The following is a 115,343-nucleotide window of genomic DNA, read 5'->3' as shown; positions in this document are numbered from 1 at the left end:
CTTTTTACCAACTCAAAAAAATGGTCGGCCCTGGTTATCAAGATAAATTTCGAGCCTTTTTAACAAAAGCACTCTCAACGATGAAATCTCGAACATACAATCATTAATGACATTTTAATAATGATAAAGGCATGAGACTATTTTGAGAGTCGTGTTATTTATTCCGTGTATCAGCCTGTGCTCATCGGTGATTCGTCTAGACCAAAAACCCGATAAATCATGCTTCAGAGGTTCTGGCTTTCCCTTTCCAGAGAAAGGGGTACATTGAATATCGCGTAGCAATTCATTAATACGTTTTAACGTCTTTTTGTCGACCTGTTGCCAATAAAGATAATCCTCCCACGATTGGCTAGAAAAGACGATTTTCACTCTATCAATTCTCTTTCTTGACCTTTTTCATGATTGATCTCTTCGATGGACTCTATCAGTTTTCGGGCATTTTTGGGCGAACGGAGTAAATACGCCGTTTCTTACAGTGATTGATATTCATCAAAGGACATTAAAACGCACGGTATCCCTTTCTGTCTGGTGATTAATATGGGAGTTCTATCTTCAATGGTTTTATTTCATCAGTGAGGCAAAATTTTACCTGTCTTCGCTATAATTGACGGTTTGCATTCGGTTATTCCCTTTTAAATTGCTCATTTTTTTATAAGATAAAAGATAAAAGTACAATTATTTGTACTTTTATTATTAATAAGGAGCATATGGCCTAAAAATGGTCTATTTTATTACTTGCCATGGCTAAGCGATTTAATTTTGATTCATGGATATATTTTGCAAACAAAGACTCGATGTCACAGTGAAGTTCTCTGCTTTTATTTTATATCTTAACTAAATTTAAATCGTTTAGGCATATCACCTTATAAAACTGGCATGCAATTCCTGAAGGGAGATCACCTTTTCAATCGGATTTTCCATAAGAGACATCACAGTCGCTAGCCCACCATTGAGAGTCGTATCATAATGCACTTTGTATTGTAATGCGGCTCTGCGAATTAATTTAGAATCCTCAATCGCTTGGCGCCCTGAGGTAGTGTTGACGATATAAATGTACTCTCCATTTTTAATGCGGTCTTGAATATGAGGGCGACCTTCATGCACTTTATGGACCCGTCGAGCAGGCAACCCCGCTTTTTCTAAAACATCCGCGGTCCCTTGAGTCGCATCTAACTCAAAACCTTGTTGTAAAAATTGTTTTGCCAAATCAACCACTCGTGTTTTGTCGCCATCTCGAACAGAAAGCAAGACTCGCCCTGTTTTTTTCATTGATGAATGACTCCCCAACATTGCTTTTGCGAATGCTTCTGCGAAAGTATGTCCAACCCCCATCACTTCACCTGTGGAATGCATTTCTGGCCCCAAGATGGGATCCACGCCAGGAAATTTATCAAAGGGCAGGACCACTTTTTTAACAGAATAATAAGGAGGAATGATTTCATTTAACATATTTTGCTGAACTAATGACTGCCCTGCCATGACTTTCGCCGCTATTTTTGCTAAGGGGATGCCCGTCGCCTTGGAGACAAAAGGCACCGTGCGGGCAGCACGCGGATTGACTTCAATCAGATACAGCTGTTCTTTTTTGACAGCAAACTGGACATTCATTAACCCTTTAACACCGAGTTCAAACGCTAGTTTTGTCACCTGATCCCGCATACATTTTTGAATAGGCTCGTTTAAGGTATAAGCCGGCAGTGAGCAGGCCGAGTCGCCAGAATGTACCCCTGCTTCTTCTATGTGTTCCATAATACCACCGATGAAAACGTGCTCACCATCGCAGATGGCATCAACATCGACTTCAACTGCATCATCTAAAAAACGATCCAGTAATACAGGCGAATCATTAGAAACCTGAACCGCATTTTGAAAATAACGCTGCAAGTCAACCCTGTTGTAAATGATTTCCATCGCGCGCCCCCCGAGGACATAAGAGGGGCGAACCACCAGCGGATAACCTAAAAGGTCAGCTTTTAAAAAAGCGTCTTCAAGTGTTTGGGCCGTCGCATTCTCAGGCTGTTTCAAGCCTAAGCGATGAACGGCTTGCTGAAAACGTTCACGATCTTCTACCCTATCAATCGCATCAGGGCTCGTTCCCAAAATAATGACGCCTGCCGCTTCAAGCTCTCGAGCCAAGCGCAGAGGCGTTTGCCCACCATATTGAACAATAACCCCTTGTGGTTGTTCAATCCGCACTATTTCAAGGACATCCTCCAGCGTGACGGATTCAAAATACAGGCGATCAGAAATGTCATAATCCGTCGAAACGGTTTCTGGATTGCAATTGACCATAATGGTCTGATATCCCGCCTCATGAAGAGCTAAAGATGCGTGCACACAGCAATAATCAAATTCGATTCCCTGGCCAATCCGATTAGGTCCTCCTCCTAATATCATGATTTTTTTCTGTTCGTGATTGGGTCTGGCTTCACATTCTTCTTCATAGGTAGAGTATAAATAGGCCGTATCTGTCCTAAATTCCGCAGCACAGGTATCCACTCTTTTATAAACAGGATGCAAATTCGATTGGTGGCGTCGGTCTCGTATTTCTTTTTCGGGTACGGCCAGTAATTTGGCCAAACGTGCATCCGAAAATCCTTTTCGTTTAAGATGCCTTAAAAAAAACGCGTCTAAGGATTGAATGCCGGTTTGAGTCAGCTGTTCTTCGAGCTGGACGAGTTCCTGAATCTGCATCAAAAACCAGGAATCAATTTCGGTGAGATCAAAGACTGCGTCTAATGAGAGCCCCGCACGAAAGGCATCTGCGATATACCAGATGCGTTCCCCTCCGGCATCTTTGAGCTCACGACGAATAGAGGTAATGGCCTCCGGATCATTCAAAGACACTTTGGGATCGAGCCCCGTGGCCCCAACTTCTAGCCCTCTGAGCGCTTTTTGCAGCGATTCTTGAAAAGTTCGCCCTATGGCCATCACTTCTCCGACAGATTTCATCTGAGTCGTCAAGCGATCGTTTGCTCCTGCAAACTTCTCAAAGTTAAAGCGGGGCATTTTGGTGACCACATAATCTAAAGAAGGCTGGAAAGACGCCGGCGTTCGGCCACCTGTAATGTCGTTTTTTAATTCATCCAAGGTGTAACCAACAGCCAGCTTTGCCGCAATTTTTGCGATAGGAAACCCGGTGGCCTTTGATGCCAGTGCTGAAGAACGAGAAACGCGGGGGTTCATTTCAATGACAACCAGCCGTCCACTTTTTGGGTCGACGGCAAATTGAACGTTCGAGCCACCTGTTTCGACACCGATTTCACGTAATACTGACATCGAAGCATGTCGCATTCTTTGATACTCTTTATCCGTCAAAGTTTGAGCAGGTGCGACGGTGATAGAATCCCCAGTGTGAATGCCCATGGCATCCATATTTTCTATCGAGCACACAATAATGCAATTGTCATTTTTGTCACGGATGACTTCCATTTCATATTCTTTCCACCCGATCAGGGATTCATCGATCAACAATTCATGCGTGGGTGATAAATCAAACCCTCGTTCGCAAATTTCTTCAAATTCTTCGCGATTATAGGCAATCCCCCCGCCGCTGCCGCCCATAGTAAAGGAGGGGCGGATAATGCAAGGGAAACCTATCTCAGAAACAACGGAAAAAGCCTCTTCCATGCTATGGACAATGCCAGAACGCGGGGTATTCAGGCCTATTTTTTTCATCGCTTTATCAAAAAGCCTTCGGTCTTCAGCCTTATCAATCGCTTCTCCTGTAGCACCTATCATGGTCACGCCATAATCTGATAAAACCCCTTTTTTCTCTAACTCGAGTGCGCAATTGAGTGCCGTTTGTCCACCCATGGTCGGCAATAAAGCATCAGGATGTTCTTTGGCGATGATCTTGCGAACCAATTCCCAATGAATTGGCTCAATATAGGTGGCATCTGCTATGTCAGGATCTGTCATAATGGTCGCGGGGTTAGAATTGACCAAAATCACCCGATACCCTTCTTCTCTCAAGGCTTTACAAGCCTGAACGCCAGAGTAATCAAATTCACAGGCTTGACCAATGACAATAGGGCCGGCACCCAAAATCAGAATGCTGTTGATATCTGTACGCTTTGGCATGATGTGAATTCCTGATTACAGATGATGAAGAGATTTTTCATGATACATTTGCATCAAATCGATAAAGTGATCAAAAAGCGGCGCCATATCATGGGGGCCAGGGCTGGCTTCAGGGTGGCCCTGAAAACCAAAGGCCGCTTTATCGGTGTGATGTATGCCTTGTAATGAGCCGTCAAACAAGGAGCGATGAGTTGCACGTAAGCAAGGAGGCAAGGTCGATTCATCAACAGAAAAGCTATGATTTTGTGTGCTGATCATCACAAGACCGCTCTCTAACTCTTTCACAGGATGATTTGCACCATGGTGGCCAAATTTCATTTTGATCGTTTTTGCGCCGCTCGCCAGAGCCAGCAGTTGATGGCCGAGGCAAATGCCAAAAAGGGGAATATCCGCTTCCAGTAAATCTTGAATAGCAGCGATTGCATATTCACAGGGTGCGGGATCTCCTGGACCATTCGATAAAAGCACACCATCGGGTTTTAATGAGATAACCGCCTGGGCTGAAGTGTGTGCGGGAACGACCGTCACGCGACAGCTTCGATCCACCAGCATACGAAGCATATTGCGCTTAATGCCATAATCGTACACGACCACATGAAAAGGAGATGCGTCTCGTTTTTTGGTATTTGGCATACCATCACTGAGCCATCCTCCTGTCCCTTCGACCCAATCATAGGGAGTTTTGACAGAGACTGTTTTGACCAAATCTACGCCTTTTAAACCCGGAAAATCATGAATTTCTTCTAAAGCCAGCACCGGATCTAAAGTTTTTGACGCGATAATGCAGCCTTTTTGAGCGCCTTTTTCAGACAAAAGACGTGTCAGCTTTCGAGTATCAATATCGGCAATGGCCACGATATGATGGCGTTTGAGATAATCCGACAGGGTTTCTTCACTACGATAATTACTGGCCACCAGGGATAAATCCCGGATGACCAGGCCCTGTACATAGACTTTATCGGATTCTGCGTCAGAAAGATTGGTGCCCACATTCCCGATATGAGGGCAGGTCAGAGTCACGATTTGTCTTAAATAAGAAGGATCAGTCAAAATTTCCTGATAACCTGTCATTGCAGTATTGAAAACCACTTCTCCGACGACCAACCCTATCGATCCAACCGATCGACCGTAAAATTCGGTTCCATCTTCAAGAACCAATAGTGCTGACGTCATCAAAATATCCTCCAGGAAAATCAAAATTGCTGATATGCAGATTATTGAGGTCAAAGTCAGTCATCTCTAAAACGCCTATTTTCAGACAAATTGCCGGAAATTCTAATGATGTGTCGTATCTATGTCTAGCATAGATGATATCTTTTTAACGATGAATCTCGTCGAGATGCGATCTGTTTTTGCCAAGTTCATTCGCAAGCAAGTGCAGGCTAAAAAAGATAAAAATAGTGTAGACCCAAATTCAGAATATATAGAATTTTTTAAAATCATAGAGGCAAATACGGATTTAACAAAAAAAAATGTCATCAATGAAAACAGCCTTGTATTAATTAGTGCTTTAAAAGAATTCATTTTTTATCAAGCTATTATTGTGGAATTCAAAAATTTTTTGAAAAACATGATAAATCCTGAAGAAAATGACATTAATGTTGAACAAACTATTGATATTAATAAGGAGTTTCTTGATGCTTTTATTACATATGTTCAAATTATTAAAAATATTTATCCAGAAGAAGAGAGTTTAGGAAAACTAGAAAAAATTTTTGAAGGAATGAAAAATCAATTAAATGACGAGAAAAATACACTGGCAGATTCAAAATCTGGTTCAAAACCAACTGAATTAGCCCCCCCCACGGATGTTGATTTAAAAGAAATTGACTCAACGCTTTCTAAACTAAAAACAATTAATCCAGAACAATATAAAAATTTAAAAAAATTTACTGAAAATTTCGATGCTAAAAATGTTAAAGCGATAAGCGTTAAAACAATTAACAAAAAATATAAAGAGGAAAATATGACTCCGCCAACAGAGGAAGAATTTCAGATTTTAGCAAATTCTGACTTTTTTAGATCTAGAAAATCATATCTTCAAAAAACAATTAAGATTAATGTTAATGATGAGCTCATGTTCAGTATTAAAGTTTTTTCAGACGAAGAAAAGATGTCTGGTCTGGCTCAAAATGAGATTGAAGAAGCATTAACAAATACTTTAACTACCTTTAATGAAGCATTTGGTTTTATAAAAAATAATAGGTCGTCTTTTGGAAGACATGAAAATAAAACGCATTTTACATTGCATTTTTTTAAAAATGAAAAAAGTTTTTATGATTATACCAAGTCTAAGGAAATTAACTTGGTAGGGTATGCGCCCAATAATAATATATATGTCTATCTTGGTGGTCGCTTTCAGGAGCGACTCAATAGGACTATAAGACACGAATTTGTTCACGTTTTCATGAATTACAGTGGCGTAGGAGAAGTCATTAATTCTTTTTCTATTTTGAGGGAAGGCATACCTACGTATGTTGCTGGATTATCAAAAGGTGAAAACGCGATTCATTTTCTCAGTGATTTAAAAAACCATCTTGATGAAAAAAACTTTAATAGAAGTTTGACATTAAAAAACCTTTTAAGCGATCAGTTTTTGAAGGACAATAACCTAAGCCATTATATTGCAGGGCCTGTTGTTATTGCTTATTTTGAGGATATGTTTCCGAATGTTATAGATGAATTATTGTATGATACAAAAGATATGGTTGAAGAAAATAAGGAAGAATTTTTTAAAAAAATACAAAAACTTTATGATGAAGCATATTCGACCCCTTTTAAAAATTGGGTTGAAACACATTCAAATGAAGGATTTCACGCTTGGTTAGAACCGGCACCAACAAAAAATCAGGATGGTGACGGCTCATCTGCTGAAGTGACTTCACTGTCTAAAGATGCTTTAAAGCCTGAAGTTGATTCATCGTTTCAACAGGGTGACTCGCATCAAAATGAGGCTGGATTGTTAAAACAGGGGATGAGTCAATTTTCATCGCATGATGCACCGCATGTTCCGGAAAATCCTGTTTTACACTCTGACGTCATTCCAACTGTGATCAGTAACGCTTCCTGAAAATATTTTTAATACGCTTATCAGAATTAAAACAAACAAAAACCACTCTATGGCTAAACAATTTTATTCTAATGACAAATAGATTTGATCATATTTAAATCATATCAATAATTTAATATTATTGATTGTCATCATTTTTAGGTATTTAGCTAAAGATTCTCCTAATGATGGTTTGTTCGTCTTTCACAGAAGGATTTTTCATGAATCAGATCTGTCTTGAATATTTCGGAAATTCTGTGGCCCGCGTCAAAAAGGCACTGGAGAATTTAAAAAACGGTCATGGTGTTATGGTGCTGGATGATGAAAATCGCGAAAATGAAGGCGATTTTGTGTTTGCGGCAGAAACCATGACGGTCGAACAAATGGCCCTGACGATTCGTCATGGCAGTGGTATTGTTTGTCTTTGTTTAACTGAAGAACGTTGCCAACAGCTTGAACTACCGATGATGGTTGAAAAAAATTCCAGTACTTTTCAAACCCCTTTTACAGTCAGTATTGAAGCAGCAAAAGGGGTTACCACAGGGGTTTCAGCCTCAGATCGGATCACCACCATTAAAGCGGCGATATCACAGACAGCAAAGCCTGCTGATCTTCATCGTCCAGGCCATGTTTTCCCTTTAAAAGGGCATCCCAAAGGCGTTCTGGGTCGTTCTGGGCATACAGAAGCGGCGATTGATCTGGCAAGGTTGGCGGGTTTAAAACCTGCGGGGGTGTTATGTGAACTCACTAATGACAATGGCACCATGGCGCGTGCCCCTGAAGTGATTGCGTTTGCAAAAAAACATAAAATGACGGTTTTAAGTATTGAGGATCTGATTGAATATCGTCAAACTCATATGGAAACAAATTTTTCATAGACTACTTTAAAAAAATTTATTCAAAAACCATATTTGGAGAGTGAATCTATGTCCCCTTTAAAAGCAGGCGATATGGCGCCAACATTTGCTTTATTAGATCAAGACGGTGGAATCATTCATTTAAATGATTTTTCTTCAAAAAGAGTGTTGATTTATTTTTATCCCAAAGCGATGACGCCAGGCTGTACCGTTTAAGCTTGTGCACTACGAGACAATATGGATAAATTAAAAGCACTCGGTGTTGAAATATTAGGCATCAGCACCGATCCTCCACAAAAATTATTTCAATTTCATGAAAAAGAATTGTTAAATTTTACTTTGCTTTCTGATGCCAATCATCAGGTTTCAGAGCAATTTGGGGTTTGGGGTGAAAAAAATTTTATGGGTAAAAAATATGATGGGATCCATCGCATCAGTTTTCTCATTGATCCCACAGGTAAAATAGAAAAAGTATTTGATGATTTTAAAACCAGCGACCACCATACAGCCGTCATTGATTATCTGAAAGAATCTGATCGATCCATTGCTAAATGAACCATCCTATCTTTGAATACCCACAAAATTTACCGATTACACAACAAAAACAAAGAATCTGCGAAACTATCGAGCGTCATCAGGTCGTGATTATCTCGGGTGAAACAGGCTCTGGAAAAACAACCCAGCTGCCTAAGATATGTTTGGAATTAGGGCGTGGCGGTGTTACAGGGATGATAGGTCATACGCAACCACGCCGTTTGGCCGCTTATCGCGTTGCTCAGCGGATTGCCGATGAACTCAAAACGCCTCTTGGTGAACGTGTGGGTTATCAAATGCGTTTTCATCAAAAAATCAATGAAAACACCGCAATAAAATTGATGACCGACGGCATTTTACTGGCTGAGATTCAACATGATCGTCTTTTGATGCGATATGACACCATTATTATTGATGAAGCCCACGAACGCAGCCTGAATATTGATTTTATTTTGGGATATCTACGGCAACTCCTTCCTAAAAGGCCAGATTTAAAAATCATCATTACCTCGGCCACTCTAGACTCACAGCGATTTTCTGATCATTTTAATCAAGCACCGATGATTGAAGTGTCAGGCCGGAGTTATCCCGTTGAAGTGCGTTATCGCCCCCCCCAAAAAACAAATGAAAGCGAAGGAGAAGGGCTTCAAGCAATGATAGATGCTGTGAATGAGCTATATCGAGAATCCACTCAGGGCGATATTTTAATTTTTATGAGTGGAGAACGAGAAATCCGTGATGCAACAGAGGTGCTGCGCCAAGAAAATATATCTCACACTGAGATATTACCTTTGTATTCACGTTTATCTTATGCTGAGCAAAAAAAAATTTTTCAATCACATGTGGGGCGACGTATTGTTTTGGCGACGAATGTCGCGGAGACCTCTCTCACGGTGCCTGGTATTAAATATGTGATAGATACGGGAACCGCTCGAATCAGCCGTTATAGTTTTCGTACTAAAATTCAGAAATTATCCTTGGAGCCGATATCCCAGGCTGCTGCCAATCAACGCAAAGGGCGTTGTGGACGAATTTCCAGCGGAATTTGCATTCGACTCTATGAAGAACAGGATTTTTTATCACGCCCTGTTTTTACCGATCCAGAAATTTCAAGAACGAATCTTTCAGCCGTGATATTACAAATGATGGCTTTTAATTTAGGGGATATCACTTCTTTTCCTTTTATTGATCTTCCTGATAAACGCCGGATTCAAGATGGCATCGCGTTATTGTCAGAACTTGGGGCGATTGAGCATTCCCCAAAACCCAATCTGACAAAAATAGGCCGGCAATTGTCACGGTTGACCATTGACCCGAGATTGGGTCGAATGATTTTAGCGGCTCAATCTAGGTCCTGCGTTCAGGAAGTGATGATTATTGCGGCGGCACTTTCTATCCAGGATCCACGTGAAAGGCCTCAAGATAAAAAACAGGCGGCCGATGAAAAACATCATCGTTTTTCGGATAAAGACTCCGATTTTGTCGCTTTTATTCATCTATGGAATTATATCGAAGAACAGCAGAACGCTTTATCTGTCAATCAATTTCGTCAATTATGTCATCGAGAGTTTCTGCATTATATGAGAGTGCGCGAATGGCAGGATATTTACTCTCAACTCAAAAAAAGTGCTCAAAAATTAGGTCTATTGACATTATCCATCAATCACACTGAGCCCCATTATTTTCATGTTCATACGGCTCTTTTAACGGGTTTGTTATCTCATATTGGACAAAAAGACATGGAAAGCCATGAATTTACAGGCCCTCGTAACATACGCTTCGCGATTTTTCCGCACTCTTGTTTGTTTAAAAAACCACCTAAGTGGATTATGGTCTCTGAATTACTTGAAACTCGTCGACTGTGGGGGCATATCGCTGCACGTATTGAACCTGAGTGGCTAGAACCCTTAGCAGGACATTTGCTCAAACGTCATTACAGTGCACCTCATTGGGAAAAAAACAAAGGGGCAGTGATTGCCCATGAAAAAGTTACCTTGTTTGGACTGCCGATTATTTATGATCGAAAAATCAATTATGGCGCGATTGATCCAAAATTATGCAGATCCTTATTTATTCGACAAGCACTGGTTGAGGGGGAGTGGGAAACGACTCATGCTTTTTTTCACCAAAATTTAAAGCTGTTGTCAGAAGCCGAAGAGTTAGAAAATAAATCCCGACGCAGGGATATTGTGGTCGATGATCACACATTATTTGAATTTTATGATCAACGGATTGGCCAGGAAGTGGTCTCTTCACGCCATTTTAATCATTGGTGGAAAAAAGTGTTTCAAACTGACCCTGATCTACTGAATTTTGATAAATCAATGCTGATTACAGAAAACGCACAGGAGATCACTGAAGAAGATTTTCCTGATTTTTGGAGCCAGGAAGCATTTAAATTAGACCTATCCTATCAATTCGAGCCGGGCAACGAAACCGATGGGGTCACCGTTCATATTCCACTCGTGATGTTGAATCAAATACAGTCTCAAGGTTTTGATTGGCAAGTGCCGGGCATGCGGTTTGAACTCATCACAGCCTTGCTCAAATCCCTGCCTAAAAAACTGAGACGACATTTTGTTCCTGTGCCCAATTATGCACAGGCCATTTTAGAGAGTATCCGGCCTTCATCAGGTTCATTTTTAAGTGCCATTGAGAAAAAATTATGGCAGATGAGCGGAGTCAAAATAACAAGAGAAGATTGGCAGTGGCATCAAGTGCCTGAGCATCTTAAAATCACTTTTCGCATTTTGGATGATCAAAATCAAATGATAAAAGAAGGAAAAGATCTTGAAGTTTTACGGCAAGAACTGACAAGACAGTTTAAAAAAACGCGCAGTACCTTGATAGAAAACTGCACTTTCGAAAAACAGAATCTCAAAGAATGGAATTTTGGCACCGTGCCTCTTTACTATGAAAGCACTCAAGAAAATTATTCTATTAAACATTATCCCGCGTTGGTGGATGAAACCCATTCTGTTGCACTGCGTTTATTTGAAACAAAGCAGCAGCAAAAAATAATGATGTGGAAGGGACTCCGACGTCTGCTTTTGCTAAATATGGCTTCTCCTGCTCAGGCTTTACGTCAAAAATGGTTTAATAAATCAAAATTAGGGCTTTATTTTAATCCGTATGAAAATATACCGGCATTGCTAGAAGATTGTGTCGCCTGCTCGGTAGACAAGCTGATGGCTGAATATGGTGGTCTTGTGTGGACACAATCTGAATTCTTGATTTTAAAAGAAAAGATACGGCCCAAGGTATATGAGGTCTCAGAAAAAATAACGAGAGAAGTTCAACAAATATTGGATAAGGCTTTTTCTATTCACAAAAAATTACAAGCGGGTTGTAATCTCGCACAAGTTCCCGCTTTTACTGATATGAAACAGCAATTAGAAGGGTTGGTTTGTCCTTATTTTATTAGTGATAACAGCTTAAAGCCTTTGGCTGATATTTTGCGTTATTTGAAAGCGATTGAAAGACGGTTGGAAAAATTACCCTCTCAGTTGCAAACAGATCGATCGAATATGGCAAAAATACACGCACTGAACGATTTGTGGATAAAATGGAAAAATCAATTGACGGAATGGAGAGAAAAGGAAAAAGAGATAAAAGAAGTACATTGGATGCTGGAAGAGCTGCGTGTCAGCTTATTCGCACAGCAACTCGGTACTGCATACCCTATTTCAGAAAAACGCGTATTAAATGCGATAAATAAACAAATAAACGGCCAAGGCCAAGGCTAAGGTGCAAGCGTCATTGCTGTTTTATCCGCCCAAATAATTTCACCCGTTTTCACTAGCATCAATTCCATATTGATCACAGGAGATTGAATGTCATCACTGACATCCGTATAGAGCACATACTCCGCTTTCAGATATCGCCCCAAAGCAATCGCCTTACTACGTGAGCTGAGGTTATCTTGCTTTGAGATCCCGAGTGCTGTTTTGGCCTTCGCCAGTTGATTGGCTGAAATTAAAAAAAACGTATTATTGGAGGATAAAATATGTAGCAAGCTCTCAGTGGCTTTTTCTATCTGTAATAACCCATTCGTATTATTTTTGACGGTATCTACCAATAAAACGCTTCCATTAGGCAGATCCTTCGTTTGACTCATATTTTCAACGAGTGGCTTCATAGGAACTGACCAATCAAATGATTTAATCTTAGGGGTCAAAGGCACGATACCTATTTCTGCTGACTCGGAGGAGATACCCTCAGGTGAATCGGTAGAAACAGTGGATGGTTCGCTTTTCGATGGCCGCCCTATTTTTGCGGGCGGCTGAGCACAACTGGCCAACAGAAAGACGATGGAAGCACTCAGAAGATATTTCTTCATGACTATTTTTATCCTTTAAATAACGGCCCTAATGGGCAGCCACCCAACAGATGCATATGAATATGATAAATTTCTTGTCCCGCGTGATCATTGCAATTCATAACGAGCCGATAGCCATCTGCTGAAATCCCTTTTTCGTGTGCAATTTTAGCGGCAACCGTGATCATCCTACCCAAAGCCGGCTCATGCTGCTTTTTCACATCATTCAAGGTTGGGATAAAAACGTTAGGAACAATTAAAATATGTACCGGTGTTTGAGGAGATATATCACTAAAAGCGGTCACCAGTTCATCCTGATAGAGAATGTGAGCCTGAATTTCTCTTCTGATAATTTGACTAAAAATGGTCTCTTTACTCATCCAATAAAGCCTTTTTCATAAAGTAAGATAAAAAATGGTATTTCTTAGAATGATGTCTAAATTTTTTAAATCATAACAGAGCAAAAGGCAAAGTTAAGAGGTAAAAAACCTAAACTCTCTCATAAACAGCAAGCTCTTAAGACAACCCATGGTCACTCTACCTTCTAAATCGCATCTCAATCGTATTTGAACATCCCCAAAAATAGTGCTTATTTTAAAATCTGCTTGGTTAATATTGCCATATATTAGCTATTCAAAATTGATGTTAATACGACCGGAAGATTGGCAAAATAATGAATTGAGGGTAATCTCTCAGCTTAATACAACGAATCCCCCAATCATGGAAATTGAACATGTTTGAAAAAATCACAAACGCTCCGCCCGATCCTATTTTAGGATTGGCAGACAGTTTTAATGCAGACCCTCGAGATTGTAAAATTAATTTAGGCATTGGGATTTATATGGATGAAACAGGGAATACACCCATATTAAATACGGTAAAAAAAGCAGAACAACATTTACTTGACCATGAAAAAACCAAAAATTATTTAGGGATTGATGGATTAAAAAAATTCGCGGCCTGTACACAGGATCTCTTATTCGGAAGAGCTCACCCTATTTTGATGGATAAAAGAGCCCGTACGGCACAAACCCCCGGCGGAACAGGTGCCCTTCGTATTGCTGCTGATTTTGTCACCAAAAAAGCAGGCGTCAAACGAGTTTGGCTAAGCCGACCCACCTGGCCAAATCACAATCAGATTTTCTCTTCGGTAGGGCTTCAAATCGTTGATTATGATTATTATGATGCAGAACATCACCGTTTAAATTTCACAGCGATGTTAAATTCTCTAGAAAAAATCCAGCCTGGAGATTTGGTGTTATTTCATGGATGCTGTCATAACCCAACGGGGATTGACCCGACAAAAGAACAATGGGAAGTACTGGCGGAATTCATAAAAAAGAAAGGCGGATTACCCATATTTGATTTTGCCTATCAGGGTTTTGGGCGAGGTTTAGAAGAGGATGCAGAAGGTCTGAGGATTTTTTCTCAAAAGCATGCTGAATTTATGGTTTGTAGCTCTTATTCGAAAAATTTTGGGCTGTATAACGAGCGGGTTGGCGCCTGCACCATTGTGGCAGGTGATGATAAAACCGCCGAGGCAGCATTGAGTCAGCTCAAAACCATCATACGAGCCACCTATTCAAATCCCCCCGCTCATGGGGGCGCGATAGTAGAAACGATTTTAATTGACGATATATTACGCAATGATTGGGAAAAAGAATTAACAGATATGCGCCAGCGTATTCAGAGGATGCGTCAATTATTTGTTCAAACTTTAAAAGAAAAAGGTGCGAATCAAGATTTTAGTTTTATTATCGATCAAAAAGGCATGTTTTCGTTTAGTGGTTTAAAAACGGAGCAGGTGTTACGTTTGCGTGAAAAATTTGGGGTATATGCCGTTAACTCTGGGCGAGTGAATGTGGCCGCGATGACGCTCAATAATATGGTGCCTTTATGTGAAGCCATCGCGGCAGTTATTTGAAAAACTGGTTTAATCATCACAGAAAATAAGCGAATCAATCACTGAAAAACCGCTAAGTGCCAAACCGCTTTTTTATGAACGGATGTACTGTTAATCTCTCATCAAAAAAAGAAAAAACCTGGTTGCATCAGCAGTAACTGAAGCAATCAAGTTTTTTCTGAAGAAGGTACGTTTTAGACAAGGTAACCGAAAAAATCGCGCCCCCCTTTGAAGCTTATTTGAGAAGGCTCATTCCTTTTGATAAAGCATTCCATGCATTTTAACCATATCCTTATTGATCCATTTTTTTCTTCTTTCATCCTTTTTGTGTTTGCCTTTATTCATCCTGAAAAAAAACTTGATCTCCATATCACTTCCTTGGCTTCATCTCTTTCCTAGATCTGAAAACAGTATCCTTACTACTTACATTTCATCTGATGACATCAGTGTCTTTGGATGAAACCTATCTAACATTTTTATGAGCCATAAAAATGTTCAGGCTCAGTCTACTTATTTGCTTTATTTACTCAATAGAGTTACAGCTATTTAAAAAAAAGTGATGATTAAATTTAAAATAATTGTTTGTTTTTTAAAATAAAAAATACTTTTTTAAAAAAAATTAAGATATAACTACACTTTAGAATAGTCAATACCTTACAAAGGTAAGATCATTTTTACTCTATTTGATTGAGCTGAGATTAAAAAAATAAATCTATTTTTAAATGAGATATAATCATCAAAAATGATTGTTCAATGAGAAAAAATTTTGAAAAAAACAAATGACAACTATCATTCAGCCCGTTTTGTGATGAGTGCTCCGAATATTCATCATCTTCCTCCCGATCAAGGAATGGAGGTTGCTTTCGCTGGCCGTTCCAATGCGGGAAAATCCAGCGCACTGAATACACTTACTCAGCAAAAAAATTTAGCGAAAATCAGTAAAACACCAGGCCGAACACAACTCATTAATTTATTCGAAGTGGCCGAAGGAATACGATTAGTTGATTTACCGGGTTATGGCTATGCGGCTGTGCCATTAGCAATAAAAATCAAATGGCAAAAAGCATTAAATGAGTACTTAAACAAACGTGATTGTTTGAGAGGCTTAGTCATACTGATGGATATTCGCCACCCTCTTAAAAATCTTGATCAGCAAATGATTGTTTGGGCAATAAACAAGCGTATCCCTGTTTATTTACTCTTGACTAAAGTGGATAAACTGTCCAGGTCAGCCAGTAAAATACAACTTGATATGGTAAAAGAAGCCATTTTGCCTTTTATGGGCGATATTGAAGTAGATGTATTTTCATCCTTGAAAAAAATAGGGATTGATAAATTACAAAATAAATTGAACGCTTGGTTCAGTGGCTCTGTCAATGAATGAGGTGTCAGCAAAACATTTTATTTTCATCCATCACGGTTTTATTGACTCAAGTGTATGGCCTGCAAAGCTGTCACAATCTTTCTTTTATGCGTTTCACTCAGTTGAGGGTGATGAATCATTTTGATCATGCTGCCCGAAGTCGTTTTGTCAAATTTTTGACCTGCAATCAGGGCCTGATACAACCGTTCTATTAAAGAGGCATTTAACTGAATCAGTTTATAACGCATTTGAGCTAAATTTTGAGGATGCTTTTTAGTGATGGATTTTTTTTGCCAATCTGACTGATAACGACATTGAATCAATTTTGCGGCATGTATTAAAGCAGAAAAAAAAGGGCCAATGGAATTTGGCGTGATTCCTTTTTGTTCTGCGAGTAGCATGGCATTTCTCAAAATTCTTTTTTCTTGCTCAACATCTTCAATCGCCAACTGTTTTTCAGCTTTGTAAGCAGCGATATCTTCCATATAATACAAACGTTGATTAATCAGTAAGAAGATTTCATTGATTCCAATTAAAGACATTTTGATGAATACATTTCACGTTAAACAGCAAAATAAAAACAATGTATACACTTTACGGTATTAAAAACTGCGATACCATCAAAAAAACCCGCTCTTGGCTCAACGAGCACCATGTGATTTATCGATTTCATGATTATCAAGTCGATGGATTAACCCCCGGTGCGCTGCAAAATTTTATAGCGTGTTTGGGTTGGACACCATTATTAAATACACGCGGAACGACTTGGCGTCGTCTCAGTGAAACAGAACGTGCAGAGATCAGAGATGCTGCAAGTGCGCATAGTTTAATGTTACAAAAACCCGCCATCATTAAGAGACCTATTTTGGAATCCTCTAATGGCGTACTTTTATTGGGTTTCAATATTGAACAATATCGACATTTTTTAAAACACTCATGAATCATAAAATCTGTCCTGTCGTGATGTTGGCACAACAATTAATTGAACGCCGTTCAATCAGTCCAGAGGATGCTGGTTGCCAAGACATCATCGCTCAACACTTAAATTATTTCGGTTTTACTGTTGAACCCATGCATTTTGGTGACACAAAAAATCTCTGGGCCTGGAGAGGCTCGGGAGAGAAAACTTTGGTTTTTGTGGCTCATACCGATGTGGTACCTGCGGGTAATGAAACATTATGGACGACGCCTCCTTTTATGCCATCAATACGTGATGGAAGTCTTTATGGGAGAGGTGCCGCAGATATGAAAGGGTCTTTGGCGGCCATGATCATCGCCGCTGAACGTTTTGTCGAAGCGCATCCAAACCATCGCCAGAAATTAGCCTTTATTATTACCTCAGACGAAGAGGCCTCAGGCGCAAATGGAACTTCTAAGGTCGTTCAAGCTTTAATGGCTCGCAATGAAAAAGTGGATTATAGCTTAGTAGGGGAGCCTTCAAGTACCGAACGGATAGGAGATGTCATTAAAAATGGCAGGCGCGGCTCTTTAACGGCGCAATTATGTATTCAGGGTGTACAAGGTCACGTGGCTTATCCTCATTTGGCTCAAAATCCGATACATCAAGCATTAGGAGCTTTAAAAGAATTGTCGATGATTGAGTGGGATCAAGGTAACGCGTTTTTTCCTCCCACAAGCGTGCAGATAACGGGTTTAAAAGCGGGGAATGGGGTGAGTAATCTGATTCCTGATCAATTGCATGTTCAATTTAACTTTCGCTTCAATACTGAATCGACCTATAGCATGATAAGAAATCAGGTTGAAAATTTGTTAGAGCGTTATGCGTTGGATTACCAAATAACCTGGATACTTTCCGGTGAACCTTTCTTGACACCCAAAGGTGAATTGCTTGATGCGGTTCTGAATACAGTTCAACATTACTGTGATAGCCCCCCTGACATTTTAACCACTGGGGGCACTTCTGATGGGCGTTTTATCGCATTAATGGGAGCACAGGTGGTGGAGTTAGGGCCTATTAATCAAAGTATCCACAAAGTCAATGAATCAGTTTCGATAGCTGATCTTCAACTATTGACTAAAATGTATCAACGAATTATGGAACAATTGCTCCTGACCTGATTCATCCTGCTTTATTTTAATAATTTTAAAAAATTCATTTTATTTTTGGGAGATTTTTATGTTTATTGTTATTTTTGGGCGTCCAAAATGTCCTTATTGCACTCGTGCAATAGAGTTGGCACAAAAACTTAAATCAGAATTAAAGGATAAGAATATTAATTTTGATTATATCGACATGCATGCTGAAAAGATCACAAAAGCGGATCTAGAAAAAACGGTGGGTAAACCGGTGGAAACCGTGCCGCAAATTTTTATTGATAAGCAACATATTGGCGGCTATACCGAATTTGCAGCCTATGTTAATAAACATTTTCATGATCTCAAATTTTAATCGCTCTGAGGCAAAAAATAAAATTGAGCAAGAGCCCATTTTTAAATGGGCTTTTTTAATGAGAGAGACTTGTTGAGCTTACAACTGTACGTTAAAGTGCGCTACGCAGTCTTAAGCTTATTATAAAGTCTACACGAGGTATTGAATGAAACGTGCAGTGGTTACTGGCTTGGGTATTATTTCCAGTATAGGTAACGATAAAAATGAGGTCCTGTCGTCTTTATACGCTGGGCGTTCTGGGATAACTTTCTCTGAAGAGTTTAAAAATTCAGGCATGAAAAGCCATGTCTGGGGTAATGTGAAACTCGATACCACGGGTATGATTGATCGAAAAATTTCCCGTTTTATGAGTGATGCTTCAATTTATGCTTATCTCGCTATGCAACAAAGTATTGAAGATGCCGATTTAAATAATTTTGATATTTCCTCAAACGAGCGGATAGGATTGGTCGTCGGTTCAGGGGGAGGTTCGCCTAAAAATCAGGTGGCGGGCTCCGATAAAATGCGCATGAATGGTTTAAGAGGAGTGGGCCCTTATATGGTGACCAAAGCCATGGCATCCGGTGTTTCCGCATGTTTGGCGACGCCTTTTAAAATTAAAGGAGTAAATTATTCGATTAGCTCGGCCTGTGCTACGTCTGCTCATTGTGTGGGTCATGCATTGGAACTTATTCAATTAGGAAAACAAGACATTGTTTTTGCTGGTGGAGCAGAAGAATTATGTTGGGAAATGGCCTGTGAATTTGACGCTATGGGGGCACTTTCCACTCAATATAATGCAACACCAGAAAAAGCGTCTCGAGCGTATGATAAAAACCGGGATGGTTTTGTGATTGCGGGAGGCGGCGGTATGGTGGTGGTCGAAGAGCTTGAACATGCGCTCTCTCGCCATGCGCCTATTTATGGAGAGATAGTGGGTTATGGCGCCACGTCGGATGGCGCTAACATGGTTGCCCCGTCTGGTGAAGGCGCCGCTCGTTGTATGAAAATGGCTCAGAAAGGCCTTGAAGTGACCATCGATTATATCAATGTACATGGTACCTCTACCCCGCTTGGCGATATCAAAGAGCTAGAAGCGATTAAAAGTGTTTTCGGTCATCACTCTCCGTTTTTTTCATCGACAAAATCGATGACAGGTCACTCCTTGGGAGCCGCAGGGGTGCATGAAATTATTTACAGTTTACTGATGGCAAAACATAATTTTATTGCCCCCAGCATTAACATTGAGACTCTTGTTCCAGAAGCAGTGGGTATGAACGTCGTGACTGAAATGAAAGAATTGGCAATCAATACAGTGATGTCGAATAGTTTTGGTTTTGGAGGCACTAATGCGACTTTGATTTTTTCTAAATATCCGCGATAAATAGGGCCTCTCAAAAATAGAGGTTTTTATTTAATTGAAAATCTAAAGTTGGGTTATAGCTTATTTGAATCCTATGACAATGAAAGTATTTACAGCTTAATTGATTAAAAAAATAAAATGTCAAACATGCTTATCCAAAAATTTTTTTAATTCATGTTTAGACACAGCGCCCACTTTCGTGTCAATCGGTTTTCCTTCTTTAAAAAGCAATAACGTCGGAATGCTACGGATACCATATTTTTGTGTGGTATTTGGATTTGTATCAATTTCTAATTTGGTGATCGTGATTTTATCCACATATTCGTTAGCAATTTCATCTAAAATAGGGGCAATCATTTTGCAAGGCCCGCACCACTGTGCCCAAAAATCAACTAAAATCAATCCGTCAGCCTTAAGTACATCTCGATCGAAACTTTTGTCACTTAGCTGTATAATTTCCTTACTCATGTATTCTCCCAAAACCATCATTGGTTATTTTATAAATTTATTCGCTTAATCATCCTAAATTGCACAGGATTGACTTCATGAAAGCAATATTCAACTGATACTTTATCACATTATGAATAAGACACATTTGACAGATCAGAAATTTTCAGACTTTGCCCTTCATCCTTTAGTTATAAAAGCGATTGAAAATCAAGGCTTTTATCATTGTACTCCCATTCAAGCCTTGTCATTTCCCATTACTCTTGCTGGGCGTGATGTTGCCGCTCAAGCACAAACAGGGACAGGCAAGACACTGGCTTTTTTAGCCTCTGTTTTTAATTATTTACTGACAAACGCCGCCGATGAAACAAGGCAGTGCGAACAGCCCCGCGCGCTCATCATGGTACCTACCCGTGAGCTGGCAATACAAATTTATACTGATGCAGAGACTTTATCTCAGTTTACATCGCTCAAAATGGGTTTGGCTTATGGGGGAGATGGCTATGATAAACAACTAAAAATATTAGAAAGTGGCGTAGATATTTTGATAGGGACACCAGGTCGTATCATTGATTATGCAAAACAAAATTTTATTCATTTGAACGCCCTCCAGGTAATAGTGCTGGATGAAGCTGATCGTATGTATGATTTAGGTTTCATAAAAGATATACGTTGGTTATTTCGCCGTATGCCTCCTGCAGAAAAACGATTAAATATGTTGTTTTCTGCGACACTTTCTTATCGAGTAAGAGAATTGTCTTTTGAACAGATGAATCATCCGGAATATATTGAAGTAGAACCATTACAAAAAATCGGATCTCAAATTCAGGAAGAGCTTTTTTATCCTTCTAATGAAGATAAAATGCGATTATTACAGACTTTAATTGAAGAAGAATGGCCTGATCGTTGCATTATTTTTGCTAATACGAAACAACGCTGTGAAGATATTTGGGGCCATTTGGTGGCAGATGGTCATAGGGTTGGGCTTTTGACGGGGGATGTGGCACAGAGAAAGCGGATTCAAATTTTAGATGATTTTTCAAAAGGGTATTTAGATATTTTAGTCGCCACCGATGTAGCCGCACGAGGTCTACATATTCCGAAAGTGACTCACGTTTTTAATTATGATCTCCCAGAAAATGTGGAAGATTATATTCACCGTATTGGTCGTACCGGCAGGGCGGGTGAAAAAGGCTATTCAATCAGTCTGGCCTGTGAGGCGTTTGCATCTCATTTATCTACTATCGAAGCCTGCACTGGTCACCGTATTCCAACAAGTGAGTATAATAAGGAAGCTTTATTAACGGATTTGCCTCAGCCCAAACGTTTGCAACGCCATCATAGACACTATGCGGGCTCGCGTAATCAGGGGGCTTCTCGGAAGCCTCGCTCACCACAATGAATCTAATCTGTTGTTTTCTTTTTATAAGTCAGCCATTCCTTTTTAAGGCTGAAATTTTCTTGCATTACAGAGATCATTTGAGAAGAGATGAGCCCCTTCAATATATTAAAAATTTCTTCGATGTTTTTCTGAGCAGAATAGTCGTTAGAGACCATTTTTTCTCTTTTTTCAAATAGGAGGGTCAGTAGGCCTGAAAAAATAGAAGAATGAAAAAATTCTGCCGATGGCATGTTTTCTAATATACAGAGGTGTTTTGCCATCGCCCTGCTTTCTTTTTCTAATGATTTTCTGTCAATATCAGGGTAAACAGTGAGCAGAAAAAAAATAATGCTGTAATGTTGTAATATTTCTTTAATTCCAGATGCAAGGATTTTTAATGTCATCATGCCTGACGACAGATTTACAACGAAGTGATGGTTTTTATTTTCAACGCATTTTTGACGAATCAATTCGTCCATCAATAAATTTAATGCCTCCAGCAACTGCTTCTCGCTGTAATAAAGAAACCAACGAATTTTAAAAACAGGATATAGCAGAGTGATTTGTCTGATGATTTCTTGACGGCTGATATTATGATGACAAAGCACCGTCGTTGCGATCAAAGAAGGCAAGATCAAGAGATGTTGAATGTTATTACGATAATATCTCATCAAAGGTACCTGTTCTTTAGGCAAGCAGATCCTCTCATGAGGATGATTTTTTTGAACGACAAATTTATTCATATGAAGTGCATGATCTAGTAACTCTTCCGGCATTTGATCTGTCACAGAGCTGTATTGATTGTGCGGAGCATGGCGCATAAGTTGTAAATAACAATTCAGCTGTTCAAGTAGCTCTGGACGTGTCAATGCCTGGTTCTCTGACGCCAGTAAAGCGGTTGAACAAAGATTAATGGCGTTGATCGCCGCTGCATGATTAATGTTGATCATGATTTGATAGGCCAAATCTTTGACGGTAGAGGCCAACCAATGAGGTCGTGTTGCTTCAATTTTATTGATAGGTCTAATAGATTCGCGCCAATCAGGAACATTTTTATCAAGATAAAGTTTCAATTGGATAGGCTCACCAAAATTAACATACCCTTGACCCAGATGACGCAATTGACGTAGTCCCCCTATCATTTGGAAAAAATTTTCCTTTTTTTTACGCTCTCCCCTTAATTCTTTGGTATAGCTCAATACTTCTATGACATGTTCATAGCCAATATAAACAGGAATCAATGTAATTGAGGGAGAGATATCCCTTAACATGGCTTGAATGGTCATGGATAAGGTGCCTGTTTTAGGTTCAAGGAGCAGGCCAGTACGAGAACGTCCCCCTTCAATAAAATATTCTACAGGGTAGCCACCTGTAAAAAGTTCATCTAAATATGCACGAAATATCGTTGAATACAGTTTGTTTCCTTTAAAATTACGCCGAATAAAAAAAGCGCCTAAACGACGAAAAATGGCCCCCGCGGGCCAAAAATTCAGATTGATGCCCGCCGCAATATGGGGGGTAGCCAAGCCCTCATAATAGAGAACATAAGAAAGCAATAGGTAATCCATATGACTACGATGGCAAGGAACATAAACAATACTGTGTCCTTTGTACGCCAGCTGACGTACGCAATCCGCGTTGTGCACATGAATGCCTTGATAAAAACGATTCCACATCCACCCCAATACACGATCAGAAAGGCGTATGGTTTCATAAGATACCTGAGACGCAATTTCTTTCATCAACCTCAGCGCATTATCATGCGCTTTTTGAGGCGATATTTTTTTTGAACGTGCTTCGTCTAAAAGTGCTTTTTCGATGGCTTCAGAGGAGAGTAATTTTTTAAAAAGATCAGAATGAACAGGTAAAGCCCGACCCACACTCGATAAATATTGACGAAAAAAATGTATTCGAGCCACTCGGGCCAATTTATAGACGATGCGGAGATCTTTGCTATGAGCGTTGATAATTCGCGATAATGAGATGGGATTGGAAAAATGTACAAAGCTATCCCGGCCTAACCAAAAGGCGGTAAAAAATTTTTGGAGCCGGTTTATTTTTCGGTTTTGACAAATGGAAATGGGACGTCTTCCAATCATGACTGACACTGGCAATATCGTGATATCTAGTGTTGAATTTTTAGAATACAAGCCAAGATAACGGGAAAAAAGTGTTTCGGCAGATGATGGACTATGACCGTGGGATTCTTTGATATCATCAATGAAAAGATATCTGGGAATCTGTATCTCATCTACCTTTAATGGTGTCAATGGATCGGGTAAACCCTGCTTTAGGGATTCTTCTCTTAAAATGATCAAATCCATTTTAGAACGGGAGGGTAAGATATAAAAGATAGGAGATGAAGAATCAAGGCCTGAATCAGTCACAAAATTTTTAGGGATTAATTTACTTTTAATAAAAATTTTTACAAACAAATACAGGGATTGATAATATATTTTACACCGATCTGACATGGGAACCTAAAAACCTTTTTGGTCATTCACTTTTTAATAAAATCAGTAGTAGACTTCTATTAAGGTCCACTACTGACTATGATTTTTACATCGTATTTTTTATGAATCCTTTTATAAACCAGTGTGGGCGCTACTTTGCGCCACACTGATTTAAGGCGAATCAATATTTTGCAAATCATCTGCAATCGCCTTCGCATTCGGATTTATCTCTGGTTTTAATATTCCTCCGTGCGCCAAAAAATCATAACGCTGAAAATACGCTTTCTCTACCACGGAATAAGGATCTGATGAATTCATCAATAAACCTTCAGAATTGAGTAATCTAGCACGGGTTTCTATCCCTTGGAGCACCCATTTTCCAGCAAACATCCAGGTCGTTAGATAACTGAGCAAAGGATAAGTGGCGTCTACCCATTGCCCTGCATCTTCACGAAAGGTAAAACTGCCATAAACCGGAAAAACAAAATAAGGTCCGTAACCGGCATGGTAACGGCCTAATACAGAACCAAAACGATAAGGAAATTCTTTTGCCAGCTGCGGATGCGCCATACTGGCAATATCAATTAAACCGCCCATTCCTAAAAATGTGTTTAAAAAAAATCGACTAAAATACTGCATGGCTTTGTAGGGATTAGCCACTAAAAGCGCATTAACCATACTGGCAGGTTCTTCGAGATTACTTAAAAAATTGCTTAAGCCATTACGTGCAGATTGTGGAACATAATTCTGCCAAAAAACAGCCAAAGGCCGAGTCAAATGAGGGTCCAAAATTCGATAATTCAAATCAAACATCGATCTATTAAACTTTTCTACACCACTTAATGATTGAGGTTGCCCCGAACTTTTTTGATGGCTTTGGTTTGAAGAATAAGAATGGCTACAACCTGCTAATAATAAACTGGTACAAATCCACCCAATCAGTCTCAGCTTCATATTCGTTTATCTCCTAAAACCAGGTTAATAGAAGGGTAAGTCTTCTGAAGAGACTGAAAGATTGTTTTTGCCAAAAAATAAAATGATAACCACTGAATTTTATGATTTTGTCGATGATCTTTTGAGATCAGAAACATGTTCAGACAGATATTTTGCGACGCCATCACTGGAAGCTTGCATTCCTGATTTCCCTTCTTCCCACTGCGCAGGGCAAACCTCTCCATGAGTTTGATGAAATGCAAGGGCATCAACCATGCGCAGCATCTCATCGACATTACGCCCTAGAGGAAGATCATTGACAACCTGATGGCGTATCACTCGATTTTCGTCAATCAAAAACGAAGCACGGAGAGCAACACCGGCTTCTGGATGCTCAATGCCATACCCTTTTTGAATCTCTCTTTTTATGTCGGCTACCAAAGGATAAGATACCTTTCCAATCCCGCCTTTCTCGATGGGGGTGTTTCGCCACTGCTTGTGAACAAAATGAGAATCTAAAGAGACCCCGACCAGTTTAGTATTGCGATTTTTAAATGCTTCATTACGCTCATGAAAAGCAATCAGTTCTGAAGGACACACAAACGTGAAATCCATTGGCCAAAAAAATAAAACGCACGGTTTATCTTTGATATAAGACCAAAAGTTAAAATTTTCGGTCACTTCTCCGTTTTCTAATACGGCGGGTGCTGTAAAATCCGGAGCAATATAAGTCACTAAAGTCATATTAAAATTCCTGATGATAATCTCTCGACTTTTTTCAGAACCAAATGAAGATAAGGGTTCTTTAGTCAAAAAAAGTCTAATGAATGAAAATGAAATAAAAAAGAGTTTTTTTGCGACCGATATTCGCATTTTATGTAAATGATTCTATCTAAGTCATCTTTTCTTGCGGCTTAAGCCGGCTAGCTTTAGACTTGTTAACCCTATTTTAAGCGAAAATGTTTAAAAAGAGCGAATAATTCAAATTTTTTTTAAAATTATTTTGTATCAAAAATCAAAATAAGTCTTTCAAAAAAGTTCATGAATTTATTGTGATCTTTTAAATTAAACCCATTTTCATTTAACACTGAAATTTAAAAATGCGTTTATCTGATTTTTCTTTTGAATTACCTGAATCTTTAGTAGCACAGTATCCCTTAGAAAAACGTAGTGACTGCCGCTTGCTTTGTTTAAATGGGGAAACAGGAACCATGACAGAAGGGGTTTTCACGGACTTGCTCTACCAACTCGAACAAGGCGATTTGCTGGTCCTTAATAACACCCGAGTGATTCCCGCACGCGTGTTTGGCCGTAAGCCCAGCGGCGGAAAATTAGAAATCTTAGTAGAAAGAATATTGAGCCCTAATCGCGTTTTGGTTCATCTTAAATCCTCTAAAACACCAAAATTAGGCGCACAGTTTTTATTAGGCGATACAGCGAACATTCCGGTGACTTTAATGGCTCGTCATGCTTCTTTGTTTGAATTGCGTTTTGACGTTCGGGAAGACGCCTTAATGCTTTTGCAAAGCATAGGTCATATTCCTTTACCTCCTTATATTCCTCGAGCCGATGAACCAAAAGATCACGAATTATATCAAACCGTTTATGGTCAACATTTAGGCGCCGTGGCTGCGCCTACGGCGGGTCTTCATTTTGACAACCCCCTTTTAAACGCGTTAAAAGCCCGTGGAATTGAAACTGCTTTTGTGACCTTACATGTTGGCGCAGGGACTTTTCAACCCGTGAAAACAGATAATATTACTGAGCATGTCATGCATTCAGAATATGCAGAAGTCAGTCAAGAAGTCGTCGATGCTGTATTAGCCTGCAAAGCACGAGGAAAAAGAGTGGTAGCGGTAGGAACCACTTCCGTTCGTTCGCTCGAAACCGCCGCTCAAAAAACGAAAAATTCCTTTTTAACGCCTTTTTCAGGAGAAACCTCCATTTTTATATACCCTGGCTATCAGTATCAAATTGTGGATGCCTTGATCACAAATTTTCATTTGCCGAAATCGACCCTGATTATGTTGGTCTGTGCCTTTGCGGGCTATCAAAATACCCTACGGGCTTATAAAAAAGCGATTGATGAAAAATATCGCTTTTTCAGCTATGGAGACGCCATGTTTATTAGCCATAATCCGAAGGCTGCTCAAGAAAACAGAGTGAAAAAATAGATTAGACCTGAAATCTAAAAACTAACACAGGACAAAATGTGAAATATCAACTCCAAAAAACTGATGGACGCGCCCGTCTTGGCAAACTGATCTTTGAACGAGGTCTGGTAGACACCCCCGCTTTTATGCCTGTAGGCACTTATGGTTCTGTTAAATCGATGACTCCAGATGAAATCACAGAAACCGGTGCCCAGATTATCTTGGGCAATACCTTTCATCTTTGGCTACGCCCAGGACAAGACGTGATCAAATTACATGGTGATTTACATGATTTTATGCAGTGGCAAGGACCCATCCTCACCGATTCAGGAGGATTTCAAGTTTTTAGTTTAAATTCCATGCGTAAAATTGAAGAGAAAGGGGTCTCCTTTCGGCATCCTTTAAACGGGAGTGAGATATTCCTGAGCCCAGAAAAATCGATGGAAATTCAATTGGATTTAGGCTCAGATATTGTGATGGTGTTTGATGAATGCCCTCCTTATCCTTCCGACCTAATCTACATGAAAAGTTCGATGGAGATGTCATTGAGATGGGCAAATCGCAGCCGTGAACACTTTAACAATCTGAACAACAAAAATGCGCTGTTTGGCATTATTCAAGGGGGCTTGTCGCTTGAATTGCGTGAAACCTCGTTACAAGGCCTGTTACAAATCGGGTTTGACGGCTATGCCATAGGTGGCCTTGCCGTAGGAGAGCCTAAAGAAGAAATGTATCGTGTTCTCGATTTTTTGTGTCCACGGATCCCTGACAATAAACCTCGATATCTGATGGGCGTTGGAAAACCAGAAAACCTGGTCGAAGGGGTTCGGCGGGGCATTGATATGTTTGATTGTGTAATGCCTACTCGCAATGCCCGAAATGGACATCTTTTTGTTACACATGGGGTAATAAAAATTCGCAATACTCGATACAAAACAGACATATCGCCTCTTGATCCCGACTGCGATTGTTACACCTGCCGACACTATAGTCGGGCTTATCTACATCATCTTGATCGCTGTAATGAAATACTCGGTGCCCGTCTTAATAGCATACATAATGTACGCTACTACCAACGTTTAATGGCCGACTTACGTCATGCCATTTATGAAGAAAGACTGGAGTGCTTTGTTGAAGAGTTTTACAAAAAAATCGGCCTTTCTATTTCATAAGTTCATAAGTGAGATAAATGGTGAATATCAGTTTTAATTCTGATTGACCAAAGTATAATAAGGAATAACAGTTTGAATACTGTAGAAATCCTTGTTTTTAAACAGCAAGAGAAGCGAGTAATATCTCAATATTAATTTTATCATGAGGACATTTGCATGAATATTTTTTCACAAGCCTTTGCTTCTACATCAGAAGCGCCTCAAGGGAATCCCTATTCTTTGATTATTATGCTCGTTATATTTGGTTTGATTTTTTATTTTATGATTTTGCGTCCACAGCAAAAAAGGACCAAAGATCATAAAAAACTGATGGATTCCATCAGCAAGGGAGATGAAGTTTTAACAACAGGGGGGTTAGTAGGTCATGTCAGTAAAGTCACAGAAACAGGTTACATTGTGATGTCTCTGAATGATACAACTGAAGTGACTATTAAACGTGATTTTGTGGCTGCTGTTTTGCCTAAAGGCACGATGAAAAACTTATCCAGTTCATCGTAAAATTTTGTTTTCGATGCCAGAAATATAAAGCGTGTTTTGTCGAATAACATGCGTTTTTTGTTAAAACGGCAAATAAATTTAGATTTTTTAAAAACCCCTATGCAGAGCTATAAAATCTAATCCTTTATTTTTTTAGGGAGTTGCCGTGCTAAATCGTTATCCGTTGTGGAAGTACGTGATGTTGATTTTTGTCATCTTGCTGTCTTTTCTATATGCATTACCTAATTTCTACGGTGAAGATCCTGCAGTTCAGATTACAGGCGTTAGAGGGAATGCCGCAAGTGAATTAACATTAAATCAAGTACATGATATTTTAAAAAAAAATCATCTTACCAGCCAATCTATAGCATTAAAAAATGGCACTATTCTGGTGCGTTTTAAAGATCCTAATGTTCAGTTAGCCGCACGTGATGTATTGATTTCAATCTTGGGCGATAGCTACGTGGTAGCTCTTAATTTAGCACCAGCAACACCAATTTGGCTCAGAGCTTTAGGCGCAGATCCCATGAAATTGGGGCTGGATCTCCGTGGGGGCGTTCATTTTTTGATGGAAGTCGATATGGATGCAATCCTAAGTAAACTGCAAATACAAAATATGGATAGCTTGCGCAGGGAACTGCAAGAAAAAAATATCACTTATACACAGATAACGAAGCAAAATAGTACCCATGGTTATGGGATCGAAATTGACTTTTCTGACGCTAAATCACGTGATGAAGCGATGTCTTATCTTTCTTCCAGACAGAAGCATATGCTGATCAATGCTGATAGAGGTAACAAATTAAAAGCGTTGATGACATCGGATCGTTTACGTGAAGTACGTGAATATGCTGTTCAACAAAACATGACTATTTTACGTAATAGAGTCAATCAAATCGGAGTCGCAGAGCCTCTGGTTCAAAGACAAGGAGATCGGATTGTAGTCGAATTACCCGGTATTCAAGATACTGCTCGAGCTAAAGAAATATTAGGCGCAACAGCCAGTCTGGAATTCCACCTAGTCAATACCAAAGTGACTCCTGAAGCTGCAGCAATCGGAAGAGTGCCTGCAGATACTGAAATTAAAAAAGACAGAGATGGGCGTCTTGTTGCTTTATACAAAAAAGTGATTATGACTGGAGATCATATTACAGATGCTTTTTTTGGCATTGATGAATATAACCGCCCTCAGGTCAATATTTCTCTTGACAGTTTAGGCAGTGCCATTATGTCCGACTTTACGAAAGATAACATTGGCAAATTGATGGCAAGTTTATATGTAGAGTACAAAGACAGTGGTAATAAAGATATCAATGGAAGACCTATTTTGGTCAAACAGGAAGAAGTGATTAACGCCGCTAACATCAGCTCACGTTTTGGAGGGCGTTTTCAGATCACAGGAATTGGGACACCGTCAGAAGCGCGCCAATTGGCTTTACTCTTGCGTGCAGGTGCTTTGATTGCTCCTATTCAAATAGTAGAAGAGCGCACTATTGGCCCAACTTTAGGGGCACAAAATATTTCACAAGGCCTAGATGCCTGTTTGGCCGGTTTGGCCGCTTCCATTTTGTTTATGGTGGTTTACTACCGCAAATTTGGCATGATTGCAAGCACTGCCTTGCTTGTTAATTTAGTATTGATTGTGGGTGTGATGTCTTTATTACCTGGCGTCACGCTTACAATGCCGGGTATAGCAGGGATTGTTTTAACATTAGCCGTTGCGGTAGATGCCAACGTGCTCATTAATGAAAGAATCAAAGAAGAGCTGAGAAATGCACGTTCGATTCAACAAGCCATACATGAAGGTTATAAAGGCGCTTTTTCCAGTATTATTGATGCCAATATTACTACTCTGATCACGGCTATTATTCTCTATGCTGTAGGAACGGGATCGATTAAAGGATTTGCGATTACGACAATCATTGGCGTGCTCACATCCATGTTTACGGCAATATTAGGAACTCGCGCCATCGTCAACATGCTTTATGGTGCTAAGCGTATAGAGAAATTGTCTATCTGACTGATTTACATGAAGGAATATTAAGTGTCACAAAATTATACTGTTGAGCAACTTAATTATGGTCGTAAAGTCTACAATTTTATGCGTTGGGACAACGTGGCTTTTGGAATTTCCTTTGTATTAATGGCTGCTGCCGTTCTTATCATCTCCATCAGAGGTTTTAACTGGGGTTTGGATTTTACCGGAGGGACGGTTATCGAGATCACCATGGAACAACCTGCGCCGCTCGATCAAATACGGGATGCATTGAAAATAGCTGGTCTGGTAGGACCTGTTGTGCAAAATTTTGGTACCACTCGAGACCTGATGATACGCATGTCGGCAAAACACAATAATGCAATCCAAGAGCTCGGACAAAAGATCATTACTATTATTGATCAATCAACGAATCAAAAAACGATCCTAAAACGAGTAGAATTTGTCGGCCCCAGTGTGGGCTCAGAATTGGCGCAAACAGGAAGTATGGCATTACTGGTCGCTTTATTATCTATTCTCATTTATGTGGGCCTGCGTTTTGAGTGGCGTCTTGCATTAGGAACCGTACTTGCTTTAGGTCATGATGTAATCATTACGTTAGGTATATTGTCTTTGTTTAAAATCGAAATTGATTTAACCATTCTTGCATCATTGATGTCTGTCATCGGATATTCCTTAAATGATAGCATTGTGGTTTCTGATCGAATTCGAGAAAATTTTCGTCAAATTCGTCGAGGAACATCCTATGAAATTATCAATGTTTCCCTTACACAAACCTTAAGCCGTACCATTATGACCTCAGCTACCACCTTGATAGTGGTATTCATGTTGTATCTGTTTGGGGGTGCCATGTTACACGGATTTTCTCTGACTATGCTGATAGGCATCTCTATTGGAACTCTTTCTTCTATTTATGTCGCCTCCGCCTTAGCTCTAAAACTGGGCATGAAACGAGAACATATGATCCAGCAAAAAGTAAAAAAAGAAGGCGAGGATCAGCCTTCTTTGTTACCTTGATCTATTATTGACTTATTCATAATAGTTTCTAAAACGTCTTTTGATTTATTAAATATTTTTATTTTATTGCCCCGAGCAGAACGACGCAAACGCTGTTCTTCTGGCGATAACTCTAATTCTTCTTGGCAGATTGCACTGCAACAGCCCGAAAATTTTTCACTGCAAATAGCACACTGAATAAATAACAAGTGGCAAGCCGAATTGTGACAATTAACATGTGTGTCACAAAACTGCTCGCATTGATGACAGTGAGCAATAACCTCTTCAGAAACACGTTCTCCCATTCTTTCATCAAAAACAAAATTTTTACCGATAAAATGTAAAGGCAAGTCCTTTTTTTTTGCTGTTCGAACGTATTCGATGATTCCGCCCTCAACGTGATACACATTTTTAAAACCATGATGTAATAAATAAGCGCTGGCTTTTTCGCAACGAATTCCGCCTGTGCAATAAAGTACCATTTTTTTTTCTTTATCCTCTTTTAGCATATCAACAGCCATGGGGAGCTGTTCCCTAAAGGTGTCAGAGGGCACTTTGATGGCATTTTTAAAATGGCCTACTTCATATTCATAATGATTTCTCATATCCACAAAAAGGGCATCTGGATCTTTTATCATTTCATTGACTTCGTGTGCCTTGAGGTATTGACCTGTATGAGCAGGATTAAACGTCTCATCTTCTATGCCGTCGGCAACAATACGTTGGCGGACTTTCATCCGTAATACCCAAAAAGACCTTCCGTTATCTTCTAAAGCTGTGTTGAGGCGTATTTGATCTAATGCAGGATGCGCATTAAAAAGGGATGCCTTAAAATCATTATAATGATCAATAGGTACACTAATTTGAGCGTTGATACCTTCTTTAGCAATATACACTCGCCCAAAAACACTGAGTTGGTTCCATTGAGTATAAAGTTTGTCACGGAACATACTGGGATTATCCAAAGCAAAATATTTATAAAAAGAAAGGGTTTGACGTTCTTGGGTTTCAGCCAGCATCTTTTCTTTGAGTTTTTGATTGGAAATTCGATTGTGTAACACGGGCACGCTGTAATTTCTCCTTTATGGATAAGAGGGTGAAATCTATTGAAAATAGATAAAATGAGCAGGAGTGTCTAATAAGCTGGAAAGAGGATCAAGTGATTTGTTTTCGCTTTCCTCTTTTATTTTAAATAAGTATCAAAAATAGCGCGATTTATCTCTTCTAGATTTTTAAGAATGGTTTCAAATTTTTCTTCAATCATTTGTTTATTCGGTGAACTTTTTTGGCACTCTTTTTCTAATTCTCGACAACTTCCCGCCAATTCATTTGCGCCAATAATATGTAAAGCGCCTGCGATTCTATGTAAGCACTGCGTGAAACCAGGCCATTTAGCCTCTTCTAATAACACCTTCGCTTGTTTCATATCCGAAATATTTTCATCACGAGTGGTCATCAAAAGCTCGCGTAACATGACCGGATCTTCTTGAGTAAACTGATTCAAAGTCTCCATACTCACTAAATTATTTAATGTATTTAATGGCTCCGCTTTTTTTTCTAAACGGCATGCTAACTTATTTAACCAGGCATCTAATTGAGAAAGTCGAAGAGGTTTAAACAGACAGTCATCCATTCCTGCTGCTAAATAAGCCACTTTTTCTTCTTCTCTCGCATGAGCGGTTAAACCTAAAATGATCAGAGGTCCTTTGCTGGCTTCACGGAGGTGACGGGTTAAAGTCGGTCCATCCATCACGGGCATGCTGCAATCTGTGATCACCACATCAAAAACATCATTTTTCCAAAGTTCTAATGCCTGAACCCCATTCTCTGCCACAACTACCTGGTGACCCAGACGAGTCAGCTGACTTTTTAGCAAAAGGCGATTTGCAGGGTGATCATCCACTACTAATATGCGTAAGGAAAAGGATTTCTGAACATTTTCGCTGATCAACTGTTTTTCTTCTTTTGCCTGATGAATATTGGCCCGACATTGTATCGGTACAGATAACTCAACACAGGTTCCTTGATGAAGCTCACTGTTCAACTTAATGCTTCCGTTCATCATCTGCATTAATTGAAGACAAATAGATAGACCAAGACCTGTACCGCTTTGTTTTTTCCCAAAATCAGACTGGCTGTAAGGCTGAAAAACCAATTTTTGGTCTGCTTGACTGATGCCAACACCCGTATCTTTGACTTTAACTTCTAACCTTTGTATCTGATGAGTTTCCAGGGGTTCTTTTTTAGATATACATTTAACCAATACATCCACTGAACCTATTTCAGTAAACTTAATCGCATTGCTGAGAAGATTTGAGAGCACCTGGCGAAATCGCATGGGATCAATATAGACTTCATCAGGATGACCCGTTTTAATCTCACAACTGAGCCTTAAATTTTTCTGTCGAGCTAAGCCATCAAATACCTTTACCACCGGTAAAATGAGTTCATGAAAAGAGACCCATGCTGGATTCAACTCCAATTTTCCAGACTCAATTTTTGCCATATCAAGAATATCGCCAATTAAACCCAATAAACTTTGTGCGGACTGATAGGCAACATAAATCGGCTCATCATCAGAAACGACATGCTCTTTACTCGTCACGACCAATTCCAGCAAACCGATAATGGCACTGATGGGTGTTCGTATTTCATGGCTCATCGTCGCCAAAAAAGTACTTTTAGCACGATTTGCTTGTTCCGCTCGTTCTCGAGTGATGGATAATATTTTTAATAAATTTTCATATAACGTCATGTCTTGCCAGCTACAGATAAGACCTGCTGGTTGGCCTGTTCTATCAATAAAAGGCACAGCCTGATGCAAAATAATACGATTTTCAAGGCCATTATTCACCGTATAACGTTGAGCAGATACCGTTTTTTCTATAGAAGGATTTTTAAAAATGTTTTGCAATGAAGGATAGACCGCTGACAAGGGATGTGAAAAAGAGGATAAAGGAAATTCAGTCAAATCCATTTTTTTTTGTTCAAAAAACACATTCCAGGCTTGATTACGATTGATGATATATCCATCACGATCTACGACATAAACAGGCACAGGAATACTATTCAATAAAGTTTCACGAAGGGTGACTTCTTCTTGTAATTTCAATTGGATGGTGTGTCGGCTCAAAATTTCTCGCCGTAAATAATAAATCCACATCAGTGAGGTAAGCACTAACACACTAAATAACGCCGCTAACAAATAAAATTCGGTGCTATAAAAGTTCCAGCTATATAGCTTTACATCAGGAGCGTCTTGCCATTTATTCAGAATAAGTGAAATCTCTCTCGGGCTGATATCGATCAAAGCTTTATTCAGAATACTATTAAGTTCAGTGTTATCAGGGTTAACACCAAAAGAAATCACAGACGATAATTCGCTTAGGCGCTTCGCTATTTTTAATTTACCGCGAAAATAATGGTCAATCATATAATTTGCGCCTATTAAATTATATACAACACCATCCACTTTATTTCTTTCAAGCATTTCTAAGGCTAAGGTGGTATTTTCTATTGGAATTAACATAATTTTTGGATAATTTACTCTTAACCATTCAATAACATGGCTGCCAGATGTCACCGCCAATTTGATATTGTTTGATAAAAAATTTGCGCTGATTGGAGTATCTCGGGTGACCAACACAGTTGGCGAAGACAAATAAGGTCGGGTAAGCAGAATTTTTTGATTTCGTGAATGACTATAACTAACGGCAGAAATAATATCCCCTTTCCCTTTTTGTAAAAAATTCATCATTTCAGTGACAGAATGAACCTTGACTGGTAAAAAATCCAGCCCCGTGCGTAAATGGATTAATTCCAGAATATCGGCGGAAATACCGTGAAATTTCGATGATTCATCAAAAAAAGTAAATGGACTATATAGGGGATTCACTAATACTTTCTGCTGTCTATTTTGCTCAATCCATTCTTTTTCTTTTTCTGTCAATAATGAAGAGAATTGACAATGTCTGGCATCAAATCTTTGGCTCCACTGACGAAAAATACTCTGACGTTGCGTTATAGGAATGGATTTCAAAACCGTATTGACCCCTTTCAAAAAAAGGGGGTCGTTTTTTTGCATTAAAAAATAAGATCCAATTCTTTGTTCAAAATAAATATGTACCACATTCAAAATGTTTTTATAGTTGTTTTCAATAAAAAAATTAGCGGAAGCCAAATTACCAAGAAAATAATCGTTATCACCAAAAGCAACAGAAGAAATAGCGTCATAAACGGATGAATAGCGTGAAATGTTGGCGTTGGGAAATTGATTTTTAAGCCAATTTTGATCTACATAATTTTGGGATAACGCTAAACGTATGGAAGTTTTATTTTGCTGCAGGTTAGGATCGGTCATTTTTCGAGATACCAACGCCAGATGCTTAGGCATAAAATGTGCACTGTGACTGAAATGTTCATTTTTTTCATCCAATTCACCTGCATCACTAATCACCATATCTACTGAACTTGCAGACAGTGCCTCTAAGGCTTCCTGACGGCTTGGATAGAGTAGAACTCTAGGCTTTAAACCAAGATAATGTGCGATTAAAAACATATAATCTGCTGAAATACCTTCAAATTTTTTACATTCAAACATAATACTAAAGGGAGGATTTTGCGGGGGATAAATGGCGACTCGTATTTCTTTTTTATTTTTGAGATTTTCTTGAACATCATCGTCTAGTTGTAATTGAAGAAAAGGCATTTTTTGACGGCTAATAATATCTACTTCTCTAGGAATAATGGCGAATGCACTATTAGAAGAAACAAAAAATAATATAAAAAAAATTAATATAAAAAACTTTTTCATAAAAAGATAATATCTATTAAAATGAATAATTCATATTTCTTAAGAATAGACGTAATTTCAAAATTTAGCTCTATTGTTTTATCTCCCTCATCGAGGCTATATTAATGCGTTTTTTTGTTATCGGGTGCGAAGCCTCTTCTTTAAACAAAGCAATAGAGGATGTGAAATATTCATTTAGCCATTTTATGGAGACAAGCATGAAATCACTGTTTAAAATTCTTTTATTTACCACTACTACAGCATTGACCTTTAATATGACACAGGCCTTCGCAACTGAGACTTCCAAAGCACCAGTGGTGAATCATAAAAATCAAGATGCTTATGCATTGGGTACTTCTTTTGGCCGATACTTGAAGGAGCAAGAAAAATTAGGCATTAATCTGGATAAAAAGGAGTTAATGCAAGGTCTGGAAGACGTATTCTCTAATACGAATAAATTAACGACTGAAGAGATGGAAAAAACTTTAACCCTCTTTCAAGAAAAAGTAAAAACCGCGATCGGGGCAAAAATGGAAAAAGATTTTGAAAAAAATGTGTCAAAGGGCGGTGAATATAGTGAGAAATTCTCTAAAGAAACAGGCGTAAAAAAAACACAAAGTGGTCTTTTATACAAAATTGAGAAGGCAGGTAATGGTAAAGCGCCTAAAGATACTGACACTGTCGTTGTTCATTACATAGGATCTTTGATAGATGGCACTGAGTTTGATAATTCTATAAAGCGTGGTGAGCCTCTTTCTATTCCTTTAAATAATCTTATCGTGGGTTGGAAAGAAGGTCTTCAGAAAATCGGCAAGGGGGGCAAAATCAAATTAGTGATACCTCAACAGCTCGCTTATGGTAAAAATCCGATTTCTACCATTCCTGCAGGTTCTACTTTGGTCTTTGATGTTGAATTACTTGATATCAAACCGGCTTCTGAAACTAAAGTAGACCCATCTGAAGGCACAAAGCAATAAATCAGCTCAAATAGGCGACTCAGAAACTGACTGTGATAAACAGTCAGTTTAAATCAATGAAAAAATTAAGCTATTGTTTACTGGTAACAGGCCCTCCATATGGTACAGAACAAGCAAGTAGTGCATATCAATTTGCAAAAGCGTTATTAGATACAAAACATAGATTAATCAGTATATTTTTTTACCAAGACGGTGTTTTTAACGCAAATCGGTTTGTAACACCTGCCAGTGACGAGTTTGATTTGGTGCGTGCGTGGCATCAATTAGCACTTGATCATCATATTATGCTTAACGTTTGTATTTCAGCCGCATCACGTCGAGGTGTCGGGTGTCTGCAACAAGAACAAATTCAATCGTATTCATCCTCTTACAATTTACAAAATGGGTTTACTCTGAGCGGTTTAACAGCTTTGGTAGAAGCTCTGTTAACCTGTGATAGAGTGATCCAATTTTAAATTTAAAGAAAACATGAAATCCATCGCTTTTATTTTTACTCAAGCTCCGCATGGGTCAGCAAATGGCAGAGAAGGGCTTGATGCTCTTCTCGCCACTTCTGGATTAATTCAAAATCCAGAAAATACCATAGGAGTATTCTTTATTTCAGATGGTGTTTTACAACTTTTACCCCAGCAGAGACCAGAAATGATTTTAGCAAGAAATTATATTGATACCTTTGGTGTTTTAACACTGTATGATGTCAAAAAATGCTATATCTGTTTGCACTCATTAAAAGAGCGTGGATTAAAAGAATTCGGACATTGGGTTCTCGATGTGGAGGTTTTATCTGCTGGTTGTTTACGTAAAAAATTAGCGAATTATGATATTTGTTTAACATTTTAATGGCATGAAATCGTGTTATATACTCTAAGCCGTTCGCCTTATAGAACTGATTGCCTGGCCTTATCTCATTTTCTTTCAAAGGACGATGATCTGCTTTTTATGCAGGATGGTGTAATTGCTTTGTTAAATAAAAGTTATTTTTTTAAATGTCATGAATTAACAAATGTATTCATTTTGGAAGAAGATCTGATGGCTCGTGGATTACAGTTTTTCATGCCAAAAGAGGCCAGGAGAATTAATTATCAGGATTTTGTTCAGCTTACGATCAAACATAAACAACATATCGCTTGGTAAACTCGAGAAAAATCACATCCCATTCATTGAATTTTACTTTCCATGATCCCAATGTGTTATTAAATGATTCAATTTTGACAGTAATTGTGCTTATCTCCCGTGTCGATTATCCCGAAATACATTCAACAACAGCAAACGTGCAGTTAGCTCGAAAACCGTGATTGATATCCTCGGCCTCAAGACCGAGGGTTGACTGCACACAGAATAATAATCATAGAACGCTGAGAATAAAAAATTGTTAGAGAATCATCATCTGTCAATAGATAGACTAAGAAAACAGCCTATTAACAGCCTTATTTCACAGGAAGAGTTAGAAAAAAAACTACCCATTTCAGATGCAATAGCAAGCCAGGTGATCAGCGGGCGACGACGTATAGAAAGAATTCTTGAAGGTAGAGATCCCCGTTTATTGGTCATTATAGGCCCCTGCTCTATTCACGATTCTAATGCGGCTATTGAATACGCGACCCGAATGAAGACATTAAGCGAGCAGTATCAAAATCAATTAGAAATAGTCATGCGGACCTATTTTGAAAAGCCTCGTACTGCAGCAGGTTGGAAAGGAATGATTTCTGATCCATTGCTGGATGGCTCTTCTCAGGTGAATCTGGGCATTGAAATGGCCAGAAAAGTGCTTTTAGATATTAACCGTTTGGGTTTACCTACCGCCACTGAATTCCTGGATATCATCATGGGGCAGTATATTGCTGACTTGATCAGTTGGGGAGCCATAGGAGCACGTACGACTGAAAGTCAGATCCATCGGCAGATGGCTTCTGCTCTATCTTGCCCTATCGGTTTTAAAAATGGCACTGATGGCAATATTGATATTGCTATTGACGCTGTTCGTGTGGCCAGTGCAAGCCATATTTTTGTCTCTCCTAATAAAAAAGGGGAGATGACCATTTATCAAACTTTAGGTAATCCTTATGGCCATGTCGTGATGAGGGGGGGTAAAAAACCCAATTACAGCGCAAAAGATATTGCTCTAGCATGTCATAAGTTACGTGACTTTCATTTACCAGAGCATGTTGTCGTAGATCTTAGCCATGGGAATTGTCAAAAAAGATATCGCCATCAGTTAAGCGTTTCTCACAGTATGGCTGAGCAAATTCGTTCTGGTTCTAAAGCAATATTAGGGGTTATGATAGAAAGCTTTTTGATAGAAGGATCTCAACAAATCGTTCCTGAAAAACCGTTGATCTACGGGCAATCCGTCACAGATTCTTGCTTAAGCTGGTCAAATACTGAAGATCTTTTATACGAATTATCGGAAGCAGTAAAGGCGCGTTTTTAATTTATTTTTATCAAGATTCAAGAAAGCTTTTATTTCTAACGCTCTCTGAAATTTGATAGAAAAAATATCACCATCGGCGATTTTAAACACATTTTTTTGATGATGAGAGATTTTGTCTGCATGCCAGCTCAATTGAATAAATATCATATATTGCTATTAAATGGTCCAAATCTCAATTTGTTGGGATTACGCGAACCAAAACAATATGGCAGCCTCTGTTTAGATAAAATGATCGACCTGCTAGAAGCAAAAGCCAGGACAATAGGGTGCCAATTATCTCATTTACAATCCAATGCAGAGCATGCGTTAATCGAAAAAATTCATGCATCTCAAGATAACGTTGATTTTATTCTCATCAACCCCGCAGCATTCACACATACCAGTGTGGCCTTGCGCGATGCCTTGCTCGCTGTCAAAATTCCATTTATTGAGATTCATCTGTCTAATGTGTACGCCCGTGAGCATTTTCGCCATCATTCTTATTTTTCGGATATTGCGGTTGGTGTCATTTGTGGTCTAGGCGTAAACGGTTATGATTGTGCGTTACAGGCAGCGGTGAATCATTTATCTGCATCTTTTGCGTCCATCAACAGAGTATAAAATAACATTTATGGATATTCGAAAAATTAAAAAATTGATTGAATTGGTTGAAGAACACGACATTTCAGAGCTGGCCATTTCTCAGGGTGAAGAGTCAATACGTATTAACCGGTCATTACCGACTTCCACAGTGGCAATGGTACCCGCGCAGTATTCCAGAAATTCTGGTGTCATTTCTGAACCAGAGACGAAAGAAACTTCTGTGTCTCTTGAAGGTCATATCATTCGTTCCCCTATGGTCGGCACTTTTTATCGGACCCCCAGCCCAGATGCGAGCCCCTTCGTTGAAGTCGGCCAGACAGTTTCAATCGGCGATACCCTTTGTATAGTAGAGGCCATGAAAATGATGAATCAAATTCAGGCGGATCAATCGGGAGTCATTAAAGCCATTTTAATAGAAAATGCGCAGCCCGTTCAATTCAACGACCCTCTTTTCATCATGGAATAACAAGGCCCATTATGTTTGATAAAATTGTGATTGCTAATCGTGGCGAGATTGCTTTGCGAATTTTACGCGCTTGTAAAGAATTGGGTATTAAAACGGTGGCTGTACATTCGACTGTTGATCGTGATCTCAAGCATGTTCTTTTGTCAGATGAAAGTGTCTGTATCGGCGAAGCGCCAGCCCCTAAAAGTTATTTAAATATTCCAGCACTGATCTCTGCCGCGGAAATCACAGGAGCTGATGCCATTCATCCTGGATATGGTTTTTTAGCCGAAAATGCAGATTTTGCAGAGCAGATAGAATGCTCAGGTTTTGTTTTTATAGGACCTAAAGCCGAGACTATTCGTTTAATGGGAGATAAGGTTTCTGCCATCAATGCGATGAAAAAAGCAGGTGTGCCGTGTGTTCCAGGCTCTGATGGCCCCTTGGGCGAAGACAATATTCAAAATAGTCGTTTTGCAGAGCGTATTGGATATCCTGTGATCATTAAGGCCTCTGGAGGCGGCGGCGGGCGGGGTATGAGGGTGGTACACACCGATAAAGATTTGGCGCAGGCCATTAGTATGACTCGTGCAGAGGCGAAAGCCGCCTTTAATAATGACATGGTTTATATGGAAAAATATCTTGAAAACCCGCGCCATATAGAAATTCAAGTTTTAGCCGATAAACATGGCAATGCCATTTATTTGGCTGAGCGTGACTGTTCGATGCAGCGTCGTCATCAAAAAGTCCTTGAAGAGGCCCCTGCTCCTGGGATTACTCACGGTATGAGGCGGCAAATTGGTGAACGCTGCGTACAAGCCTGTCAAGATATTGGTTATCATGGTGCTGGCACTTTCGAATTCCTGTATGAAAACGGAGAGTTCTATTTTATTGAAATGAATACCCGTATTCAGGTTGAGCACCCAGTCACTGAAATGATCACGGGCATTGATTTAGTCAAAGAACAGCTTCGTGTTGCTGTAGGGCATCGGCTTTCTTTTCAACAAAACGATGTCGTGGTGCGAGGCCATTCTCTCGAGTGTCGTATTAATGCCGAAGACCCGAATACGTTTTTACCCAGCCCCGGAAAAATAATGCGTCTTCATGTTCCTGGAGGATTTGGTATTCGTTGGGACTCACATATTTATGCAGGTTATACTGTCCCTCCTGATTATGATTCCATGATAGGAAAACTCATTACTTACGGAGAAACTCGTGAAGTGGCGATTGCACGTATGAAAAATGCCCTTTCAGAAGTGATTATTGAAGGGATCAAGACGAATATCACATTACAAGAGCGAATCGTTAATGATGACCATTTTCAAAGAGGGGGCTGTAATATTCATTACTTGGAAAAAAAATCAGGATCACAATAAAACTGATAAAGGTTTTACTAATATGAGGGATTACCCACAAAATTACGATGTTGTGGTAGTAGGTGGAGGGATGGTAGGCGCTGCAGCTGCACTGGGATTAGCTAAAAATGGTTGGTCTGTTGCTGTATTAGAACCTGTTGCTCCAAAGTCTTTTGATCCTGAAAGCCTACCCGATCTGCGTATATCTGCTTTAAGTGGCCGATCCGTTGATTTATTAAAAAAATTAAATGTATGGGGGCGAGTCATAGCCATGCGCTCTGCGCCTTATCGACGTTTGGAAACATGGGAGTGGGAACAAGCCCATGTATCTTTTGAAGCCGATTCTATCTCACGATCAGAATTAGGGTTTATGATCGAAAACCCCTTGTTACAGTTGGTTTTATGGCAAGAAATAGAGAGATGCTCTAATGTGACGATTTTTTGTCCATCTCGGCTTGAAAGCATGCAAAAAACCGGGAAAACCTGGCAGTTAACTTTAAATACAAAAGAAAAGCTAAAAACGCCTTTAGTGATCGGCGCTGATGGGTTGCATTCCAAAGTGCGACTGTGGTCAGGGATAGGAAGCACTGGATGGGAATATCGCCAGTCCTGTCTGTTAATGATAGTAAAAACAAACCAACCACAGCAGGATGTCACCTGGCAGCAATTTTTTCCTTCTGGTCCTAGAGCCTTTTTGCCTTTATGGGATGATTGGGCTTCTTTAGTCTACTATCATCATCCAAAGCATATACAACGATTACAGAGAATGTCGTCTTCTGAGCTTCATCAGCATGTGCATCAAAATTTCCCAAAAAAATTGGGCAACGTTTCTATTATGGCGACAGGATCTTTTCCTTTAACACGTCATCATGCGCACAGTTATATCCAAGCTGGGTTGGCATTAATAGGGGACGCTGCTCACACTATTCACCCTTTAGCTGGGCAAGGTGTGAATTTGGGCTACAGGGATGTGAGCGCCTTGTTGGAGGTACTTCATGAAGCACGTAGTAAAGGGGAATGTTGGTATAGCCATCAGGTGTTACTGCGTTATCAGCATCAACGTCAGTTAGATAATTTCCTTATGCAAAATACAATAGACCTATTTTATAATACTTTTAGCAGCACTTTATTGACTATGAAGCTCGCCCGTAATCTCGCTTTATTTGCGGCTGAGCGTGCTGGCAAATTAAAAAGAAAGGTGCTGGAATACGCGCTGGGTTATTAAATAGTAATTGAGTGGTGAAACGAAACATTAATCCAAATCCTGATTTGAATATAAATTCCAATAAATTATTCAAAATTGTGATGAAATGGTTATGATATACACACAGATGGAATGGTGATAAGCCCGTTTGTCATTGAGGTTGTCAAATGATAATAAAGAAATTGATAAAATTTTTGAGGATGTTGTCTATTTTTATTGCGCCCATCATACTGAGCGGCTGTGATGTTACTTTGATGAATCCTCAAGGAGCCATAGGGATTGAACAAAAAAAATTAATACTGACCTCCGTGGGGTTGATGTTAATTGTTGTAATTCCTGTGATTTTGATGGTGTTCATTTTTGCCTGGAAATACCGTGAATCTAACAAAAAAGCAACATATTCCCCAGACTGGGCTCATTCCAACAAAATTGAATCTGTGGTTTGGATTATCCCTATTATTATTATTGCCATTCTTGGCGTCATCACCTGGAAAAGTGCTCACGAATTAGATCCCTATAAACCTATTGTAAACAACAAGCCCGCTATGACGATTGAAGTCATTTCTCTTGATTGGAAGTGGTTGTTCATTTATCCCAAAGAAGGGATTGCCACAGTGAATCAATTGGCCTTTCCGATGAATGTGCCTATTCATTTCAAAATCACCTCTGATTCGGTGATGAATTCCTTTTTTATCCCTCAATTAGGCAGCCAAATTTATGCCATGCCTGGTATGCAGGCACAACTGTACTTAATTGCTAACAAACCCGGTCAATACGAAGGAATCTCAAGTAGCTATAGTGGTCGAGGATTTTCGGGGATGAAATTTACGGCCATCGCCACAAAAGATGAATCAGATTTTCAGCACTGGGTGTCAGAAGTCAAGAAATCCCCTCATACTTTAAATACTTTTCATGATTTCAATCGATTGGCTCAGCCCAGTGACCATCATCCTGTGACCTATTTTTCTGTTGTGAAACCTTTTCTTTTCCAGGACACCATTAAAAAATTTATGGGCGATATGAATATGCATCAGAATATCGAAATGCATCAAACACATGAGGCTCTGCACTCTACAGTGGAGGAATAAAAAATGCTCGGAAAACTCACCTTTGACGCGATCCCTATCCACGAACCTATCATTATGGTGACTTTAGCCGTCATTATGCTAGCAGGGTTGTCGCTGCTATCAGCCATCACTTATTTTGGTCGATGGACATGGTTATGGAGGGAATGGCTGACTTCTGTGGATCATAAAAAAATTGGCATCATGTATATTATCGTCGCCATGGTCATGTTGTTACGCGGATTCGCCGATGCCATTCTGATGCGTAGCCAGCAGGCACTTTCTTCTGCAGGGGAAGCCGGTTTTTTGCCAGCCCATCATTATGATCAGATTTTTACTGCTCATGGCGTGATCATGATTTTTTTTGTGGCGATGCCTTTAGTGATTGGTTTAATGAATCTGGTGGTGCCCTTACAGATCGGCGCCCGAGACATGGCTTTCCCCTTCCTCAATTCTCTAAGTTTTTGGCTTTTTGTGGCGGGAGTGGTTTTAATTAACCTGTCTTTAGGCATCGGCGAGTTTGCTCAAACAGGCTGGCTGGCTTATCCGCCTTTATCCGGTAAAGAATACAGCCCTGACGTGGGGGTAGACTATTGGATATGGAGCTTGCAGATTTCTGGGATGGGGACTTTGCTTACGGGCATTAATCTTTTTACGACCATCCTGAAAATGCGCGCGCCTGGCATGTCAATGATGAAAATGCCTGTCTTTACCTGGACTTCATTCTGCTCAAACATCTTGATCATTATTGCCTTCCCTATTTTAACTGTCACCATCGCCTTACTGACACTAGATCGCTACCTGGGCACCCATTTCTTTACAAATGAACTGGGCGGTAACATGATGATGTACATCAATTTAGTCTGGGCCTGGGGTCACCCTGAAGTGTATATCCTCGTGCTGCCTGTGTTTGGTATTTTTTCTGAAGTCACGGCCACCTTTTCAAGGAAACGGTTATTCGGGTATACCTCCCTGGTGTGGGCAACGATTGTCATTACTTTTTTAGCCTTTATTGTTTGGCTCCACCATTTTTTTACCATGGGCTCTGGGGCGAATGTCAACGCCTTCTTCGGGATTGCGACCATGATTATTTCTATCCCTACCGGGGTGAAAATTTTCAATTGGCTCTTTACTATGTACCAAGGACGTATTCATTTTAACTCAGCGATGTTATGGACCCTGGGTTTTATCGTCACTTTTTCTGTGGGCGGAATGACTGGGGTATTACTGGCGGTGCCGGCAGCGAATTTTGTGTTGCACAATAGCCTCTTTTTGATTGCGCACTTTCATAATGTGATTATTGGAGGCGTCGTGTTTGGCTGTTTTGCCGGCCTCACGTATTGGTTTCCCAAGGCGTTTGGATTTACCTTAAATGAAAAATGGGGCATCAGGGCATTTTGGTTTTGGCTGATCGGTTTCTTCGTCGCCTTTATGCCCCTATACGTGTTGGGCTTGATGGGGATGACCCGTCGTCTGAGCCAAAATATTAATCCCCAATTTCATCCTCTGTTGATGGTAGCCGCAGGAGGTGCTGTTCTGATTGCCTTTGGTATTCTCTGCCAGTTGATCCAAATTGTCGTCAGTATCCGTGATCGTGAAAAAAATCGGGATTTAACAGGAGATCCGTGGGGAGGGCGTACCCTGGAATGGGCGACCTCCTCTCCTTCGGCTTTTTACAATTTTGCGGTGGTGCCAGAAATCAAAAGTCGTGATGCGTTTTTTGACATGAAAGAGAAGGGAGAAGCTTATCCACGCCCAGAAAAATATGCAGAAATACATATGTCTAAAAATAGTGCAACAGGGATCATTATTGCCGCTTTTAGTGTCATTTTTGGTTTTGCCATGATTTGGCATATCTGGTGGCTGGCGATAGTGGGGGTGATAGGGATGGGTGCCACCTGGATTGCAAAAAGTTTCGACCAAGATGTGGATTATTACGTGCCCGTTTCAGACATTGAGCGTATTGAAAATGAACATCATGAATATCTGAACAAAGCGGGTCTGAATCATGTCAACTGAATCTTTTATGATTAATAACGTCAGTCAAGAAACCATGAGCACTCAAAAGCACGATGAACATCATGAAAATGGGTCTACCAAAATCTTTGGTTTTTGGATCTATTTAATGAGCGACTGTATTTTATTCGCTGCCCTCTTTGCCACCTATGTCGTATTGGTCAATGGTACCGCTGGTGGCCCGATGGGAAAGGATATTTTTAATTTACCCTTTGTTTTAGTGGAAACTTTCCTTTTGTTATTCAGTAGTATGACTTACGGTTTTGCCATACTGGCTATGAATCAAGGCCAAAAAAAATCAGTCAATATTTGGTTGGGATTGACCTTTTTGTTGGGACTCAGTTTTGTGGGCATGGAAATTTTTGAATTTCATGAGTTAATAGGGGAAGGGGCCGGCCCTGATCGCAGTGCTTTTTTATCCAGTTTCTTTGCATTAGTAGGAACACACGGTCTTCACGTGGCTTTAGGGTTGATCTGGATTGTCGTGATGATGGTTCAGATCTCACAACGAGGTTTAAATCCGATAAATCAGACTCGATTAATGTGTCTGAGCCTTTTCTGGCATTTTTTAGATGTGATCTGGATTTGTGTATTTACGATCGTTTATCTATTAGGAGCTATGTAGATGAATCATTTAAAAACTGATCCTAATCAAAATCACGCTCATGCAATAAAGAAACCTGAAAAAACGATTGATCATCTTTCTGCAGAAAGAGGGGGCGCTCATCAGGGTAGCCTGAAATCATATGTTGTCGGTTTTATTTTATCGGTTATGTTGACTGTGATTCCGTTTATGATGGTGATGAATCAGTCTGCTTCTCGTACCGTTATATTAGCCACAGTGATTGCAACGGCAGTAGTACAAATTATTGTACATCTAGTTTATTTTTTGCACATGAATGGCGCTTCAGAAGAACGTTGGAATCTTGTCGCCTTTATATTTACTGTCATTATTATCGCTATTGTCCTCGTTGGGTCACTTTGGATTATGCATCACCTCAATATCAACATGATGATCCAGTAAAGAGCCTGATTTAATGATAAAGCCATATATCAACATCACTAAGCCAGGCATTATTTTTGGGAATCTCATTTCTTTCATAGGGGGATTTTTTGTCGCGGCAAAAGGGGCCATCAATTGGCCTCTTTTTTTAGGTAGTCTTTTTGGGGTTTCCTGTGTGATTGCCTCTGGTTGTGTCTTCAATAATTACATTGATCGTGACATCGATAAAATCATGGAGAGAACCAAAAATCGCGTTTTGGTGAAAGGGCTGATGTCTCCTGAAATAAGCCTGATTTATGCATCAGTGCTCGGTTTATCAGGTCTTTTTTTACTTTACATGACCACTAATAGGTTAACGGTGTTATTGGCCGCGATGGGCTTTGTGATCTATGTGTTTGTTTATAGTCTTTACATGAAGCGGCACAGCGTTTATGGCACTCTGATAGGCAGTTTATCGGGCGCAGCGCCTCCTGTCATCGGTTATTGTACTGTGACGGCTCAATTTGATATGGGGGCTTTTATCTTGCTATTGCTCTTCGCTTTATGGCAAATGCCGCATTCTTACGCGATAGGTATCTTTCGTTTTAAGGATTATCAGGCGGCAAACATTCCTGTTTTACCCGTCGTGAAAGGGATATTCATTACAAAAAATCACATCATTTTCTATATTTTTGCCTTTATGATAGCTACCCTCATGCTGACATTAATGGGTTATACAGGCTATTTATTTATGCTGACCTCCGTCGTCCTAAACGGTATGTGGCTTATCATGGCATTCAAGGGTTATAAAGCCAGCAATGACAGTCAATGGGCAAAAAGCATTTTTATTTTTTCGATCGTTATCATCAGCTCGCTGAGTATGATGATGTCTCTTGATTTTTTGATATCAAAAATGATCGGGGACTAAACTATGATCGTGCTTATCAGAGCTGCTTTTGCTCGAATGGCTTCCACCATGGCGGATAATCCTTCAGAACGTGAAGGGGTTAAATGCTGAGTCAATGCAAGATCAGTAAAAAAAGAATGCGCATCCAATTTGATGATCTCATCTAGAGACAGGTTTTGACATAAAATAAACACCATTGCGATCAAACCTTTCACAATAGCGGCATCGCTGTCCCCAAAAAACAAAATCTTGCCCTCACTGTCTTGTTTCATCACAATCCAAACTTGACTTTGACAACCTGCGATCAAATTTTTGGGTTGGCGCTGCTCTTCGGTTAAAGGTGTCAGCATCGCACCTAACTCCATCATATAAAGATACTTTTCTTCCCAGTTTTGGCAACGAGAAAAATTTTTCATCAATTTTTGTTGATTGGGGAAAATAGCCATCACAATCTTTCCTGACGGATTAAAAAAGCCATTGCTCAGCTGCTGAGTATATTTTCAATATGCTGTAATTTTTCGATAAAAAAATCAATTTCTTCCAGAGTATTGTACATCGCTAACGAAATACGACACATACTGGGCACTTGATAAAACGACATCAAAGGCATCGCGCAATGATGTCCTGTTCGGATAGCAATCCCATATTGATCTAAAAAACACCCAACATCATAGGCGTGATGTTTTCCTAGATTAAAAGCTATCACTCCGGTTCGTGTTTTTTGAGAGCCGTATAGTTTCACTGTTTTACATGTCGATAATGCAGCCAAGCTGTATTTCATCAAGGATTTTTCGTATTTTGCAATGTCTGTTAATCCTAAATGGGTCACATATTCAATCGCGGCTCCCAAGCCCACGATGCCCGCCGTATTTGGGGAACCTGCTTCAAAACGCCAAGGGGCTTTTGTGAAGGTCGTATCTTCTGTCAAACTGACTTTTTCGATCATGGATCCTCCCCCTTCCCAAGGGGGCATCACATCCAATAGCGCTTTTTTTGCATATAAAATACCTATTCCAGAAGGCCCATATAATTTATGCCCTGAAAATGCATAAAAATCACAATCGAGATCCTGTACGTTCACGGATTGATGCATCACCGCCTGGGCACCATCCACCAGAACTAATAGTCCACTTTCTTTCGCCCTCGCCACAATTTTTTTGATGGGGTTGACTGTCCCTAATACATTGGAAACCTGTGTGATAGCCAATAAACGGGTTTTGTTATCTATTAATTCTGATAATTGATCGATATCCAGTTCACCCTCATGGGTTAATTTCCATACTTTTATGTTGAGACCTCGCTCTCGTGCCAGCATCTGCCAAGGGACAATATTGGCATGATGTTCCATCTCAGTGAGGATGATATTCTCACCTGGGTGAAAAAAATGCCGTCCATAACTGTTTGCGACCAGATTGATGGCTTCTGTGGTGCCTTTGACAAACACAATTTCTTTTGGAGATTGGGCTTGGATAAAATCAGCGACTTTCACCCGAACTTGCTCCATATCTTGCGTTGCCTGAGCACTTAAGGTGTGCACCCCTCTGTGCACCGCGGCATACTTTTTAGAATAAAACGTTAATTCGCTATTGATAACCGATTGTGGTTTTTGAGCGCTTGATGCGCTGTCAAGGTAAATGAGAGGTTTTTCATGGATTTTTTCAGCTAATATGGGAAAATCTTCGCGCACTTTTTGAATAGAAAAACAAGAAGAAATAGCCAGAGAGGATTCGAAAAAATTCATGACAACTCCTCTGATAAACGCTCTGAAAACCGTGATAAAACCGATTCACGCACCAGGTCAAGTTTGATGCCTTCCGTCAGTTCAGATGCAAAAGCAAACAAGATCATTTTTCGTGCCTGAGAATGAGTGATTCCCCTCGATTGTAGATAAAACATTTGCTGATTATCAATACAACCCACGGTAGCCCCATGGCTACATTTGACATCATCTGCATCAATTTCAAGTTGAGGCTTTGTATTGACTTGAGCAGATGCATTCAGTAACAGATTGTTATTGATCATATGCGCATCGGTTTGTATCGCTTTAGGCGCCACCTTAATCATGCCATTAAAAACCGCTGTACCCTGCTTCGATACCATGGTTTTGTGTAACTGCCTGCTTTGGCAACCTATCTGATTATGCTCAACATGAGTTCGGCTATCGAACAATTCCATCTCCTTCGGGAGAAGCAAGCTGTTGATGGAGGCACTGGCACCCTCTCCATTGAGCTGAACGCTGGTATGATGACGAGTGAGGGCAGCGCCTAACAAAAAGTGGGCACTATGGACACTCGCTCGAGAAGCCAATACAAAGTCATTATGAGCAAAATGATCACTTTGATTGTTCTCAAACGCGAGTTTATAATGATGCAGTCTCGCCTCTTCTCCTATTGAGGCCGTCAAACGAGCCCCTGTAAAGTGCCTTTGAGTATTTAAACTCACAAAATGTTCGACCACTTCTGCCTCTGATCCGGGCTCCAGTAAAAGATGATGACGATAATGTGCCATCTTTAACGGGCTCGTCTCTTGACCAGAACTGATATGCAATAAATAAAGCGGTTTTTTGCTTTTTTGACCCGCTGCTAAACGAATCACGAGGTTTTCTACTGACAAACTTTCTGTGAGATGTAAAAAAAATTCAGGCTTAACAGGAGCAGGGACGGCCTGTTTTCTTTTTAAAAGTTCGTATGGGATCTCATCTATCTCACTTAGAGAAGCGATAAAATGACCATCAATAAAAACCAGTTTATGAGATTGCCCAACCATAAAAAGTGCCAAATCGCCACATTTTTCAGGAGTGACAGTCGATTTTTTTTCTAAGGTAAAGGTGTGATCCAGTAGGCGATTCAGAGAGGTATATCTCCAATCTTCGTGTTTAGCATGAGGAAAACCGAGTTTTAATAATGCCTGCCAATGAGCTTCTTTATGATGCGAAGGCGCCGTTGTTTTTTGCTCAAACAATTGGGAAAACGGATTTTTGGACACATCCGGTTTTTCTGGCAATTCCCTCTTCACCCTAGTCGGTAAGCCAGCCATAACCTCGTTCCTCCAATTCTTTTACCAAGGTGAAATCACCAGACTTAATCATACGCCCTTCATGTAGTACGTGAACGAAATCAGGCTTGATATATTCCAGAATGCGCTGATAGTGCGTCACAATAATAAACGCACGTTTTTCATTACGCAGTGAATTGACTCCTTGAGCCACAATTTTTAAGGCATCAATATCCAATCCAGAGTCCGTTTCATCCAAAATACAAAGCGCTGGCTCTAATGCCGCCATTTGTAAAATATCATTGCGTTTTTTTTCACCGCCAGAAAACCCCACATTCACAGAACGAGTCAATAAATCTGCTGGCATTTTTAGTAAAGCCATTTTTTCTTCAATAAAATCTGTAAAATCAAAGCGATCTAAAGGCGCCTGTTGCCGATATTTTCTCACTGCGTTCACTGCGGTTTGTAAAAAAAATCGATTACTCACACCAGGAATTTCGACTGGATATTGAAAAGCAAGAAACACCCCTTCGCCCGCGCGTTCAGAGGGATCTAATTCCAATAAATTCTTGCCTTTAAACAATACCTCACCTTGAGTCACTTGATATTCTTCTCTTCCTGCTAAAGTGGAAGACAAGGTGCTTTTGCCTGATCCATTCGGACCCATGATAGCGTGGACTTCCCCTGATTTGATCGTTAAATCAAGACCTTTGAGAATAGGTGTTTCTTCCACACTGACGTTGAGATTATTGATACTTAACATATCTTTTCCTTTGTAACAGGAACCATATTAGACTTCCTGCAAAATCTACGGTGGGATGAACACTCTGCGTTAGGGTGATTAAAAAAATCTCTCGATAGAAATTTAACCCACGCTATGTTCTAAGTTGATGGCCAATAATTTTTGCGCTTCTACGGCAAATTCCAACGGTAATTCTGAAAACACATCTTTGCAGAACCCATTGACCATCATAGAAATGGCATCGTCTTGCGAGATCCCTCTTTGCAGGCAATAAAACAATTGATCGTCACCAATCCTGGAGGTGGTCGCTTCATGTTCTAATTGAGCTGAGTTGTTTTTAACTTCTACGTAGGGGAAAGTATTGGCTGCTGAATCAGATCCTATCAGCATAGAATCACATTGAGTAAAATTACGCGCATTATGTGCGCCTGGTAATATTTTGACCAATCCACGATACGTGTTTTGACTGTGTCCTGCAGAAATACCCTTGGAAATAATAGTTGATTTCGTGTTTTTCCCAATGTGGATCATTTTAGTGCCTGTATCAGCCTGTTGTTTTCCATTAGTTAACGCCACAGAAAAAAACTCTCCAATAGAATGATCTCCTTGCAAAATCACACTGGGATATTTCCAGGTAATGGCCGAACCTGTTTCTGATTGGGTCCAGGACATTTTTGAACCCGCTCCTTTACAAAGAGCTCTTTTTGTCACGAAATTTAAAATACCTCCTGTCGTTTCTGAGCCCGCAAACCAATTTTGCACGGTAGAATATTTGACCTCGGCATTTTTATGCAAAATAACTTCTACCACTGCAGCATGTAATTGGGAGGCCTCTCTCACAGGTGCGGAACAACCTTCAATATAGCTCACATAGCTGCCTTCATCGGCAATAATGATGGTCCGTTCAAACTGACCTGTTTTGGCCGCATTAATCCGAAAATAAGTCGATAATTCCATGGGACAACGTACGCCTTTCGGCACATATACAAAAGTGCCATCTGATGCAACAGCGGCGTTTAATGCGGCAAAAAAATTGTCTTTTGCCGGCACCACCGACCCCAGATATTGACAAACCAATTGAGGATATTCTTGAATCGCTTCGCCTAAAGAGCAAAAAATAATGCCTTGTTTCGCGAGCTTTTCACGATAGGTCGTCGCGACAGAGACAGAATCAAAAATGGCATCGACCGCCACTTCTGCTCCTTCTCTTACTGGCACGCCTAATTGAGCAAAAGCAGATTCTACTTCTGAATTAAGATAGGCATTTTTGCCAGCATGGCTGGGGTGATCAGTTGAAGAAGATGAATAAGTATGAAATTGATCATCATCACAGCTCGGACACGATGGGGCAGAATAATAACTGTAATCCTGATAATCAAGAGGATCATAATCTCCTTTAAGCCAATGAGGTTCAGACATTTTCAGCCATCCATCATAAGCATCTAATCTAAAATCCAACATCCACTGTGGTTCGCGACGTTTGGCCGAAATCGCCCGGACCACATCCTCATTCAACCCCTTTTCCAGCTCGTCTGTTTTTAGCTGAGTAAAAAAACCTTCTTTATATCGACTCTCATTGTCCCAGATAGGCGACGCTTCTTTAGTATCTATTTTCTTTTTATTCATCATCTTTTTTTATATCGCATCAATTACGTACGTCATCGCATCTACAGAATCTAAACACCAAAACTCTCACCACACCCGCAAGCATGCTGTGCTCTTGGATTATTAAATTTAAACATTTGATTTAATCCTTCACTGACGTAATCCATTTCCGTGCCATCAACAAAAGGCATGGCCTTTAAAGGCACATAAAGTTTGGCTTCTTTTTGTTCAAATAACAGATCGTCGTTTGCAGTAGACTCAACCATATTCATCACATAAGCAAAACCTGCGCAACCAGAGGGTTTGACGCTTAATTTCAAGCCTTTAATTTTTTCATTTTTTTTCATCAATTTGATAATTTGTGCCGCAGCTCTGGCCGTCATGGTCACACCACTCCATTGATGATGAGCAGTTTCAAATATGTCTAATTTATTTTGTTGCATACAATTTACCTTTTCTATTTTGAAAAGACCTTTTGAGTCTTTTCCCTCTTGCTTTGTTTTCCCTCTTTAAAGGACTGTATTTTAAATCTTATATAAAGATTGTACAGGCTATTTGAGGCAGAGTTCGTTATTATCGCGCTTTTTATTTGCTCTGCCATTAATACACTCGTTGCCTCAAGGAAATCATATGATTTGGTTTAAAAATTTAATGATGTATCAGCTGCAATGTCCGTTAGAAAAAGATTCATCTGAGTTAGAAAAAAAATTAGCAAACTTTGCATTTATTCCTTGTGGGCCTCAAGAAAAGGTCAGAGTAGGCTGGATCCCCCCTATGGTGTCTCACAAAGACACGCTCAGCTATCAAGTAAATAGACAAATTCTGCTCTGTGCCCATAAAGAAGAAAAAATGTTACCGGCGTCTGTCATAAAACAGGAACTTGAAAGTCAAATTGAAAAACTCGAGGCTCAGCAGAAACGTAAACTTAAAAAAACAGAAAAAGCGTCACTAAAAGACCACGTCTTTTATGATTTGTTACCCAGAGCGTTTAGTCGCTTTCAAAAAACCTGGATATGGATTGATACCATACATCAGATGATGATACTTGATGCCAGTAGCACTAAAAGAGCAGAAGAGGCTTTGGCATTATTACGTCAAAGCCTGGGGTCTTTAGCCGTTGTGCCATTCACATTTAAACATCCTGTTGAATTCATATTGACTGAATGGATCCGTTCAGACAACCTCCCATCTGGATTCGTTCTTATGGAAGAAGCGGAATTAAAATCAACTTTAACCGAAGGCGGCACCATTCGTTGCAAGAACCAAAATTTGTATAGTGATGAAATTGCCCTCCATATTAAGTCTGGCAAAAAAGTGACCCGATTAGCGCTTGAATGGCAAGAAAGTATTCAGCTGATATTAAATCAAGATCTTTCTTTAAAACGTGTCAAATTTTTAGAAGTATTACGTGAAAAAAACTCACACATTAATAAAAAAGAGGTTGCTCAGTGTTTTGATGCTGATTTTGTTTTAATGACTTACGAATTAACCGAATTAATTAAAAATATGATGAGCGCTTTCAGTAGGTATCCAGAATGATTCAAGATCACATTAAACAAAAACTTGATGAGGCATTTAAGCCAGTTTATCTTGATGTTATTAATGAAAGTCATCGCCATCGTGCTCCGGCGGGTTCTGAGAGTCATTTCAAAATTGTGATGGTCAGCCATCAATTTTCTGGGCTCAAAGCATTAGAGCGCCATCGTATGGTTTACAATACATTAGAGGAAGAATTCAATCATGGTGGTGTCCATGCTCTTGCGTTACATCTTTATACACTAAAAGAATGGGAAGAGGCCTTACAGGTTGAGCCGATTTCTCCTCCTTGTGTGAGTAGAAAGGATAAGTGAACACTGAACGAGCTGCTTATGTTTTCATTAACTGCTCCAGGTCAGAAAATCAGAAAGATGATAATTAAGTTCAATCATAGTAAGCTCTTTTTTGATCTGATTCGCGTCAAAATCCTGCCTAAGGACGAGACAGATAAGACGCGGTTTTCTTTCTCGATTGTGTTAAAATGATTCAGGTAATAGCGTGTGACGGGGGCATAATCGCTGTCTTTCAGTAGCGTAAAAAACGCCTCACATTTTCTGTCTGAACGCGCAAAAATCCTCGTTGATTAAGGCGTGGAGGATATCAAATCCACCATCAGATTTTATCAATCTCTATCTTTTGGTACAGATTTAAATCTTATATAAAGGTAATCTATTTTTCATGTCTTCAAATAAAAAGAACCTACGCAATATAGCGATTATTGCCCACGTTGACCATGGTAAAACAACCTTGGTTGACAAGTTATTAGAGCAATCTGGCACCTTCGGAGAACGTGCTGAAACAACAGAACGTGTCATGGATTCTAATGATTTAGAAAAAGAACGCGGCATTACTATACTCGCAAAAAATACCGCCATTAAATGGAATGAATATCGTATTAATATCGTGGATACGCCGGGTCATGCGGATTTTGGGGGGGAGGTAGAACGTGTTCTTTCCATGGTGGATTCTGTTCTGTTAGTCGTCGATGCCCAAGATGGGCCAATGCCTCAAACCCGATTTGTTACTAAAAAAGCTTTTGCTCATGGCTTACAGCCAATTGTCGTGATTAATAAAATTGATCGTCCTGGTGCGCGTCCTGATTGGGTGGTCGATCAGGTTTTTGACCTTTTTGTTAATCTCGATGCGACAGATGAACAGCTTGATTTTCCCGTTATTTATACCTCTGCATTATTGGGCACAGCAGGAACCGATTACAATGATATGGCCAAAGATATGACCCCGTTATATCAAGCGATTATCGATCATGTGCCGGCACCAGAAGTTGAGCTTGATGGCCCATTTCAAATGCAAATTTCTCAATTAGACTACAACAATTATGTGGGCGTCATCGGGATTGGTCGTATTAAACGGGGTACAGTAAAACCCAATCAATCGATTGTGATCATCGACAGTCAAGGGAAAACGCGCAATGCGAAAGTCAGTAAAGTATTTGGCCACATGGGGTTAGAGCGGATTGAAATCCCGCTGGCAGAAGCAGGCGATATCATCGCGATCACCGGTTTAGGTGATCTGAATATTTCTGACACACTATGTGACATCAATCACATTGAATCTCTGCCCGCTCTTTCCGTTGATGAACCTACAGTGAGCATGTATTTCTGTGTCAACACCTCCCCTTTCTGCGGTAAAGAAGGCAAATATGTCACTTCTCGTCAAATTCTTGAGCGTCTTAAAAAAGAATTAATCCATAACGTGGCTTTACGTGTTGAAGAAACGGAAGATTCCGATGCCTTCCGTGTTTCAGGGCGAGGCGAACTTCATTTATCTGTGTTAATTGAAAACATGCGCCGAGAAGGATTTGAACTGGCGGTTTCTCGTCCTAAAGTCATTAATAGAAAAGTGGATGGCCAGGATCAAGAACCTTTCGAAAACGTCACCCTCGATATTGAAGAACAACATCAAGGTTCTGTGATGCAGGCGATGGGGGAACGCAAAGGGGATGTTAAAAACATGATCCCTGATGGAAAAGGCCGAATTCGTCTGGATTACGTCATTCCGAGCCGTGGCTTAATTGGTTTTCGAACAGAGTTTATGACCATGACCTCAGGGACGGGTTTACTTTATTCTACGTTTAGCCATTACGACCTCGTGCGTTCTGGTGACATTGGTCAGCGTCAAAACGGTGTACTGATTTCGAATGGACAAGGTAAAGCGGTCGCTTTCGCGTTATTCAGTTTGCAAGATCGTGGAAAATTATTTTTGGGCCACGGAGCTGAAGTGTATGAAGGGCAAATCATTGGCATTCACACCCGTTCAAACGATCTCACTGTCAATTGTTTGACGGGTAAAAAATTAACCAATATGCGGGCTTCAGGTACAGATGAAGCGACCACTTTGGTTCCCCCTGTCAAAATGTCTCTAGAACAAGCCCTAGAGTTTATTGATGATGATGAGTTAGTTGAAATTACTCCCCAATCGATTCGCATCCGTAAACGTTATCTCACTGAAAATGATCGCAAACGCGCGAATCGAACAAAATAAAACATCTTCAATAATGAGGCGGTGGGTCTTCCTCGGATAAGGGCGCCAGATGAGATAAACGAGCTGATGTCAGTTTTTCGTTGAGTACCCTAAGGTGTTCTTGTAACTGAATGATTTTAATTTGATATTCCACCATCGCTTTATTGAGATCTTCAATAGCAGCATCTTGAAAAGCCAAACGACTTTCTAATATTTCAAGGCGTTGTGTGAGCGCATCAGTCATAGTCATTCCTTTTTTCATACAAACAATCATTAATAGTAGTGGGAAAAATAATGTCTCAATGGGTTAATGGCAAAATTACAGATATCAAACCTTGGACGGACAGTTTATTTAGCATTCAAATTGAGGCGCCTATCGATCCCTTTATTGCAGGTCAGTATACGAAATTAGCATTAGAGATCGATGGAACGCGAGTTCAAAGAGCCTACTCTTACGTGAATGCGCCCAGTGATCATCGGCTGGAAATTTATTTGGTCACTGTACCTGGAGGAAAACTCAGCATCCCTTTACACCGGCTCTGTATTGGCGAGGATATTATAGTGGCTTCAAAAGCCCAGGGGTTTTTTATTTTATCGGAAGTGCCAGTCTGCAAAACGTTATGGATGCTTGCGACAGGGACTGGCATAGGGCCTTATCTGTCTATACTGCAAGAGGGGAAAGATGTAGAACGTTTTGAGCGCATGATATTGGTCCATGCGGTCAGATTTGCGTCTGATCTGAGTTACCTGCCGTTAATGAAAAAATTAGAAAAGCGTTATCAAGGCCGATTATCTATCCAAACCGTGGTGAGCAGAGAAAAAACATCGCATTCATTGATGGGTCGAATTCCTGAGTTGATTGAAAAAGGCACGCTTGAAGCCTCAGTAAACCAAAAAATTGAAGCTCAAAGCAGTCATGTGATGTTGTGCGGTAATCCACAAATGGTCAAAGATACCTTTAAAACCTTAGAAGAACATCGCCAAATGCGGAAGCATTTCAGAAAAAAACCAGGGCATATGAGTAGTGAACAATATTGGTAATTTTTATTCTATTTATTTTCGATCAGTCAATGAAAGAGATTCATCTTAATTCATTGATTTTTATTTAATGGAGAAAAATATGCGTCGTTCTTTAATTATGGGAAATTGGAAATTAAACGGCAGCCTTTCTATGCTGGCTGAATTCATCACAAGCTTAAGCGATCAAATAGACGCGTTAAAAATGTGTGACATTGCGATTGCGCCGCCGGCGGTTTACTTACATGAAGCCAAAAAACAGCTTAAGAATGATCGTATTTCTTTGGCCGCTCAAAATGTCGATTTTAATACCGGGGGCGCTTTCACTGGTGAACTCTCTCCTCAGATGCTCAAAGAGGTCGGCGCAAAATACGTCATCATTGGGCATTCCGAACGCCGGAGTTACCACCAGGAAACGAATGAAGGGATCGCAAAAAAATTTGCCTTATTGAAAGAAACGGGTTTGATACCGGTGCTCTGTATTGGCGAATCTGAAACTGAAAATGCACAGGGATTGACCCAAACAATCTGCGCAAAACAGCTTGATGCCATATTAGCAAAATGTGGGCCAGACGCCTTTAAAAACTCAGTAATTGCTTATGAGCCCATTTGGGCAATAGGCACAGGAAAAGCGGCCACGGCATCTGAGGCCCAAAAAGTTCATGCGTTTATTCGCCAGCATGTCTCCAAAGGAAAAGATGAGATCGCCAAAACAGTGATTATTCAATATGGCGGTTCCGTAAACGCCTCTAACGCCGATGAATTTTTTGCTGAAAAAGACATTGATGGAGCATTGGTTGGTGGTGCGTCATTAAAAGTGAATGATTTTTTAAAAATTGCTCAGTCCGCCGTGGCTGCAAAAACGTTTTAATTTCGGTTTAGAGCCTATAAAATTTTTATATTTATGCCTTGGAAACCTTCATAAAGCGTTTTTCTGCTTCATCCCAATTGACCACCTGCCAAAACGCCTTGATATAATCCGGGCGACGGTTTTGGTATTTTAAATAATAGGCGTGTTCCCAGACATCCAAACCCATGATCGGAACGCCTGAGGCGCCGCAAACCGCATCTCCCATTAAGGGATTGTCTTGATTCGCAGTGGACACCACCGCCAGCTTGCCTGTATTTTTTAAAACCAACCAAGCCCAGCCTGAACCAAAACGGGTGGCAGCGGCCTGTTCAAACTGCGTTTTGAACGCATCGACACTCCCAAAATCTTTTTCTATGGCTATCTTGAGTTTGCCTTGTAATACCGTCCCTATCTTTAAACCTGTCCAAAAAAAACCATGATTCGCATGTCCCCCTGCATTATTACGCATAAAAACCCGTTTTTCAGAAGGCACGCAATTTAAATCCTGAATCAATGATTCCACACTCAATTTTGTCAGCTCAGGATAGCTTGATAAGACGCTATTGGCATTGGTCACATACGCTTGATGATGTTTAGTATGGTGAATCTCCATCGTTTTTGCATCAAAATGCGGTTCAAGCGCATCATATGCGTAAGGTAAAGAGGGTAATGAATAACTCATGATGATTTCTCCGAAGAAATAGGCATATTTTTTTCAGTAGGCATACGACGAATAAAAAACCATACCGATATCAACCAACAAAATCCACATATTAAATTAAAAAAGTTTAAAAGACCTACGCCTTTCCAAAAATAAAGAATTTTAGACAATTCTACCCCAAGAAAAAATATCAGCATATCGATCATGGTAATCACCGCAGAAACCGTTCCTTTACTCACATCGCTTGAAAATAAGGTTAAACGCATTAAAGCGGCGTTGCACAAATCAACACCAAAAGCATACAGACTTAAACCGGCAACCATCCATAGATAGGCGTGAAAAAAATAAACTGTCGAGATAAAAGCGATGAATAACCCAGCCATAATGGGTGCGGCTGCCATTCGAATTAATGTGGGTAACTTTTTTTTACCGCTTAAACTTGCCAGGGTGATATTACCTGCAATCAAGGCGCCAAAAATAGGAATTTGCAATAAACCATACTCAAAAGTAGAGAGTTTTTCTGTACTCATCAGGATCACAGGGGATTGAGCGATCCAACTCAGTAGAGGCAAATTAGCAAAAGCTAATGCTAAAGCGCCACATAGAAAGCGAACGTTAGAAAACACGGTTTTATAATCGAATGCCACCACAGCAAAGGACAATTTTTCTCCCTTTAAAACCGCGGTTTCTGGCATGGTTCGCCATAATCCAATAAAAGAAAAAGCCCCTAATATAGCAACAAACACAAACATCATTTTCCAAGACGCGACTTGAATCAAAGCCACGCCTATCAAAGGCCCAAGCAAGGGCGCAATTAAGGCCACATTCGCCATCAGTGCGATCATTTTGACGCACGTGGCTTCTTCAAAGGCTTCCTGGATCGTGGCATAACCCACAGCGCCAATAAAACACATTCCTATACCTTGCAGAAAACGCATTAACATAAATTGTTCAATGTTAGTGGCCCATAAAATCGCCAAACAGGTGATCACAAAAAACACAACCCCTGTCAGCATAACAGGCCTTCGCCCTAGGCGATCTGATACAGGGCCTATCAATAATTCAAATAATATTCCCCCAGCAAGATAAAAGGTCATTGCAGTAGGCACCCACTCTAAACCAGCTTTAAAATCCGAGACAACCATTAACATCCCAGCCTGGATCATATCGTTCGCAATATAAACAGCGAACTCAAACAAGACCAAAGAAATTACAAATAACAGTGTTCTTCGGTCTAAAGTGATTTTGAGTGTTAATGAATTTTTCATAAATTAAGCGCTTTTACGCATGACGTTCAGGGATATGATATCGATGTTAAATGCTGGAAATGTCTTTTTGAGTCTCAACAGGTTTGGTACGCAAAAAAATCCATACCAGCAGGAACCAGGACAATCCGCATAGCAAATTAAATACATTAAAAAAACCGCTACCTCCCCGTACATAAAGAATTTGAGCAAATTCAATTCCTATAGAAAACATCAGCATATTGATCATACCAACCACCGCAGACACCGCCCCTTTGCTGACCTTGCTGGAAAACAAGGTTAAACGCATTAACGCAGCATTACCTAAACCGAGACCAAAAGCATAAATACTTAAGCCAGCGACCATCCAAAAGTAGGCGTGAGAGGAATATAAGGTAGACACCGCCGCCAAAAGTAAACCTATGATCATTGGCCCTGCGCCTAATTGAATTAATTGTGGTAGTTTTTTTTTAGAGGTTAAACTTGCGAGGGTGATGTTACCGGAAATCAAGGCAGCAAAAATAGGGATTTGCAATAAACCATAATCAAAAATAGACAGTTTTTCTGACGTAATCAAAATCACAGGAGACTGAGCTATCCAAGTGAGCAAAGGCAAACTGGCGAAGCCTAATCCGAAGGCACCACAAAGAAAACGAGTATTAGAGAACACGTTTTTGTAATCGGCTTTAAGCACCGAAAAGGACAATTTTTCTCCCTTTAAAGTCGCGGTTTCTGGCATAGCTCGCCATAAACCAACAAAAGAGATCGTACCTAATACAGCAAAAAAGACAAACATCACTTCCCAAGGCGCCACGTGAATCAAAGCCGCTCCTGCCAGAGGGCCCAGTAAAGGCGCAACTAAAGCAACATTCGCCATCAGTGCAATGATTTTGACGCACATGCTTTCTTCAAAAGCTTCTTGAATAGTGGCGTAGCCTACCGCACCGATAAAACACAATCCAATGCCTTGTAAAAAACGCATGGCAATAAATTGCTCGATATTGCTTGCCCATAAAATGGCTAAACAGGTGACCACAAAAAATCCGATTCCAAATAACATGACAGGGCGCCTTCCCCGGCGGTCTGATAAAGGGCCTATTAACAATTGAAATAATACAGCGCCTGCCAAATAAGCTGTCATAGAAGTGGGCACCCACTCGACCCCGACTTTAAAATCAGCGACGACCATTAACATTCCAGGTTGGATCATATCGTTGGCGATATAAGTAGCAAATTCGAATAAGACCAACGAGAGCGGAAATAACAAGGATCTTGAACCTAAGGTTGTTTTGACAGAAAATGAATTTTTCATATAGGTAATGGCTCACTTAAATTAAATACGTTACTGAAATAGACCTTTTTCAAAACCGTAATAAGGGTTGTCATTTAAGATGCCAGCTAACGCATGATTAAGTCACAGTCCGCGCAGTGGGTTTTGCAAAAGGTGTCACATTTAATGCCATTTTTTAAAACAATTGATTAAAGAATTCGTTGAACTATCATGGCAAGACACTTTTTCAGGTCCTTCTAGCTCAGATAAAATCCCAGAAGCTAATTTTTTACCCAGCTCTACACCCCATTGATCAAAAGAAAAAATATTTAAAATCACGCCCTGCGTAAAAATTTTGTGTTCATATAAGGCAATTAAAGCACCTAAACTCAAAGGCGTGATTTGTTTTAATAAAATAGAGTTCGTCGGGCGATTACCAGAAAACGCTTTAAAAGGTGCCAAATATGTCGCTTTTTCTGAAAAAACCCCTTCAGCCATTAATTCCTCCTGAACTTCTTGCTCTGTTTTACCGAATGCCAGCGCTTGGGTTTGAGCAAAAAAATTCGCCAATAATTTATGATGATGATCGCCTATTGCATTATGGCTGATGACAGGCGCAATAAAATCACAGGGAATGATCTTTGTGCCCTGATGAATAAGTTGATAAAACGCGTGTTGACCATTGGTACCCGGCTCTCCCCAAAGAATCGACCCTGTTTGATAGCCCACTGGTTTTCCATCACGATCCACCCATTTTCCATTCGATTCCATACTGGCTTGCTGAAGATAAGCAGGAAACCGATGCAAATACTGATCATAGGGTAGAACCGCTTCAGTTTCAGCGCCAAAAAAATGGCTATACCAAATGCCAATTAGCGCTAATATCACAGGAATATTGTGAGTAAAATCCGTTTTCAAAAAATGCTGATCCATCTCATAAGCACCTTCTAGCAGTTTTTCAAAATTATCAAAACCAATAGACAGAGCAATAGGTAAGCCAATCGCCGACCAAAGAGAATAACGCCCTCCTACCCAGTCCCAAAATTCAAAACTATTTTCAGGATCGATACCAAAATTAGTCACTTCTTTAATATTGGTGGATAAAGCCACAAAATGTCGCGCCACATGGGCCGAATCACCCGCTGTTTTTAAAAACCACTCACGAGCAGTCTGGGCGTTCGTCATGGTTTCTTGAGTGGTGAAGGTTTTTGAAGCCACGATAAAGAGCGTCCTGGCAGGGTTAAGCGCTTTTAATGTTTCAACGATATCTGTGCCATCCACATTAGAAACAAAATGCATCTTCAAATGATTTTTATAGGGTTTTAATGCTTCTGTAGCCATATAAGGGCCCAAATCTGATCCGCCGATCCCAATATTCACGACATCTGTAATGGTTTGACCGCTATAACCATTCCAATCGCCTTTGATCACTTGATGACAAAATCGCTTCATTTTCTCCAGCACGGCATTGACCAAAGGCATCACATCTTGACCGTCAACCAAAATCGGCTGATTCCCGCGGTTACGCAGGGCGATATGTAGCACGGGGCGTTCTTCCGTTTCATTAATTTTTCCACCAGAAAACATGGAGCAAATCGCGAGGGCCAAGTCTGTTTCCTGTGCTAAAGCTTGAAGCTTTTCGATTGTCTGGGCAGTCAGCCGATTTTTAGAAAAATCTACCCGTATGAGATCGTTAAAAGTGAGAGAAAATTTTTCAGAGCGTTTAGGATCCGCATGAAACAGATGTCTGATATGAATGGGTTCTATTTCTTTAAAGTGCTGCTGCAAAGCTTTCCAGGCAGATGTCTGAGTAGGATTTATTTTTTTCATATGTGATGCTGATACCTCCTTAAAAAGCAGTTTATTGATGATTTAACCAATCAAGATAATGGGTGACCCCTTCATCAAGGGGTTTAAAAGGTTTGTCGTAACCTATGGTGCGTAATTTTGTGATGTCCGCCTGTGTAAAAGTTTGATAGCAACCTTTTAGATTTTCTGGAAAATCTACATATTGCACAGGTTTGCTATTATGATAGGCCACCACGGTATCCGCTAATGTTTGAAATGATGCGGCATGCCCTGTCCCGCAATTAAAAATACCCGAAATCTGATTTTGCCAACACCATAGGTTTATCTGTGCGACGTCATCGACAAAAATAAAATCGCGTTTAAATTGTTCACTGCCCAAAAACAATTGAGGAGGTTTACCTGCTTTTATTTGTTTATCAAGATGAAAAACGACACTGGCCATACTGCCTTTATGGGTCTCACGAGGGCCATACACATTAAAATAACGAAACCCACAGATCGGTGCTCTGGCTTTAGGCCATATTTTTCGCACATATTGATCAAACAAAAATTTAGAATAGCCATAGATATTTAAAGGTTTTTCATATTGAGGCTCTTCTATAAAACAATCTGTTCTTCCACCGTAAACCGCCGCGGAAGAGGCATATAAGAAAGGAATGCAGGCTTTTAAACAAAAATGCAACAATGTTTTTGAATATTCATAGTTATTTTTCATCATAAACTGGCCATCCCATTCCATCGTAGATGAGCAGGCCCCTAAATGAAAAATAGCCTCAATATTTCCTAAAACCTCTTTTGCCCTTACAGAAGTAATAAAATCATCTTTATCTCTGTAATCTGCGATTTTTAAATCAACCAAATTAACAAATTTAGCACCCTTTTCGAGATTATCCACAACAAGGATATCCTGATACCCTATTTTATTGAGTGCGCGAACGATATTGCTCCCGATAAACCCTGCACCACCTGTGACAATAATCATGCTATTTTTTCCCCTTCGTTTATTTTTCAATGTTAACCAGGATCATAACATTTTACTTTTTTATTTTATGAAAGATTACAAATGTCTTTATTTTATTGCCTTCCATTGCAACTCATTCATTAATATAATGAATCGAACATATTGTTATGAGGGGCGACACCTTCTTAAATTTTAAACTTAATGCCTTAGTTATAGTATCTAATTCTTTTATCCTCTCCTTGAGAAACCTGTGAACCAGATTATTCTTGATTTACAAATTGCTTGCGTTGACAACCAAGGATTGCCTAATGAAAATGATTTTCAGCTTTGGTTATCCTCTGCCATTTCTCCTTTTAAAAAAAATGCCGAAGTCACTATTCGGCTGGTGGATGAAATAGAAAGTAGACAATTAAATTTTCAATATCGCCAGATAGACAAACCGACCAATGTCTTGTCTTTTCCCTTTATCTCTCCCGTGCAGGTACCACTACCCCTCCTTGGAGATCTCATTATTTGCCGTCAAATCGTTGAAAAAGAAGCGGTATTGCAAAAAAAAGCATTATGGGCTCATTGGGCTCATATGGTTGTCCATGGCGCACTTCATCTGCTAGGGTATGATCACATTTTGAACGATGATGCAAAAAAAATGGAATCGATAGAAACTGAAATCATGATGTATTTGGGATATCCAAACCCTTATGATTAAAATATGTTTACAATATCAGCATAAGCTTAAATCTCATTTCTTTCATTCAGGAGTCAAATTAATTAAAACGCTATGAGCGATGATAATTTAGAAAACGATGCTAACAGCCCTTCGAAAAAAGGATTTTTTACTTCTTTTTTTAGTCAACTATTTCATGATGAACCTAAAAATAAGGATGATTTAGTCGAATTAATCAGAGATTCTGAACAAAACGATCTGATTGATCCTGACACACGCAACATGTTGGAAGGCGTGATGGATATTTCCGAACAACGTGTCCGTGACATTATGATCCCCCGTTCTCAAATGGTGACATTAAAGCGTAACCAGACGCTTGATCAATGTCTTGATGTCATCATTGAATCAGCCCATTCGCGTTTTCCTGTCATCAGCGAAGATAAAGATCACATTGAAGGCATCTTAATGGCAAAGGATCTCCTGCCATTTATGTTAGAAGACTCTCAGCCTTTTTCTATTGATCTTGTATTACGCAATGCAGTGGTTGTGCCTGAAAGCAAGCCTGTTGATAAAATGCTCAAAGAGTTTCAACTACGCCGCTATCATATCGCCATTGTCATTGATGAATTTGGCTCTATTTCTGGCCTGGTCACCATAGAGGATATTTTAGAGCTGATTGTTGGGGAAATTGAAGATGAATATGATGATACTGAAGATTCTGATATACGCCAGTTAAGTCAGCATACTTACACGCTAAGAGCGTTAACTGAAATAAAAGATTTTAATGCTGTATTCGGTACTCATTTTAATGACGATGAAGTGGACACTATGGGTGGATTGATCATGCAGGCATTTGGTCATCTACCCTCTCGAGGTGAAACAATAATGATAGAAGGCTATTTATTTAAAGTTGTTAAAGCAGATAACAGACGTATTATTCAATTGAATGTTAAAATTTCGGATAATGTTCAAAAACCAAATTTGGCCGCACTTTAACGTGATCTTTTTTTAATTTAAAAATCAAGGCGTCATAAAAAATCATTCACCTAACCAGGGTTAAGCAATTGTCAGAGAAACCCCATTTTATGTCTCAAGTTCGATCTTTTTTTTCTACGACATTATTAACATCTCGCTGGGCATGCGTGTTTTTTGCTTTACTATTTGGGATCGCTGGCACCTTCTCGTTTTCTCCCTTTCATTTTTGGCCAGCGGCAATTCTCTCTTTGTTTGGCTTACTAAGCCTGACACTCAATCGCTCAATCAAACAGTCGGCACTCATTGGTTTTTGTTGGGGGCTTGGTCTTTTTGGGAGTGGGATCAGTTGGGTTTATGTCAGTATTTTTCAATTTGGCGGTATGTCTGCCCCCATCAGCTTGTTTATTGTTCTGTTGCTGGTGGCTTATTTGTCTCTTTATGTTCTTTTATTTTCATGCCTACTCGGGGCTTTATGTCCTCAAACCACCTGGTGGCGTTTAACTCTGGCGGCTCCAGTCTTCTGGCAAATCACAGAATATCTACGCGGATCGATCTTTACCGGTTTTCCCTGGCTACAATTTGGTTACACTCAAATTCAAGGCCCACTTCAAGGCATTGCCCCGATCTTAGGTGTAGAAGGCATCACTTTCATCCTTATGATCGTCACTGGCCTGTTGGCCTATGCCTGGCATCAAAGATTGAAAATCGCCTTGCTACTTGCGTTGGCTTTCTTATTTCTGCCCTGGCCTTTGCGTTATCTCGACTGGTTTACACCCGAGCCTAAAAAAGCAGTCCAGGTTGCTTTAGTACAAGGAAATATTGATCAGGCCATTAAAATGGACATCCATTCAGTCAACGATATTTTGCAAATATATAAAAATGAAACCTTACCTGACATCGATAAAGCGTCCATTATTATTTGGCCTGAATCTGCCATTCCCGACATCGAAAAAAATCAAAAAACATTCTTAAAAGAAATGGATGAGTTGCTTAGAAACCACCATGCCAGTTTGATTACGGGTATATTGGGGGAACAAAAATCTTCAGCTGCTCCTATTCATGATCTCCTTTTTAATAAAGTGATTGTTATTGGAGAGAAAAAACCCTATGAATATCCAGCGATGAACAGCTATGAAAAACATCATCTCGTTCCGTTTGGGGAATTTATTCCGCTCGAAAATATGTTGCATCGCTTAATACCTTTTTTTAATCGACCCATGTCTTCTTTTAGTTCAGGTCGCTATGAGCAAGCGCCTTTAAACGTCAAAGGACTCAATGTTATTACTGCGATTTGTTATGAAATTATCTTGGGGCAACAAATAAGAGATAATTTTCAACCCAATGCTGATTTTTTATTAACCATTTCGAATGATGCCTGGTTTGGTCACTCGATTGGGCCTTGGCAACATTTTCAAATGGCTCGAATGAGAGCATTGGAATTGGGTCGTCCTCTGCTGCGAGTCACCAACACGGGGGTTACCGCCCTGATTGGACCCAGGGGTAATGTATTGGCACAGTTGCCTCAATTTACTCGTCAAGTATTGAAGGCAACACTGATACCCACGTCTGGAATCACCCCTTATGCCCGTTTTGGGATTTGGCCATTATGGAGCATGGCCCTGATTATGGGGGGTATCGCACTTTATTGCAGTTTACATACGAGTTTTGGGCTCAATAAAAAAGGAAAACGCGAACAATGAGACTTTGTGATCATGATATAGAACGTTGGCTGGATGAAAAAAAATTAACCATTACACCTCGTCCTCCTGCAAAACATATCAACGGGGCAACCGTTGACATACGTCTAGGGCACGAATTTCGGGTTTTTGTGGGCCACAAGGCGCCTTTCATCGATCTCAGTGCCCCAAAAGAGGAGATTAATCATGCACTCGATCAAATCATGAGCGACAAAATTGTTCTCAAAGAAAAGGAATGTTTTTTCCTGCATCCAGGGGAGCTGGCTCTTGCTGTTACTTTAGAATCCGTTACCATACCGGACGATTTAGTAGGCTGGCTGGATGGTCGTTCTTCTTTAGCCCGTCTCGGTTTAATGGTTCATGTCACCGCTCACCGGATTGATCCAGGATGGCGCGGGCAAATTGTGCTGGAATTTTATAATTCAGGAAAATTACCACTGGGGCTTCGCCCGGGGATGCTCATTGGGGCCCTGAGTTTTGAACTGCTTTCTGGTCAAGCAAAACGCCCTTATCATCAGCGTCAAGATGCAAAATATCACAACCAGAAAGGAGCAGTAGCCAGTCGGATTGACAAAGACTGACGAAAGCGTAAGGCAATAAAAATAGAGTACAAAACATTTATATTTTCGATGACGCTTTTTTATCGACATTAAGAGAACTTTATGAAAAAACTAATGACAGTATTTATTATTGTGTTGGTGCTCCTGGCAGGCGGAATGACAGCATTAGTCGTTTTATTAAATCCAAATGATTTTCGTGGTTATCTGGCTCAGCAAATTGAAAAAAGAAGTGGATATCAACTGGCACTCGAAGGGGATCTTCGATGGCATGTCTGGCCTCAACTGAGCGTGATAGCAGGTCAAATGTCACTGACGGCACCAGGCGCAAAAAAATCGATTATCAGCGCACAAAATATGCGTTTAGATGTGGAACTTTGGCCACTTTTGTCTCATCAATTAAAAGTAAAACAGGTCAGCTTGAAAGGGGCCAGAATCAACTTAATCCCTGAGAGTCAACCTAAAACACCTAAAAATTTGCCTACGGTCTCAAAGGAAGAGGTTGATTCTGATCACGCTTCTACTTCTAACTGGAAGCTGGGCATTGATAAAGTTCAATTAATGGACAGTCTACTGATTTGGCAAAAAGAGGATGAAGCTCAAATTAATGTACGAAACGTGAACCTTGACTTAGTACAAAATGAAAATAAACAAGTCAAAATATCGCTTTTAAGCCAGATCAATAGAGATCAACGAGACTTAACCGTTTCTTTAAAAGCCGCTGTTGATCTGCATCAATATCCTCAAAAATGGGATGCTGATATCCAGCAATTAAGTTATCAGTTACAAGGGGCAGATCTTCCTGTCAATGGCATCAAAGGAACAATGACTTTACAGGCACAGTATGATAAGCCGTCTGAAAAATTAACATTCAACCAGCTGAATTTCAGCGCAAATAACAACCACTTTATCGGAAATGCAGAAGCAATTTTATCTTCAATTCCCACTTATCTTATTCGTCTTAGAGCCCAAAATATTAATTTAGATGAAATCTTGGGCTGGACGCCTTTAAAAAAAGACAACACAAAAAATCAAAGCACGTCTGCTGTTACAGTGCCCACCCCCGTCATTGCTACAACTACAGATAATAATGAGGATTTATCACAAAATTTACAGGTATTACGTGATTTTAATACCGATTTTTTATTGAACATAGATCAAATCTCCTATCAAGGGATAAAAGTAAAAAACATCAAATTAGCCTTAAAAAATCATCAAGGTCGATTATCATTAAACCCATTATCCGGTGAGCTATTTGAAGGAAATTTTTTGCTGAACGCAACAGCAGACCTGACCAAGAAAAAAATGCAGATGACTCTCAATCCCACTTTAAAAAATATTGATTTAAAATCCTTATTACAGGGATTGTCTTTATCACCTCTGATATCGGGCAAAGCTTCTTTAAAAGGGATATTTTCTGGTCATGGCCTCAATCTACAAGCCTTTATGACCCAATGGAAAGGGGATGCAAAAATCGTCATGCAGCCTGTTCAATTCAATGGGGTGAACATACAGCAATTAATTGAACAAACGGTCGCTAAAAACATGCATGTTGCCAATGTCGAAAAAATTTATAAGCCTTACACCGACATTCAAAAACTGGAAAGTGATCTCAAATTAAACGCGGGCAAATTAGAAATAAACCATTTAAAAGCGGATTCTCATTTCGTTTCTATTAAGGGTAAAGGGATATTTAATTTGCCTGAACAACAATCTAACATGAATTTAAATGTACGGTTATTACAAGGTTTCAAAGGACAGGCAGACTGGATAAAAACGTTACAGGACATTGATGTGCCCTTACACATTTATGGCCCGTGGGCTCACTTACAATACCGAATAGATGTCCAATCTTTATTGAATAAAAATCTGAAAGGACAATTTCAGAAAAAATTAAACCATTGGTTTAAAGAACGGTTGAATGAAAGCAGATAAAAATAGTACCTGTTGTAACAATCACTGAGAGCAGCAACTTCTGCGTTGTCAGCTCTCTGATAAACCAGGGCGCTCATCATCCTCATGTCATTCTACTGGCCATTCCGTGGCTGAATTTTGTACGTCTTGAATCCGCTGCCATCGCTATCGTTTTGCAAGAGATGTCATCACAATAAGCCCTAAATAAAAAATACTTTAAGATCATTTCACTTTCTTTGAATCACAAGGTTGCAATATGCCTCAAAAATTAAAAGCGATTATCCCTGTTGCAGGATTGGGGACCCGCATGCTGCCTGCGACCAAGGCGATTCCCAAAGAAATGTTACCTGTGGTGGATAAGCCTATCATTCAATACATTGTGAATGAATCTGTATTAGCGGGGGTCAAAGAAATTGTGCTGGTCACCCATTCATCAAAAAATGCGATAGAAAATCATTTTGATACTTCTTTTGAACTCGAAGCAGTTTTAGAGGCTCGAGTAAAACGGCAATTATTACAAGAAGTGCAAAATATCTGCCCATCCGATGTCACCATCATGCACATACGACAGGGACAGGCTAAAGGACTAGGACATGCCATACTCTGTGCTCGCCCCATCATAGGGGACGCCCCTTTTGTCATCCTGCTACCAGATGTACTCCTGGAGACACCTTCTGTGGATTGCTTAAAAGAAAATCTCACCTGCATGATGGAACGCTTTGCAGAGACAGCGCGAAGTCAAATTATGGTCGCACCTATTCCTCTAGAAGATGTTTGTAAATACGGTATAGCTGATTGTGGGAACGTCATTGTTTTTCCAGGTCAGGCGGCTTTGATAAAAGCCATGATAGAAAAACCTTCACCAAAAGACACCCCCTCTCATTTGGCCGTGGTAGGCCGTTATGTTTTATCCTCAGACATTTGGCCCCTACTGGAAAAAACCTCGCCCGGGGCGGGGGGAGAAATTCAACTTACCGATGCCATTGATATGTTAATAGAAACACAACCTGTGGAAGCCTTTCATATGACTGGGAAATGGCATGACTGCGGCGACAAACTAGGTTATATGAAAGCTTTTGTAGAGTACGCTCTGCGTCATGAAACAGAAGGCTCCGCATTTTTAAATTGGTTAAAAAATCAAAATTTTTAAAACATTCACTCTTCTTCTTTTTTATTCAATAAAAACCACGTTTTTTAAAATAGGAATTCATATGCGCAAGCAACAGATAGGTGTCATAGGTATGGCGGTCATGGGCCGTAACCTGGCACTTAATATTGAAAACCAAGGTTATTCTGTCTCCATCTTTAACCGTTCTCATGAAAAAACAGACCAGGTTATCGAAGAAAATCCAGAAAAAAATCTGCTCCCTTGTTACAGCTTAAAAGAGCTTGCGGAATCACTGGCAACACCTCGCCGGATCCTGCTGATGGTCCAATCAGGATCCGCAACAGACGACACCATTCGCGCACTGACGCCATATTTAAATCAAGGAGATACTTTAATTGATGGAGGAAACAGTCACTATCAGGACACTATTCGAAGAAGTGAAGAATTATTAAAACAAGGGTTTTATTTCATGGGGGTCGGCGTCTCAGGAGGTGAAGAAGGCGCTTTAAAAGGCCCCTCGATTATGCCAGGGGGGCAAAAAGAAGCTTATGAATTAATGGCTCCTATGTTCAAAAAAATCGCCGCAAAAGCCGAAGGAGAACCTTGTGTCAAGTACATCGGCCCAAATGGTGCAGGTCATTATGTAAAAATGGTGCATAACGGCATAGAATACGGGGATATGCAACTGATTGCTGAAGCTTATTCTTTGTTAAAGCAAGGCTTAAACCTCAAAAATTTTGAGCTATCAGATATTTTTAAACAATGGAATCAAGGTGAACTTAGCAGTTATCTTATTGAAATAACAGCAGATATTTTTTGCAAAAAAGATGAGCATGGCCATGATCTCATAGACTTCATCCTAGATGAGGCCGCCAACAAAGGCACAGGTAAATGGACCAGTCAAAGTGCTTTAGATCTCGGAATTCCTTTAAGTCTCATAACAGAATCCGTATTTGCGCGTTATTTATCCTCTTTAAAAACACAAAGAATCGCGGCAGCTAAAGTACTAACAGGGCCCAAAATTCAGCCATTTCACGGGCAAAAAGCAGAATTTATTGAAAAAATACGATCTGCTCTGTATTTAGGAAAAATCGTTTCTTATGCGCAAGGATTTCAACAACTACAAACAGCCTCTGAAAAAAACGACTGGAACTTAAATTACGGCGACATTGCGAGTATTTTTCGTGCTGGCTGCATTATTCGCGCTCGATTTTTACAAAAAATAACAGAGGCTTATCATCAAAAACCAAACATTTCCAATCTGTTACTTGCAGAATATTTCAAAAAAATTGCGGATCATTATCAGCAGGCATTGCGTGATATCGTCTCTTATGCGGTACAAAATGGTATTCCCGTTCCCGCTTTTTCTGCGGCCATCACTTACTACGACAGTTATCGCTCGGCACTATTACCAGCTAATTTAATTCAGGCTCAAAGAGATTATTTTGGGGCACACACTTATAAACGTAATGACAGTGGTCAGGCGGTCTTTCATACAAATTGGGTAACCGATTAACTCAAAAACCATCAGCTGATTGAATCAGCTATTGATATAAAATGCGAAGCAGATCACATCTTGTGGTTTATGAATGAAAAATATGAAAAATTTCTGTGCACCAGATCCAAAATTTGCTGATCCACGCTGGAAATCAAATCCCCGGCCAATACACTGGCTTCATGAAACCTTTTATTATAAAAAAGCAAAAAGGCATCAGCCTGGTTGAGCTCTTATTTGCAATTTTTTTAATTTCAATCATAACAAATTGGAGTGTACGAAGTTGGTACAGCCACCAGCAAAAAGAACGCTTACTGATCACGGCTCGTTCTTTGCTTATTTTTTTAAATCAACTTCAGGCAAATGCCTATTGGTATAATCGAACTGATTTTTTATGGGTTTATTATCATTCTGGCACTTGGTGTATTGGCAGTGGAAACATGGAATTGAATGCGTGTGAAAAATCAAAAAATTCGATTTACAAGCCCGATTACAAGGATATTTCCCTGTCTCATTTCCCACTCAAAAACATGGCTTTTTATGGGCGACGTAATACCGCACAGCCAGGCCATTTTACTCTGACCAATTCAGAGGGGTGCATTCGACTCATTATTTCAAAACAGGGCAGAATAAGACTATGCAGTCAAAATAAAAAAATAGCGGATCTTCCGTTATGTCGTTAAGAAGAAAAGGGGTGCCATTAAATGAAAAACAAACAAGTAAAAAAGGGTTTACCCTGATCGAACTGCTTCTGGCGCTCAGCTTTGGAAGCTTCATTATACTGAGCAGTGCAAAAATTTATCCACACTTCAGATATCAAACAAAATTTTTACAAGAATCTTTTCGCCTTGATCAAGCGATGAGGCAACTCATGTTTTCGATTGAAAAAGATCTCAGAAGAGCTGGGTTTTGTAATGGCCAATGCCCAGGGATGATCCTGCGCATTGGCCAATATCCTGGTGAAATGAAAAATTCATGCATTATCTTGTCTTATGACCTTAATAAAAATGGAAAACTAGAAGGAGAACAGCATCGTGAGTCTGAATATTTTGGTTATCGTCTACGTAAAGGTGTTTTAGAAATACAACGAGGGCAATTACATTGTTCTGGTCATGGTTGGGAAAAAATATCTGATCCGCAAGAAATAAAAATAACGCATTTTAGTATTACTCAGCTTCCCAAATCGAGATTAGGCACATTATTTAAAACAGATTTCTTTGCCAATAATCACACAAAGAAACCGCCCATTCAGCGTCAGATTAACAGTGTGATTAACAATAAAAATTTATGAAACGGCCTTATCAAAAAGGAACTGGCACCTTAATATCTGTGCTCATCATTTTCACCATGGGCCTATTATTATTGACGGCTTTACAAAGAGAACTGGAAGGCGCCTTCAACATCAGCGGCCAAGAGCGCTTTTATTTAAAAGCATACAATCAGGCGGCCTCATCGCTCAGTTGGGGAGTAAGCAAACAGTGGCCATTAAGATCACTTTCACAGAGAACCTCTAGACGCCATCAAGGCTGGTATTGTGAAACAGAACAAATCAATCAATTAAAATCCTGCATTAAGCCGATGTTAGAGATCGGTATTTTTTTGATAAAAGGGGAAAGTATATTGGGGAACAGATCAGAAAAAATCATCCTTTATCAAAGTGCCCAAACAAACGAAATGCCTAACACCACAGAGCAAAAATTAGTCCCTGTCACAGGAGGATGGCTCGATTTTTGCCCTGTAAAAAATGAAAAATTTTGTCTGGACTAAGCCGATAAAAAACTGCAGATAACGATCGTCAAAAAGAGAGCATGAAAAAAAATAAAAAATTACAATTCAATTTATTAACTTCTCAAAAAGGTTTTAGTGTGTTTGAGGCATTGATTGCAGCTCTGCTATTTTCTATCTCTGCGCTTGGATTGTTAGAATATCAACAAAAATTACTACAGGGATTTCAACGTCAATGGCAAATGAGACAAGCAAGTGCACTTATTCAACAAAATATCGAAATTTTTTCAGAGACTCACCACCCTGTTTTTTCAAAATTAACAAACCCAACATCAGGTTGGAAACTTGAAAAAATCCCAAGAAGAGTTAATGCAAATTGCATCAACTTTCATGTTGAAGCAACATCGCCACAGAATCAAAAATTTTCTTTAAATCGCTGGTTTTGTGAATGATAGAGAAAATTCAATCCTTTACCTTAAGAGCAAATAAAGCGTTCTCAATGGAGAAAAAATGTTTATCACTTATCATTCCAATCAACTGGATTTATTAAAAACATTAACAAGCACATTGATAGAAAAAGAACCTCTAAAAAATCCTTTTCAAAAAGAAATCATATTGGTACAAAGCCCGGGGATGGCTCAGTGGTTACAAATTCAACTCGCACAATCTTTAGGCATTTCAGCAAATATTCAGTTTCCTCTTCCTGCGACCTTTATTTGGGATATGTTCACCAAAGTTCTAAAAAACATTCCAAAAGAAAGCCCTTTTAACAAAGATGCCATGACATGGAAACTGATGTGTTTACTGCCTGATTTATTACAAAATCCTATATTTGCATCCATAAAACATTATCTACAAGACGACGAAGATAAACAAAAAATTCATCAATTGGCGATACGGATTGCCGATCTGTTTGATCAATATCTGGTTTATCGCTCAGAATGGTTAGACGGGTGGGAAAACGGCAAAAAATTTGACGACCTCAATAAAAACCAAGATTGGCAGGCCGCTTTATGGGTCTCATTAATACGCTACTCTCGGCAACTTGAACAACCAGAATGGCATCGTGCTCGCCTATATCAAAGATTTATCCAAGCCCTAAATAAAAATGATGTTGACTCTGATCTTTTACCCAAAAGGGTCTTTATTTTCGGTATCTCTACCTTACCCCCCATTTACTTAAAAGGTTTAGAAGCATTAAGTAGACACATGGATATCCATTTCATGTTTAACAACCCTTGTCGTTATTTTTGGGGCGATATTCAAAACTATGACATTCTGGCTAAATTAAACATCAAAAATACCAGCAGTGATTTACGCAATATTGAGGAAGAACAAATCAACCCCTTACTTGCATCTTGGGGGCGACTAGGCAGAGACCATCTCTATTTATTATCTCAAATAGAAGGGCTCCAAGAAATTCACGCTTTTGTTGACATTGAGCCAGATAACTTACTTCATGCGCTACAACATGACATGTTAGAGTTCAAAAATCAGGCGACCCGTCACTTTTCTGAATCAAACTCTCATCACAACAAAAAACGTTTACTGGATATCAACGATCGCTCTATCGGTGTTCATTCTTGTCACAGTCAACAAAGAGAAGTGGAAATCTTACAGGATCAACTTCTGAATTTATTTTCTGAGGATCCTGCTTTGACTCCCAGAGATGTCATTGTGATGGTCGCAGACATCGATAATTATGCGCCCTATATACAAGCCGTATTTAGCAATGCTTCTTTAGAACGCTATCTACCTTTTGCTATTTCAGACAGAAAAATGACACAGGTTCATCCTGTCTTACAGACTTTTATAAAATTGCTTGATTTACCACAAAGTCGATTCAGTTCTGAACAAGTATTGGGATTATTGGAAATTTCTGCGCTATCTCAAAAATTTGAGATCCAGGAAAAAGAGTTATCCCTATTACGTGAATGGGTAGAAGGATCAGGCATACGTTGGGGGCTGGATAATGAAAACGTACAGGACCTCTCTTTGCCAATCACAGGTCAACATACCTGGCAATTTGGTTTAAAACGTATGTTCTTAGGTTATGCCATGGACAGCCAAGCAGGCGATTGGGAAGGCGTATTACCCTACGATGAATCCACCGGGTTGGCGGCAGAATTAATAGGGAAGTTGGCTCGACTGTTAATGATGCTAAGCATATGGCGCAAAAAATTAAAAACCTCACGCTTATTATCAGAATGGCTTCCTCTCTGTAGAGATTTATTTTACGCATTTTTTGAATCCAATGCTGAAACAGAATCTATCTTCATTCTGATAGATCAACAGTGGCAAAACATTATTCAGTACGGGCTCTCAGCCCAGTACGCCAATACAGTGCCTGTCAGCTTAATACGGCATGACTTGGTGACTCGTTTTGAGAATCAACGCATCAGCCAGCGTTTTTTAGCGGGCCCCATCAATTTTTGCACTCTGATGCCGATGCGTTCGATTCCTTTTAAAGTCGTCTGTTTACTAGGAATGAATGAAGGGATTTATCCAAGAATATTGCCTCCTCTGGGTTTCGATCTGATGGCAAAAAAAAGACAAAAAGGGGATCGTAGCCGTAGAGATGACGATCGATATCTTTTCCTTGAAGCATTATTATCAGCTCAACAATATCTGTATATCAGCTACATTGGGCGTTCTATTCAAGATAATAGTCAGCGTTACCCGTCGGTATTAGTCAGTGAATTGCTCGAATATATTGGAAACAGTTATGTTTTGCCGGGAGATGAGAATCGCAACTCTGACGAAAGCATGGCCAGGGTAATTCAGCACCTCCTTTTTTGTCATACACGAATGCCTTTTTCTGCCAAAAATTTTATTAAAGGAACAGAACAACAGAGTTATGCGATTGAATGGCTTGAGGCTGCAAAAAAACACACCCAAGAGCAAAAACAGCCTCAAGATGATTTTATTAAACCCCTAGTCTCAGAGCCTTTCTCAGAAATCACTCTAGATGAATTAATCAACTTTTACCGACATCCCATCAAAGCCTTCTTTCAACTACGCTTAGGCGTACAGTTTAGGGTAGAGCAAAAAGAGTTATCGAATGAAGAACCTTTTATCCTGGCTCCTTTAGCACGTTATCAATTTAATACAGAGCTTTTAAATGCGTTAATAGAACAGAAAAATGTTGATCAGCTGTATGCAAGAATGCAAGCGTCTGGGCGTTTACCTTTTGGTCATTTTGGTGAAATTTATTGGCAACAGCAAAAAAACGAAATGGGGTTGATAGCGAAAAAAATTCAGACAGAAACCGGGCATACAGAATTTTGTCGCCTGGAAGTCAATACAACTTTGGGTGAGAGAACCTTGTCTGGCTGGATAGCACATGCTCAAACAGATGGATTAATACGTTGGCGTCCTAGTACATTGACCATAGTTGATGGCTTGTTACTCTGGATTGAACATTTGGCTTACTGTTTATCAGGAGGTAAAGGTGAAAGCCGTATTTATGGAAAAAAAGAGTCAGTCTGGCGATTTTCTGCTTTATCACAATCCGAAGCAGAGCAACATCTCAGCCTATTCATTGAGGGATATCAAAAAGGAATGATTCAACCTCTACTGTTATTAAATCACAGTGGATGGGCATGGTTAACAAAATGTTACGATTTGAAAAATCGGCACATTTTATGGGATGAAAAAACGCAAGCAAAAGCAAAAGATCATTTATTAACCGTATTTCAAGGTAATCCTAAAACAGGGGTTAGAGGAGAAGGAGACGACCCTTACATACAGCGCCTCTTCAGATCAATCAATGACACTCATGTAGACCGTATTTTACAGGAAGCAAAAAACTATTTATTGCCAATAGCACATCACAACATCATTAAAAATGGAGTTTTCAATGAAAAAAATTCAATCACTTGACCCGATGATTTTACCGCTTTTTGGGGAACGTTTGATTGAAGCTTCTGCAGGCACGGGAAAAACCTTCACTATTGGCATACTCTATTTGCGCTTACTGCTGGGTTTGGGCGGTCATCATGCTTACATACGTCGTTTAACAGTCGAGGAGATTTTGGTAGTCACCTTTACCCAGTCCGCAACAGAAGAACTCAGGGGCAGAATTCGCTCTGAGATCTATAACTTAAGAATGGCTTGTCTTAATGAAGGGACTCAAAATGCTTTTTACCAAAAATTATTGGCAGAGATCACAGATCTTAATGCGGCGGCCTCAATACTACTGTTTGCAGAACGCAATATGGATCAAGCTGCTATTTATACAATTCATGGATTCTGCCAAAAAACTTTACTGAACAATGCATTTGAATCTGGTGTTCTTTTTAAACAAACATTCATTCAAAATGAAGACAAGCTTATTCGCCAGACTTGCGCTGATTTTTGGCGGCGCTCCTGTTATTTATTATCATTTGAAGAAGCGGTAGCAATCAGTCAAGAATGGGCTAGCCCTCAAGCATTACTTAAAGAAATTTCCCCTTACTTAGAAGGAGAAGCGCCACAATTACGTAACCCGCCTTCTGAAGACGAAAGCATTCAAAGCCGTCATCAAAAAATCATAAAACAAATCACCGAACTTAAGCTCAAATGGCAAACCACAGTTCCAGATTTAAAAACATTAATCGACAAATCGGGGGTAGATAAACGCACTTATAACAGCAGATATCTCCCGATTTGGTTAGAAAAAATCACTCAATGGGCCTATCAAGAAAGTGGGTCCTATTTTTTACCAAAGGAGTTAAACAGGTTTCGTCAATCCATTCTTTTTGAAAAAACTCAAAAAGGACATCCTCCTCAACATCCTCTTTTTTCGCTCATTGATTTTATTTTTTTTCAAGGCCTGACATTACGAGATGTCGTGCTTACAAAAGCGATTAAAGAAATTCGCCTTTCTCTTGAAAAAGAAAAACGAAGACGAGGAGAATTAAGCTTTGATGACTTACTCAAAAACCTGGATACAGCACTCAAACAAAAAGGAGGAAACTTACTATCCGAAACCATTAGAAAACAATATCCTATTGTAATAATTGATGAATTTCAGGATACCGATCCTCAACAGTATCGTATTTTTCACTCTATCTATGCTAAAAAAAAAGATTGTGGCTTATTACTGATAGGCGATCCCAAACAAGCTATTTACGCTTTTCGTGGCGCCGATATTTTCACTTATATTCGTGCACGCTCTCAAATCGCGCATCAGTACACATTAGAAACCAACTGGCGTTCTTCTCCGGCCATCGTCAAAGCAGTCAACCAGCTTTTTACTCAAATTGAGACCCCTTTTTTATTTTCACAGATCCCTTTTGTTGAAGCGATTGCTTCAGACAAAAACAGAACTTACCAATTAACAATAGATAAAAAAATACAACCTGCATTACATTTTTGGTTACAGAAAGGGGAAGGGATCACTGTTAATCAATACAAAAAATGTATGTCTAATCAATGCGCGATTGAAATAAGAGATTGGTTAACAGCAGGCCAACAAGGGCGAGCACAGCTGATGAGTGATCAGGGGGTACGCTCAGTGAAAGCAGCTGATATTGCGGTTTTAGTCAGAACCCGCACTGAAGCGGCTTTAGTAAAAAAAGCGTTAAACAGGCTGTCTATTCCTTCGGTTTATATGTCTAACAGAGACAGTGTCTTCGATACGCCAGAAGCAAAAGATCTACTATGGATTTTGCAAGCGGTGTTAGCACCTGAAATCGAAAAATTTTTACGTTGTGCTATGGCAACCAGTTTGTTGGGGTTGAACACAAACGCCTTACAGGCGCTACAGTCCGATGGGCAAGCATGGGATGCTTTGGTCGATGAATTTCATGACTATCGTCAACATTGGCAAAAAAAAGGGGTCTTACCCATGCTGAGAAAACTCATTTTTCAGCGTCGGTTGGCAGAAAACCTATTGAAAACCCAAGAGGGTGAGCGTCGTTTAACCGATTTACTACATCTCAGTGAACTGCTACAGCAAATTTCAGAGGAACTGGACAGTGAACAGGCATTAGTCAGATGGCTTGCTCAAAAGATCACAGAATTCAATGCTGAATCAGAAGATCAGAAACTGAGGCTAGAAACAGATTGTGATTTGATTCAAATTGTGACTGTTCATCAATCTAAGGGATTACAATATTCATTGGTTTGGCTCCCCTTTATAGGTTATTTTCAACATCAGCCACATGATGAACGCGCCCAAAAAGAAGTTTTTTATCATGAACCTGAACACTGTACCGCGGTTTTAGACTTTAAGGCCACCCATGAAAATAGGGCTTTAGCTGAAAAAGAAAGACTCTCAGAAGACCTACGTTTACTGTATGTCGCATTAACACGTTCTGTTTATCATTGCTCTATCGGTATTGCTCCTTTCATTAAAGGGGGAAGAAAAAAACAACGAGAAAGTGACATACATCTGAGTGCTTTGGGGTATCTGATTCAAAAAGGCATGGCAGGGGATGCTCAATATTTATCTGAAAAATTAAAGGAACTGGAAGGCGAGCATATTGCCGTTTCTTTGGCAAATCCCTCCGATTTTAGCCTTTGGCAACCAACAAAAGAACCATTACCTGAATTAACAGCCAGGCACTTTACAAGAAAAATGCAAGATCATTGGCAGGTCACCAGTTATTCGAAATTACAAGACTCTTCGAGCTTAACCCATTCAACGGTTAATCGGCTCAAAACCGATCATATTTTAATGCAAGAATTGTTGCCTTCTTTGGACACTGAAGTCATCACAGACGTCATGAACGACCCCCTTTTTTCATCAGAAAACAGCTTGAGCCCTCATACCTTTCCACGTGGAGCGATACCTGGAACATTTCTTCATGATCTATTAGAACGATTAGATTTTAGTCAATCGATTGAGATCGAATGGTTAAAGATGCAATTACTTCAAAAAGGATTTGATGAAAAATGGCTACCAATGTTGCATGATTGGTTAACAGAGATCCTGGATACCCCGCTCAATGACAAAAGAGATCTGAGTTTATCGAAATTAACAGAAAAAAATAAACAAGTTGAATTGCAATTTCATTTGCCGATCGATGCAATGTTGGAATCCTCAAACCTAGATGTGTTGATTAAAAAACACGATCCTCTTTCAGCACTGTGCTCAACATTATCTTTTCCAAAGGTGCAAGGAATATTGACGGGGTTTATTGATTTGGTTTTCTTCTGGCAAGATCAATTTTATCTTTTGGATTACAAATCTAACTGGTTAGGAACAAGCGCTAAAGCGTATCATCGTCAGTCTATAGAACAGGCGATGGCCGAACATAGATATGATTTACAGTATCAATTATATACGTTGGCGTTACATCGTTATCTACGCCATCGGATTCCGAATTATCAGTATGAACGCGATTTCGGGGGTGTTATCTATTTATTTTTACGTGGGGTTGATAGCCAAACTTTGGGACAGGGGATTTTTCATTGTTGCCCATCATTTCAGCTTATTGAAGGGCTTGATCAGCTCTTTAAAGGGGAAAAAGGAGGGGCGACAGAATGACCATGATGGGGTTATTAAATCAAGCCCTGGATCAAAAATTATTGCGTTTTCTTGATGTGCAATTTGCACAAATCATTGCTGCTCATCATTCACCTTTATTGCAGCTCGCTTGTGCTCTATTGAGCTCAGATGCCGGTGCAGGACATGTTTGTTTACCCTTAGCTCGCTTAGCCCCTGAATATTTTTTTGATGGCCGTCACCCTGAATTGGCTGAAGCTTTATGGCAAGCCGCCGGAAAACCAAATAAAAATGCATGGTTGAACGCATTTCAATCCTCCTCGCTCGTCGGTGAAGGCACTTCACCAACCCCTTTGGTCTTGGAAAAAGAACGGCTTTATTTGCAAAGAATGTGGAAAAATGAAGGTCAAGTGATTCAATTTATTTCAGATTATTCTTTAGAAAAAATGACATACCATAAAAAAGATGAATGTCGTCTCAAGCAGATCCTTGATCAACTATTCACTTCGAATGAATCTGATATTAACTTTCAAAAAGTGGCGGCTGCGGTGGCGATTACCAGTAAAGTCGCCATTATTTCAGGAGGACCAGGGACAGGAAAAACCACCACAGTGGCGAAATTACTCACCGCCTTGATACGGCTTGCAGGAGAACGGACTTTACGTATTGAACTTGCCGCGCCCACAGGAAAAGCCGCCGTACGTTTAACACAATCGCTAGGCAACGCTTATCGTGAATTATCACTGAGCGCGGGAGAATCGCGACGCTTGCCAGAAAAAGCTTGTACTTTGCACCGTTTACTTGGGGCTTACTCTAAAGGACATCAATCTCGTTATCATAAAAATAATCCATTAGATCTGGATGTTTTAGTCGTGGATGAAGCTTCTATGGTGGACTTGCCGATGTTGGCCCGATTAATTGATGCTTTACCTAACTCAGCCCAAGTCATCTTCCTTGGTGACAGAGATCAACTTGCTTCAGTAGAAGCGGGGTCTGTATTAGGAGAAATTGGGCGTTTTTTGTCTCTTGGTTACAGCACATCACGAGCGGAAGAATTAAACAGGCTGACAGGATATGATTTGAAAGGGCATCCAATAGAACATTTTCCAAATCTCTGTGTTGCTCATGTCTGTGATCAGCTTTGTTTACTCAATAAAAATTATCGTTTTGATAAAAAATCAGGGATAGGTGAACTGGCGCAAGCCGTTAACTCAGGTGAGCATCATAAAGCGCACTCTATTTTAAGGGATGTCAATAAAAAATATGTTGATATCAGACAACATGCACTGAGTGATGCTAAAGATTACCAAAAATTACTGAAAGACTGCGTTGCGGCTTATCAGCCCTATCTTGAACTGATTAAACAGGGAAAAGATCCTGAAACCATATTACATGCTTTCAATCGTTACCAACTGTTATGCGCACTGCGCACGGGCTCATTTGGTCTAGAGGGTTTAAATACACAGATTGAAAAAACTTTGTGTCATAGTGGTTTATTAAGCCTATCCCAAAAACCTTTCAATAATTCATGGTATTCCGGGCGACCTATCATGATAGAGTGCAATGACAGTTCATTAGGGTTATTTAATGGTGATCTGGGCATGACTCTTTATGATCACTCGGGTGCCTTAAGAGTGTATTTTCAATTTTCAGATGGCCACATAAAATCCGTGCAACCGAATCGTTTGCCAGCGCACAGTACGGCATACGCGATGACCGTTCATAAATCACAAGGATCTGAATTTGAACACACTGCATTGGTGTTGCCTGATCATTTTACCCCTATCGTCACCCGAGAACTGGTTTATACGGCCATCACTCGAGCTCGTCAAAAATTAACGTTATATTCCACCGATAAAGTATTGAATCATGCGATTCTAACCCCTACTCAAAGACGAAGTGGTTTAGTTGCACGGTTAAAATCTTTTTAAAAATCCAAGGAAGTTCTACTAAGGAGTTTTATGCATTGTCCTTTTTGTAATACGGTTGATACAAAAGTGATAGATTCTCGTTTGGTGTCTGAAGGGTCTCAAATTAAACGTCGACGCCAGTGTGCCATTTGTCATGAGCGCTTTACCACCTTAGAACACGCAGAGTTGGTGATGCCCCGTGTTATAAAAAACGATGATCTTCTTGAGCCTTTTAACGAACAAAAATTACGCAGCGGGATGAGAAAAGCGCTGGAAAAGCGCCCTGTCAGTACAGATGCTCTTGAAACAGCCATTCATCAAATCAAATCTCAGCTTCGTGCAACCGGAGAACCTGAAGTTCCTAGCAAAATGCTCGGGCAATTTGTGATGGAAGCCTTAAAAAAATTAGATAAAATTGCCTATATTCGCTTTGCTTCTGTTTATCGCAGTTTTGAAGATGTCCGTGAATTTGGCGAAGAAATTGCCAAGCTTCAAGACAATCCCTCCCTCCATCAAAAGGATTAAAGAAGGGCTGTTATGAAAAAAACACATTCTGCTGACTCTGTGAAATGTCAGGATGAATTTTATATGTCTTATGCACTGAGATTGGCAAGTTTGGGTCGTTTTACGACCACACCTAATCCGAATGTGGGATGTGTTCTCGTGCGTCATGGACAAGTGGTAGGTGAAGGTTATCATTTGCGTTTGGGCGAGCCCCACGCAGAAATTCACGCCCTTCAAAAAGCGGGCCGTTTAGCAAAAGGCAGTGTGGCTTACATTACTTTGGAACCTTGCTGTCATTATGGAAAAACGCCTCCTTGTGTTGAAGCCTTAATTAAAGCTGGCGTCAGGCGTGTAGTGGTTGCAATCGAAGATCCTAATCCAGAAATTGCTGGTAGAGGTTTGTATCAACTCAAGCAGGCTGGTATTGAAGTGACATCAGGAATTTTAAGCACTGAGGCTCAAGATCTGAATCCCGGATTTTTAAAACGCATGCGAACGGGCTTACCTTATATACAACTCAAAATGGCTTGTTCTCTGGATGGTCGTACGGCTATGGCATCAGGAGAGAGCCAATGGATAACCTCAGAGCAATCCCGCCAGGATGTGCAGTTTTTCAGAGCACAAAGCTCGGCCATTTTAAGTACAGGTGTCACAGTGTCAGCAGATAATCCTGCTTTAACAGTACGTTGGGAATCATTACCGAAAAAGACTCAAGCCCTCTATCCTCAAGAGAGTTTACGTCAACCCGTTAGAATTATTTTAGACAGGCACCATAAAGTGACTCCTCAACATCAGGTCGTTCAACAACCTGGAACTTGCTGGCTCATTAGAACAAAAACTGATCATCAAGATTGGCCAAATCAGGTAGAACAATGGATCTTTTCTAGTATTCAATGGCCCGATAAAAAAAATGCGATTGATTTAGGGTCATTAATGACGGCATTAGCAAAACGAGAAATGAATTTGATTTGGGTCGAAGCCGGTGCTGAGCTGGCAGGAGGATTATTAGAAGCGGGCTTGGTTGATGAATTGATTCTTTATATGGCGCCCAAGCTTCTGGGAAATACTGCTCGTGGATTATGCCAGTTACCTGGATTAAATGAATTAGCCAAGGCTCCCGAGTTTGTTTTACAAGAGGTGAAACAAATGGGACCAGACTTAAGACTACGCTTAAAACCTGATCCTGGTTTCTCAATATCAATGGGAAAATAAAAACATTCAGATGGGTCTTGCAATCAGATTTCGGGTATCTAACCGCACTTGCGCTAATTGAACTTCAATCATGTCTCCCTGGCGATAAATAATATCTTCATTCTTGTAAACCGTCCCCATTTCAGAATTGAATACAATCTCACTACGGACAGAGTGAATCAAAGAAGCCGGAATAAAAGCGATGGCTCCGTTCTCTAACAACCGAACTCGAAGGCCACCACGAGTCATTTCCATAATTTTTGCGGAAAAATTTTTGTCAGTGCCTGCTATGGGATTGAGATAACGAGCATAGAGCCAGTCGCTGATATCTCGCTCTGCCATTCGATTGGCACGGCGACGCTCTGCAATTAATTCAGAGATATTTTCATCGAGCTTTTTCGCAGATCGATTGGCAATCACCATCTTTAACAACCGGTGATTGACCATATCACTGTATTTACGAATCGGAGAAGTCCAACTCGCATACAGGGGCAAACCCAAACCAAAATGTGGGCCTGGCTCAACACTCAATTCAGAAAATGCCTGTAAACGACGCAGGCGACTTTCAAGCGCTTCATTGCCTAACGAATCCAACTGACGACGTAATTGACAGAAACCTTCTAATGTCAGTAAATCAGCAGGGGGAAATTCGATACCATGGGTTTTGAGTATTTGTGCGGCTTGTTTTACCAAAGCAGGATCAAAGCCCCTATGTACGTTATAAAAACCAAAACCTAAACAATCTCGTAAAATCACCGCGGCACAAATATTAGCCGCAATCATACATTCTTCAACTATACCGTGAGCAATACGCCTTTCGTCAATAATGACATCAAGTACATTCCCATTTTCATTGATCACAAAACGATATTCTGAACGATTTTTAAAGACCAAAGCATGTTGCTGACGCCAATGATGTCTTACGTCGTAGATATGTTTCAGCCATTGAATTTGTTCAGCAATCTCAGTATTGGGCGGCGCCCAATCCCCTTGATTTTCTAGCCAATCAGATACTTTGTTATAAGCCAGCTTTGCTTTTGAGGTGATCCAGGCGCTCGAAAAACGAATATCCTCACCTAAAGCGCCCTCAGGCGTAATGGTGACACGACAAATTAATGCAGGGCGACGCTGATCAGGGCGAAGTGAACAGATATCATCTGCAACTTCGCGTGGCAACATCGGGATATCAAAGCCGGGCAAATAAGTTGTAAAAGCCCTCTGACGAGCCGCCGTATCTAATGGACTATTTTCATCAATATAGGCAGTTGGGTCTGCGATAGCCACCATCAGCATGAAAGAGCCATTGCCCAGATCCGACACACAAAGTGCATCGTCCATATCTTCAGTGGAGGCGTTATCAATAGTAATAAAATTTAAATCCGTTAAATCTTCACGTTCAGATTCGGTTTCATTGAGCGCCAACGGGCACATATCAGGCGGAGTACGTTCAAGATTGTGGCGAGTTAAGGTCACCCACCAAGGCGCGAAATTATCTTCGCCATGAGCAATAAAAGAAGTGATCTCTGCTTTAAAAGCTCGAGCACCCTTCAGAGGATGCTCCCGCATTTCGGCAACGGCCCAATCTCCCTCTTCAAAAGAGTGTGCGATATCAGCAGAGACATAACATGGAATAGCTTCTTTTAATAAAGGATGATCTGGTCTGATCAGCAAAAATGTCCCTCTTTTTTGTACACGACCCACAAAACGGGAGAGGAAAGGTTCCAGCAGCGTTTCCGGTTGAACCATTTCACGATCTCTATCGTTATACAGGCTGCCCTGTACACGATCGCCATGCATGACCTTTTTCATTTGTGGAGGAGGAATGAAATAACTTTTTTGCGCATCGATTTCAAGAAACCCAAAACCTTTTTCGGTTCCTTTAACGATACCTTCAATTTTGGGCGCTGAAACATGAAGTTGTTTTTTTAGCTTTGCAAGTAGAGGATTATTTTGAAACATACTTGTCCAGTGAGTTGTATTATTTTGTAGTGTAATTTGGGTTGACAGTTTTACCGGAATGAAAAGCATACAGCAAGTGAGTCTTGTCATTTAAGACGGGCCTATGTAAGGTTGCGTCGCGTTAAATGATTGGGAGACTCTATCCAAAACAAATCAAATATCTCAATAATCTGGTTGAGCAGGATCATCGAAATGTGAAAAGACGCATACGACTGATGCTATGGGCTTCACTTCTGAGTTAATTCATTCAAACACACAATTTATGATCACTTTAAAAGAATACCAAAAACGACGTCAAAAACTACTGGCAAAGATGTTGCCCAACAGTGTAGCGCTGATTTTTTCTGCTCCTCAGGTCTTTCGAAGCACAGATTCGGAATATCTTTATCGTCAAAACAGTTATTTCAATTATCTTTCAGGTTTTAAGGAGCCAGAAGCCTTATTGGTGTTGATCAAAGAGACTCAAAAAAAAACGAAGTCCATTTTATTGAATCGAGCTCGAGATCCCCTTGCTGAAACTTGGTCTGGCGCTCGCCTGGGTCAAGAATGGGCACCCCAAAAATTGGGAATTGATCACGCATTGCCCTTTGATGAAATAGAAGAACATCTTTATTTATTTTTAAAAAATCAAGAGGTTGTGTATCACGCACAAGGCCAATATGCGTATGCGGATGAAATATTTTTTTCAGCCTGCAAAAAACTACGATTAAAATCACGCCAAAGTTCTAGTGTGCCACACGTGCTGATGGATTGGCGACCCTGTCTTGATGAAATGAGGTTATTGAAATCAAAAGAAGAGATCAATGTATTGCGCAAAGCTTGTGAAATCAGCGCTCAGGCTCATATTCGTGCTATGAAAAAATGTCGTCCAGGCCTCTACGAATATCACCTGGAAAGCGAAATTCAGTACGAATTGAGTCAACGTGGCGCTCGTTTTCCGGCTTATAACAGCATTGTAGCTACTGGCGAAAACGCTTGTATTCTGCATTACACTGAGAATGAATCCAAACTCAATGCAGGGAATTTGGTGTTAATTGATGCGGGCTGCGAATACCAGGGCTATGCGGGGGATATTACAAGGACCTTCCCTGTCAGCGGTCAATTTACCGCTCCACAGAAAGCGTTATATGACATTGTTTTAGCCGCCCAAAATAAAGCCTTGGAGTTATACAAACCAGGTATCAGTATTCATGAGGTCACCCAAGAGGTCACACGTATCATCACAGCAGGTTTAATTAACCTTGGAATATTAAAAGGAAGTTTAAAAAAACTGCATTCTCAAAAAGCCTATAAGCCCTTTTTCATGCATGGATTAAGTCATTGGTTGGGGATGGACGTACATGATGTCGGAGATTATGGCTCTGATGAAAAAAATCGCCCTTTAAAAGAGGGAATGGTATTAACGGTGGAGCCTGGATTATATATTTTTTCGGACGCGAAAGTGCCTGAGCAGTATAGGGGGATCGGCATTCGTATCGAAGACGATATTTTAATCACAAAAACAGGCAATGAAAATTTAACCGCCGCTGTTCCGAAAGATCCCGAACTCATTGAATCTTTGATGTCATCTCAAGAAGCATGATGGGCGTTATTATTGTCGGCGGGGGCATGGTAGGTTCTACCTTAGCTTTGGCTGTGGCATTCCTGACTCGTGGTCAGATTCCCATCAGACTGATAGAAGCTTTTGTGCCAGATCAAAATGCGTCTTTTTCTGATGATAAAAGAGCGATTGCGTTGGCACATGGCACTTGCCAACAGCTTGAAAGATTAGGCATTTGGAAACCACTATCACATGACGCAACGCCTATCACAAACATTCACGTCAGCGATCAAGGTCAGTGTGGTTTTGTTCATCTCAGGGCTCAAGATCATCACATTCCTTTTTTGGGCCAGGTGTTGTCATTAAAGACGGCGCAAAATAGGTTATTTTCTTTATTAAAAAGCACTCCTGGCATTCAGCTTTATTGCCCTGCCCAGGTTTTACAAATATCTCGTACCCAAAAAATGGTGCGCGTTACGTTAAATCATGGTGAAACCTTAGAGGCGCCATTATTGATTGCGGCGGATGGCTCGCATTCTTCGCTTGCTCAAGCCTGCCATATTCAATATCAAAAAAAAGATTACCAGCAATTTGCTGTAACCACTCACATCCGCACAGAAAAAGCGCTGGGAAGTTGTGCTTTTGAACGCTTTACCTCTGAAGGGCCTCTGGCATTGTTACCGATTTCTCAGGAAGAAAGTGCTCTGGTTTGGTGTCATTCTCAGGCTAACCGTTTTTTGGTAGAAGCCTGGAACGATGCTGATTTCCTGCAGCAGTTACAAAATACTTTTGGCTGGCGTCTTGGAAAGATACTGAAAGTAGGGCCACGTTATAGCACGCCACTTTATTTGACGTTTGCCTCCCGGCATATCAGCCATCGCTTGGCATTGGTAGGGAATTCGGCCCAAACTTTGCATCCTGTTTCGGGTCAAGGGTTTAATCTGGGCTTAAGAGATACGATGACTTTGGCTCAAATTTTAGCCGAAGCCGCGGCTAAAGGCGATGATTTGGGAGAATATTCCGTATTAAATCAATATCAAAGGCAGCGGCAAAAAGATCAACAAAATATGATCACCCTGACTGAAGGATTGGTGCATTTATTTTCGAATGCCTTGAAACCATTGGTAGTGGCTCGTCATTTGGGGTTGATGACAATGGAAGAAGGGCCTTTTTTTGCTCAGCTGTTGTCCCGCTCAACTTTAGGCTGGTCTCACCCGAGAGATTGAGGCGACCAGACCCCTTTAGGGAGTGAAACGCGTTGTGCCTGATCTAATAGCGATAAAAAATCGTTTCTGGGGATCTGTTCTGCTCCAAGACAAGCGGTGTGCGCATTTAACACCTGGCAGTCAATCCATTTTCCTCCTTTTTGCGTAAAATAATGCTCAAAAATGATTAAAGCACTTTTAGAAGCATTATCTGCGATGCTGAACATGGATTCACCGCAAAACATCGCCCCTACGGATATGCCATATAATCCCCCCACTAATTTATCCTTCAGCCAAACCTCTACAGAATGGGCTCTACCCAATCGGTGTAGTTGACAATAGGCTTTTACAATATCAGAGCTGATCCAAGTGCATCCCGAGCGTTTTGTAGCACAGGTAGTGATCACATCAGAAAAAGCACAATTCAGGCTAAAGTGGTAAGGGCAACGTCCAGGTCGAATAAAACGTTTCATACTGCGGCTCACATGGCATTTTAAAAGTACGGCGCGAGGATCAGGGGACCACCATAAAATAGGCTCACCCTCGTTGAACCAGGGGAAAATACCGTTTTGATATGCGACTAACAATCTTTCAGGGCTGAGATCTCCACCTGAAGCCAACAACCCATTCGGATCTTTAAGTGCTTTTTCTGGCTTGGGAAAATCAATGATATTTTTTGATAAATTTTTGATAAACATTGGTTTTTAATCATATTCCTTTTTATTTTTAGCCCTGTGAAAAATTTTTGTATTGTTTGGAATGGATTTTTCGAAAGTGATCCCAAGTTCTGATTAATACAATAGAAAAAAAAAAGAAATACTATTATCATCAATCGCATCATTAAATTAAACATGACACAAGATTTCAGCTTCCAAATAGATATATAAAGTTTCTTTATCAAGGTAAAATAACCCTCAATTATAAAAATCAATTTTAACTTATTCAAAAGGAATAAAAATGATCCGAGATGAGAACAAACAAAAAGCATTGGCCGCTGCACTTGCTCAAATTGAAAAACAATTTGGCAAAGGATCTATTATGCGCTTGGGTGAAGACCGTTCAATGGATGTAGAAACGATTTCTACTGGCTCACTTTCGCTTGATATTGCATTGGGGGCAGGCGGGCTTCCTATGGGGCGTATTGTTGAAATTTACGGTCCTGAATCATCAGGGAAAACGACTCTCACTTTACAAGTCATTGCGGCGGCTCAACGTGAAGGAAAAGTGTGTGCATTCATAGATGCAGAACATGCGCTGGATCCTGTTTATGCAAAAAAATTAGGTGTCGATATCGATAATTTACTTTGTTCTCAGCCAGACACGGGGGAACAGGCGTTAGAGATTTGTGATTCGCTCACCCGATCTGGGGCTGTCGATGTGATCATTGTTGATTCTGTGGCGGCCCTAGTGCCCAAAGCTGAAATTGAAGGTGAAATTGGTGATTCTCATATGGGGCTTGCCGCACGCATGATGAGCCAAGCCATGCGTAAATTGGCCGGCAACCTAAAAAATGCCAACACTCTGCTGATTTTTATTAATCAAATTCGGATGAAAATAGGGGTCATGTTTGGCAACCCTGAAACCACGACAGGTGGAAATGCGCTTAAATTTTACGCTTCAGTACGTTTAGATATTCGCCGAGTTGGGGCTATTAAAGAGGGTGAAATGGTCATTGGGAATGACACTCGAGTTAAGGTCGTCAAAAATAAAATTGCCGCCCCTTTTAAACAGGCAGACTTTCAAATTCTTTATGGTGAAGGCATTAATACCCATGGTGAATTGATTGATTTGGGCGTGAAACACCAATTAGTTGAAAAAGCGGGTTCTTGGTATAGCTACAATGGTACTAAAATTGGCCAGGGTAAATCGAATGTCACTGAATATCTAAAAACCAATCCATCCATTGCAGCTGAGCTGGATAAAATATTACGTAATAGATTATTAAACCCAGTGTGTGAAAAAGATAAAACAGATTTGGATCCTTTAGATAAAATCTATCATGAAAATAGTACTGCATTTTAACAAAATACGGGACATCTTAAAACTTTAATCAGTTTTTGAAGATGTCTACTGAACGGAGCTTTCCTTGATGTTGGACATGTTATTAAAATGGTATCGCCGTCATTTTACTGATCCTCAAGTGGTTGCCTTATTAATTATATTAGTCGGGGGGTTTTGTATTCTTTATTTTTTAAGCGGTATTTTAGCGCCCCTTTTAGTCGCTATTGTATTGGCTTACCTTCTTGAATGGCCAACCTCAAAATTACAGGTTCTAGGATGCTCCCGTTTGTGTGCGGTGAGTATTATACAAGCATTATTTGTGGGGGTTGGTTTGTTAGCCATCTTTGTGGTCGTCCCAAATGTTTGGCAACAAGGCATGAATTTAACTTCAGATATGCCGAAAATGCTCAATCAGTTCAATAATTTTTCCAGCACCTTGACGAAACGTTACCCCACGTTGGTTGATGCAGGCATTGTTGACATGATAGCGGACAATCTACGTAATAGACTGGCAGGAGTCGGCGATTCAGTTGTAAAAATCTCTCTTGCTTCACTCATTGGCTTATTGACCCTCGCGATTTATCTGATTGTTGTACCTTTAATGGTTTTCTTTCTATTGAAAGATAAGAAACAAATGCTCAATAACTTTCAGAAAATATTGCCTCGTGATCGCAGCTTGGCTGGAAAAGTTTGGAAAGAGATGAATCAACAAATTACGAACTATATTCGCGGTAAAGTGCTTGAAATGGTGATTGTTGCTGTTGCAACTTATTTGGTTTTTTGGATCCTGGATATGCGTTATTCACTTTTATTAGCAGTGTTGGTCGGTTTTTCCGTACTGATACCCTATATAGGTGCTGTTATTGTCACCATTCCTGTGGTACTGGTGGCTATGTTTCAATGGGGGATAGACGCACATTTTTGGACATTATTGATTGCTTATCTTGTTGTACAGGCCTTAGATAGCAATCTGTTAGTGCCTGTTTTATTTTCAGAGGCAGTTAATTTACATCCATTGATGATCATTTTATCGGTCATCATCTTTGGCGGCCTTTGGGGTTTTTGGGGGGTTTTCTTCGCTATTCCTTTGGCCAGCTTAGTAAAAGCAGTGATTCAGGCTTGGCCCAAAGAGTTGACACCCAAAGTGAAATAGAGAGGGCGCTACATTTAGTGACAGCCCTAATAACTCGTTGATTTAAAGAAAAAGTAAATAAATGATTAGAATGGTCACTAAAAACTGAATATTTCTATAAAAAACATTATAATTCAATTAATTAATTGCTTTTGATTGAAATCATTTATGATGATTTGTTGACAACAATATGAACAAAAAAAGGATTCGTTGTATAATATTAATGCAAAATCCTAAAAGGTAATAGTTTGATTTTTTCATCAATTGGATAAAATATATGAGTATAAAAGTAGGTATTAATGGTTTTGGTCGTATCGGTCGTATTGTGTTTCGCGCCGCTCAAGAACGAACTGATATTGAAGTCGTTGCGATTAACGATTTGTTGAAAGCAGAGTACATGGCTTATATGCTCAAATACGACTCCACTCACGGTCGTTTTAAAGGAACGATCGATGTTGAGGGAAATGATCTTGTCGTAAATAATAAAAAAGTCAGGGTCACTTCAGAACAAAAACCCGAATCCATTAATTGGGGTGCATTAGGAATAGATGTGGTGATAGAAGCCACGGGATTCTTCTTAAAAAAAGAAGAGGCAACCAAGCATCTTAATGCTGGTGCCAAAAAAGTACTTATTAGCGCGCCCCCAAAAGACGACACGCCAATGTTTGTGATGGGCGTTAACCATAATCAATACGCGGGACAAAAAATTGTTTCAAATGCCTCTTGCACAACCAACTGCTTAGCACCTTTGGCAAAGGTTGTTCATGATAAATTCGGTATTATTGAAGGCTTGATGACGACGGTGCATGCAACAACAGCGACACAAAGAACGGTTGATGGCCCTTCTGCTAAAGATTGGCGTGGAGGTCGTGGGGCAGCGCAAAATATCATTCCTTCTTCCACTGGTGCTGCAAAAGCGGTCGGCAAAGTCATCCCTTCTTTAAACGGAAAACTCACAGGCATGGCTTTTCGTGTGCCGACCCCTAATGTATCTGTGGTAGATCTCACTGTTCGTTTAGAAAAGCCTGCATCTTATTCAGAGATCTGTGATGCAATCAAAGCAGCTTCAGAAGGCGAATTAAAAGGCATCCTAGGATATGTGGATGAAGAAGTCGTCTCTACTGATTTCAATGGTGAAAAACTAACCTCAATCTTTGATAAGAAGGCGGGTATAGAACTGAACAATCATTTTGTGAAATTAGTGTCTTGGTATGACAATGAAACAGGGTACTCTAATAAACTGTTAGATTTAGTCGCTCATATAAAGTAGGCACATAATAAGTTCCTTCATACAAGTCGCTTAAACACCCTCATTTCGCAAGCTTTTTATTGATACATAAAAAAACCACCCTTGGGTGGTTTTTCGGCTCTATTACGTTAACTACTTGAGTGGCAATACGACAGACAATAAAGCCTCATCAAAAGATCCCTTTCACCGTCAACCCTCGCCCAATTCGAGCAAAAATAAGTCAGGGCTTAGAACAATCACCTGTGCTACTGACTTCCGGTAAGATGACATTCAGCTCCAAAACCGAAACATCATCTTCCTTTTGCTCAAATTGAACATGAAGCGCGTTGGGATCCAACTGAACATATTTACAAATCACCGCCAAGATATCGCGCTTCATATCAGATAAATAAAGAGGATCTCTGTCACAACAACGACGCTCCCTCACGATAATTTGCAACCGATCTTTCGCAATATTTGCAGCACTGTTTTTTTTATCGGGTGAAAAGAAATCAAAAAAACCCATAGGTTATCCCCCAAAAATGCGTTTTAAAAAACTCTTTTTTTCTTCCTGAACAAATCGAAAATCACGATCTTCCCCCAATAATCGATCCACGGTATCCGAGTATGCTTTAGCTGCATCTGAAGTGAGATCTAGAATGACCGGTTCTCCCTGATTTGAAGCACGTAATACCGATTGATCTTCTGGAATAACACCAATTAATGGGATCCTCAGTATATCCAAGACATCTTCCGTACTTAGCATATCACCCCGAGCCACGCGAGTAGGATTATAACGAGTCAGCAAAAGATGCTCCTTCACGGGTGCTTCGCCTTTTTCACTACGACTCGATTTTGCTGCAAGAATACCTAATATACGATCTGAATCACGAACTGAAGAAACTTCAGGGTTAGTGGTAATGATGGCTTCATCCGCAAAATACAACGCCATCAAAGCGCCCGTTTCAATCCCAGCAGGGGAATCACAAATAATAAAATCAAAATTCATTTTATTGAGCTGTTCAAAAACAGCTGCTACACCTTTTTGTGTCAGTGCATCTTTATCACGAGTTTGTGATGCCGGTAAAATATATAAATTTTCTACACGTTTGTCTTTTATTAATGCCTGATTTAATGTGGCATCATTTTGAATTACATTAATAAAATCATATACAACCCGACGTTCGCATCCCATGATTAAATCAAGATTACGAAGGCCAATATCAAAGTCAATCACAACAGTTTTTTTGCCCTTACTAGCTAACCCCGTTGCGATGGCCGCACTTGATGTCGTTTTGCCAACCCCTCCTTTTCCAGAGGTCACAACAATAACTCGTGCCATAAAATCACTTCCTTAATTAAAAAATTGAATCAAATCGCTTGAAAATTAAAGTTTTATTTAATAAACGCAAGTGAACAGCTTGGCCGAGATATTCAGGAGAAATGTGATCATGCGATACATATTCCCCCGCTATTGCTATTAATTCTGCCGCGCAATGTGTCAAAAAAATCTCGGATTCAATATCACCTGAAGCTCCTGCTAATGCTCGTCCGCCCATGATGCCGTAAACATGGATATTACCATCAGCAATCAATTCAGCACCCGCGCTCACATTGTTGATGACCACTAAGTCACTATTACGAGCATAAATTTGCTGCCCAGAACGTACCAGTGAATGAATAATCTGAGTTTTAGAAAAATCCTTCTTAGGTGAAGGTTCTTTTTTTGAAATCCATTGTTGAGTTTTACCTTCATTCATAAAAGGCAAACCTAAAGCAACTAATGCCTGTTTTTGATTTTCATCTTTGCAACCGCTGATACCAACAAGTTTTAAACCTGTTGAAATTACCGCTTTATGAATTTCATGCCAATTCGCTTCTTTAGATAGGGCAGAAATATTGATGACAACAGGGGCACTTTCAAGAAAATCAGGTGCCTGTTCTATTTTTTTCTGTAAAGCATGACGAATAAGCTCAGGCCGTGAATCCAGTAAATGAATCACCGTTAAAGTAAAGCTGCAACCTTTTAGTTCAATAGAGGATTCTAATAGTTTAATAAGCGGCTTTGACATCTGTCTTAACCCAGTTGATTGTTAAAAAATGCCACTCAATACATCTTGATTTTTTTATTTGATATAAAAACATTCGACAGAAATTGATAAAAAAGATTGATGAATCAATATAATATTTAAATTAAATTTAATTTTTTAAAAAAACATATATTTTTATGTTTAAATTAGATCAATTTAAAGTTTATTTAAATCTGTTATCCATTATATCCAGATAACGCTCGGCATCTAAAGCCACCATGCAACCACTCCCTGCAGAAGTGATAGCTTGTCGATAAATAGGATCCATGACATCTCCCGCTGCAAAAACACCCTCAACAGAAGTTTGAGTGGCATTCCCTGTTAGTCCGCCCTTTACTTTAATGTATCCTTTTTCTAATTCCAGTTGACCTTTAAAGAGCTCCGTGTTCGGGATATGCCCGATCGCAATAAAAACACCTGTCACATCTAATATTTGAAAGACACTCCCGTTCTCAGTGTGAGAAGGCTTTAAACGTACTGCTGTGACGCCCGATAAATCCCCTAAAATTTCATCTAGAATGCTATCTGTATGCAAAATAATATGGCCAGAAGCCACTTTTTTCATTAATCGATCTCGCAGTATTTTTTCAGAACGAAATTCTTGTCGGCGATGAATTAAATGAACTTCACGAGCGATGTTAGCTAAATAAAGCGCTTCTTCTACTGCTGTATTACCTCCTCCAACCACGGCCACTTTTTGATTACGATAAAAAAAACCGTCACAGGTAGCACAGGCAGAAACCCCTTTTCCTTTAAAATCTTCCTCGGATTTGAGACCAAGATAACGAGCCGATGCTCCTGTTGCAATAATCAAAGCATCACAGCTGTATTCTTGATCGTTACCAAACAGATAAAAGGGACGTCGTTATAGATCCACTTTATTAATGTGATCAAACAGAATTTCTGTATTAAATTTTTCTGCATGTTGATGCATCCGCTCCATTAACGTATGCCCGGTTAAAGATTCAGGGGAGCCAGGCCAGTTTTCAACGTCTGTCGTTGTGTTTAATTGTCCTCCCTTTTCCATTCCTGTAATTAAGATGGGCTTTATATTAGCACGAGCCGCATAAATGGCCGCCGTATAACCTGCAGGCCCGGATCCCAGAATAATACATTGATGATGTCTTGAAATATTCACATTTCCCTCTTCTTATTTAAATCATTTTTTTACTAAATGTCAGCTACATCATATCCGAAATTTTTATATTGTGTTATGGACCCATTCGAGAAAACACTTTATATTCATTAACAAAAAAATTGAATCAAATAAAAAAGTATTCATTTTTAAGTAAGCCTAGCCTTTTCGAGGCTGAATCTACCTTTAAAATTTATTTCAAAGTAAGTAAGAGCTCACGAGACTGTTTTATTAAAATTAAGAGGTTTTTTTGGATCAAGAAAAAAATAATATAAAAGAAAATACCCTTTTTATTAAAAAAAAAGGCTTTGAAAGTGTGTTGGCTATTTTATGTATTTTCGCCACTTATTTGATGCTGATATTGTTCAGTTTCGATCCATCGGATCCCAGTTGGTTTCAAACAGCCTGGCATGATTCTGTTCACAATCCAGGAGGTCATGTCGGAGCCTATATAGCAGGACTCTTGTTTTTTATTTTTGGACTTTGTGCTTATGCTTTATCCCCTGTTATTTTTTTATTTTGTGGCACGATCTTTTATGAAAACAAAAATAAAAAATCAAAAAATTATTTCCGTCTTTCATTCCGTTTGATGGGGAGCATATTATTGATATTTGCCTCTTGCTCTCTCATAACCCCTAGTTTTAACGATTTTTATTATTTTTTATCAGGAGGTTTACTGGGGTATGTAGTGAATCATGAGATGTTGTTTCATTTTAATCATTTAACTATCACCATGCTGTTCTTGTTGATCTGGGCACTAGGTGCCACTCTGTTGACAGGTTATTCCTGGTTGCTTCTTGCCGAGAAAATAGGTGTTTATACAATCCGTTTGGTCTTTTTTATTCGCACTCTTTAGTTAAACAACTGAAAGATAAAAGATTGTTGTCCCACCAGTCCACAGTGGTAATCGTGAAGTATTGGTTCCTGCTGATTTGTAAAGCCAATGTAAATTTCAAGTGAAATCGAGTTTTATCTGTATAATGCTTATACTATTTTTTAATTAAAATTTATTTTTTTATAAAAATAAATATCAATATAAATAATAAGGAGAAGATGATCTTGAATGCCATCACTATTAATAATCTTTTTTTGATTGGCTCCATATTGGTGGGAACGAGTATTTTATTAAGTTCCTTATCCTCTCGTCTGGGCATCCCTATTCTGGTTATTTTTCTTGCTATTGGCATGCTGGCAGGGGGAGAAGGTGTGGGAGGTATCGCTTTTGATAATTATCCCATCGCTTATCTGATCAGCAACCTGGCATTAGCAGTTATTTTGCTTGATGGAGGTATGCGAACACGCGCCTCTTCATTTCGTGTAGCACTTTGGCCTGCTTTATCACTTGCCACTGTGGGCGTCATGATCACCACAAGTTTAACGGGTGTTATGGCTGCTTGGCTTTTTCATTTAGATATTATTCAGGGTTTGTTGATAGGAGCCATTATCGGATCTACCGATGCCGCGGCCGTGTTTTCATTATTAGGGGGCAAAGGCCTTAATGAACGTGTGAGTGCCACTCTTGAAATTGAATCCGGCAGTAATGATCCGATGGCGGTTTTTTTGACGATAACTTTAATATCCATGATCTCCAATGGGCAAACTCATTTAGACTGGATGTTTTTAGTTGATTTATTACAGCAATTTGGTCTTGGGATCCTGATAGGCTTAGGAGGAGGAAGGTTATTATTGCTCCTTATTAACCGAATGAACCTTGCTAATGGGCTTTATCCTTTATTAGCGCTGGCAGGAGGACTGGTGACTTTTTCTTTAACGACCTCTATGAATGGCAGCGGAATTTTATCTGTTTATCTTTGTGGTCTGGTGTTGGGGAATCGCCCTATTCGTAACCGTTTCGGTATACTCCATACTTTAGACGGACTGGCATGGTTAAGCCAAATCGGTATGTTTTTAGTATTGGGTTTATTAATCAATCCAACAGATTTAATCACAATTGCGATTCCGGCGTTGCTGTTGTCTCTTTGGATGATTTTGTTTGCCCGCCCTCTTTCTGTTTTTATTGGATTACTTCCTTTTCATAGTTTTAATTTTCGTGAGCGTATTTTTATTTCTTGGGTAGGATTAAGGGGTGCTGTGCCCATTATTCTCGCTGTTTTCCCCATGATGGCAGGGTTGGCGAATGCACATTTATTTTTCAATGTCGCCTTTTTCATTGTGTTAATCTCCTTGTTGGTACAAGGTAGCACTCTTTCGTTTGCTGCACGTAAAACCAAATTAGTGGTACCTCCTCGATTGGCGCCGATTTCCCGTGTTGGATTAGATATCGATATTAACAATGAATGGGAACAATTTACGTATCAGCTCAGTTCGGACCAATGGTGTGTCGGTGCTGCTTTACGTGATTTAGAGATGCCGGAAGGTACCAGAATTTCAGGGCTTTTTCGTGACAAAAATCTGCTTCATCCTACAGGGAGCACCCGTTTGAAGGACGGAGATATTTTATGTGTGATAGGACATGAACGTGATCTCCCTGCTCTGGGTAAGCTTTTCAGTCATACCCCTCGTGTTCAGATTGATGAAAGGTTCTTTGGTGATTTCATTCTTGATGCTGATGCAAAATTAGAAGAAATTTCTCGTATTTATGGATTAAATTTAGAAAAAGTCGCTGACCAACAAAAGAGTTTAGGCGAATTTGTGATCTATTTACTTGAAAAGGAGCCAGTGATAGGTGATCAAATAAATTGGGACGGATTAACCTGGACCATTGCTGAAATGGAATCTCAACGAGTGAGTAAAGTAGGCATAAAAATAATGAGAGATAAAAAAAGATCAAAAATTTCAGATGAATCTACCAAACCGATAAATTAATTCATCATCTATCATCACTGACAAAGAACCCGGCATCCAAACAGATCCCGGGTTTTTTATCGAACGAATTGATAACAAAAAACTTTGGTGCACCCAGGAGGATTCGAACCTCCGACCGCCCGGTTCGTAGCCGGGTACTCTATCCAGCTGAGCTACGGGTGCTAAATAAACTGGCGGTGAGGGAGGGATTCGAACCCTCGATACAGCTTTTAACTATATACTCCCTTAGCAGGGGAGCGCCTTCAGCCTCTCGGCCACCTCACCAGCATTTTGTCAAAAGTATCGATCTTGATTAATCGAAAACTTCCACTAAAAAATAGCTTTTCTTGAAACAACAAGGCTGCACATATTACTTTTTCAAGCTTATAAGTCAAACGGTTTTTCCTGGTTAAGCGAGATTTTAATGATAAAAAAATCTTCGCGCCGATTAAAAATATATCTCATCAAAATTAATCACATTAAAAATATGACTTAATTCCAATTTATTCATTTTCTTACTTGTCACAAGCGTCTTCGTTTTGATACTTTTTTTCATATTTATCATTTCTTTCATTTCTTTCATCTTTTTTATCTGCTTGAATACGGTTGTAAATTTCTTCACGGTGGACAGCGACCTCTTTTGGAGCATTGATACCAATTCGTACTTGGTTACCTTTTACACCTAATACTGTTACTGTAATATTATCTTCAATAATCAGCGTCTCACCAACTCGACGAGTCAGAATAAGCATGTTTTTCTCCTTAAAAATTAAAAAAAATTGCACCTCTTAGCTTCTCGGCTAGATCTATGGTCTACCGTAAAAAATAGCTGATATAGCCACATAACATGTAAGCAACCCATTCAGATTTCTAACTTCAGATTTCTAACTTTGAAATAAAAGTTTAGTTGAAGCTAAGAGCTTTGCTTTTTATATATTAAACATTTATGAATGTGAGACTATCCATTTTTCTGCTTCGGCTAATACAGTCGCCAAAGAGTTGATATTTGTTCCCCCAGCTTGGGCCATATCGGCTCGACCACCCCCTTTCCCTCCAATTTTGGGTGCAATATAGTGTATTAAATCATCTGCTTTTATTTGTTGAGTTAAATTTTTTGTAACACCAGCAATAAATGAAATTTTATTTTTTGTCACATTTGCTAACAAAATCACCGCAGAGCCTAATTGATTTTTTAAATCATCTATCATTCTTCGCAGAAGAATGGGCTCTACGGCATCTAGCTGAGCTATCAAAATTTTTATTTCCTTTATTTGTTTTACATTTTTTAATAGCAATGAGGTTTTTTGCAGTATTTCTTGATCTTTAAAGTGTTGTAATTTTTTTTCCAAAACTTTATTGCGATCTATGATTATCCCAATCCTTTCAATCAACCCCTTTTCATCGCTCTTTAGCAAACGAGCGAGATCTTGTAATACATTCCTTTGTTGACATAAGAGTGCATTTGCCTCTTCACCTGTTATGGCTTCAATACGTCTGATGCCAGCAGCTGTACTTGATTCTGATGTGATATGAAATAAACCGATATCACCAGTACGTCGGGCATGGGTCCCACCACAAAGCTCAATAGAAAAATCACCCATGCTCAACACTCTGACCTGATCCTCATATTTTTCACCAAATAAAGCGGTGGCACCTTTCTTTTTAGCGTCCTCAAGTGACATGATCTGAGTTTCGATAAGATGATTTTGACGAATCTGTTGATTGACCAACGATTCAACATTTTCAATTTCATCAGGGGTCATCATTTTAAAATGAGAAAAATCAAAACGACAGCATTTTTCATTGACCAGAGACCCTTTTTGAACAACATGTTTCCCTAAAACTTGCCGTAGTGCTGCATGAAGCAAATGTGTCGCAGAATGATTTGATCGAATGTGGTCGCGAACTTTATTATTAACACAAGCCTGAATGTGATCACTAATTCGTAACGATCCTTTAGAAGGCTGCCCTAAATGGACGATGGCCTGACCATATTTTTGTGTATCAGACACCATAAAATGTGCCGTTGTACTTTTCAGATAACCTTTATCCCCAACCTGTCCACCTGATTCTGCGTAAAAAGGTGTCTTGTCTAATATGACAAGGGCCTCTTGACCGGCATGAATTTCATTGATTTCTTCTCCACGAAAAAAAAGAGCCTTGATGACGGTTGTTTGCTGCAGCTGTTCATAACCACAAAACTCAGTGTGATGAGCTACCCGAATGAATTTATTGTAATCTGTCGAGAATGCGCTGGCTTGACGCGCCCTGGCGCGTTGTTCCGACATTTTTTGATGAAATGTCACTTCATCTATTTTTAAATTTCGTTCACGACAGACATCGGCTGTTAAATCGAGTGGAAATCCGTAAGTGTCATATAAAAGAAAAGCCGTTTCGCCTTCCAGGGTGTCCCCTTTGAGGTGATCGAGTTTTTTATCTAACAGAGATAAACCCCTCTCTAAAGTATGAGAAAACAGCTCTTCTTCTGTTTTTAATACCTGCTCAATCATCACTTGATGATGTTTGAGTTGATCGGTGATTGGTTTCATGACTCCAATCAGAGACGTTAATAACTGATAAAAAAAAGGCTTTTTAACGCCTAATTTATTCCCATGTCGAATGGCACGACGAATGATGCGCCTTAAAACATAACCTCTACCTTCGTTTGAAGGCCTGACACCATCAAAAATCAAAAAAGCACAAGCGCGAATATGATCGGCGATAACCCTTAAAGATGGATTTGAGTCATCCGTGGCACCCGTCACTTTTTTAACCCCTGAGATAAGATCACGAAACAGGTCAATCTCATAGTTAGAAGACACATTCTGTAATACAGCTGCCATCCGTTCTAACCCCATACCCGTATCAACAGAAGGCTTGGGTAAAGGCAACATCGTACCATCTGCAAGACGGTTAAACTGCATAAATACAATGTTCCAAATTTCAATATAGCGGTCACCCTCTTCCTCAGGGCTCCCTGGCAGCCCACCCCAAAGATGATCGCCATGATCGTAAAAAATTTCGCTACAAGGACCACATGGGCCTGTTTCACCCATTTGCCAAAAATTATCAGAACAAAAGGCAGCGCCTTTATTATCACCAATCCGGATAATCCGTTCACGTGGAATACCAATTTCATCTGCCCATATGTTATAGGCCTCATCGTCTGTTGAATAAACGGTGACATAAAGCCGATCTTTAGGTAAATGAAACCATTCGGATCCCGTCAAAAGTTCCCAAGCAAAATAAATGGCTTGTTGTTTAAAATAATCACCAAAACTAAAGTTACCCAGCATCTCAAAAAAAGTGTGATGGCGAGCAGTATAGCCCACATTCTCGAGATCATTATGTTTTCCACCTGCCCGTACACAACGCTGTGAGCTGGTTGCACGAGAAAAATCCGGATCTTGTATCCCTAAAAAAATATTTTTAAAAGGATTCATTCCCGCGTTGGTAAACAACAGTGTAGGATCATGATGAGGGATCAAGGAACTACTTGATACCACTTGGTGTCCTTTGCTCTTGAAAAAATCAAGAAATTTTTGACGTATATCAGCAGTACTATTGTGCATCATGTTTATATTGTCACTTCCCTGAGGATAGTATGGTTTTTTGAAAATTTCAGACATAAGGCTTAAGTGTGTACCATGCCATCATAGACTGCAAGGGAGTTTTATTACTCAATATTGCTTTGTCTTAGGTCCCTCAAATGATTTTTTTAATAGTCTTTCCTATTTGATAGGACAGCCCTGTTTCTGATAAGCGAGACTATTCAGCATCATTTCAATCCATTATAATTACTGATTAAAATGCCATATCAATTTGCCAAAAAACCTAAGGCACACCAACATGTTTGAAATCAATTTAATAAAAAATCAGATACAAAATTTTTCAGATAGAGCTGAAGCTCTCCGGGGGTATCTTTGACTACGATGAAAAAAAAGAAAGATTAGAGGAAATTAATGCAGAATTAGAACAACCTGATATTTGGAAACAGCCTGAGTGGGCACAAAAATTAGGAAAAGAACGGGCCATTTTACAGGAAATTGTTGAAACCTTGAGTCAATTAGAAAAAGAATTAAAGGATGTATCGACCTTACTAGATTTGGCCATTGAAGCTCAGGATCGGGAGACTTTTAACGAGGCCGTTTTTGAACTGGAAGCTATAGACAAAAAATTGAATCGCTTAGAATTTCGTCGAATGTTTTCTGGCAAAAATGATTTTGCTGATTGTTATCTAGATTTACAATCAGGTTCTGGTGGTACAGAAGCACAAGACTGGGCAAACATGTTGCTTCGAATGTATCTACGCTGGGCAGACTCCAAAGGTTTTAAAACAGAAATTATTGAAATTTCGGATGGTGAAGTTGCAGGGATAAAATCTGCGACTCTTAAAATCACAGGAGATCATGCTTTTGGCTGGTTACGGACTGAAACCGGCGTTCATCGCTTAGTGAGAAAAAGCCCATTTGATTCAGGCGCCAGGCGCCATACTTCTTTTGCGTCCGCTTTTGTTTATCCTGAATTAGAGGACAACATTGATATAGACATCAATCCTGCCGATTTACGTATTGATGTTTATCGTGCTTCTGGCGCAGGGGGGCAACATATTAACAAAACTGAATCTGCTGTACGTATTACTCATTTACCCACCAATATAGTCACTCAATGCCAAAGTGATCGCTCTCAACACAAAAATAAAGAGCAGGCCTTCAAACAGTTAAAAGCCAAGCTATACGAATTTGAAATGCAAAAGAAAAATGCAGATAAAAAAATAATGGAAGACAATAAATCAGACATTGGATGGGGGAGCCAAATTCGTTCTTATATATTGGATGATTCTCGTATCAAGGATTTACGCACGGGTTTAGAAACACGCAATACTCAAGCCGTTCTTGATGGTTATCTTGATAAATTTATTGAAGCCAGTTTAAAAGCGGGATTATAAGGATCTAGCATGTCTGAAGAAAAAATATCTATTACAGAGCGAAAAGAACTTAATCATGAGTTACAAACTCGTCGAGAAAAATTGGCGTTATTACGAAAAAAAAGCTTTGCCTTCCCAAATGACTTTCGTCAGAAACATTTTTCTGGTGATTTGCATACTGAATATGATCATAAAGAAAACGAAGAACTTATCGCTTTAAATAAGGAAGTGATTCTTGCTGGGCGTATGATGACAAGACGTATCATGGGTAAAGCCTCTTTTTTTACTCTTCAAGATACAAAAGGCCGAATTCAACTTTACGTTTCTCGCGATGATTTACCAGAAGGCATTTATAACGAAGATTTCAAAAAATGGGATTTAGGCGATATTTTAGGGGTGCGAGGTCGATTGTTTAAAACAAAAACAGGAGAGCTTTCTGTTCATTGCACCGAATTGCGTTTACTCACGAAAGCATTGCGCCCACTGCCAGATAAATTTCACGGGCTTCTAGATCAAGAGGCACGATACCGTCAACGTTACTTAGATTTGATCGTCAACGAAAAATCTCGAAAAAACTTTATCTTACGTTCAAAAACAATTTCAATGCTACGCCAGTTTATGATGGGCAAAGGGTTTATGGAAGTGGAAACTCCTATGATGCAATCTATCCCAGGAGGAGCTGCAGCTCGCCCATTTTTAACGCACCATAATGCGCTGAATATCGATATGTACTTGAGAATAGCGCCTGAATTGTATTTAAAACGTTTGGTGGTCGGGGGATTTGATCGCATATTTGAAATCAATCGTAATTTTCGTAATGAAGGTATTTCATTACGCCACAATCCTGAATTTACCATGATGGAGCTTTACATGGCGTATGCGGATCACCAGGATTTGATTGAGTTAACAGAGGAACTTTTTCGTGAGTTAACCCTAAACGTATTAGGAACGCATGTAGTAAAATATGGCGAACATATTTTTGATTTTAGTCAACCTTTTCAAAAATGGACAATGAAAGAAGCCATTCAAAAATATCGACCTGAAATTAATATTAACGATTTAGAAGATAAAAATAAGGCGATACTGATTGCAGAATCTCTAGATGTTCGTGTAGAAAAATTTTGGGAATTAGGGCGAATTCAATGTGAAATTTTTGAAGAAACGGCAGAAAAACATCTTATTCAACCTACTTTTATTACTGAATATCCAGCAGAAGTTTCACCATTAGCGCGTCGAAATGATCATAATTCTTTTATTGCGGATCGATTTGAATTTTTTATTGCAGGTAAAGAAATTGGCAATGGTTTTTCTGAATTGAATGATGCTGAAGATCAAGCTCAACGTTTTACCGAACAATTAAACTCAAAAGAAAAAGGCGATCATGAAGCGATGTCTTATGATCAAGATTATATTATTGCACTAGAACACGGATTACCTCCGACCGCAGGTTTAGGAATAGGTATTGATCGTATGATTATGCTATTGACTAATAGTATAAATATCCGTGATGTTATTCTATTTCCAACAATGCGCCCATTAAAATAAATAGAGTTTTCTAATTAAAAAAATAGACTGTTAATATAGAAGCCTGCTTTTTTTACTTTAACATTAAAATATTTTATTCATACTTTTGAAGTATGAATTTAAAGTTATATGAACTATTGATTTGTTGTTTTTTAATAGTAATATTAAGCTAATTTAAGAAATAGAAATCAAATAACATTTAAATATTATTTGATTATAAAAATCATACATATAAATTATATAAAATAACATATTATCTTAAATAATTTTTTATTTTTAATAAAACTAAAAATAGTCTTAGCTACATGATTTTAATCATAATTATTACTAATAACAATTGATTAATTTTAATTATTAATAATAAAAAACATAAAATTTAGTATTTATTGTTTTTGATTATATAATAATATAATTTTATTTGATTTTTTTTACTAAGATAAATAATAATGTATATAGAAGTTAAATTTTTTTAAATTTATTTTTTTTATAAGAATAAATTCTACTTTGTTAATTTCATTAGGGAGTTATAACATGTATACCGATAGCGTGTCTGTAGTAACAGAAAGTAAGTTCATCGATATTAACAGTAAAGATATTATTGATTACAAATCAGAAATGTCATTAGATTGTTGTATGAATAAAGTTCATTTTCATAATAAAAGATAAGTATTAATATAAACGAAAGACAAAAAAGATTAATGATGTGTCTTTTTAATGATATTAATAGAAAAAGAGATATTATTAAAGTAGTATGGTACGAAAATCACAAAGGTATATCAGATAATAATTATCATCAACTGATACATAAATTTAGAGTTTTATTAAAAGAATTTGGTATTCCTATAGAAATTTTAAAAACCATCAATAGATACGGATTAAGGTTAGATTATAGTTTATTGTCTTCTTCTGTAAACAGTGTTCTTAGTCTTAACCGTTTTAATGATTACAATGAAAAAAATCTTTAAAAAAATAAAAGAGTTCTATTTACAAAATAGGACTCTTTTATTTTAAAGAACATTATAATTATGTCATAAAATGTAATTTTTTGTCTTTTTTGTGTAATTTTGTTTTAATTATTTTATTTTATTTTATTTTATATTGTATTTTTAATGAAATTTAACACTTTAATCAAAATTAAAAACATTATAAAAATAGCTAAAAACTAAAAAAGACAAAAATGAAAAATATATTTATTGGAAATTCTCTTTTTATTCCTAAAACTCGTGTGATTAAGCAAGAAGGAAGAGAAATCAAAATCAGAAATAAAGAATCAGAATTACTTTTTTTACTTTGTAAAAAATATCCTAATCACATTTCAAGAGAAGAAATCGAAAAACAAATTTGGACACAAACTTATGTGACCGATAACACACTCACTCAAACAATCAGTAATTTAAGAAATGGATTAAATGATAAAAAGCACGAAATTATTATTACCATACCAAAAAAAGGGTATTGCTTAAATATCGAACCTAAATTTATAGATGACGAAAAGATAAAAATAGAAAACCTAAATAGTGACTTCAAAAAAAATAGCACATTAAAAAATATTCCCTTTTTAAAAATGGATCTTCTTCTACATATATATTAAGCAGCTTTTTTTTCTTTCTTTTTTTTTCTATTAATTTTTTTGTTTTTTTTAAATTAGACAGAATAAAAATAATTCACATAAAAGCAGAAAAACTACCGATTACAGTTAATTTAGATGAAGAAAAAGACAAAGAATTTTTGAAGGAATATAAAAAGCCTCCGTTTATTTTTTTGAAAAAAATAGATGATGGAACTTACATAGCATGTGAACCTTATAAAGGAGGCTTAACATGTCTAAAAAAATAATTTATTACTATATTTTAATCATATTTTTTGGGATCTTAACAGGAGGCGTCTGCGGTTTTATCTATGCTTACTACCATCCAATGGATGAAATAAGTGGTTATTGGAAAACCAATTATTTTTTTAGCACGCCTGTAGGGCTTTATCATATTAATACACATGTTCATATTAATGGCCGTACAATAACGTTATCTAGTGATCTGTATGATCAGAAATCAAACCTTAAAATTAACCAAAATTCCGTTTATACTATTATTGATATCAGCGATAGGGTTTTTAGTGAGAAAAGCGAATCCTTTATAACGGATAAAGTGCAAAATGACGAAACTCTTGATAGTTTGTTTAAAGCCCCTTTTTCTATTAGTCGCCCCACATTTTATTTTTTAGATGAAAATACAGTGCTGGTCGATCAGTCACAAGGACTGATGATATTAAGTGCCCGTTTATGGCAACGGAGCCGCTAGCTTTCTTTCGCAATGTTAAGCAGCCCTGATCCTGTCAATTAAATATTTACTAATAAAGGCATTTCATGTCTCTTTTTTTGAATGATTCTTTCCCCCCTATAAAAAACGATCAATTCCTTTTTATATTAAAAAAATTTAAGTCCCCTATCTGGATTTATCATTCTGATACTATTATAGAAAAAATAAAAAAATTATCGCTTTTTGATTCAATTCGTTTTGCTCAAAAGGCGTGTTCAAATATCCATATTTTGAAATTAATGCGTGAACAGAATGTTAAAGTCGATGCGGTTTCATTGGGAGAAATAGAAAAAGCCTTAAAAGCAAATTTTATTCCTAGAGAAGCCTCTTCCGATATTATTTTTACGGCCGATCTCTTGGATAAGATGACTTTAAAAAGGTGATTCAACTAAATATTCCCGTTAACGCAGGCTCCATTGATATGCTGGAGCAAATAGGTCAATCAGTATCAGGGCATCCAGTATGGATAAGAATTAATCCTGGCTTTGGTCATGGACATCATAAAAAAACCAATACAGGGGGAGAAAACAGCAAGCACGGTATATGGCATGAAGATTTACCTAAAGCTTTAGAAAAAATCGCACAATATCAATTAAAACTCATCGGATTTCATATGCATATTGGTTCTGGTGTTAATTATCAACACCTAAAGAAAGTATGTGATGCTATGGTTGAGCAAGTCATAAAATTGAACCAGGATATTAGTGCCATTTCAGCAGGCGGGGGATTATCTGTTCCTTATAAAAAAGGAGAAAAGGAGGTTGACACAAAACATTATTACAATTTATGGCACCGAGCCCGAAAAAAAATTTCCAAACACTTTGGTCATCCTATCAGTCTTGAAATTGAACCGGGACGTTTTTTAGTTGCAGAATCAGGCGTGCTCATTGCACAAATTCGGGCCATTAAAAATATGGGCAATCAACACTATATTATAGTAGATGCCGGTTTTAATGATTTGATGCGACCTGCAATGTACGGCAGCTACCATCGGATTTCATTGTTACCTGCAGATGGTCGCGATGTTTCAAAAGAAAAAAACATTAAAACCGTGGTTGCGGGGCCATTATGTGAATCAGGAGATGTCTTTACTCAAAATCAAAATGCTTGCCTGGAAACTCGTTACCTTCCCCCCGCTTTTGTGGACGATTACTTAATATTTCATAATACAGGGGCGTATGGCGCTTCAATGTCATCAAATTACAACAGCCGTCCTTTAATACCAGAGGTTTTATTAAAAAATGGAGAAGTACAATTGATTAGACGTCGACAAACCATAGAAGAGCTTATTTCATTAGAATTATTTTAATACGTATCTTTTTTAAGAAAATAATTAACAGAAAAATCTAATATGAAACATAAAATAAAATAAATAAGCCCCACAAATAAAAAGACTTCCATGGAGTGTACCATGGTTCTGTTATTGACCTGTGTCGCCAAAAACGTCAATTCATTAACCCCAACAATATAAGCCAATGAGGTGTCTTTTATGAGTGATATCCATTGATTGACAAACGAAGGAAACATGACGCGCAACACCTGAGGTAATATAATGAATCTTAATATTTGCCAGCTATTCAAACCTAATGATAAACCTGCAGACCACTGACCCTGACCAACAGCAACGATTCCTGACTTAACTGCATGCGCTAAGTATGCCGACGTAATCAAAGCAAGCCCACAAACAACAGTCGTGATTTTGGGAATATCCCATCCAAAAGCAATAGGTAATAAAAAGTAAATCCAAAAAATTAACATAATAACAGGGATAGCGCGAAAAAATCCTAATACAGCGGACAGAATCCCAGAGCATATACCTCTGCTCAGAGCCAATCCGATACCCCATATCACACCCAAAACAGAGGAAGCTATGCCGGCCAGAATGCTGATCCATAGGGTTAGGGCTGCTCCTCCTATTGGCCCATCAGGATAAGCTCCACAAAGCAAGTAACGCCAATTTTCTGAAATAACCGAAAAATCCATTTTAATGCCACTTCCGAAGAACACGTTGATGATGCCAGGTATTCCAGGCTTCAATTAAAGCAATGAGTAAAATATATAAAAATGTAGCAACACCAAATGCCTGAAAGGTGCGCAAAGTTTCTGTTTCAACCTGGCGCGAAGCGTAAGAAAGCTCAGCGACACCAATAGCCATCGTCAATGAAGAATTTTTAATAATATACATATATTGACCCAGCAAGGGAGGTAAAGCAATTTTCAATGCCTGAGGAAAAATAACATACTTCATGGATTGCCAATGGGTTAAACCCAGCGCTTGAGCCGCGTTTTTTTGACCCAATCCTACCCCAGCAATACCGGCACGAAACTCTTCAGCGATAAATGCAGATGAATAAAGCGTTAAGCCTATCAAACCGGATAAAAACTCAAAAGACGGCCAATGAAAAGTAAAGTAAAAAATCACTAATTCATGAGGGCTATTTAACCATTGCATCCAAGATGAGGGTAAAATTTGACCCGAGCCAAAATACCAAAAAAAAAGCTGAACTAATAATGGAGTATTGCGAAATAACATGCAGTAGCAGGTGACCATAACCCTTTGAGCTTTGAAATCACTTTCTCTGGCGACCGCTAAAAAAATTCCTAATAAAGTTGAAAAAATAACAGTACAAACAGAGATATACAGTGTAATAAGAAAACCATCCCACAACCAAATAATATATTTAGTGTCTAAAAATTCATCAATTAAATAACTTAATGGAAAATTCATATAATGATATCCAAAAATATTTTTTAATAACCTAATTGGTAATATCAAAATTTACTTAATATTTTAATAAAAAAATAAGTCCTGCACCAAAACAATGTAGGACATATTAAATTTTTTAAAAATCAACACGAATCCGCTTTTTAGCGGTTACTCTCTACTAAAGGGATAAATTTAAAATCACCACGAGGTTGTGCTGTTTTAGTATCAGGACCAAACCAACGATTATAAATTTTCACTGCTTCGCCTTCTTTTTCCATCTTTAATAAAATAGTATTAATCGCATTAATTAAATTTTTCTCTCCTTTAGCAGTTGCAATCCCTTGATATTCTTTGGTAATACTAAAATGCGAAATTTCAAAACTCGCTTTCATCTCTGCTTTTAAATTGCCCATCAAACCCACTAATTTAGCGTCATCTTGAGTAATCGCCTGAACATTTTCATTCCTTAAAGCCATGAATGCTTGAGGGGTATCGTCATAAGAAATAACAATGGCTGATGGATAATTTTCACGCAATGTGATTTCCTGTACGGTGCCTTTATCTGCACCAATCCGCAGTGATTTGAGGTCGTCAGGTTTTTTTAATACCCCTTTTTTTGCAATAAATTTCTGGCCTGTTGAAAAATAGGGCAGGCTGAAATCCACTTCTTTTGCCCTTTCAGGTGTAATAGTAAAATTAGCCGCGATTAAATCCACCTTTTTTGATTTCAATAATGGAATACGATTAGCAGGATTTGTTTCAACAAATTCGATATTGACCCCAAAAGCTTTACCAATAGCATGAGCAATATCGACATCATATCCTATCAGTTTTTTTGTTTTTGGATCGTAATAACCAAAAGGAGGATTATTATCAAAAACAGCAACGCGGATTTTTCCCGCTTTTTTTATATCATTGAGTTTATCGGCTTTTACCATTACAGAAAAAGGAATAAGAAGGGTCAATAACGTTAACATTAAAGCACGGTAATTCATAAAAAACTCCTAAATAATTAAATTTTCAAAAACGTCCATAAATTTATTAAAAATTAATTTTACATCGATATGGTCCTAACAAAACAGATTATCAGTACAAAATTATAAGGATAAATAATTTAAAGAAATATATTTATAACTATTTTAAAAAGAATTTCTTTTATTTTTAAATAAAAATAAAAGAAAGGTTTTTTTTTAAAAAAATTTTTTACACATACAATATGTCATATTTTTTTTATACAAAACAAACAAAAAAATAATTTTTCATATTTTATCCACAGCTAGATCACAATAAAATCGCAGAGTAGACTATTAATCTTTTCTTTTTAATTTAATTGGTTTCTTTCTATGACTTCTATGACTTTTATCACAGGCAGTACATTAGGTAATTCTGAATATGTTGCAGAACATTTGTCGGAAAAATTAACAGAAATGGGATTTGTCACAAAAATTTTTCATGGGCCTCAATTGAGCGAGCTTAATCTCAGTGGTTTATGGTGCGTGATCACTTCCACTCACGGAGCAGGAGATCTCCCCGATAATATTAAACCCCTGTTTAAACAAATTATTGAGGATCAACCAGACTTATCAAAAATCCGTTTTGGATCTATAGGTCTTGGTAGCTCAGATTACGGCGATACTTTTTGTAAGGGGATCAAAAAATTAGATCAACAGTTAATTTTAAAAGGCGCTCAAAGGATCGGAGAAATATTAAAAATAGATGTAATTGAACACGAAAATCCAGAGGATCCTGCGGAAGAATGGATAAAAAACTGGATTAATTTAAATAAAAATTTTTTAATAAGCTGTGGGTAA

General features: G+C 39.2%; 95 protein-coding genes, 2 tRNA genes and 7 pseudogenes. 66 read left to right on the top strand and 38 right to left on the bottom strand.

What is annotated here, in order from left to right:
- Nucleotides 1–114 precede the first annotated feature (114 nt).
- The 4 genes and pseudogenes from HDEF_RS00670 to carA form a co-directional block, all read right to left on the bottom strand.
- A complete protein-coding gene (locus HDEF_RS00670; RefSeq protein ID WP_012737848.1) occupies nucleotides 115–369 on the bottom strand; it encodes a Txe/YoeB family addiction module toxin in 255 nt (84 codons plus the stop codon).
- A pseudogene (locus HDEF_RS12885) lies at nucleotides 366–570 on the bottom strand (type II toxin-antitoxin system Phd/YefM family antitoxin). Before HDEF_RS12885 ends, HDEF_RS00670 begins: the two are co-directional and overlap by 4 nt.
- 288 nt (nucleotides 571–858) lie before the next feature.
- Nucleotides 859–4,083, bottom strand: coding sequence for a carbamoyl-phosphate synthase large subunit (carB, locus tag HDEF_RS00665; RefSeq protein WP_012737847.1), 3,225 nt, complete (start codon nucleotides 4,081–4,083; stop codon nucleotides 859–861).
- 15 nt (nucleotides 4,084–4,098) lie between these two features.
- Nucleotides 4,099–5,259 (bottom strand): glutamine-hydrolyzing carbamoyl-phosphate synthase small subunit, encoded by a 1,161-nt coding sequence (carA, locus tag HDEF_RS00660; RefSeq protein ID WP_171770460.1) that lies wholly within the window; start codon nucleotides 5,257–5,259, stop codon nucleotides 4,099–4,101.
- Nucleotides 5,260–5,458: 199 nt separating this feature from the next.
- Here carA and HDEF_RS00655 point away from each other — a divergent pair, with 199 nt between their 5' ends.
- From HDEF_RS00655 to hrpA, 4 genes and pseudogenes are all read left to right on the top strand, one after another.
- Nucleotides 5,459–7,153, top strand: a complete 1,695-nt coding sequence (locus tag HDEF_RS00655; protein ID WP_425475041.1) for a hypothetical protein — start codon at nucleotides 5,459–5,461, stop codon at nucleotides 7,151–7,153.
- Between the two features lie 200 nt (nucleotides 7,154–7,353).
- Nucleotides 7,354–8,010, top strand: coding sequence for a 3,4-dihydroxy-2-butanone-4-phosphate synthase (gene ribB / locus HDEF_RS00650; RefSeq protein ID WP_012737844.1), 657 nt, complete (start codon nucleotides 7,354–7,356; stop codon nucleotides 8,008–8,010).
- Between the two features lie 48 nt (nucleotides 8,011–8,058).
- A pseudogene (bcp, locus tag HDEF_RS00645) lies at nucleotides 8,059–8,544 on the top strand (thioredoxin-dependent thiol peroxidase).
- Nucleotides 8,541–12,269 (top strand): ATP-dependent RNA helicase HrpA, encoded by a 3,729-nt coding sequence (hrpA, locus tag HDEF_RS00640; RefSeq protein WP_012737843.1) that lies wholly within the window; start codon nucleotides 8,541–8,543, stop codon nucleotides 12,267–12,269. The pseudogene bcp and the gene hrpA overlap by 4 nt, the downstream one beginning before the upstream one ends.
- Here hrpA and lpoB read toward each other — a convergent pair.
- Entirely contained in the window at nucleotides 12,266–12,862 is a 597-nt protein-coding gene (gene lpoB / locus HDEF_RS00635; protein ID WP_012737842.1) for a penicillin-binding protein activator LpoB, read from the bottom strand. The two genes, hrpA and lpoB, sit on opposite strands and share 4 nt — an antisense overlap.
- A gap of 8 nt (nucleotides 12,863–12,870) precedes the next feature.
- A complete protein-coding gene (locus HDEF_RS00630; protein ID WP_012737841.1) occupies nucleotides 12,871–13,221 on the bottom strand; it encodes an HIT domain-containing protein in 351 nt (116 codons plus the stop codon).
- 353 nt (nucleotides 13,222–13,574) lie between these two features.
- On the opposite strand from HDEF_RS00630, the gene HDEF_RS00625 reads away from it, so the two are divergent.
- A complete protein-coding gene (locus HDEF_RS00625; RefSeq protein ID WP_012737840.1) occupies nucleotides 13,575–14,765 on the top strand; it encodes an amino acid aminotransferase in 1,191 nt (396 codons plus the stop codon).
- A 787-nt stretch (nucleotides 14,766–15,552) separates the two neighbouring features.
- A complete protein-coding gene (gene yihA, locus HDEF_RS00620) occupies nucleotides 15,553–16,128 on the top strand; it encodes a ribosome biogenesis GTP-binding protein YihA/YsxC (protein ID WP_216657372.1) in 576 nt (191 codons plus the stop codon).
- A gap of 38 nt (nucleotides 16,129–16,166) precedes the next feature.
- On the opposite strand, the gene aroQ (HDEF_RS00615) is transcribed toward yihA, so the two are convergent.
- Entirely contained in the window at nucleotides 16,167–16,649 is a 483-nt protein-coding gene (aroQ, locus tag HDEF_RS00615) for a gamma subclass chorismate mutase AroQ (protein WP_012737836.1), read from the bottom strand.
- Nucleotides 16,650–16,690: 41 nt separating this feature from the next.
- Between aroQ (HDEF_RS00615) and HDEF_RS00610 the strand changes: the two genes are divergently transcribed.
- The 4 genes from HDEF_RS00610 to fabB all read left to right on the top strand — a co-directional run bounded on the left by HDEF_RS00610 (nucleotide 16,691) and on the right by fabB (nucleotide 19,880).
- Complete coding sequence (locus HDEF_RS00610) at nucleotides 16,691–17,047, top strand: ArsC family reductase (RefSeq protein WP_012737835.1); 357 nt, start codon at nucleotides 16,691–16,693, stop codon at nucleotides 17,045–17,047.
- Nucleotides 17,044–18,186: a succinyl-diaminopimelate desuccinylase gene (gene dapE / locus HDEF_RS00605; RefSeq protein WP_012737834.1), complete on the top strand. Its 1,143-nt coding sequence runs from the start codon at nucleotides 17,044–17,046 to the stop codon at nucleotides 18,184–18,186. The genes HDEF_RS00610 and dapE overlap by 4 nt, the downstream gene beginning before the upstream one ends.
- Before the next feature lie 58 nt (nucleotides 18,187–18,244).
- Nucleotides 18,245–18,517 carry a GrxA family glutaredoxin gene (locus HDEF_RS00600; RefSeq protein ID WP_012737833.1) on the top strand — a complete coding sequence of 91 codons (273 nt, stop codon included), beginning with the start codon at nucleotides 18,245–18,247 and terminating at the stop codon, nucleotides 18,515–18,517.
- A 145-nt stretch (nucleotides 18,518–18,662) separates the two neighbouring features.
- Entirely contained in the window at nucleotides 18,663–19,880 is a 1,218-nt protein-coding gene (gene fabB / locus HDEF_RS00595; RefSeq protein ID WP_012737832.1) for a beta-ketoacyl-ACP synthase I, read from the top strand.
- Between the two features lie 120 nt (nucleotides 19,881–20,000).
- On the opposite strand, the gene trxA is transcribed toward fabB, so the two are convergent.
- Nucleotides 20,001–20,327, bottom strand: a complete 327-nt coding sequence (trxA, locus tag HDEF_RS00590; protein WP_012737831.1) for a thioredoxin TrxA — start codon at nucleotides 20,325–20,327, stop codon at nucleotides 20,001–20,003.
- Between the two features lie 112 nt (nucleotides 20,328–20,439).
- Here trxA and rhlB point away from each other — a divergent pair, with 112 nt between their 5' ends.
- Complete coding sequence (rhlB, locus tag HDEF_RS00585) at nucleotides 20,440–21,708, top strand: ATP-dependent RNA helicase RhlB (RefSeq protein WP_012737830.1); 1,269 nt, start codon at nucleotides 20,440–20,442, stop codon at nucleotides 21,706–21,708.
- A 2-nt stretch (nucleotides 21,709–21,710) separates the two neighbouring features.
- On the opposite strand, the gene plsB is transcribed toward rhlB, so the two are convergent.
- The 3 genes from plsB to HDEF_RS00570 form a co-directional block, all read right to left on the bottom strand.
- Entirely contained in the window at nucleotides 21,711–24,161 is a 2,451-nt protein-coding gene (gene plsB / locus HDEF_RS00580; protein ID WP_012737829.1) for a glycerol-3-phosphate 1-O-acyltransferase PlsB, read from the bottom strand.
- A 150-nt stretch (nucleotides 24,162–24,311) separates the two neighbouring features.
- The gene (gene mlaA, locus HDEF_RS00575) at nucleotides 24,312–25,094 is read right to left on the bottom strand and encodes a phospholipid-binding lipoprotein MlaA (RefSeq protein WP_012737828.1); all 783 of its coding nucleotides are present in this window, start codon (nucleotides 25,092–25,094) and stop codon (nucleotides 24,312–24,314) included.
- A gap of 99 nt (nucleotides 25,095–25,193) precedes the next feature.
- Complete coding sequence (locus tag HDEF_RS00570) at nucleotides 25,194–25,817, bottom strand: peroxiredoxin C (protein WP_012737827.1); 624 nt, start codon at nucleotides 25,815–25,817, stop codon at nucleotides 25,194–25,196.
- Nucleotides 25,818–26,173: 356 nt separating this feature from the next.
- Here HDEF_RS00570 and queA point away from each other — a divergent pair, with 356 nt between their 5' ends.
- From queA to secF, 5 genes are all read left to right on the top strand, one after another.
- A complete protein-coding gene (gene queA / locus HDEF_RS00565) occupies nucleotides 26,174–27,247 on the top strand; it encodes a tRNA preQ1(34) S-adenosylmethionine ribosyltransferase-isomerase QueA (RefSeq protein WP_012737826.1) in 1,074 nt (357 codons plus the stop codon).
- A gap of 38 nt (nucleotides 27,248–27,285) precedes the next feature.
- Complete coding sequence (tgt, locus tag HDEF_RS00560; protein ID WP_012737825.1) at nucleotides 27,286–28,398, top strand: tRNA guanosine(34) transglycosylase Tgt; 1,113 nt, start codon at nucleotides 27,286–27,288, stop codon at nucleotides 28,396–28,398.
- Between the two features lie 156 nt (nucleotides 28,399–28,554).
- Nucleotides 28,555–28,896, top strand: coding sequence for a preprotein translocase subunit YajC (gene yajC / locus HDEF_RS00555; protein ID WP_012737824.1), 342 nt, complete (start codon nucleotides 28,555–28,557; stop codon nucleotides 28,894–28,896).
- Nucleotides 28,897–29,041: 145 nt separating this feature from the next.
- The gene (gene secD / locus HDEF_RS00550) at nucleotides 29,042–30,895 is read left to right on the top strand and encodes a protein translocase subunit SecD (protein WP_012737823.1); all 1,854 of its coding nucleotides are present in this window, start codon (nucleotides 29,042–29,044) and stop codon (nucleotides 30,893–30,895) included.
- 24 nt (nucleotides 30,896–30,919) lie between these two features.
- The gene (gene secF / locus HDEF_RS00545) at nucleotides 30,920–31,888 is read left to right on the top strand and encodes a protein translocase subunit SecF (protein ID WP_012737822.1); all 969 of its coding nucleotides are present in this window, start codon (nucleotides 30,920–30,922) and stop codon (nucleotides 31,886–31,888) included.
- Here the strand turns inward: secF and trhO are convergent.
- Entirely contained in the window at nucleotides 31,867–32,934 is a 1,068-nt protein-coding gene (trhO, locus tag HDEF_RS00540; protein WP_012737821.1) for an oxygen-dependent tRNA uridine(34) hydroxylase TrhO, read from the bottom strand. The two genes, secF and trhO, sit on opposite strands and share 22 nt — an antisense overlap.
- 116 nt (nucleotides 32,935–33,050) lie before the next feature.
- Nucleotides 33,051–36,680, bottom strand: coding sequence for a transporter substrate-binding domain-containing protein (locus tag HDEF_RS00535; RefSeq protein WP_012737820.1), 3,630 nt, complete (start codon nucleotides 36,678–36,680; stop codon nucleotides 33,051–33,053).
- Nucleotides 36,681–36,877: 197 nt separating this feature from the next.
- Between HDEF_RS00535 and fkpA the strand changes: the two genes are divergently transcribed.
- The 14 genes from fkpA (at nucleotide 36,878) to cyoE (ending at nucleotide 48,643) form a co-directional block, all read left to right on the top strand.
- Nucleotides 36,878–37,636 (top strand): FKBP-type peptidyl-prolyl cis-trans isomerase, encoded by a 759-nt coding sequence (fkpA, locus tag HDEF_RS00530; RefSeq protein ID WP_012737819.1) that lies wholly within the window; start codon nucleotides 36,878–36,880, stop codon nucleotides 37,634–37,636.
- Between the two features lie 56 nt (nucleotides 37,637–37,692).
- The gene (gene tusD / locus HDEF_RS00525; RefSeq protein ID WP_012737818.1) at nucleotides 37,693–38,091 is read left to right on the top strand and encodes a sulfurtransferase complex subunit TusD; all 399 of its coding nucleotides are present in this window, start codon (nucleotides 37,693–37,695) and stop codon (nucleotides 38,089–38,091) included.
- 13 nt (nucleotides 38,092–38,104) lie between these two features.
- Nucleotides 38,105–38,476, top strand: coding sequence for a sulfurtransferase complex subunit TusC (gene tusC / locus HDEF_RS00520; protein WP_012737817.1), 372 nt, complete (start codon nucleotides 38,105–38,107; stop codon nucleotides 38,474–38,476).
- A gap of 12 nt (nucleotides 38,477–38,488) precedes the next feature.
- On the top strand, nucleotides 38,489–38,770 hold the full coding sequence (tusB, locus tag HDEF_RS00515) for a sulfurtransferase complex subunit TusB (RefSeq protein ID WP_012737816.1): 282 nt from the start codon (nucleotides 38,489–38,491) through the stop codon (nucleotides 38,768–38,770).
- A 235-nt stretch (nucleotides 38,771–39,005) separates the two neighbouring features.
- Nucleotides 39,006–40,067: a 3-deoxy-7-phosphoheptulonate synthase gene (locus tag HDEF_RS00510; protein WP_012737815.1), complete on the top strand. Its 1,062-nt coding sequence runs from the start codon at nucleotides 39,006–39,008 to the stop codon at nucleotides 40,065–40,067.
- Between the two features lie 120 nt (nucleotides 40,068–40,187).
- Nucleotides 40,188–40,667, top strand: a complete 480-nt coding sequence (aroQ, locus tag HDEF_RS00505) for a type II 3-dehydroquinate dehydratase (protein WP_044612215.1) — start codon at nucleotides 40,188–40,190, stop codon at nucleotides 40,665–40,667.
- Nucleotides 40,668–40,677: 10 nt separating this feature from the next.
- Nucleotides 40,678–41,115 (top strand): acetyl-CoA carboxylase biotin carboxyl carrier protein, encoded by a 438-nt coding sequence (accB, locus tag HDEF_RS00500; RefSeq protein ID WP_012737813.1) that lies wholly within the window; start codon nucleotides 40,678–40,680, stop codon nucleotides 41,113–41,115.
- Nucleotides 41,116–41,126: 11 nt separating this feature from the next.
- On the top strand, nucleotides 41,127–42,470 hold the full coding sequence (gene accC, locus HDEF_RS00495) for an acetyl-CoA carboxylase biotin carboxylase subunit (protein WP_012737812.1): 1,344 nt from the start codon (nucleotides 41,127–41,129) through the stop codon (nucleotides 42,468–42,470).
- Between the two features lie 22 nt (nucleotides 42,471–42,492).
- On the top strand, nucleotides 42,493–43,674 hold the full coding sequence (ubiF, locus tag HDEF_RS00490) for a 3-demethoxyubiquinol 3-hydroxylase (protein ID WP_012737811.1): 1,182 nt from the start codon (nucleotides 42,493–42,495) through the stop codon (nucleotides 43,672–43,674).
- 146 nt (nucleotides 43,675–43,820) lie between these two features.
- Nucleotides 43,821–44,741, top strand: coding sequence for a ubiquinol oxidase subunit II (gene cyoA / locus HDEF_RS00485; RefSeq protein ID WP_044612214.1), 921 nt, complete (start codon nucleotides 43,821–43,823; stop codon nucleotides 44,739–44,741).
- Between the two features lie 3 nt (nucleotides 44,742–44,744).
- Nucleotides 44,745–46,736: a cytochrome o ubiquinol oxidase subunit I gene (gene cyoB / locus HDEF_RS00480; RefSeq protein WP_012737809.1), complete on the top strand. Its 1,992-nt coding sequence runs from the start codon at nucleotides 44,745–44,747 to the stop codon at nucleotides 46,734–46,736.
- A complete protein-coding gene (locus HDEF_RS00475) occupies nucleotides 46,726–47,358 on the top strand; it encodes a cytochrome o ubiquinol oxidase subunit III (RefSeq protein ID WP_044612213.1) in 633 nt (210 codons plus the stop codon). The genes cyoB and HDEF_RS00475 overlap by 11 nt, the downstream gene beginning before the upstream one ends.
- Nucleotides 47,359–47,424: 66 nt before the next feature.
- Complete coding sequence (locus HDEF_RS00470) at nucleotides 47,425–47,757, top strand: cytochrome o ubiquinol oxidase subunit IV (protein WP_029588932.1); 333 nt, start codon at nucleotides 47,425–47,427, stop codon at nucleotides 47,755–47,757.
- Nucleotides 47,758–47,770: 13 nt separating this feature from the next.
- Nucleotides 47,771–48,643 carry a heme o synthase gene (cyoE, locus tag HDEF_RS00465; RefSeq protein WP_012737806.1) on the top strand — a complete coding sequence of 291 codons (873 nt, stop codon included), beginning with the start codon at nucleotides 47,771–47,773 and terminating at the stop codon, nucleotides 48,641–48,643.
- Here cyoE and sufE read toward each other — a convergent pair.
- From sufE to sufA, 6 genes are all read right to left on the bottom strand, one after another.
- Nucleotides 48,640–49,068, bottom strand: coding sequence for a cysteine desulfuration protein SufE (sufE, locus tag HDEF_RS00460; RefSeq protein WP_012737804.1), 429 nt, complete (start codon nucleotides 49,066–49,068; stop codon nucleotides 48,640–48,642). The two genes, cyoE and sufE, sit on opposite strands and share 4 nt — an antisense overlap.
- A gap of 35 nt (nucleotides 49,069–49,103) precedes the next feature.
- Nucleotides 49,104–50,363 (bottom strand): cysteine desulfurase SufS, encoded by a 1,260-nt coding sequence (sufS, locus tag HDEF_RS00455; RefSeq protein ID WP_012737803.1) that lies wholly within the window; start codon nucleotides 50,361–50,363, stop codon nucleotides 49,104–49,106.
- Nucleotides 50,360–51,658 (bottom strand): Fe-S cluster assembly protein SufD, encoded by a 1,299-nt coding sequence (sufD, locus tag HDEF_RS00450; protein ID WP_012737802.1) that lies wholly within the window; start codon nucleotides 51,656–51,658, stop codon nucleotides 50,360–50,362. The genes sufS and sufD overlap by 4 nt, the downstream gene beginning before the upstream one ends.
- The gene (sufC, locus tag HDEF_RS00445; RefSeq protein ID WP_012737801.1) at nucleotides 51,639–52,379 is read right to left on the bottom strand and encodes a Fe-S cluster assembly ATPase SufC; all 741 of its coding nucleotides are present in this window, start codon (nucleotides 52,377–52,379) and stop codon (nucleotides 51,639–51,641) included. Before sufC ends, sufD begins: the two co-directional genes overlap by 20 nt.
- 102 nt (nucleotides 52,380–52,481) lie before the next feature.
- Nucleotides 52,482–53,984, bottom strand: a complete 1,503-nt coding sequence (gene sufB, locus HDEF_RS00440) for a Fe-S cluster assembly protein SufB (RefSeq protein ID WP_012737800.1) — start codon at nucleotides 53,982–53,984, stop codon at nucleotides 52,482–52,484.
- A gap of 50 nt (nucleotides 53,985–54,034) precedes the next feature.
- Complete coding sequence (gene sufA / locus HDEF_RS00435) at nucleotides 54,035–54,406, bottom strand: Fe-S cluster assembly scaffold SufA (RefSeq protein WP_012737799.1); 372 nt, start codon at nucleotides 54,404–54,406, stop codon at nucleotides 54,035–54,037.
- A 187-nt stretch (nucleotides 54,407–54,593) separates the two neighbouring features.
- Between sufA and rdgC the strand changes: the two genes are divergently transcribed.
- The 3 genes from rdgC (at nucleotide 54,594) to typA (ending at nucleotide 58,001) form a co-directional block, all read left to right on the top strand.
- A complete protein-coding gene (gene rdgC / locus HDEF_RS00430; RefSeq protein ID WP_012737798.1) occupies nucleotides 54,594–55,502 on the top strand; it encodes a recombination-associated protein RdgC in 909 nt (302 codons plus the stop codon).
- Nucleotides 55,499–55,813, top strand: coding sequence for a BolA/IbaG family iron-sulfur metabolism protein (locus HDEF_RS00425; RefSeq protein WP_012737797.1), 315 nt, complete (start codon nucleotides 55,499–55,501; stop codon nucleotides 55,811–55,813). The genes rdgC and HDEF_RS00425 overlap by 4 nt, the downstream gene beginning before the upstream one ends.
- Nucleotides 55,814–56,177: 364 nt before the next feature.
- Nucleotides 56,178–58,001, top strand: a complete 1,824-nt coding sequence (typA, locus tag HDEF_RS00420; RefSeq protein ID WP_012737796.1) for a ribosome-dependent GTPase TypA — start codon at nucleotides 56,178–56,180, stop codon at nucleotides 57,999–58,001.
- A 7-nt stretch (nucleotides 58,002–58,008) separates the two neighbouring features.
- Here typA and HDEF_RS00415 read toward each other — a convergent pair whose 3' ends face one another.
- Nucleotides 58,009–58,230, bottom strand: a complete 222-nt coding sequence (locus HDEF_RS00415; RefSeq protein WP_044612423.1) for a SlyX family protein — start codon at nucleotides 58,228–58,230, stop codon at nucleotides 58,009–58,011.
- Nucleotides 58,231–58,274: 44 nt separating this feature from the next.
- Between HDEF_RS00415 and fpr the strand changes: the two genes are divergently transcribed.
- Nucleotides 58,275–59,021 carry a ferredoxin--NADP(+) reductase gene (fpr, locus tag HDEF_RS00410; RefSeq protein WP_012737794.1) on the top strand — a complete coding sequence of 249 codons (747 nt, stop codon included), beginning with the start codon at nucleotides 58,275–58,277 and terminating at the stop codon, nucleotides 59,019–59,021.
- Nucleotides 59,022–59,100: 79 nt separating this feature from the next.
- Complete coding sequence (gene tpiA, locus HDEF_RS00405; protein ID WP_012737793.1) at nucleotides 59,101–59,868, top strand: triose-phosphate isomerase; 768 nt, start codon at nucleotides 59,101–59,103, stop codon at nucleotides 59,866–59,868.
- A 31-nt stretch (nucleotides 59,869–59,899) separates the two neighbouring features.
- Here the strand turns inward: tpiA and sodA are convergent, their stop codons facing one another.
- The 5 genes from sodA to rfaD form a co-directional block, all read right to left on the bottom strand.
- Nucleotides 59,900–60,529 (bottom strand): superoxide dismutase [Mn], encoded by a 630-nt coding sequence (gene sodA, locus HDEF_RS00400; RefSeq protein ID WP_012737792.1) that lies wholly within the window; start codon nucleotides 60,527–60,529, stop codon nucleotides 59,900–59,902.
- Nucleotides 60,526–61,776: an MFS transporter gene (locus HDEF_RS00395; protein WP_012737791.1), complete on the bottom strand. Its 1,251-nt coding sequence runs from the start codon at nucleotides 61,774–61,776 to the stop codon at nucleotides 60,526–60,528. Before HDEF_RS00395 ends, sodA begins: the two co-directional genes overlap by 4 nt.
- Before the next feature lie 46 nt (nucleotides 61,777–61,822).
- Nucleotides 61,823–63,064: an MFS transporter gene (locus HDEF_RS00390; RefSeq protein ID WP_012737790.1), complete on the bottom strand. Its 1,242-nt coding sequence runs from the start codon at nucleotides 63,062–63,064 to the stop codon at nucleotides 61,823–61,825.
- Nucleotides 63,065–63,205: 141 nt separating this feature from the next.
- The gene (gene pgi / locus HDEF_RS00385) at nucleotides 63,206–64,852 is read right to left on the bottom strand and encodes a glucose-6-phosphate isomerase (RefSeq protein ID WP_012737789.1); all 1,647 of its coding nucleotides are present in this window, start codon (nucleotides 64,850–64,852) and stop codon (nucleotides 63,206–63,208) included.
- A gap of 31 nt (nucleotides 64,853–64,883) precedes the next feature.
- Nucleotides 64,884–65,813 carry an ADP-glyceromanno-heptose 6-epimerase gene (gene rfaD, locus HDEF_RS00380; RefSeq protein WP_012737788.1) on the bottom strand — a complete coding sequence of 310 codons (930 nt, stop codon included), beginning with the start codon at nucleotides 65,811–65,813 and terminating at the stop codon, nucleotides 64,884–64,886.
- A 229-nt stretch (nucleotides 65,814–66,042) separates the two neighbouring features.
- Here rfaD and ybeY point away from each other — a divergent pair, with 229 nt between their 5' ends.
- The 16 genes from ybeY to ribD all read left to right on the top strand — a co-directional run bounded on the left by ybeY (nucleotide 66,043) and on the right by ribD (nucleotide 86,985).
- Complete coding sequence (gene ybeY / locus HDEF_RS00375) at nucleotides 66,043–66,498, top strand: rRNA maturation RNase YbeY (RefSeq protein ID WP_012737787.1); 456 nt, start codon at nucleotides 66,043–66,045, stop codon at nucleotides 66,496–66,498.
- A gap of 72 nt (nucleotides 66,499–66,570) precedes the next feature.
- Nucleotides 66,571–67,452 carry a CNNM family magnesium/cobalt transport protein CorC gene (gene corC / locus HDEF_RS00370; protein ID WP_012737786.1) on the top strand — a complete coding sequence of 294 codons (882 nt, stop codon included), beginning with the start codon at nucleotides 66,571–66,573 and terminating at the stop codon, nucleotides 67,450–67,452.
- 89 nt (nucleotides 67,453–67,541) lie between these two features.
- Nucleotides 67,542–69,131 (top strand): apolipoprotein N-acyltransferase, encoded by a 1,590-nt coding sequence (gene lnt / locus HDEF_RS00365; RefSeq protein ID WP_012737784.1) that lies wholly within the window; start codon nucleotides 67,542–67,544, stop codon nucleotides 69,129–69,131.
- The gene (dcd, locus tag HDEF_RS00360; protein WP_012737783.1) at nucleotides 69,128–69,709 is read left to right on the top strand and encodes a dCTP deaminase; all 582 of its coding nucleotides are present in this window, start codon (nucleotides 69,128–69,130) and stop codon (nucleotides 69,707–69,709) included. The genes lnt and dcd overlap by 4 nt, the downstream gene beginning before the upstream one ends.
- An 81-nt stretch (nucleotides 69,710–69,790) precedes the next feature.
- Complete coding sequence (asmA, locus tag HDEF_RS00355) at nucleotides 69,791–71,620, top strand: outer membrane assembly protein AsmA (protein ID WP_012737782.1); 1,830 nt, start codon at nucleotides 69,791–69,793, stop codon at nucleotides 71,618–71,620.
- Nucleotides 71,621–71,855: 235 nt separating this feature from the next.
- The gene (gene galU / locus HDEF_RS00350; RefSeq protein WP_012737781.1) at nucleotides 71,856–72,749 is read left to right on the top strand and encodes a UTP--glucose-1-phosphate uridylyltransferase GalU; all 894 of its coding nucleotides are present in this window, start codon (nucleotides 71,856–71,858) and stop codon (nucleotides 72,747–72,749) included.
- Nucleotides 72,750–72,810: 61 nt separating this feature from the next.
- Nucleotides 72,811–74,223: a decarboxylating NADP(+)-dependent phosphogluconate dehydrogenase gene (gene gnd, locus HDEF_RS00345; protein WP_012737780.1), complete on the top strand. Its 1,413-nt coding sequence runs from the start codon at nucleotides 72,811–72,813 to the stop codon at nucleotides 74,221–74,223.
- A 161-nt stretch (nucleotides 74,224–74,384) separates the two neighbouring features.
- A complete protein-coding gene (locus HDEF_RS00340; protein WP_012737778.1) occupies nucleotides 74,385–74,885 on the top strand; it encodes a prepilin peptidase-dependent protein in 501 nt (166 codons plus the stop codon).
- The gene (locus HDEF_RS00335; protein WP_012737777.1) at nucleotides 74,876–75,493 is read left to right on the top strand and encodes a prepilin peptidase-dependent protein; all 618 of its coding nucleotides are present in this window, start codon (nucleotides 74,876–74,878) and stop codon (nucleotides 75,491–75,493) included. Before HDEF_RS00340 ends, HDEF_RS00335 begins: the two co-directional genes overlap by 10 nt.
- Before the next feature lie 38 nt (nucleotides 75,494–75,531).
- Nucleotides 75,532–75,969, top strand: a complete 438-nt coding sequence (locus tag HDEF_RS00330) for a YgdB family protein (protein WP_234809412.1) — start codon at nucleotides 75,532–75,534, stop codon at nucleotides 75,967–75,969.
- A 41-nt stretch (nucleotides 75,970–76,010) separates the two neighbouring features.
- The gene (locus tag HDEF_RS00325; protein WP_012737775.1) at nucleotides 76,011–76,379 is read left to right on the top strand and encodes a prepilin-type N-terminal cleavage/methylation domain-containing protein; all 369 of its coding nucleotides are present in this window, start codon (nucleotides 76,011–76,013) and stop codon (nucleotides 76,377–76,379) included.
- Nucleotides 76,380–76,437: 58 nt separating this feature from the next.
- Nucleotides 76,438–79,809, top strand: a complete 3,372-nt coding sequence (recC, locus tag HDEF_RS00320) for an exodeoxyribonuclease V subunit gamma (protein WP_012737774.1) — start codon at nucleotides 76,438–76,440, stop codon at nucleotides 79,807–79,809.
- On the top strand, nucleotides 79,775–83,401 hold the full coding sequence (gene recB / locus HDEF_RS00315; RefSeq protein ID WP_012737773.1) for an exodeoxyribonuclease V subunit beta: 3,627 nt from the start codon (nucleotides 79,775–79,777) through the stop codon (nucleotides 83,399–83,401). Before recC ends, recB begins: the two co-directional genes overlap by 35 nt.
- A gap of 2 nt (nucleotides 83,402–83,403) precedes the next feature.
- A complete protein-coding gene (gene recD / locus HDEF_RS00310; protein WP_012737772.1) occupies nucleotides 83,404–85,290 on the top strand; it encodes an exodeoxyribonuclease V subunit alpha in 1,887 nt (628 codons plus the stop codon).
- A gap of 30 nt (nucleotides 85,291–85,320) precedes the next feature.
- Nucleotides 85,321–85,794 carry a transcriptional regulator NrdR gene (gene nrdR / locus HDEF_RS00305; RefSeq protein WP_012737771.1) on the top strand — a complete coding sequence of 158 codons (474 nt, stop codon included), beginning with the start codon at nucleotides 85,321–85,323 and terminating at the stop codon, nucleotides 85,792–85,794.
- A gap of 12 nt (nucleotides 85,795–85,806) precedes the next feature.
- Nucleotides 85,807–86,985: a bifunctional diaminohydroxyphosphoribosylaminopyrimidine deaminase/5-amino-6-(5-phosphoribosylamino)uracil reductase RibD gene (ribD, locus tag HDEF_RS00300; protein WP_012737770.1), complete on the top strand. Its 1,179-nt coding sequence runs from the start codon at nucleotides 85,807–85,809 to the stop codon at nucleotides 86,983–86,985.
- 6 nt (nucleotides 86,986–86,991) lie between these two features.
- Here ribD and HDEF_RS00295 read toward each other — a convergent pair whose 3' ends face one another.
- Entirely contained in the window at nucleotides 86,992–88,923 is a 1,932-nt protein-coding gene (locus tag HDEF_RS00295) for an exoribonuclease II (RefSeq protein WP_012737769.1), read from the bottom strand.
- A 146-nt stretch (nucleotides 88,924–89,069) separates the two neighbouring features.
- Between HDEF_RS00295 and HDEF_RS12360 the strand changes: the two are divergent.
- The 3 genes and pseudogenes from HDEF_RS12360 to ubiH all read left to right on the top strand — a co-directional run.
- A pseudogene (locus HDEF_RS12360) lies at nucleotides 89,070–89,144 on the top strand (IS6 family transposase); the annotation flags it as partial.
- Between the two features lie 41 nt (nucleotides 89,145–89,185).
- Nucleotides 89,186–90,505: a Xaa-Pro aminopeptidase gene (pepP, locus tag HDEF_RS00290; protein ID WP_171770456.1), complete on the top strand. Its 1,320-nt coding sequence runs from the start codon at nucleotides 89,186–89,188 to the stop codon at nucleotides 90,503–90,505.
- The gene (gene ubiH / locus HDEF_RS00285) at nucleotides 90,505–91,689 is read left to right on the top strand and encodes a 2-octaprenyl-6-methoxyphenyl hydroxylase (RefSeq protein ID WP_012737768.1); all 1,185 of its coding nucleotides are present in this window, start codon (nucleotides 90,505–90,507) and stop codon (nucleotides 91,687–91,689) included. The genes pepP and ubiH overlap by 1 nt, the downstream gene beginning before the upstream one ends.
- Here ubiH and aat read toward each other — a convergent pair.
- A complete protein-coding gene (gene aat / locus HDEF_RS00280) occupies nucleotides 91,674–92,366 on the bottom strand; it encodes a leucyl/phenylalanyl-tRNA--protein transferase (RefSeq protein WP_012737767.1) in 693 nt (230 codons plus the stop codon). The two genes, ubiH and aat, sit on opposite strands and share 16 nt — an antisense overlap.
- A 259-nt stretch (nucleotides 92,367–92,625) precedes the next feature.
- On the opposite strand from aat, the gene recA reads away from it, so the two are divergent.
- From recA to gap, 3 genes are all read left to right on the top strand, one after another.
- Nucleotides 92,626–93,690, top strand: coding sequence for a recombinase RecA (gene recA, locus HDEF_RS00275; RefSeq protein ID WP_012737766.1), 1,065 nt, complete (start codon nucleotides 92,626–92,628; stop codon nucleotides 93,688–93,690).
- A 67-nt stretch (nucleotides 93,691–93,757) separates the two neighbouring features.
- Nucleotides 93,758–94,822: an AI-2E family transporter gene (locus tag HDEF_RS00270; protein ID WP_012737765.1), complete on the top strand. Its 1,065-nt coding sequence runs from the start codon at nucleotides 93,758–93,760 to the stop codon at nucleotides 94,820–94,822.
- Between the two features lie 256 nt (nucleotides 94,823–95,078).
- Nucleotides 95,079–96,071: a type I glyceraldehyde-3-phosphate dehydrogenase gene (gap, locus tag HDEF_RS00265; protein WP_012737764.1), complete on the top strand. Its 993-nt coding sequence runs from the start codon at nucleotides 95,079–95,081 to the stop codon at nucleotides 96,069–96,071.
- 199 nt (nucleotides 96,072–96,270) lie between these two features.
- Here the strand turns inward: gap and minE are convergent, their stop codons facing one another.
- The 4 genes and pseudogenes from minE to trxB all read right to left on the bottom strand — a co-directional run bounded on the left by minE (nucleotide 96,271) and on the right by trxB (nucleotide 99,257).
- Complete coding sequence (gene minE / locus HDEF_RS00260; protein ID WP_012737763.1) at nucleotides 96,271–96,555, bottom strand: cell division topological specificity factor MinE; 285 nt, start codon at nucleotides 96,553–96,555, stop codon at nucleotides 96,271–96,273.
- A 3-nt stretch (nucleotides 96,556–96,558) separates the two neighbouring features.
- Nucleotides 96,559–97,371 (bottom strand): septum site-determining protein MinD, encoded by an 813-nt coding sequence (gene minD, locus HDEF_RS00255; protein WP_012737762.1) that lies wholly within the window; start codon nucleotides 97,369–97,371, stop codon nucleotides 96,559–96,561.
- Between the two features lie 16 nt (nucleotides 97,372–97,387).
- Entirely contained in the window at nucleotides 97,388–98,101 is a 714-nt protein-coding gene (minC, locus tag HDEF_RS00250; RefSeq protein ID WP_012737761.1) for a septum site-determining protein MinC, read from the bottom strand.
- Nucleotides 98,102–98,282: 181 nt separating this feature from the next.
- A pseudogene (gene trxB, locus HDEF_RS00245) lies at nucleotides 98,283–99,257 on the bottom strand (thioredoxin-disulfide reductase).
- 247 nt (nucleotides 99,258–99,504) lie between these two features.
- On the opposite strand from trxB, the gene HDEF_RS00240 reads away from it, so the two are divergent.
- Both HDEF_RS00240 and HDEF_RS00235 read left to right on the top strand, forming a co-directional pair.
- Nucleotides 99,505–100,110, top strand: coding sequence for a DNA translocase FtsK 4TM domain-containing protein (locus HDEF_RS00240; protein WP_012737759.1), 606 nt, complete (start codon nucleotides 99,505–99,507; stop codon nucleotides 100,108–100,110).
- 203 nt (nucleotides 100,111–100,313) lie between these two features.
- Nucleotides 100,314–102,080, top strand: a complete 1,767-nt coding sequence (locus HDEF_RS00235; RefSeq protein ID WP_044612421.1) for a potassium/proton antiporter — start codon at nucleotides 100,314–100,316, stop codon at nucleotides 102,078–102,080.
- Nucleotides 102,081–102,165: 85 nt separating this feature from the next.
- Here HDEF_RS00235 and HDEF_RS00230 read toward each other — a convergent pair.
- The 4 genes and pseudogenes from HDEF_RS00230 to alaS form a co-directional block, all read right to left on the bottom strand.
- A tRNA-Arg gene (locus HDEF_RS00230) sits at nucleotides 102,166–102,242 on the bottom strand.
- Between the two features lie 9 nt (nucleotides 102,243–102,251).
- Nucleotides 102,252–102,344: transfer RNA gene (locus tag HDEF_RS00225), tRNA-Ser, on the bottom strand.
- A 293-nt stretch (nucleotides 102,345–102,637) separates the two neighbouring features.
- A pseudogene (csrA, locus tag HDEF_RS00220) lies at nucleotides 102,638–102,811 on the bottom strand (carbon storage regulator CsrA); the annotation flags it as partial.
- A gap of 192 nt (nucleotides 102,812–103,003) precedes the next feature.
- Complete coding sequence (gene alaS, locus HDEF_RS00215; protein WP_012737756.1) at nucleotides 103,004–105,631, bottom strand: alanine--tRNA ligase; 2,628 nt, start codon at nucleotides 105,629–105,631, stop codon at nucleotides 103,004–103,006.
- Between the two features lie 277 nt (nucleotides 105,632–105,908).
- On the opposite strand from alaS, the gene prfB reads away from it, so the two are divergent.
- From prfB to lysA, 6 genes and pseudogenes are all read left to right on the top strand, one after another.
- Nucleotides 105,909–107,007, top strand: a protein-coding gene (gene prfB, locus HDEF_RS00210) for a peptide chain release factor 2 (RefSeq protein ID WP_100102834.1) whose coding sequence is annotated in 2 segments (ribosomal slippage) — nucleotides 105,909–105,983 and nucleotides 105,985–107,007 — 1,098 coding nt in all. Because the reading frame shifts where the segments join, the coding sequence is not laid out codon by codon here.
- A gap of 9 nt (nucleotides 107,008–107,016) precedes the next feature.
- Nucleotides 107,017–108,531, top strand: a complete 1,515-nt coding sequence (gene lysS / locus HDEF_RS00205) for a lysine--tRNA ligase (RefSeq protein WP_012737753.1) — start codon at nucleotides 107,017–107,019, stop codon at nucleotides 108,529–108,531.
- A 510-nt stretch (nucleotides 108,532–109,041) separates the two neighbouring features.
- Nucleotides 109,042–109,475, top strand: a pseudogene (locus tag HDEF_RS00200) (winged helix-turn-helix domain-containing protein).
- A 212-nt stretch (nucleotides 109,476–109,687) separates the two neighbouring features.
- Nucleotides 109,688–110,101, top strand: a complete 414-nt coding sequence (locus tag HDEF_RS00195) for a winged helix-turn-helix domain-containing protein (RefSeq protein ID WP_012737751.1) — start codon at nucleotides 109,688–109,690, stop codon at nucleotides 110,099–110,101.
- A gap of 229 nt (nucleotides 110,102–110,330) precedes the next feature.
- Nucleotides 110,331–110,807 carry a hypothetical protein gene (locus tag HDEF_RS00190; protein ID WP_012737750.1) on the top strand — a complete coding sequence of 159 codons (477 nt, stop codon included), beginning with the start codon at nucleotides 110,331–110,333 and terminating at the stop codon, nucleotides 110,805–110,807.
- Nucleotides 110,808–110,872: 65 nt separating this feature from the next.
- Nucleotides 110,873–112,134 (top strand): annotated as a pseudogene (lysA, locus tag HDEF_RS00185) (diaminopimelate decarboxylase).
- Here lysA and HDEF_RS00180 read toward each other — a convergent pair.
- The 3 genes from HDEF_RS00180 to HDEF_RS00170 all read right to left on the bottom strand — a co-directional run bounded on the left by HDEF_RS00180 (nucleotide 112,131) and on the right by HDEF_RS00170 (nucleotide 114,527).
- Nucleotides 112,131–112,808: an amino acid ABC transporter permease gene (locus HDEF_RS00180; RefSeq protein ID WP_012737749.1), complete on the bottom strand. Its 678-nt coding sequence runs from the start codon at nucleotides 112,806–112,808 to the stop codon at nucleotides 112,131–112,133. The pseudogene lysA and the gene HDEF_RS00180 sit on opposite strands and share 4 nt — an antisense overlap.
- 1 nt (nucleotide 112,809) lies before the next feature.
- Nucleotides 112,810–113,553 (bottom strand): amino acid ABC transporter permease, encoded by a 744-nt coding sequence (locus tag HDEF_RS00175; protein WP_012737748.1) that lies wholly within the window; start codon nucleotides 113,551–113,553, stop codon nucleotides 112,810–112,812.
- Between the two features lie 140 nt (nucleotides 113,554–113,693).
- A complete protein-coding gene (locus HDEF_RS00170; RefSeq protein ID WP_012737747.1) occupies nucleotides 113,694–114,527 on the bottom strand; it encodes an ABC transporter substrate-binding protein in 834 nt (277 codons plus the stop codon).
- Between the two features lie 348 nt (nucleotides 114,528–114,875).
- Between HDEF_RS00170 and mioC the strand changes: the two genes are divergently transcribed.
- Nucleotides 114,876–115,343 (top strand): FMN-binding protein MioC, encoded by a 468-nt coding sequence (gene mioC / locus HDEF_RS00165; RefSeq protein WP_012737746.1) that lies wholly within the window; start codon nucleotides 114,876–114,878, stop codon nucleotides 115,341–115,343.

The sequence above is a fragment of the Candidatus Hamiltonella defensa 5AT (Acyrthosiphon pisum) genome, assembly GCF_000021705.1.
Taxonomy (GTDB): domain Bacteria; phylum Pseudomonadota; class Gammaproteobacteria; order Enterobacterales; family Enterobacteriaceae; genus Hamiltonella; species Hamiltonella defendens.
Note: the sequence above shows the minus strand (reverse complement) of the source record. Positions and strands in the feature narration are given on the sequence as shown.

Excerpts from the sequence above, each read along its gene's own strand:
- recA (WP_012737766.1), top strand. The coding sequence starts at position 92,626 with ATGATCCGAGATGAGAACAAACAAAAAGCATTGGCCGCTGCACTTGCT.
- minD (WP_012737762.1), bottom strand. The coding sequence starts at position 97,371 with ATGGCACGAGTTATTGTTGTGACCTCTGGAAAAGGAGGGGTTGGCAAA.
- HDEF_RS00390 (WP_012737790.1), bottom strand. The coding sequence starts at position 63,064 with ATGAAAAATTCATTTTCTGTCAAAACAACCTTAGGTTCAAGATCCTTG.
- cyoE (WP_012737806.1), top strand. The coding sequence starts at position 47,771 with ATGATAAAGCCATATATCAACATCACTAAGCCAGGCATTATTTTTGGG.
- plsB (WP_012737829.1), bottom strand. The coding sequence starts at position 24,161 with ATGTCAGATCGGTGTAAAATATATTATCAATCCCTGTATTTGTTTGTA.
- HDEF_RS00475 (WP_044612213.1), top strand. The coding sequence starts at position 46,726 with ATGTCAACTGAATCTTTTATGATTAATAACGTCAGTCAAGAAACCATG.
- HDEF_RS00195 (WP_012737751.1), top strand. The coding sequence starts at position 109,688 with ATGAAAAATATATTTATTGGAAATTCTCTTTTTATTCCTAAAACTCGT.
- hrpA (WP_012737843.1), top strand. The coding sequence starts at position 8,541 with ATGAACCATCCTATCTTTGAATACCCACAAAATTTACCGATTACACAA.
- mlaA (WP_012737828.1), bottom strand. The coding sequence starts at position 25,094 with ATGAAGCTGAGACTGATTGGGTGGATTTGTACCAGTTTATTATTAGCA.
- minC (WP_012737761.1), bottom strand. The coding sequence starts at position 98,101 with ATGTCAAAGCCGCTTATTAAACTATTAGAATCCTCTATTGAACTAAAA.
- trxA (WP_012737831.1), bottom strand. The coding sequence starts at position 20,327 with ATGAGTAAGGAAATTATACAGCTAAGTGACAAAAGTTTCGATCGAGAT.
- cyoA (WP_044612214.1), top strand. The coding sequence starts at position 43,821 with ATGATAATAAAGAAATTGATAAAATTTTTGAGGATGTTGTCTATTTTT.
- sufC (WP_012737801.1), bottom strand. The coding sequence starts at position 52,379 with ATGTTAAGTATCAATAATCTCAACGTCAGTGTGGAAGAAACACCTATT.
- ribD (WP_012737770.1), top strand. The coding sequence starts at position 85,807 with ATGAAAAAAACACATTCTGCTGACTCTGTGAAATGTCAGGATGAATTT.
- corC (WP_012737786.1), top strand. The coding sequence starts at position 66,571 with ATGAGCGATGATAATTTAGAAAACGATGCTAACAGCCCTTCGAAAAAA.
- HDEF_RS00425 (WP_012737797.1), top strand. The coding sequence starts at position 55,499 with ATGATTCAAGATCACATTAAACAAAAACTTGATGAGGCATTTAAGCCA.
- sufD (WP_012737802.1), bottom strand. The coding sequence starts at position 51,658 with ATGGCTGGCTTACCGACTAGGGTGAAGAGGGAATTGCCAGAAAAACCG.
- yajC (WP_012737824.1), top strand. The coding sequence starts at position 28,555 with ATGAATATTTTTTCACAAGCCTTTGCTTCTACATCAGAAGCGCCTCAA.
- HDEF_RS00395 (WP_012737791.1), bottom strand. The coding sequence starts at position 61,776 with ATGAAAAATTCATTAACACTCAAAATCACTTTAGACCGAAGAACACTG.
- rfaD (WP_012737788.1), bottom strand. The coding sequence starts at position 65,813 with ATGATTATTGTCACAGGTGGTGCAGGGTTTATCGGGAGCAATATCGTT.
- HDEF_RS00170 (WP_012737747.1), bottom strand. The coding sequence starts at position 114,527 with ATGAATTACCGTGCTTTAATGTTAACGTTATTGACCCTTCTTATTCCT.
- HDEF_RS00190 (WP_012737750.1), top strand. The coding sequence starts at position 110,331 with ATGTCTAAAAAAATAATTTATTACTATATTTTAATCATATTTTTTGGG.
- ribB (WP_012737844.1), top strand. The coding sequence starts at position 7,354 with ATGAATCAGATCTGTCTTGAATATTTCGGAAATTCTGTGGCCCGCGTC.
- HDEF_RS00570 (WP_012737827.1), bottom strand. The coding sequence starts at position 25,817 with ATGACTTTAGTGACTTATATTGCTCCGGATTTTACAGCACCCGCCGTA.
- alaS (WP_012737756.1), bottom strand. The coding sequence starts at position 105,631 with ATGCACAATAGTACTGCTGATATACGTCAAAAATTTCTTGATTTTTTC.
- HDEF_RS00415 (WP_044612423.1), bottom strand. The coding sequence starts at position 58,230 with ATGACTATGACTGATGCGCTCACACAACGCCTTGAAATATTAGAAAGT.
- HDEF_RS00625 (WP_012737840.1), top strand. The coding sequence starts at position 13,575 with ATGTTTGAAAAAATCACAAACGCTCCGCCCGATCCTATTTTAGGATTG.
- pgi (WP_012737789.1), bottom strand. The coding sequence starts at position 64,852 with ATGAAAAAAATAAATCCTACTCAGACATCTGCCTGGAAAGCTTTGCAG.
- tusC (WP_012737817.1), top strand. The coding sequence starts at position 38,105 with ATGAAATCCATCGCTTTTATTTTTACTCAAGCTCCGCATGGGTCAGCA.
- dapE (WP_012737834.1), top strand. The coding sequence starts at position 17,044 with ATGAATCATAAAATCTGTCCTGTCGTGATGTTGGCACAACAATTAATT.
- recB (WP_012737773.1), top strand. The coding sequence starts at position 79,775 with ATGGAGTTTTCAATGAAAAAAATTCAATCACTTGACCCGATGATTTTA.
- lnt (WP_012737784.1), top strand. The coding sequence starts at position 67,542 with ATGTCTCAAGTTCGATCTTTTTTTTCTACGACATTATTAACATCTCGC.
- minE (WP_012737763.1), bottom strand. The coding sequence starts at position 96,555 with ATGGGTTTTTTTGATTTCTTTTCACCCGATAAAAAAAACAGTGCTGCA.
- queA (WP_012737826.1), top strand. The coding sequence starts at position 26,174 with ATGCGTTTATCTGATTTTTCTTTTGAATTACCTGAATCTTTAGTAGCA.
- gnd (WP_012737780.1), top strand. The coding sequence starts at position 72,811 with ATGCGCAAGCAACAGATAGGTGTCATAGGTATGGCGGTCATGGGCCGT.
- accB (WP_012737813.1), top strand. The coding sequence starts at position 40,678 with ATGGATATTCGAAAAATTAAAAAATTGATTGAATTGGTTGAAGAACAC.
- yihA (WP_216657372.1), top strand. The coding sequence starts at position 15,553 with ATGAGTGCTCCGAATATTCATCATCTTCCTCCCGATCAAGGAATGGAG.
- carB (WP_012737847.1), bottom strand. The coding sequence starts at position 4,083 with ATGCCAAAGCGTACAGATATCAACAGCATTCTGATTTTGGGTGCCGGC.
- rdgC (WP_012737798.1), top strand. The coding sequence starts at position 54,594 with ATGATTTGGTTTAAAAATTTAATGATGTATCAGCTGCAATGTCCGTTA.
- rhlB (WP_012737830.1), top strand. The coding sequence starts at position 20,440 with ATGAATAAGACACATTTGACAGATCAGAAATTTTCAGACTTTGCCCTT.
- HDEF_RS00610 (WP_012737835.1), top strand. The coding sequence starts at position 16,691 with ATGTATACACTTTACGGTATTAAAAACTGCGATACCATCAAAAAAACC.
- aroQ (WP_044612215.1), top strand. The coding sequence starts at position 40,188 with ATGCCAGCTCAATTGAATAAATATCATATATTGCTATTAAATGGTCCA.
- sufB (WP_012737800.1), bottom strand. The coding sequence starts at position 53,984 with ATGAATAAAAAGAAAATAGATACTAAAGAAGCGTCGCCTATCTGGGAC.
- fabB (WP_012737832.1), top strand. The coding sequence starts at position 18,663 with ATGAAACGTGCAGTGGTTACTGGCTTGGGTATTATTTCCAGTATAGGT.
- HDEF_RS00630 (WP_012737841.1), bottom strand. The coding sequence starts at position 13,221 with ATGAGTAAAGAGACCATTTTTAGTCAAATTATCAGAAGAGAAATTCAG.
- recD (WP_012737772.1), top strand. The coding sequence starts at position 83,404 with ATGATGGGGTTATTAAATCAAGCCCTGGATCAAAAATTATTGCGTTTT.
- tusD (WP_012737818.1), top strand. The coding sequence starts at position 37,693 with ATGAAAAAATTAAGCTATTGTTTACTGGTAACAGGCCCTCCATATGGT.
- ubiH (WP_012737768.1), top strand. The coding sequence starts at position 90,505 with ATGGGCGTTATTATTGTCGGCGGGGGCATGGTAGGTTCTACCTTAGCT.
- HDEF_RS00295 (WP_012737769.1), bottom strand. The coding sequence starts at position 88,923 with ATGTTTCAAAATAATCCTCTACTTGCAAAGCTAAAAAAACAACTTCAT.
- fkpA (WP_012737819.1), top strand. The coding sequence starts at position 36,878 with ATGAAATCACTGTTTAAAATTCTTTTATTTACCACTACTACAGCATTG.
- dcd (WP_012737783.1), top strand. The coding sequence starts at position 69,128 with ATGAGACTTTGTGATCATGATATAGAACGTTGGCTGGATGAAAAAAAA.
- galU (WP_012737781.1), top strand. The coding sequence starts at position 71,856 with ATGCCTCAAAAATTAAAAGCGATTATCCCTGTTGCAGGATTGGGGACC.
- fpr (WP_012737794.1), top strand. The coding sequence starts at position 58,275 with ATGTCTCAATGGGTTAATGGCAAAATTACAGATATCAAACCTTGGACG.
- HDEF_RS00535 (WP_012737820.1), bottom strand. The coding sequence starts at position 36,680 with ATGAAAAAGTTTTTTATATTAATTTTTTTTATATTATTTTTTGTTTCT.
- HDEF_RS00180 (WP_012737749.1), bottom strand. The coding sequence starts at position 112,808 with ATGGATTTTTCGGTTATTTCAGAAAATTGGCGTTACTTGCTTTGTGGA.
- sufA (WP_012737799.1), bottom strand. The coding sequence starts at position 54,406 with ATGCAACAAAATAAATTAGACATATTTGAAACTGCTCATCATCAATGG.
- HDEF_RS00335 (WP_012737777.1), top strand. The coding sequence starts at position 74,876 with ATGTCGTTAAGAAGAAAAGGGGTGCCATTAAATGAAAAACAAACAAGT.
- aroQ (WP_012737836.1), bottom strand. The coding sequence starts at position 16,649 with ATGTCTTTAATTGGAATCAATGAAATCTTCTTACTGATTAATCAACGT.
- lysS (WP_012737753.1), top strand. The coding sequence starts at position 107,017 with ATGTCTGAAGAAAAAATATCTATTACAGAGCGAAAAGAACTTAATCAT.
- ubiF (WP_012737811.1), top strand. The coding sequence starts at position 42,493 with ATGAGGGATTACCCACAAAATTACGATGTTGTGGTAGTAGGTGGAGGG.
- accC (WP_012737812.1), top strand. The coding sequence starts at position 41,127 with ATGTTTGATAAAATTGTGATTGCTAATCGTGGCGAGATTGCTTTGCGA.
- nrdR (WP_012737771.1), top strand. The coding sequence starts at position 85,321 with ATGCATTGTCCTTTTTGTAATACGGTTGATACAAAAGTGATAGATTCT.
- HDEF_RS00325 (WP_012737775.1), top strand. The coding sequence starts at position 76,011 with ATGAAAAAAAATAAAAAATTACAATTCAATTTATTAACTTCTCAAAAA.
- sufE (WP_012737804.1), bottom strand. The coding sequence starts at position 49,068 with ATGGCTATTTTCCCCAATCAACAAAAATTGATGAAAAATTTTTCTCGT.
- gap (WP_012737764.1), top strand. The coding sequence starts at position 95,079 with ATGAGTATAAAAGTAGGTATTAATGGTTTTGGTCGTATCGGTCGTATT.
- HDEF_RS00175 (WP_012737748.1), bottom strand. The coding sequence starts at position 113,553 with ATGAATTTTCCATTAAGTTATTTAATTGATGAATTTTTAGACACTAAA.
- typA (WP_012737796.1), top strand. The coding sequence starts at position 56,178 with ATGTCTTCAAATAAAAAGAACCTACGCAATATAGCGATTATTGCCCAC.
- tpiA (WP_012737793.1), top strand. The coding sequence starts at position 59,101 with ATGCGTCGTTCTTTAATTATGGGAAATTGGAAATTAAACGGCAGCCTT.
- HDEF_RS00600 (WP_012737833.1), top strand. The coding sequence starts at position 18,245 with ATGTTTATTGTTATTTTTGGGCGTCCAAAATGTCCTTATTGCACTCGT.
- lpoB (WP_012737842.1), bottom strand. The coding sequence starts at position 12,862 with ATGAAGAAATATCTTCTGAGTGCTTCCATCGTCTTTCTGTTGGCCAGT.
- cyoB (WP_012737809.1), top strand. The coding sequence starts at position 44,745 with ATGCTCGGAAAACTCACCTTTGACGCGATCCCTATCCACGAACCTATC.
- aat (WP_012737767.1), bottom strand. The coding sequence starts at position 92,366 with ATGTTTATCAAAAATTTATCAAAAAATATCATTGATTTTCCCAAGCCA.
- recC (WP_012737774.1), top strand. The coding sequence starts at position 76,438 with ATGTTTATCACTTATCATTCCAATCAACTGGATTTATTAAAAACATTA.
- HDEF_RS00270 (WP_012737765.1), top strand. The coding sequence starts at position 93,758 with ATGTTGGACATGTTATTAAAATGGTATCGCCGTCATTTTACTGATCCT.
- HDEF_RS00340 (WP_012737778.1), top strand. The coding sequence starts at position 74,385 with ATGAAACCTTTTATTATAAAAAAGCAAAAAGGCATCAGCCTGGTTGAG.
- pepP (WP_171770456.1), top strand. The coding sequence starts at position 89,186 with ATGATCACTTTAAAAGAATACCAAAAACGACGTCAAAAACTACTGGCA.
- mioC (WP_012737746.1), top strand. The coding sequence starts at position 114,876 with ATGACTTCTATGACTTTTATCACAGGCAGTACATTAGGTAATTCTGAA.
- sodA (WP_012737792.1), bottom strand. The coding sequence starts at position 60,529 with ATGAGTTATTCATTACCCTCTTTACCTTACGCATATGATGCGCTTGAA.
- sufS (WP_012737803.1), bottom strand. The coding sequence starts at position 50,363 with ATGAATTTTTTCGAATCCTCTCTGGCTATTTCTTCTTGTTTTTCTATT.
- asmA (WP_012737782.1), top strand. The coding sequence starts at position 69,791 with ATGAAAAAACTAATGACAGTATTTATTATTGTGTTGGTGCTCCTGGCA.